The sequence below is a fragment of the Blautia faecis genome (assembly GCF_027662325.1).
GTDB lineage: Bacteria > Bacillota > Clostridia > Lachnospirales > Lachnospiraceae > Blautia_A > Blautia_A faecis.
This window is the reverse complement of record NZ_JAQDKY010000006.1, coordinates 1-115,343: the sequence shown is the minus strand read 5'-3', so window position 1 is coordinate 115,343 and position 115,343 is coordinate 1. Positions and strand designations below refer to the sequence as shown.

Annotated in this window: 114 protein-coding genes, 1 tRNA gene, 4 pseudogenes and 1 riboswitch (1 of these 120 running past the window's edge); of the genes and pseudogenes, 59 read left to right on the top strand and 60 right to left on the bottom strand. The window is 41.8% G+C overall.

Annotated features, from left to right (window positions below; all coding sequences use genetic code 11):
- From PGQ38_RS05120 to PGQ38_RS05080, 9 genes are all read left to right on the top strand, one after another.
- Window positions 1-2,012, top strand: the 3' portion of a protein-coding gene (locus PGQ38_RS05120) for a non-ribosomal peptide synthetase (RefSeq protein WP_270430957.1). It extends 6,979 nt beyond the left edge of the window; 2,012 of the gene's 8,991 nt are visible here — the last part of the coding sequence; its start codon lies beyond the left edge, outside the window; the stop codon is at window positions 2,010-2,012.
- 174 nt (window positions 2,013-2,186) lie between these two features.
- Entirely contained in the window at window positions 2,187-2,489 is a 303-nt protein-coding gene (locus PGQ38_RS05115; protein ID WP_118577945.1) for an STAS domain-containing protein, read from the top strand.
- A gap of 262 nt (window positions 2,490-2,751) precedes the next feature.
- Entirely contained in the window at window positions 2,752-3,342 is a 591-nt protein-coding gene (locus PGQ38_RS05110; RefSeq protein WP_270430955.1) for a 4'-phosphopantetheinyl transferase family protein, read from the top strand.
- Window positions 3,343-3,565: 223 nt separating this feature from the next.
- On the top strand, window positions 3,566-3,715 hold the full coding sequence (gene rpmG, locus PGQ38_RS05105) for a 50S ribosomal protein L33 (RefSeq protein WP_117853039.1): 150 nt from the start codon (window positions 3,566-3,568) through the stop codon (window positions 3,713-3,715).
- Between the two features lie 25 nt (window positions 3,716-3,740).
- Complete coding sequence (secE, locus tag PGQ38_RS05100) at window positions 3,741-3,965, top strand: preprotein translocase subunit SecE (protein WP_148463503.1); 225 nt, start codon at window positions 3,741-3,743, stop codon at window positions 3,963-3,965.
- A 16-nt stretch (window positions 3,966-3,981) separates the two neighbouring features.
- Window positions 3,982-4,497, top strand: coding sequence for a transcription termination/antitermination protein NusG (gene nusG, locus PGQ38_RS05095; protein ID WP_117852952.1), 516 nt, complete (start codon window positions 3,982-3,984; stop codon window positions 4,495-4,497).
- A 68-nt stretch (window positions 4,498-4,565) separates the two neighbouring features.
- On the top strand, window positions 4,566-4,991 hold the full coding sequence (gene rplK / locus PGQ38_RS05090; RefSeq protein WP_117852954.1) for a 50S ribosomal protein L11: 426 nt from the start codon (window positions 4,566-4,568) through the stop codon (window positions 4,989-4,991).
- A gap of 56 nt (window positions 4,992-5,047) precedes the next feature.
- A complete protein-coding gene (rplA, locus tag PGQ38_RS05085; RefSeq protein ID WP_118577943.1) occupies window positions 5,048-5,740 on the top strand; it encodes a 50S ribosomal protein L1 in 693 nt (230 codons plus the stop codon).
- Window positions 5,741-6,333: 593 nt separating this feature from the next.
- Window positions 6,334-7,407 carry a D-alanyl-D-alanine carboxypeptidase family protein gene (locus tag PGQ38_RS05080; RefSeq protein ID WP_270430954.1) on the top strand — a complete coding sequence of 358 codons (1,074 nt, stop codon included), beginning with the start codon at window positions 6,334-6,336 and terminating at the stop codon, window positions 7,405-7,407.
- A gap of 82 nt (window positions 7,408-7,489) precedes the next feature.
- Here the strand turns inward: PGQ38_RS05080 and PGQ38_RS05075 are convergent, their stop codons facing one another.
- A complete protein-coding gene (locus PGQ38_RS05075) occupies window positions 7,490-8,755 on the bottom strand; it encodes an iron-containing alcohol dehydrogenase (protein ID WP_270430953.1) in 1,266 nt (421 codons plus the stop codon).
- Between the two features lie 215 nt (window positions 8,756-8,970).
- Between PGQ38_RS05075 and PGQ38_RS05070 the strand changes: the two genes are divergently transcribed.
- From PGQ38_RS05070 to PGQ38_RS05060, 3 genes are read left to right on the top strand one after another with little or no spacing between them, the layout of a single operon-like run.
- Window positions 8,971-9,246, top strand: coding sequence for a hypothetical protein (locus PGQ38_RS05070; protein ID WP_118577942.1), 276 nt, complete (start codon window positions 8,971-8,973; stop codon window positions 9,244-9,246).
- Window positions 9,247-9,291: 45 nt separating this feature from the next.
- Complete coding sequence (locus PGQ38_RS05065) at window positions 9,292-9,549, top strand: type II toxin-antitoxin system HicA family toxin (protein ID WP_204454905.1); 258 nt, start codon at window positions 9,292-9,294, stop codon at window positions 9,547-9,549.
- Window positions 9,533-9,895, top strand: a complete 363-nt coding sequence (locus PGQ38_RS05060) for a type II toxin-antitoxin system HicB family antitoxin (protein ID WP_195698984.1) — start codon at window positions 9,533-9,535, stop codon at window positions 9,893-9,895. Before PGQ38_RS05065 ends, PGQ38_RS05060 begins: the two co-directional genes overlap by 17 nt.
- A gap of 112 nt (window positions 9,896-10,007) precedes the next feature.
- On the opposite strand, the gene PGQ38_RS05055 is transcribed toward PGQ38_RS05060, so the two are convergent.
- Together PGQ38_RS05055 and PGQ38_RS05050 are read right to left on the bottom strand one after the other, a co-directional pair.
- A complete protein-coding gene (locus tag PGQ38_RS05055) occupies window positions 10,008-11,213 on the bottom strand; it encodes a cation:proton antiporter (RefSeq protein WP_226854231.1) in 1,206 nt (401 codons plus the stop codon).
- A gap of 53 nt (window positions 11,214-11,266) precedes the next feature.
- Window positions 11,267-11,339, bottom strand: a riboswitch (Fluoride riboswitch).
- A 289-nt stretch (window positions 11,340-11,628) separates the two neighbouring features.
- The gene (locus PGQ38_RS05050) at window positions 11,629-12,054 is read right to left on the bottom strand and encodes a helix-turn-helix domain-containing protein (RefSeq protein ID WP_148463803.1); all 426 of its coding nucleotides are present in this window, start codon (window positions 12,052-12,054) and stop codon (window positions 11,629-11,631) included.
- A 231-nt stretch (window positions 12,055-12,285) separates the two neighbouring features.
- Between PGQ38_RS05050 and PGQ38_RS05045 the strand changes: the two genes are divergently transcribed.
- Complete coding sequence (locus tag PGQ38_RS05045) at window positions 12,286-12,990, top strand: serine/threonine-protein kinase (protein ID WP_148463804.1); 705 nt, start codon at window positions 12,286-12,288, stop codon at window positions 12,988-12,990.
- Between the two features lie 61 nt (window positions 12,991-13,051).
- Here PGQ38_RS05045 and PGQ38_RS19740 read toward each other — a convergent pair whose 3' ends face one another.
- Complete coding sequence (locus PGQ38_RS19740) at window positions 13,052-13,180, bottom strand: DUF6783 domain-containing protein (RefSeq protein ID WP_319017833.1); 129 nt, start codon at window positions 13,178-13,180, stop codon at window positions 13,052-13,054.
- On the opposite strand from PGQ38_RS19740, the pseudogene PGQ38_RS19735 reads away from it, so the two are divergent.
- The 4 genes and pseudogenes from PGQ38_RS19735 to PGQ38_RS05030 form a co-directional block, all read left to right on the top strand.
- Window positions 13,130-13,240, top strand: a pseudogene (locus tag PGQ38_RS19735) (DUF6783 domain-containing protein); the annotation flags it as partial. The gene PGQ38_RS19740 and the pseudogene PGQ38_RS19735 overlap by 51 nt on opposite strands.
- A 29-nt stretch (window positions 13,241-13,269) precedes the next feature.
- Window positions 13,270-14,529: a zinc ribbon domain-containing protein gene (locus tag PGQ38_RS05040; protein ID WP_270430952.1), complete on the top strand. Its 1,260-nt coding sequence runs from the start codon at window positions 13,270-13,272 to the stop codon at window positions 14,527-14,529.
- A gap of 317 nt (window positions 14,530-14,846) precedes the next feature.
- Complete coding sequence (locus PGQ38_RS05035; protein WP_173718528.1) at window positions 14,847-16,067, top strand: hypothetical protein; 1,221 nt, start codon at window positions 14,847-14,849, stop codon at window positions 16,065-16,067.
- Between the two features lie 80 nt (window positions 16,068-16,147).
- A complete protein-coding gene (locus PGQ38_RS05030; RefSeq protein WP_270430950.1) occupies window positions 16,148-17,563 on the top strand; it encodes an Ig-like domain-containing protein in 1,416 nt (471 codons plus the stop codon).
- A gap of 49 nt (window positions 17,564-17,612) precedes the next feature.
- Here the strand turns inward: PGQ38_RS05030 and PGQ38_RS05025 are convergent, their stop codons facing one another.
- The 3 genes from PGQ38_RS05025 to PGQ38_RS05015 form a co-directional block, all read right to left on the bottom strand.
- Entirely contained in the window at window positions 17,613-18,038 is a 426-nt protein-coding gene (locus PGQ38_RS05025) for a tyrosine-type recombinase/integrase (RefSeq protein ID WP_270430963.1), read from the bottom strand.
- A gap of 207 nt (window positions 18,039-18,245) precedes the next feature.
- Window positions 18,246-18,791 (bottom strand): NADH peroxidase, encoded by a 546-nt coding sequence (locus PGQ38_RS05020; protein ID WP_148463755.1) that lies wholly within the window; start codon window positions 18,789-18,791, stop codon window positions 18,246-18,248.
- A 229-nt stretch (window positions 18,792-19,020) separates the two neighbouring features.
- Entirely contained in the window at window positions 19,021-19,419 is a 399-nt protein-coding gene (locus tag PGQ38_RS05015) for a Fur family transcriptional regulator (protein ID WP_118577930.1), read from the bottom strand.
- 562 nt (window positions 19,420-19,981) lie between these two features.
- On the opposite strand from PGQ38_RS05015, the gene metG reads away from it, so the two are divergent.
- From metG to PGQ38_RS05000, 3 genes are all read left to right on the top strand, one after another.
- Window positions 19,982-21,940: a methionine--tRNA ligase gene (gene metG / locus PGQ38_RS05010; RefSeq protein ID WP_226854234.1), complete on the top strand. Its 1,959-nt coding sequence runs from the start codon at window positions 19,982-19,984 to the stop codon at window positions 21,938-21,940.
- Between the two features lie 77 nt (window positions 21,941-22,017).
- Window positions 22,018-22,524 carry a cyclic pyranopterin monophosphate synthase MoaC gene (gene moaC / locus PGQ38_RS05005; RefSeq protein WP_270430949.1) on the top strand — a complete coding sequence of 169 codons (507 nt, stop codon included), beginning with the start codon at window positions 22,018-22,020 and terminating at the stop codon, window positions 22,522-22,524.
- Entirely contained in the window at window positions 22,521-23,012 is a 492-nt protein-coding gene (locus tag PGQ38_RS05000) for a MogA/MoaB family molybdenum cofactor biosynthesis protein (RefSeq protein WP_195698955.1), read from the top strand. The genes moaC and PGQ38_RS05000 overlap by 4 nt, the downstream gene beginning before the upstream one ends.
- Window positions 23,013-23,108: 96 nt before the next feature.
- Here the strand turns inward: PGQ38_RS05000 and PGQ38_RS04995 are convergent, their stop codons facing one another.
- Both PGQ38_RS04995 and PGQ38_RS04990 read right to left on the bottom strand, forming a co-directional pair.
- Window positions 23,109-23,522: an NAD(P)-dependent oxidoreductase gene (locus PGQ38_RS04995; RefSeq protein ID WP_226854235.1), complete on the bottom strand. Its 414-nt coding sequence runs from the start codon at window positions 23,520-23,522 to the stop codon at window positions 23,109-23,111.
- Entirely contained in the window at window positions 23,485-23,802 is a 318-nt protein-coding gene (locus tag PGQ38_RS04990) for a sulfite exporter TauE/SafE family protein (protein WP_195992830.1), read from the bottom strand. The genes PGQ38_RS04995 and PGQ38_RS04990 overlap by 38 nt, the downstream gene beginning before the upstream one ends.
- 267 nt (window positions 23,803-24,069) lie before the next feature.
- Between PGQ38_RS04990 and PGQ38_RS04985 the strand changes: the two genes are divergently transcribed.
- From PGQ38_RS04985 to PGQ38_RS04970, 4 genes are read left to right on the top strand one after another with little or no spacing between them, the layout of a single operon-like run.
- The gene (locus PGQ38_RS04985) at window positions 24,070-24,846 is read left to right on the top strand and encodes a TatD family hydrolase (protein ID WP_270430948.1); all 777 of its coding nucleotides are present in this window, start codon (window positions 24,070-24,072) and stop codon (window positions 24,844-24,846) included.
- Window positions 24,847-24,871: 25 nt separating this feature from the next.
- Window positions 24,872-25,732 (top strand): class I SAM-dependent methyltransferase, encoded by an 861-nt coding sequence (locus tag PGQ38_RS04980; RefSeq protein WP_270430947.1) that lies wholly within the window; start codon window positions 24,872-24,874, stop codon window positions 25,730-25,732.
- Window positions 25,729-26,346 (top strand): GNAT family N-acetyltransferase, encoded by a 618-nt coding sequence (locus PGQ38_RS04975; RefSeq protein ID WP_270430946.1) that lies wholly within the window; start codon window positions 25,729-25,731, stop codon window positions 26,344-26,346. Before PGQ38_RS04980 ends, PGQ38_RS04975 begins: the two co-directional genes overlap by 4 nt.
- Window positions 26,343-27,980, top strand: a complete 1,638-nt coding sequence (locus PGQ38_RS04970) for a SpoIIE family protein phosphatase (RefSeq protein ID WP_270430944.1) — start codon at window positions 26,343-26,345, stop codon at window positions 27,978-27,980. The genes PGQ38_RS04975 and PGQ38_RS04970 overlap by 4 nt, the downstream gene beginning before the upstream one ends.
- An 80-nt stretch (window positions 27,981-28,060) precedes the next feature.
- Here PGQ38_RS04970 and upp read toward each other — a convergent pair whose 3' ends face one another.
- A complete protein-coding gene (gene upp, locus PGQ38_RS04965) occupies window positions 28,061-28,690 on the bottom strand; it encodes a uracil phosphoribosyltransferase (RefSeq protein WP_118579383.1) in 630 nt (209 codons plus the stop codon).
- Between the two features lie 635 nt (window positions 28,691-29,325).
- Between upp and PGQ38_RS04960 the strand changes: the two genes are divergently transcribed.
- A complete protein-coding gene (locus tag PGQ38_RS04960; RefSeq protein ID WP_270430942.1) occupies window positions 29,326-30,681 on the top strand; it encodes a uracil-xanthine permease family protein in 1,356 nt (451 codons plus the stop codon).
- A gap of 278 nt (window positions 30,682-30,959) precedes the next feature.
- Here PGQ38_RS04960 and PGQ38_RS04955 read toward each other — a convergent pair whose 3' ends face one another.
- From PGQ38_RS04955 to PGQ38_RS04935, 5 genes are all read right to left on the bottom strand, one after another.
- Entirely contained in the window at window positions 30,960-31,850 is an 891-nt protein-coding gene (locus PGQ38_RS04955) for a TPM domain-containing protein (RefSeq protein ID WP_270430940.1), read from the bottom strand.
- Window positions 31,851-31,863: 13 nt separating this feature from the next.
- Window positions 31,864-32,952, bottom strand: a complete 1,089-nt coding sequence (locus PGQ38_RS04950; protein ID WP_118579330.1) for a TFIIB-type zinc ribbon-containing protein — start codon at window positions 32,950-32,952, stop codon at window positions 31,864-31,866.
- A gap of 26 nt (window positions 32,953-32,978) precedes the next feature.
- Window positions 32,979-34,352, bottom strand: coding sequence for an SPFH domain-containing protein (locus PGQ38_RS04945; protein ID WP_270430938.1), 1,374 nt, complete (start codon window positions 34,350-34,352; stop codon window positions 32,979-32,981).
- A gap of 579 nt (window positions 34,353-34,931) precedes the next feature.
- Complete coding sequence (locus tag PGQ38_RS04940) at window positions 34,932-36,584, bottom strand: CapA family protein (RefSeq protein WP_270430937.1); 1,653 nt, start codon at window positions 36,582-36,584, stop codon at window positions 34,932-34,934.
- A gap of 230 nt (window positions 36,585-36,814) precedes the next feature.
- Window positions 36,815-38,584, bottom strand: a complete 1,770-nt coding sequence (locus PGQ38_RS04935; protein ID WP_270430936.1) for a DUF885 domain-containing protein — start codon at window positions 38,582-38,584, stop codon at window positions 36,815-36,817.
- Between the two features lie 304 nt (window positions 38,585-38,888).
- Between PGQ38_RS04935 and PGQ38_RS04930 the strand changes: the two genes are divergently transcribed.
- Window positions 38,889-39,446, top strand: coding sequence for a C40 family peptidase (locus PGQ38_RS04930; RefSeq protein ID WP_173716926.1), 558 nt, complete (start codon window positions 38,889-38,891; stop codon window positions 39,444-39,446).
- A gap of 1,135 nt (window positions 39,447-40,581) precedes the next feature.
- On the opposite strand, the gene PGQ38_RS04925 is transcribed toward PGQ38_RS04930, so the two are convergent.
- The 4 genes from PGQ38_RS04925 to trmB all read right to left on the bottom strand — a co-directional run bounded on the left by PGQ38_RS04925 (window position 40,582) and on the right by trmB (window position 45,210).
- Window positions 40,582-40,654, bottom strand: a tRNA-Lys gene (locus tag PGQ38_RS04925).
- A 173-nt stretch (window positions 40,655-40,827) separates the two neighbouring features.
- Window positions 40,828-44,313 carry a DEAD/DEAH box helicase gene (locus tag PGQ38_RS04920; RefSeq protein WP_270430935.1) on the bottom strand — a complete coding sequence of 1,162 codons (3,486 nt, stop codon included), beginning with the start codon at window positions 44,311-44,313 and terminating at the stop codon, window positions 40,828-40,830.
- A 16-nt stretch (window positions 44,314-44,329) separates the two neighbouring features.
- A complete protein-coding gene (locus PGQ38_RS04915; protein ID WP_173719405.1) occupies window positions 44,330-44,491 on the bottom strand; it encodes a hypothetical protein in 162 nt (53 codons plus the stop codon).
- Between the two features lie 65 nt (window positions 44,492-44,556).
- Window positions 44,557-45,210 carry a tRNA (guanosine(46)-N7)-methyltransferase TrmB gene (trmB, locus tag PGQ38_RS04910; RefSeq protein ID WP_118579347.1) on the bottom strand — a complete coding sequence of 218 codons (654 nt, stop codon included), beginning with the start codon at window positions 45,208-45,210 and terminating at the stop codon, window positions 44,557-44,559.
- A 503-nt stretch (window positions 45,211-45,713) separates the two neighbouring features.
- Here trmB and PGQ38_RS04905 point away from each other — a divergent pair.
- The 11 genes from PGQ38_RS04905 (at window position 45,714) to guaA (ending at window position 59,313) form a co-directional block, all read left to right on the top strand.
- On the top strand, window positions 45,714-46,034 hold the full coding sequence (locus PGQ38_RS04905) for a hypothetical protein (RefSeq protein WP_118579350.1): 321 nt from the start codon (window positions 45,714-45,716) through the stop codon (window positions 46,032-46,034).
- Window positions 46,034-47,077: a V0D/AC39 family V-type ATPase subunit gene (locus tag PGQ38_RS04900; RefSeq protein WP_118579353.1), complete on the top strand. Its 1,044-nt coding sequence runs from the start codon at window positions 46,034-46,036 to the stop codon at window positions 47,075-47,077. The genes PGQ38_RS04905 and PGQ38_RS04900 overlap by 1 nt, the downstream gene beginning before the upstream one ends.
- Before the next feature lie 18 nt (window positions 47,078-47,095).
- Window positions 47,096-49,066, top strand: coding sequence for a V-type ATP synthase subunit I (locus PGQ38_RS04895; protein WP_148462110.1), 1,971 nt, complete (start codon window positions 47,096-47,098; stop codon window positions 49,064-49,066).
- 87 nt (window positions 49,067-49,153) lie between these two features.
- Entirely contained in the window at window positions 49,154-49,585 is a 432-nt protein-coding gene (locus PGQ38_RS04890) for an ATP synthase subunit C (RefSeq protein ID WP_118579356.1), read from the top strand.
- Between the two features lie 2 nt (window positions 49,586-49,587).
- Window positions 49,588-49,896 (top strand): V-type ATP synthase subunit F, encoded by a 309-nt coding sequence (locus PGQ38_RS04885; protein WP_117851005.1) that lies wholly within the window; start codon window positions 49,588-49,590, stop codon window positions 49,894-49,896.
- Between the two features lie 17 nt (window positions 49,897-49,913).
- A complete protein-coding gene (locus PGQ38_RS04880; protein ID WP_226854244.1) occupies window positions 49,914-50,501 on the top strand; it encodes a V-type ATP synthase subunit E in 588 nt (195 codons plus the stop codon).
- The gene (locus PGQ38_RS04875; protein WP_118579362.1) at window positions 50,494-52,263 is read left to right on the top strand and encodes a V-type ATP synthase subunit A; all 1,770 of its coding nucleotides are present in this window, start codon (window positions 50,494-50,496) and stop codon (window positions 52,261-52,263) included. Before PGQ38_RS04880 ends, PGQ38_RS04875 begins: the two co-directional genes overlap by 8 nt.
- 18 nt (window positions 52,264-52,281) lie before the next feature.
- Entirely contained in the window at window positions 52,282-53,664 is a 1,383-nt protein-coding gene (locus PGQ38_RS04870) for a V-type ATP synthase subunit B (RefSeq protein ID WP_118579365.1), read from the top strand.
- A 17-nt stretch (window positions 53,665-53,681) separates the two neighbouring features.
- A complete protein-coding gene (locus tag PGQ38_RS04865) occupies window positions 53,682-54,302 on the top strand; it encodes a V-type ATP synthase subunit D (RefSeq protein WP_118579368.1) in 621 nt (206 codons plus the stop codon).
- A gap of 692 nt (window positions 54,303-54,994) precedes the next feature.
- Complete coding sequence (locus PGQ38_RS04860; RefSeq protein ID WP_270430934.1) at window positions 54,995-57,061, top strand: autotransporter outer membrane beta-barrel domain-containing protein; 2,067 nt, start codon at window positions 54,995-54,997, stop codon at window positions 57,059-57,061.
- Between the two features lie 674 nt (window positions 57,062-57,735).
- Window positions 57,736-59,313 carry a glutamine-hydrolyzing GMP synthase gene (gene guaA / locus PGQ38_RS04855; RefSeq protein WP_270430933.1) on the top strand — a complete coding sequence of 526 codons (1,578 nt, stop codon included), beginning with the start codon at window positions 57,736-57,738 and terminating at the stop codon, window positions 59,311-59,313.
- A gap of 85 nt (window positions 59,314-59,398) precedes the next feature.
- Here guaA and PGQ38_RS04850 read toward each other — a convergent pair whose 3' ends face one another.
- From PGQ38_RS04850 to PGQ38_RS04840, 3 genes are read right to left on the bottom strand one after another with little or no spacing between them, the layout of a single operon-like run.
- Window positions 59,399-59,923, bottom strand: a complete 525-nt coding sequence (locus PGQ38_RS04850; RefSeq protein ID WP_118625206.1) for a hypothetical protein — start codon at window positions 59,921-59,923, stop codon at window positions 59,399-59,401.
- A 15-nt stretch (window positions 59,924-59,938) separates the two neighbouring features.
- A complete protein-coding gene (locus tag PGQ38_RS04845) occupies window positions 59,939-60,688 on the bottom strand; it encodes a phospholipase D-like domain-containing protein (protein WP_270430931.1) in 750 nt (249 codons plus the stop codon).
- A 51-nt stretch (window positions 60,689-60,739) separates the two neighbouring features.
- Window positions 60,740-61,285, bottom strand: coding sequence for a helix-turn-helix domain-containing protein (locus PGQ38_RS04840; RefSeq protein WP_270430929.1), 546 nt, complete (start codon window positions 61,283-61,285; stop codon window positions 60,740-60,742).
- 167 nt (window positions 61,286-61,452) lie between these two features.
- Between PGQ38_RS04840 and PGQ38_RS04835 the strand changes: the two genes are divergently transcribed.
- The 17 genes and pseudogenes from PGQ38_RS04835 to PGQ38_RS04755 all read left to right on the top strand — a co-directional run bounded on the left by PGQ38_RS04835 (window position 61,453) and on the right by PGQ38_RS04755 (window position 75,974).
- Entirely contained in the window at window positions 61,453-61,647 is a 195-nt protein-coding gene (locus tag PGQ38_RS04835; RefSeq protein WP_055193847.1) for a hypothetical protein, read from the top strand.
- Window positions 61,644-62,723 (top strand): site-specific integrase, encoded by a 1,080-nt coding sequence (locus PGQ38_RS04830; RefSeq protein WP_270430927.1) that lies wholly within the window; start codon window positions 61,644-61,646, stop codon window positions 62,721-62,723. Before PGQ38_RS04835 ends, PGQ38_RS04830 begins: the two co-directional genes overlap by 4 nt.
- Window positions 62,713-63,036: a plasmid mobilization protein gene (locus tag PGQ38_RS04825; protein ID WP_270430925.1), complete on the top strand. Its 324-nt coding sequence runs from the start codon at window positions 62,713-62,715 to the stop codon at window positions 63,034-63,036. Before PGQ38_RS04830 ends, PGQ38_RS04825 begins: the two co-directional genes overlap by 11 nt.
- 77 nt (window positions 63,037-63,113) lie before the next feature.
- Entirely contained in the window at window positions 63,114-63,752 is a 639-nt protein-coding gene (locus tag PGQ38_RS04820; RefSeq protein ID WP_270430923.1) for a CHC2 zinc finger domain-containing protein, read from the top strand.
- Window positions 63,700-65,052 carry a virulence-associated E family protein gene (locus tag PGQ38_RS04815; protein ID WP_270430922.1) on the top strand — a complete coding sequence of 451 codons (1,353 nt, stop codon included), beginning with the start codon at window positions 63,700-63,702 and terminating at the stop codon, window positions 65,050-65,052. Before PGQ38_RS04820 ends, PGQ38_RS04815 begins: the two co-directional genes overlap by 53 nt.
- A gap of 177 nt (window positions 65,053-65,229) precedes the next feature.
- Window positions 65,230-66,171, top strand: a complete 942-nt coding sequence (locus tag PGQ38_RS04810; protein ID WP_270430920.1) for a ParM/StbA family protein — start codon at window positions 65,230-65,232, stop codon at window positions 66,169-66,171.
- A gap of 5 nt (window positions 66,172-66,176) precedes the next feature.
- Window positions 66,177-66,476, top strand: coding sequence for a hypothetical protein (locus PGQ38_RS04805; RefSeq protein ID WP_270430918.1), 300 nt, complete (start codon window positions 66,177-66,179; stop codon window positions 66,474-66,476).
- Window positions 66,477-66,975: 499 nt separating this feature from the next.
- Window positions 66,976-68,178 (top strand): plasmid recombination protein, encoded by a 1,203-nt coding sequence (locus PGQ38_RS04800; RefSeq protein ID WP_270430917.1) that lies wholly within the window; start codon window positions 66,976-66,978, stop codon window positions 68,176-68,178.
- A 25-nt stretch (window positions 68,179-68,203) separates the two neighbouring features.
- Window positions 68,204-68,560: pseudogene (locus tag PGQ38_RS04795) on the top strand (TnpV protein).
- Between the two features lie 242 nt (window positions 68,561-68,802).
- Window positions 68,803-69,333 carry an RNA polymerase sigma factor gene (locus tag PGQ38_RS04790; RefSeq protein ID WP_072446706.1) on the top strand — a complete coding sequence of 177 codons (531 nt, stop codon included), beginning with the start codon at window positions 68,803-68,805 and terminating at the stop codon, window positions 69,331-69,333.
- Window positions 69,323-70,087, top strand: coding sequence for a hypothetical protein (locus PGQ38_RS04785; RefSeq protein ID WP_243034582.1), 765 nt, complete (start codon window positions 69,323-69,325; stop codon window positions 70,085-70,087). The genes PGQ38_RS04790 and PGQ38_RS04785 overlap by 11 nt, the downstream gene beginning before the upstream one ends.
- Entirely contained in the window at window positions 70,075-70,965 is an 891-nt protein-coding gene (locus PGQ38_RS04780; protein ID WP_270430915.1) for an ABC transporter ATP-binding protein, read from the top strand. Before PGQ38_RS04785 ends, PGQ38_RS04780 begins: the two co-directional genes overlap by 13 nt.
- Entirely contained in the window at window positions 70,952-72,034 is a 1,083-nt protein-coding gene (locus PGQ38_RS04775) for an ABC transporter permease (RefSeq protein ID WP_270430914.1), read from the top strand. The genes PGQ38_RS04780 and PGQ38_RS04775 overlap by 14 nt, the downstream gene beginning before the upstream one ends.
- 129 nt (window positions 72,035-72,163) lie before the next feature.
- Window positions 72,164-72,511 carry a winged helix-turn-helix domain-containing protein gene (locus tag PGQ38_RS04770; protein WP_330674432.1) on the top strand — a complete coding sequence of 116 codons (348 nt, stop codon included), beginning with the start codon at window positions 72,164-72,166 and terminating at the stop codon, window positions 72,509-72,511.
- 79 nt (window positions 72,512-72,590) lie between these two features.
- The gene (locus tag PGQ38_RS04765; protein ID WP_055067691.1) at window positions 72,591-72,839 is read left to right on the top strand and encodes a type II toxin-antitoxin system prevent-host-death family antitoxin; all 249 of its coding nucleotides are present in this window, start codon (window positions 72,591-72,593) and stop codon (window positions 72,837-72,839) included.
- Window positions 72,840-72,842: 3 nt separating this feature from the next.
- The gene (locus tag PGQ38_RS04760) at window positions 72,843-73,142 is read left to right on the top strand and encodes a type II toxin-antitoxin system RelE/ParE family toxin (protein WP_270430912.1); all 300 of its coding nucleotides are present in this window, start codon (window positions 72,843-72,845) and stop codon (window positions 73,140-73,142) included.
- 360 nt (window positions 73,143-73,502) lie between these two features.
- Window positions 73,503-75,974: a toll/interleukin-1 receptor domain-containing protein gene (locus PGQ38_RS04755; RefSeq protein WP_270430910.1), complete on the top strand. Its 2,472-nt coding sequence runs from the start codon at window positions 73,503-73,505 to the stop codon at window positions 75,972-75,974.
- A 216-nt stretch (window positions 75,975-76,190) separates the two neighbouring features.
- Here PGQ38_RS04755 and PGQ38_RS04750 read toward each other — a convergent pair whose 3' ends face one another.
- The 4 genes from PGQ38_RS04750 to PGQ38_RS04735 all read right to left on the bottom strand — a co-directional run bounded on the left by PGQ38_RS04750 (window position 76,191) and on the right by PGQ38_RS04735 (window position 78,766).
- Window positions 76,191-77,381, bottom strand: a complete 1,191-nt coding sequence (locus tag PGQ38_RS04750) for a site-specific integrase (protein ID WP_005611123.1) — start codon at window positions 77,379-77,381, stop codon at window positions 76,191-76,193.
- Between the two features lie 35 nt (window positions 77,382-77,416).
- Window positions 77,417-77,611 (bottom strand): DUF3173 domain-containing protein, encoded by a 195-nt coding sequence (locus PGQ38_RS04745; RefSeq protein WP_009265203.1) that lies wholly within the window; start codon window positions 77,609-77,611, stop codon window positions 77,417-77,419.
- A 494-nt stretch (window positions 77,612-78,105) separates the two neighbouring features.
- On the bottom strand, window positions 78,106-78,345 hold the full coding sequence (locus tag PGQ38_RS04740; protein ID WP_270430908.1) for a helix-turn-helix domain-containing protein: 240 nt from the start codon (window positions 78,343-78,345) through the stop codon (window positions 78,106-78,108).
- Window positions 78,335-78,766, bottom strand: coding sequence for an RNA polymerase sigma factor (locus tag PGQ38_RS04735; RefSeq protein ID WP_173824822.1), 432 nt, complete (start codon window positions 78,764-78,766; stop codon window positions 78,335-78,337). The genes PGQ38_RS04740 and PGQ38_RS04735 overlap by 11 nt, the downstream gene beginning before the upstream one ends.
- A 496-nt stretch (window positions 78,767-79,262) precedes the next feature.
- On the opposite strand from PGQ38_RS04735, the gene PGQ38_RS04730 reads away from it, so the two are divergent.
- Window positions 79,263-79,622 (top strand): helix-turn-helix transcriptional regulator, encoded by a 360-nt coding sequence (locus PGQ38_RS04730; RefSeq protein WP_118218378.1) that lies wholly within the window; start codon window positions 79,263-79,265, stop codon window positions 79,620-79,622.
- Window positions 79,623-79,736: 114 nt separating this feature from the next.
- Here PGQ38_RS04730 and PGQ38_RS04725 read toward each other — a convergent pair whose 3' ends face one another.
- The 5 genes from PGQ38_RS04725 to PGQ38_RS04705 form a co-directional block, all read right to left on the bottom strand.
- Window positions 79,737-79,922, bottom strand: a complete 186-nt coding sequence (locus tag PGQ38_RS04725; RefSeq protein WP_187566415.1) for a cysteine-rich KTR domain-containing protein — start codon at window positions 79,920-79,922, stop codon at window positions 79,737-79,739.
- A 102-nt stretch (window positions 79,923-80,024) separates the two neighbouring features.
- Window positions 80,025-80,636 (bottom strand): methyltransferase family protein, encoded by a 612-nt coding sequence (locus PGQ38_RS04720; RefSeq protein WP_187566414.1) that lies wholly within the window; start codon window positions 80,634-80,636, stop codon window positions 80,025-80,027.
- Window positions 80,637-80,641: 5 nt separating this feature from the next.
- On the bottom strand, window positions 80,642-81,055 hold the full coding sequence (locus PGQ38_RS04715; RefSeq protein ID WP_187566413.1) for a hypothetical protein: 414 nt from the start codon (window positions 81,053-81,055) through the stop codon (window positions 80,642-80,644).
- Window positions 81,048-81,497, bottom strand: a complete 450-nt coding sequence (locus PGQ38_RS04710) for a LytTR family DNA-binding domain-containing protein (RefSeq protein WP_187566412.1) — start codon at window positions 81,495-81,497, stop codon at window positions 81,048-81,050. Before PGQ38_RS04710 ends, PGQ38_RS04715 begins: the two co-directional genes overlap by 8 nt.
- A gap of 117 nt (window positions 81,498-81,614) precedes the next feature.
- Window positions 81,615-81,839, bottom strand: coding sequence for a hypothetical protein (locus tag PGQ38_RS04705; protein ID WP_187566411.1), 225 nt, complete (start codon window positions 81,837-81,839; stop codon window positions 81,615-81,617).
- Window positions 81,840-81,990: 151 nt separating this feature from the next.
- Here PGQ38_RS04705 and PGQ38_RS04700 point away from each other — a divergent pair, with 151 nt between their 5' ends.
- Window positions 81,991-82,155, top strand: coding sequence for a hypothetical protein (locus tag PGQ38_RS04700; protein WP_243243723.1), 165 nt, complete (start codon window positions 81,991-81,993; stop codon window positions 82,153-82,155).
- An 84-nt stretch (window positions 82,156-82,239) separates the two neighbouring features.
- Here the strand turns inward: PGQ38_RS04700 and PGQ38_RS04695 are convergent, their stop codons facing one another.
- Complete coding sequence (locus PGQ38_RS04695; protein WP_025579184.1) at window positions 82,240-82,758, bottom strand: nitroreductase family protein; 519 nt, start codon at window positions 82,756-82,758, stop codon at window positions 82,240-82,242.
- Between the two features lie 123 nt (window positions 82,759-82,881).
- On the opposite strand from PGQ38_RS04695, the gene PGQ38_RS04690 reads away from it, so the two are divergent.
- Window positions 82,882-83,205 (top strand): winged helix-turn-helix transcriptional regulator, encoded by a 324-nt coding sequence (locus tag PGQ38_RS04690; RefSeq protein WP_025579182.1) that lies wholly within the window; start codon window positions 82,882-82,884, stop codon window positions 83,203-83,205.
- A 65-nt stretch (window positions 83,206-83,270) separates the two neighbouring features.
- Here PGQ38_RS04690 and PGQ38_RS04685 read toward each other — a convergent pair whose 3' ends face one another.
- The 18 genes and pseudogenes from PGQ38_RS04685 to PGQ38_RS04600 form a co-directional block, all read right to left on the bottom strand.
- Window positions 83,271-84,173, bottom strand: a complete 903-nt coding sequence (locus PGQ38_RS04685) for a conjugal transfer protein (RefSeq protein WP_118332774.1) — start codon at window positions 84,171-84,173, stop codon at window positions 83,271-83,273.
- A 14-nt stretch (window positions 84,174-84,187) separates the two neighbouring features.
- Complete coding sequence (locus PGQ38_RS04680) at window positions 84,188-85,195, bottom strand: bifunctional lytic transglycosylase/C40 family peptidase (RefSeq protein ID WP_270430906.1); 1,008 nt, start codon at window positions 85,193-85,195, stop codon at window positions 84,188-84,190.
- The gene (locus PGQ38_RS04675; protein ID WP_270430905.1) at window positions 85,192-87,330 is read right to left on the bottom strand and encodes a CD3337/EF1877 family mobilome membrane protein; all 2,139 of its coding nucleotides are present in this window, start codon (window positions 87,328-87,330) and stop codon (window positions 85,192-85,194) included. Before PGQ38_RS04675 ends, PGQ38_RS04680 begins: the two co-directional genes overlap by 4 nt.
- Window positions 87,327-89,780, bottom strand: coding sequence for a conjugal transfer ATPase TcpF (gene tcpF / locus PGQ38_RS04670; protein WP_270430904.1), 2,454 nt, complete (start codon window positions 89,778-89,780; stop codon window positions 87,327-87,329). Before tcpF ends, PGQ38_RS04675 begins: the two co-directional genes overlap by 4 nt.
- A complete protein-coding gene (locus PGQ38_RS04665; protein ID WP_005611098.1) occupies window positions 89,767-90,156 on the bottom strand; it encodes a conjugal transfer protein in 390 nt (129 codons plus the stop codon). The genes tcpF and PGQ38_RS04665 overlap by 14 nt, the downstream gene beginning before the upstream one ends.
- A gap of 112 nt (window positions 90,157-90,268) precedes the next feature.
- The gene (locus tag PGQ38_RS04660) at window positions 90,269-90,772 is read right to left on the bottom strand and encodes an antirestriction protein ArdA (protein WP_270430902.1); all 504 of its coding nucleotides are present in this window, start codon (window positions 90,770-90,772) and stop codon (window positions 90,269-90,271) included.
- A gap of 16 nt (window positions 90,773-90,788) precedes the next feature.
- Complete coding sequence (locus tag PGQ38_RS04655) at window positions 90,789-91,184, bottom strand: hypothetical protein (RefSeq protein ID WP_270430901.1); 396 nt, start codon at window positions 91,182-91,184, stop codon at window positions 90,789-90,791.
- A gap of 15 nt (window positions 91,185-91,199) precedes the next feature.
- Window positions 91,200-91,691, bottom strand: a complete 492-nt coding sequence (locus PGQ38_RS04650) for an antirestriction protein ArdA (protein WP_270430899.1) — start codon at window positions 91,689-91,691, stop codon at window positions 91,200-91,202.
- A 4-nt stretch (window positions 91,692-91,695) separates the two neighbouring features.
- A complete protein-coding gene (locus tag PGQ38_RS04645; RefSeq protein WP_004844214.1) occupies window positions 91,696-91,917 on the bottom strand; it encodes a hypothetical protein in 222 nt (73 codons plus the stop codon).
- Window positions 91,914-92,048 (bottom strand): DUF3789 domain-containing protein, encoded by a 135-nt coding sequence (locus tag PGQ38_RS04640; protein WP_081021271.1) that lies wholly within the window; start codon window positions 92,046-92,048, stop codon window positions 91,914-91,916. The genes PGQ38_RS04645 and PGQ38_RS04640 overlap by 4 nt, the downstream gene beginning before the upstream one ends.
- Before the next feature lie 3 nt (window positions 92,049-92,051).
- Window positions 92,052-93,284 carry a MobT family relaxase gene (mobT, locus tag PGQ38_RS04635; protein ID WP_330674431.1) on the bottom strand — a complete coding sequence of 411 codons (1,233 nt, stop codon included), beginning with the start codon at window positions 93,282-93,284 and terminating at the stop codon, window positions 92,052-92,054.
- Between the two features lie 157 nt (window positions 93,285-93,441).
- Window positions 93,442-94,835 (bottom strand): annotated as a pseudogene (locus PGQ38_RS04630) (FtsK/SpoIIIE domain-containing protein).
- Between the two features lie 72 nt (window positions 94,836-94,907).
- Complete coding sequence (locus PGQ38_RS04625; protein WP_055056277.1) at window positions 94,908-95,474, bottom strand: HAAS signaling domain-containing protein; 567 nt, start codon at window positions 95,472-95,474, stop codon at window positions 94,908-94,910.
- 4 nt (window positions 95,475-95,478) lie between these two features.
- A complete protein-coding gene (locus PGQ38_RS04620; protein WP_007286208.1) occupies window positions 95,479-95,811 on the bottom strand; it encodes a PadR family transcriptional regulator in 333 nt (110 codons plus the stop codon).
- Window positions 95,812-95,921: 110 nt separating this feature from the next.
- Complete coding sequence (locus PGQ38_RS04615; protein ID WP_118573165.1) at window positions 95,922-96,308, bottom strand: YdcP family protein; 387 nt, start codon at window positions 96,306-96,308, stop codon at window positions 95,922-95,924.
- A 15-nt stretch (window positions 96,309-96,323) separates the two neighbouring features.
- Entirely contained in the window at window positions 96,324-96,647 is a 324-nt protein-coding gene (locus PGQ38_RS04610) for a YdcP family protein (RefSeq protein ID WP_270430898.1), read from the bottom strand.
- A gap of 178 nt (window positions 96,648-96,825) precedes the next feature.
- Window positions 96,826-99,876: a VaFE repeat-containing surface-anchored protein gene (locus PGQ38_RS04605; RefSeq protein WP_270430897.1), complete on the bottom strand. Its 3,051-nt coding sequence runs from the start codon at window positions 99,874-99,876 to the stop codon at window positions 96,826-96,828.
- Between the two features lie 453 nt (window positions 99,877-100,329).
- Entirely contained in the window at window positions 100,330-100,779 is a 450-nt protein-coding gene (locus PGQ38_RS04600) for a helix-turn-helix domain-containing protein (protein WP_270430896.1), read from the bottom strand.
- A gap of 180 nt (window positions 100,780-100,959) precedes the next feature.
- On the opposite strand from PGQ38_RS04600, the gene PGQ38_RS04595 reads away from it, so the two are divergent.
- Together PGQ38_RS04595 and PGQ38_RS04590 are read left to right on the top strand one after the other, a co-directional pair.
- Window positions 100,960-101,154 carry a nucleoside/nucleotide kinase family protein gene (locus PGQ38_RS04595; RefSeq protein WP_132094110.1) on the top strand — a complete coding sequence of 65 codons (195 nt, stop codon included), beginning with the start codon at window positions 100,960-100,962 and terminating at the stop codon, window positions 101,152-101,154.
- A 2-nt stretch (window positions 101,155-101,156) separates the two neighbouring features.
- Window positions 101,157-102,205, top strand: a pseudogene (locus PGQ38_RS04590) (Arm DNA-binding domain-containing protein).
- Here PGQ38_RS04590 and PGQ38_RS04585 read toward each other — a convergent pair.
- From PGQ38_RS04585 to PGQ38_RS04540, 10 genes are all read right to left on the bottom strand, one after another.
- Window positions 102,202-102,870, bottom strand: a complete 669-nt coding sequence (locus tag PGQ38_RS04585) for a hypothetical protein (RefSeq protein WP_270430895.1) — start codon at window positions 102,868-102,870, stop codon at window positions 102,202-102,204. The pseudogene PGQ38_RS04590 and the gene PGQ38_RS04585 overlap by 4 nt on opposite strands.
- 4 nt (window positions 102,871-102,874) lie before the next feature.
- The gene (locus tag PGQ38_RS04580) at window positions 102,875-105,847 is read right to left on the bottom strand and encodes an HsdM family class I SAM-dependent methyltransferase (protein WP_270430894.1); all 2,973 of its coding nucleotides are present in this window, start codon (window positions 105,845-105,847) and stop codon (window positions 102,875-102,877) included.
- 81 nt (window positions 105,848-105,928) lie between these two features.
- Window positions 105,929-106,231, bottom strand: a complete 303-nt coding sequence (locus PGQ38_RS04575; RefSeq protein ID WP_270430893.1) for a DUF6088 family protein — start codon at window positions 106,229-106,231, stop codon at window positions 105,929-105,931.
- 149 nt (window positions 106,232-106,380) lie between these two features.
- Window positions 106,381-107,964: a recombinase family protein gene (locus tag PGQ38_RS04570; protein WP_270430892.1), complete on the bottom strand. Its 1,584-nt coding sequence runs from the start codon at window positions 107,962-107,964 to the stop codon at window positions 106,381-106,383.
- A 150-nt stretch (window positions 107,965-108,114) separates the two neighbouring features.
- Entirely contained in the window at window positions 108,115-109,656 is a 1,542-nt protein-coding gene (locus tag PGQ38_RS04565; protein WP_118174148.1) for a recombinase family protein, read from the bottom strand.
- Window positions 109,641-111,290, bottom strand: a complete 1,650-nt coding sequence (locus tag PGQ38_RS04560; protein WP_118174147.1) for a recombinase family protein — start codon at window positions 111,288-111,290, stop codon at window positions 109,641-109,643. The genes PGQ38_RS04565 and PGQ38_RS04560 overlap by 16 nt, the downstream gene beginning before the upstream one ends.
- The gene (locus PGQ38_RS04555; protein ID WP_270430891.1) at window positions 111,291-112,919 is read right to left on the bottom strand and encodes a recombinase family protein; all 1,629 of its coding nucleotides are present in this window, start codon (window positions 112,917-112,919) and stop codon (window positions 111,291-111,293) included.
- A gap of 135 nt (window positions 112,920-113,054) precedes the next feature.
- Window positions 113,055-113,270: a DUF6870 family protein gene (locus PGQ38_RS04550; RefSeq protein ID WP_005361189.1), complete on the bottom strand. Its 216-nt coding sequence runs from the start codon at window positions 113,268-113,270 to the stop codon at window positions 113,055-113,057.
- 600 nt (window positions 113,271-113,870) lie between these two features.
- Window positions 113,871-114,293: a hypothetical protein gene (locus PGQ38_RS04545; protein ID WP_015542925.1), complete on the bottom strand. Its 423-nt coding sequence runs from the start codon at window positions 114,291-114,293 to the stop codon at window positions 113,871-113,873.
- Window positions 114,294-114,797: 504 nt separating this feature from the next.
- Entirely contained in the window at window positions 114,798-115,190 is a 393-nt protein-coding gene (locus tag PGQ38_RS04540; protein WP_055201467.1) for a winged helix-turn-helix domain-containing protein, read from the bottom strand.
- Window positions 115,191-115,343: the final 153 nt, after the last annotated feature.

The following is a 115,343-nucleotide window of genomic DNA, read 5'->3' as shown; positions in this document are numbered from 1 at the left end:
CGATCGGTAAGTCACAGCGGAATATCCGCAGCTACATTGTGGACGAAAATATGAAACGGCTTCCGGTAGGCGCTTCTGGTGAGCTTTGCCATGCCGGACGTCAGATTGCAAGAGGATATCACAATCTTCCTGAGAAGACGGCTTCCGTATTTGTGGAAAATCCGTTCTCCGTATGTGACGAGGACAAACGTCTTTACAGAACCGGTGATATGGTCCGCATGAAAGGTGACGGAAATATTGAATATATCGGAAGAATCGATTCCCAGGTAAAGATAAGAGGATATCGTATTGAACTTGGTGAGATCGAAGGAGCTCTTCTGAAGCACGATAAGGTGAAGAATGCTGCTGTTATAGTGATCGAAAAAGGCGGAAACAAATATATCACAGCTTATTATACTGGTGAAATCATTCCGGAAGATGAGCTGAAACTGTTCCTGAACCCGCTGATTCCGGATTACATGATGCCATCCTTCTTTGTCCATCTTGAGAAAATGCCGGTGACTCCTGGCGGAAAGATAGACAAAAAGGCGCTTCCGGTACCAGAAGTAACCACCACAGCAAGCACAGCCTATGTGGAGCCTGTTACCGCTGTCCAGATTAAACTTTGCGAGATATTTGAAAAAGCACTTGGCATTGAAAAAGTAGGAATTGAGGATAACTTCTTCGAACTTGGAGGCTCCTCACTTACTGCATCAAAAGTTGCTGTTATGTGCCTTTCCAAGAATATTTCCATTGTATATGCAGACATTTTCAAATATCCGACCATCCGTGAGCTTTCTGCAATCGTGGATAACAGTGAGGCATTTGAAAATCCGCAGAGTGAGAACGAATTCTCCAGCTACAATTATAACCGGATCCAGAGCGTGATCAGCGGAAATGTAGAAGAAAACGTAAACCAGGTGACAAAGGAAGAAATTGGTGATATCATGATCACAGGTGCAACCGGCTTCCTGGGAATTCATGTTCTGAAGGCTTACCTGGATAATTATGACGGTAAGGTTTACTGTCTGGTACGTAAGGGTAAATATGAGTCCATGGAGAAACGAATGATGCATATGTTGATGTATTACTTCGATAATCCGTGCCAGGAACTGTTTGGAGAGCGTATTATCTGTGTGGATGGCGATATTACCTCGAAAGAACAGGTGGAGAAATTTGCAGATTACAAATTTAACACCATTATTAACTGCGCAGCCTGCGTAAAGCATTTTGCAGCTGGTGATGTACTGGAGAAGATAAATGTACACGGAGTGGAAAATCTGATTGAATTCTGTAAAAATAGTGGACGCAGACTGATCCAGATTTCTACTGTTTCTGTTGCCGGAGAGGGTTCCGATGGTGTTCCGCCAATGTCCAGAGTCTTTAATGAAAACGATCTGTATATTGGACAGAACATCACAAATGAATACATCCGCACAAAATTCCTTGCAGAGAGAGCCGTACTGGAAGCTGTTTCCAGTGGGCTTGACGGAAAGGTTATCCGTGTAGGAAATCTGATGAGCCGAAATTCAGATGGTGAATTCCAGATCAACTTTATTACAAACGGATTCCTGCGAAGTCTGCGAGGATATGAGGCAGTCGGTAAATTCCCAATTGGGGCTATGCACGAAGTTACAGAATTTTCACCAATTGATTCTACTGCACTTGCAGTATTGAGACTGGTACAGACAGACCGGAGATTTACCGTATTCCACGCCTGCAACAGCCACCATATCTATATGGCGGATCTGATCTATGCAATGCGGAGCCATGGATTTGACATTGACATTGTAAGTGATGAAGAGTTTGAGGCCGCGGTAAAAGAATTTGCAAAGAACAGTGATGACTCGGATGTTGTTTCCGGACTGATCGCGTATACAGCTCATAATGAAAATGAGATCTATACCCTGGATTATAGCAACCGGTTTACAGCACAGGTTCTTTACAGACTGGATTACAAATGGCCGGTTACAGATGACAGATATCTGGAAAGCGCTATTGAGGCACTTGACAGACTTGCATTTTTTGATTGATGATGGAACAAAGTTACTGCCCACAGATGAAGTTTTACATACAGCTGGACAGTAACTGGTTTACTCAGTGGGCAGGGTGGGAACTCGTGTTGGAAGTCCCCTCCTGGGCCCGCTGCGTGATAACCCCGGAAACCCGTTGAGCGTGTTTCCTGTAACTTAAAGGAGGAAATTGTAATGGAAATTGTAAGTAAGACAGAGGGCAGCAAGGTAACTATGGAGATCACAGGATGGCTTGACACCCAGACTGCACCGCAGCTGGAAAAGGAGCTGTCAGCACTTGATCCTGGTACAACCAGCCTGGTATTTGACTTTGCAAACCTGGAATATATCTCTTCTGCCGGACTTCGTCTGGTAATCGCCGCTTATAAGAAGATGGCAGGCAAGGAAGGCTTCAGGATTGTAAATGTTTCTGATGAAGTGTACGATGTTTTCAGCCTTACCGGATTTGATCAGAAGATTAATATTGAGAAGAAATAAAGGCTGAATTCGTGCATGGCGAAGCGCATTGCATGTCACAGGCAACATTCCGCGAGGTGCTTTTTGGACAAAAAGTTCACAGAAAACTCGAGAATTGCGGCGCGCAATCATGCTTTGCATGATTGCTGCGTATTGCTGTGAGCGAAGTGAACAGCAACCTGTCTGGAGCAGGCCTGGGGAATCTACAGTTGCTACCCGGTGCTTTTTATAGTAAGAAATGATAAAATTATATAGAATCAATATCAATACTCTTGAGGATCCCTTGCAGAATAAAAGCCTTTTGGAACAAGTTGGACCAGAGAGAAGAAAGAAGGTCATCCGGTATCTTCAGCCGGATGACCGAAAAAGGAGTCTGGGCGCAGGAATTATGATCCGGAAGATCCTGAATGGGAACGGACTTTCCGAAAGCAGCCTGAAATATTCCGAAAATGGGAAGCCTGTGGCGGATCATCTCCATTTTAATATCTCCCATGCCGGAGACTATGTGGTGGGAGTGGTGTCGGATGATGAAGTGGGATGCGACATTGAGCGGAATGTCAATGCGCCTCTGGAAATTGCGGAGCATTATTTCCATTCGACAGAGCGGGAATATATAGAAGCTGCTTCTGACCCGGGCAAAGCTTTTTTTACACTTTGGACCTTAAAGGAAAGTTATATGAAAATGACAGGCAGGGGGATGAGCCTTCCGCTTGATTCTTTCGAGATCATTCGAAAAGATCAGGGCTTTGTTCTGGGAAAATCACCGAAAAGACCAGGCTTTTTCAGGACAATGGAATTTGAGAATTATATTTTCTCAGTGTGCATGGAAAGTGATTTTTCTTTGCCGCCCAAGGGCTTTACAGAGCTTCTATGACTGGAGCGTGTTTTTTGCTGTTATCCGGCATGGATTGGAGCTTATTTTTAGTCAAAAATCCTTAAGAATTATATGCAAAAGACTTGACGGATATGTCTGCTGTGTGGTAAACTGTACAAGCGACATGGAAGTTAGGTCTTTTTTTTATGCCGAAAAACGGTGGCGGATACACCGAAAAGGCTGATTTAAGACCATGCAAATGAAAACACTGGAGGTGGAAGTTGTGCGCGTTAGGATTACATTAGCATGTACAGAGTGCAAGCAGCGTAACTACAATATGACCAAGGAGAAAAAGAACCATCCTGAGAGAATGGAAACCAAGAAATATTGTAAGTTCTGCCAGAGACACACAATGCACAAGGAAACAAAATAGTCACTTTAGATTGTGAGGTTAGGCTATGCAAGAAAAAGAAAAATCTGCAGGCAAGACCGCCAAGGCTAAGGAGCCGAAGAAATCCTGGTTCCAGGGGCTGAAGGCAGAGTTCAACAAAATTGTCTGGACAGACCGCGATACACTGATGAAACAGTCAGTTGTTGTTATTGTCATAACCGTAATTCTCGGTGCGATCATCAGTGTGATGGATGCAGGCATTCTGGAATGCATTAATCTTTTAATCAAATAAGGACAAAGGTGATTGTATGTCAGAAGCAAAATGGTACGTTGTCCATACCTATTCCGGTTATGAGAACAAGGTAAAGGCCAACATTGAGAAGACAATTGAAAACCGACATCTTGAGGATCAGATTCTGGAAGTACGGGTTCCTCTGGAAGACGTTGTGGAGATGCGTAATGGTGTTTCCAAGCAGGTCCAGAGAAAAATGTTCCCAAGCTATGTTCTTATCAACATGGTCATGAACGACGATACCTGGTATGTTGTCCGGAATACCCGTGGAGTGACTGGGTTTGTTGGTCCGGGATCCAAGCCTGTACCGCTCACAGAAGAGGAAATGAAGCCGCTGGGCATCAAAGATGAGACTGTCCGCGTTGACTTCGCTGAGGGCGATACCGTAGTAGTAACAGGCGGAGCCTGGAAAGAGACTACAGGTGTTGTGACTGCCATCAATCCGCAGAAACAGCTTGTAACGATCAATGTAGAGATGTTTGGACGCGAAACACCGGTTGTGATCAGTTTCGCAGAAGTTCAGAAAATGTAACAGACAAAGGTAACACAATATCGTGGGAGGGACATACCCCCGCCAATACCACATAGGAGGTGCCGAAAATGGCAAAGAAAGTAACAGGATATATCAAATTACAGATTCCCGCTGGTAAAGCAACTCCAGCACCACCTGTAGGTCCGGCTCTTGGACAGCACGGTGTAAATATCGTTCAGTTTACAAAAGAGTTCAATGCGAGAACAGCAGATCAGGATGGTATGATCATTCCTGTAGTAATCACTGTTTATGCAGATAGAAGTTTCAGCTTCATAACCAAAACTCCGCCGGCTGCAGTTCTTCTTAAGAAAGCTGCAAATATCAAATCCGGTTCCGGCGTACCGAACAAAACAAAAGTTGCTAAAGTTACAAAAGCTCAGGTTGAGGAGATCGCTCAGCTTAAGATGAAAGACTTAAATGCAGCATCCATCGAAGCAGCAGCAAGCATGATTGCTGGTACTGCAAGAAGTATGGGAATTGAAGTAGTTGATTAATCACAAATAGTAAGTGGGAGGGCTTTTCCCCGCAAATACCACAGGAGGTTATAGAAATGAAACGAGGAAAGAAATACGTGGAGGCTGCTAAGGCAGTTGACCGCGCAACATTATACGATACTAATGAAGCTATCAGCTTAGTTAAAAAAGCTGCTGTTGCCAAATTTGACGAGACTATCGAAGTTCATATCCGCACAGGCTGCGATGGACGTCATGCAGATCAGCAGATCCGTGGTGCAGTAGTTCTGCCACATGGTACAGGTAAAACTGTTCGCGTTCTTGTATTCGCTAAGGATGCAAAAGCTGAGGAAGCTAAGGCTGCAGGTGCTGATTTCGTTGGCGCTGAGGACCTTATTCCGAAGATCCAGAATGAGGGATGGCTTGACTTCGACGTTGTTGTAGCAACTCCGGATATGATGGGTGTTGTTGGACGTCTTGGTCGTGTACTTGGACCGAAAGGTTTAATGCCTAACCCGAAGGCTGGTACTGTAACTATGGATGTTACAAAGGCTATCAATGATATCAAAGCTGGTAAGATTGAGTATCGTCTTGACAAATCAAACATTATCCATGTGCCGATCGGTAAAGCTTCCTTTACTGAGGAGCAGTTAAGCGACAACTTCCAGACGCTGATTGGAGCTATTGTAAAGGCTAGACCTAGCACACTGAAAGGACAGTATTTAAAGAGCGTTGTTATTGCTCCGACAATGGGTCCTGGAGTGAAGATCAACCCGATCAAATTAGCTTAATAGATGAGAATGAAGAGCACTCACCGCGAGGTGGGTGCTTTTTGCGTTTCTGAATAAGGTACGCCAGTGCAGGGTGGAGTGCTGGGGGACTGGTGGCGGAACCTTGCAGGGTCTAAGGCGGCGGACGGTTGCTAAGGGCGCCAGTCAGTGCGGCAAACTCGCTCCTGCGGAGCTCAGACAGTGCCGCCCTGCCTGGCAACGCAACCGTCCGCCGCCTAAGTCCCTGCAAGAACCCGCCACGAAGCCCCCCAACACTCCACCCTGCACTGGCTGGTTGTTTAGGAGGGACGCGGGCGCTTCGCTGCGCTGGGAGCGGTGGGGTGGTGGGTGAGGTGCTGGAGGGGGGGAGAGATTCTTTTTTGGTGCTTTTACTCATTTGGTAGAGGGCGATCTTCTGCTTTCGTTTTCTTTCATTGGGTAGAGGAATCTTTTTTCCCTGCTTCACACATTTGGTAGAGAGGAATCTTCTTTCACCTGGGAGAGGGGATATCCTCTCTTTTTCTTTTTTGAGAAATTATAGGAAAATTAGAGAATGGTTTAGTAGGATGGGATGGTGTATAATGTAAGGACTAAATGAAAGGTGGTGCTTTGCAGTGGCGGAGTATAGAGATAGACGAAAGGAAGAGGGGCGCGTGAAGGCGGTGAGAAATGACCGGGGCGCTCTGATGAATGAGCGGAGCAGACGGGTTCAGATTGAGAGGAAGAAAAAACTTCGCAAAAAGAAGCAGAGACGGAGAGTACTGGTTAGTGCACTGGTGGAGGTTTTAATTCTGACGGTGTTAGCCATTGCATTTTGCTGGAATAGAGGGTTAGAGGCGAAGGTGTCGGGGCTGACAGGGTGGTTTGATGGACCGCCGGTAACGGGACTGGATATGTCGGGAGTGAATAGTTCAAATGTGGTATTGATGGATGTGAAGAGTGGGAAAGTGATTGGGGAGATGAATGGGGAGGAGAGGATTTATCCGGCTTCGATGACGAAGATTATGACGGCAATTGTGGCATTGGAAGCTTTTTCAGATTTGGACCGGGAGATTACGCTTAGTGAGGATATTTTTTATGCATTGGATGGGCAGGATGCGACGCAGGCGGGATTTCAGCCGGGGGAGAGTGTGAGGATCCGGGACCTTGTTTATGGAGTGATTTTGCCTTCGGGGGCAGAATGTTGTCTGGCGCTGGCAAATGAAGTTTCGGGGGCTGAGGCGGACTTTGTGGAGAAGATGAATGCTAAGGCGAAGTCTATTGGGATGAAGAACACCCATTTCGTGGATTGCACAGGGCTGCATGATCCGGAGCATTATAGTACGGCGTATGATATTGCACTGCTGCTTAAGTATGCGCTTCATAATGATACGTTCCGGGATGTGATCGAGAGTCATTTTTACTCTACGCCGGGGACAAATGTGCATCCGGATGGGATTACGTATTATAGTACCATGTTTAAGAATATGTCGGATACAAGCGTCACCGGTGGAGAGATCCTGGGTGGTAAAACCGGTTACACCTCCGAAGCCGGACATTGCCTGGCCAGCTTTGCTCAGATTTACGACAGGGAGTACATCCTGGTAACCGCCGGCGCCGCCGCAGACGCCACCGGGGTGCCGCACATCCTGGACGCGAAGACGATTTATAACCGACTGGGCAAAGCGGTGTCACAGAAGCAAAGTTAAAATACATATCATAAGAAAGGAGCCCCTGTAGGCTGTCAAAAATAGACAGCCTACAGGGGCCTTTTAAAAATTTAAAACAGGATTATTTTGCCATCTTTAAGATTGCTGCAATATCCTCCTTCGTCAGCGGCTGGAAAAATCCAACATGTCCATTTCTTCCGAAAACACATTTCTCAGCCATTTCCTCAATCTGGGTGTCGGTTGGGTGGATGCCTAGTTCGGTGAGGGTGGTTGGCATGCTTATGGAGTGACACCAGGTTTCCCAGGCGGTGATTGCTGCGAGGGCAGCGGTATCCGTGGATGTAAGTTCTGGATCAGTGATGATCGGCGAAGGTTTAATTGGCTGCTCTGGGGCATCCGAATTTGGAGTAATATTTGTGGAGCTTGAAATATTAATTCCGAAAACTTTTTTACCAAACTGTGCAAACCTTCCCGGATTTGTCTTATATACATATCTCGCCCAGCTTCCCCAGACAGCTGCAAGTCCGGCGCCGTGAGCCACATCAAACATACCGCCAAGCTCATGTTCAATCTTGTGTGTGGCAAAATCAGATATACGTCCGGCACCAGTCAGACCATTATGAGAAAGGCTTCCAGCCCACATAAGAGTAGCCCGGGCTTCATAGTTTTCAGGCTCCTTTACAGCAATCTGGGCTGCATCACGTACAGAAACCATCAGTCCCTCTGCGATTCGGTCAGTAAGGCTGGTGTCTGTGTCAGTTGGGGTAAAATAGCGCTCCATAGTATGCATCATGATATCAGCAGCGCCGCTGGCAGTCTGATAAGCCGGAAGGCTGTAGGTCAGCTCCGGGTTCATAATAGCAAATTTGGGGTGTGCGCAGTCATGTCCATAAGAACGCTTCATCATGCCATCTTCAATTGTAAGAACCATAGAAGAAGACATTTCAGAGCCTGCGGCTGCGATTGTAAGAATAACGCCGATGGGCAGGTTTTTATCTGTTTTTACACGTCCATAAAGCAGGTCTTCCATTTCAAAATCATTGGCAATTCCGTAACCGATTCCCTTAGCTGTATCAATTACGCTGCCTCCGCCAATGGGAAGAAGGAAGTCAACACCTTCTGCACGTCCAATGCGGATCCCCTCTTTTACCAGGGAAAGACGTGGATTAGGTACAACGCCGTTCAAATCCACGTAGGAAAGCCCGGCATCACTTAAACTCTTATGAACTCTGTCCAAAAGCCCGGAAGTTTCAATATGTCCGCCCTTTTTTCCATAAATGATCATAACCTTATGTCCGCCAAACGCTGCAACCTGTTTCCCAACCTCACTCTCACGCCCAGCTCCAAACAGAATCTTAGTAGGAGTGAAAAAATCAAAATTTATCATAAGAAAATTCCTCCGTTAAAATATACAACAGTAGATTTTTTATTCTGAGCCCATTATATAGTAGGATTTGAAAAATATCCATTACTTTTGCGAATTCGGTCATCTATGTTAAAGTCAAAATTATGATATTTGTATATTCTTATAAATGACTTGACAATATTACTGCTATATTGATAAACTAAATATATAAAAAATATACAACAAGGAGGCAAAAAATGTCAAAAGAAGACCTTGGAAAATTGATCGATAGTAAGAAATTTTCTAAAACGATGTATTGTTACGGAGATGACAAGCTTGGAAATTTTATTAAAGAAATATATTTTGATGGTATGAGAGAGGGATATAATTTAGCAAAATTTAGATTGGAGCTGCTTGATGGGATGCCATTTGATGCAGCTGATGAATATTGGGGTAATAATATGGAAAAAATTAGAAACATTTTGAATCTATGTAAACAGTATGATGAGATTGACAAACAAAAAAATGATTGACACCATATGTAACACCACATATAATGTGAATAGGAGATATAATAAATGTCAAAATGGGATAAACTGATAACACGTATATGCAATTTATCGAAAGACCTCCGATTTGACGAATTGCGGAAGGTATTGGAAAGTTATGGATATGAAATGAATGCACCGAGAAGTGGAAGCAGTCATTATACGTTTAGAAAACAAGGGTGCACGCCAATTACAATACCGAAGCATGAACCAATCAAGAAAGTGTATGTAGAGATAGTAAGACAGATTGTGGAAGGCGAGGTGAAAAATAATGAAGACGTTGAATGATTATATGGCAATGTCCTATCGTATGGAAATTGTGGAAGATAAAGACGAAGGCGGATTTGTAGTTTCTTATCCAGATTTACCTGGCTGCATTACTTGCGGAGAAACTTTAGAACGTGCAGTGGCAAATGCGGTGGATGCGAAAAAAGCCTGGCTTGAGGCTGCATTAGAAGATGGGATAGAAATTCATGAGCCAGACAGCTTGGAAGATTATTCGGGACAATTTAAGTTGAGAATACCTCGAAGCCTGCATAGATCATTGGCAGAACATTCTAAGAGAGAAGGAATCAGCATGAATCAGTATTGTGTATATCTTCTTTCCAGAAATGATGCAGTATTCTCTAAGTAAAAATTGTCGTAACTATTCAGAGATAGAGAACTCAAACAAATATATGTAACTGAAATAGAATAGTGAAAAAGGCATCCTCAAACGAATTTGTGTAAGGGTGCCTTTTGCCATTTTAGCTACACGATTCTCGTTTCAGCAGCTTCTTATAACTGCAATCCATCCCAATCGCCCCCAGCGGCGCAGTGATCAGAATTCCAAGTACGGCCACAGACAGTACGATCTGTCCGCAGGAGAGGCCCATGGCCATTGGGACGGAGCCGATGGCGGCCTGGACGGTTGCTTTGGGCAGGTAGGCGATGGAGCAGAACAGTTTTTCTTTTGCGGTCAGATTGGTTCCGACTACGCAGAGGGTGACGCCAAGAGTTCGGATCAGCAGGGCGGCGAAGATCATAGCCAGGGCTGCAGGACCTGCTTTCAAGGTATAGCGGATATCTACGGATGCACCCACAAGCACGAAAAGCAGGACTTCAGCAGCAAGCCACAGCTTTCCCAATTTCTGGGAAAGACGGGCGGAGACGGAAGGGGTACACTTCAGCTTTAAAACGCAAGCCATGCTTACCACAGCCAGAAGCCCGGAAATAGAAACTACCGGTTTCAGCCATGTCTCAATAGACATCAGTAGGAAAGATACGCCCATTACCACGATCACCTTCATACTGTTCCGCACCATATGGCTGTGTGCGTAAGCCGTCTCGAAAAATAGGGAAAGAAGATAACCAGCCACACTTCCAAGTGCAATACCCAGGATAATGGAAACCGGAATGTTGATAAAATCTTTCAAATGTGCGCTGCCGCCCTGTGCCATAGTAGAAAATGTGGAAAACAGCACGATCACATAAATATCATCACAGGAAGCGCCTGCCAGGATCATCTGGGGAATGCTTTTGGCTGTGCCGTATTTTTCATCCATCAACTGTACCATTCTTGGGACAACTACAGCCGGGGATACCGCACCCATTACAGCGCCCATCACAGCCGCTTCCAGTCTGGTAATTCCCAGAAAATACGGTGCCAGCAAAAAGTAAGCCAGGATTTCGAAAGTTGCAGGAATGCAGGCCATCATGATGGCAGGACGTCCCACTTTCTTCAGATCGGCAAGATTCAGGGAAAGTCCCGCTTTCAGCAGGATAATGATCAACGCGATCTGCCGCAGCTCCGATGAGATGGACAGAATCGACGGATCCAATACGTTCAGCACATAAGGTCCCAGTAAAATACCGGTGATCAACATACCGATAATACGCGGCAGTTTCAGTGCCTGGCAAATAGCAGCCAAGGAAAGTCCCACAAGAAAAATAAAAGCCAGAGATGTTAACATTGTTATAAATTCCTCCTTTTTACGCAGAAAAGCTGATGCTTCCTGCGACAATTGTTATCACAGAAGTCATCAGCTTAATAAGCGGTTCGGGATGATCCCGGGGAGACATTCATTCCCCTTTGTTTCTGGTGGTATAATAGCACATTATAAAAGTGGTGGCAAGAAGAAATTATAAATCAAATAACAACTTCGGCTGTGCACGTTACTGCTCACTCTGTGACCAGTAACCGCTCCGCGATGCAGAGAAATCATGCATTCACATGATTTCGCGCCGCAATTCTCGGGTTTTCTGTGAACTTTGTTCACGAAAAACGCCTCGCGGAATGTTACCAGTGAACAGTAACCTGTGCACAACAACGTGCTTTGTAACATGTAGAATCTAAGTTTTGTATCATTAGGCGTTGGGTGAAGAGAATTAAAACAACGTCTCTTCATTCTCCTCAAAAAGTTTATCATTAATTTCAAACAACTTAAGCCTATGAAGCAGTCCATAATAAATAATGGCATCTCTTTTTAATTTCGGATAAAGCTGTGCCATTCCACAAAGCTTCAGCAGCTCCTGGGTTTCGTCAACTGTCGCTTCAAGCCCATAACACAGGCACAGCAGACGATTCCGCGATGGATTACGGCGGCCTGCGAAAATCTGATGGAGATATATTTCGCTCATACCGGCCTGTTTGGCAAGCGCTGCTTTAGAGATATGTTTCTTCTCGAACAGACGGTTTAATAATTCTGCCACACTCTTATTTTCAAATTGCTCCTGGTTCTGGGACAGAAACTGGCTCAGATCCGGGGAATCCATAAGCTCCTGCTGTAAACCATCTGTATTTTTCTTTTTCATATTCGCGCCTTTACAATAATTTGTCAATAAGTTAAAATAATTTTAACAATACAATCAAATAAAACTATACTATAAAAAATTCTGAAAAACAATATGCAGTCAGCATAGTGGTTGCTGCCCTTTGGCAGTATTCCATAGCTGTGGGAGTGCCATTGGCGAGGAACATCTGATTTTCATAGTGTGCAGGTGATATGTCCATTTGGGGAATGATAGTTGGTGATAAGGAGAAAAATGGAAATTTATGACAGTCTTTTAGGCGCAGTTTGTGACGAATATGACAGGGTCACATTGATCAAAAAAAGCGAGCGGGGCGAAGTAACCTTGATACGCCACAGGGCAAGCGGAAACCGCTATATTTTCAGACATTTTTCCGGTAGCAGTGAAGTGTACCGGAAGCTTCTTACGGTATCCTGTCCCAATCTGCCCCAGATCATGGAGGTGGGGGAAAAGGAGGGAAAAACAGCTCTTCTGGAAGAATATGTGCAAGGTGATACGCTGGGGGAGATTTTACAGGGCGGACTTTTGACAGCGGCACAGGCAAAGCAGATCACCCGCCAGCTGTGCATGGCTTTGTGGGTGCTTCATTCCCTGGGAGTTGTACATAGAGATGTAAAGCCAGATAATGTGATCATACGTGGAACCGAAGCAGTTCTTATCGATTTTGATGCTTCCAGAATTTATAAAAATGAAAACAGAGAAGATACACAGATTCTTGGAACCACAGGCTTTGCAGCACCGGAACAGTATGGGCTCTCCCAGTCTGATGGGCGTGCGGATATTTATGCACTGGGAGTTCTGCTGAACATTATGCTGACTGGGGAACATCCCTCCAGGAAGCTTGCCAGCGGAAGAATGGGCAGGATCGTCCAGCGTTGTACCATGGTAAATCCGGAGAAAAGATACAAGAATATCCTTCATCTGATGGAGGTTTTGTAAAGCATAAAAAGCTTATGGTCTCTGGAAAAAAGCCTGTAAATTTATAATACAAGATGGATAATTACTTACTAGAGTGTGTTTGAAAAATCATTCCCGCAATCTGCACGCCCCACTTTGCGGGAGATTTCACCGGAATTCGGTTGCCGTAGCCCGCTACGGCGCCCTCATCCGAGCGAAATCTCCCACAAATTGTGACGCACATTTTGCAGAAAGCCTTTTTCAAACACGCTCTAGCTGTAAGGTATGTTAACCATAAATATATCGTAATAGGAGAAAAATATGAGTAAAAAATGTATAAAATGCGGACAGCCTCTTTCGGACAACGCTTCTTTTTGTCCTCACTGTACAGCAGTCCAGAAGGAAAAACAGGAGATAAAAGCACCGAAACGATGGAGAAAGGCGGCTTTTGGAGCAGCTGCTGTGGTAGTGCTTCTGGCAGCTGTTGGAGCAGCTTTTTCCCTGCATCACCGTCCGAAGTCCTATGAGGGAGGGGCGCAGGTGGTTTATACAGACAAAGGAAAATCTTATAAACTGCTGTTGAATTTTTCCGAAGATGATGGAGTAACAGGACATGCCCAGGGTGAACGTACTGATACACTGGCACAGGGAATGGAGAGTGCCCTTCCATGTCAGCTGTATGTTCTGGATCAGGAGACTGGAGAACTGGCGTGGGAAGAATTTACAGAAAAGGTAGTTTCCTGTAAGGTGGATACAAAACCTGGAGAAAATTCCCGGAAGGTAGATTATGTAGAACCGGTTCATAACGAGAGTTTTCCAAATGCAGCATATGTTTCTGATATTATTTATACCTCAGACAGCGGTACTAACGATATCTTGTGGAACCTGACGATGAAAAACGGAGATACGATTTCTCTTAGCACACGGCTTACCATTGAAAAGCAGGCAGCAGTTACCTATTTTTCAGAGGATACGCCTATGGAGACCACAGAGGAACTGAATGCATTGCTGGCTTCCATTGAGGAAGAGGTGTCATCGGAAACTCCGGTTTACCTTCATCTTCCGGCAGTAACTTATGATGGTGATATTGTTTTTGGAAATCATGTGTGGGGAATTTATGGCAGCTCAGACGGAGATGACGTGACTACTTTCACAGGAACCGTCAGCTTGCGCGGATTGAATGGAAATTACGCGGAAATGTCAGGAATCCAGTTTAAAGGGAATTCTGGAATTGGGGTGAACGCGTATTGTCTTACTTTACTTTCCAAATGCAGTTTTAATGGTTGGGATACGGCTGCAATTGCCAATAATGAAGCCTGGGTAAATGCAATGGACTGTACTTTTACCAATAATAAAATTGCACTGAAGTTTAACAGCAGCATGGCTTATGGTACAGCGCCCAACTATCTGAATAATACATTTACCGGAAATGGAACGGCGGTCTGCATTGAGAATCTACCTGGGAATGAAGTCCTTGATTTCGCGGGAAGTACTTTCTCAGAAAATGATGTGGACATTGATAATAAAGCAGAGCATTCGGTGGATACGGCGAAGGCAAATTTTGAGACTGCTTCGGAGTAATGCTCTGTGAGGGCTTTTTTATATAGCGTTCAAGTAATATTTTAATAAGAGTTTTAGGGTTACAGATTAATCATTTTGCGGTCTGTAACTCTTTTTATATTACGGCACAATGGCAGATGCCGCCGAGACTCCCTGCTGCAGTAGCAGAATCCTGCAAAGTATGATTTCTGTGCATCGCGAAGCGTGTTGCTGTGAAGGTCGTGAACAGTAATAATTTCTTCTTGTACTATGCTTTCAGGTAATTGCTTTCCTTCCTCCTATTATTATATGATAACTTATCAGTCTCAAATAAAATTACAAAAAATGAGGGTCAAAGGATGAAGAAAAGAACATTAGCGCTGGCGTTGGCATTGGGGTGTGTATTTATGTCTCCAACGCTTTCCTATGGGGAAGAGAATGCAGAGGTAGTTTCAGAAATAGAAGAGGATTCCAGTACGGATGAAGGAAACAATAACTCCTGGGGAAAAGTTGCGGTAGTAGATGACTTCGGGGATGCAACGGGGCAATCTGTTATAAGTACGGTTGTTTCCGGAACCTTTAGCAACACGGCAACAACCGGTAGTGATCTGCTTGTCACAGCATATATTAATTTTGATGAATTTGATTATTGTTATGATTTATCTTTTAAACTTTTAGAGTATAAGGATACCCCTGCTACTTATTTTTCTTCTGATTCTAAAGAATTGAAAATAAAAGTTGGAAGTATAAATACGGTATATGAATATGGTTTGCTAGGTGAGGAACCCAATGGCAATGTTTATGTCAGCGGATCTTCAGGAGAAGATATTGTGAAATGTTTATATGAAGGAAATGATATACGTTGTGTACTGAATCTTGGTTCATCTAAATATAGCTTTGCATTGGAAGCAGGCAATATCGCAGAGCTAATTGATGAAGGCGGATATGGTGCGCCGTTAGATGAGGAAGGCAGGAAGGAAAGAAAAAGTAAACATGAAATAGAAGAAGCGCAGGAAAGCAGCAGGAAAAAACAGGAAGCAGAGCTTGCACAGGCGGAGAAGGTTATAAAATCCAAAGATGATTTTATTGCTGCATATGTGAATCATACAGATGCGGATAATGACTATGAAAGTGGATTTTATTACTTCAAAGCTCATGCAGACGAGTTTGAGACTTTAACAGAAGAGGAATTATCCTCCATTTTTCCATGCAGATTCCGGTATTATACGGTCAACTGGGCAATTGGCGGAACCACTGGTGCCGGAGACCTTTATGAATATGACGCAGATGGTAATACAAAACAGCTTGGAAGCTTTGGAACAGATGACAGCTATCGCACAAGAGAAGAAATAAATCCCAACTGGCCTGAGATTAATGGAAGCTGGCGAATCGAAGATGGAAAACTGATCCGAACAATTACATCTGGAAATCAGGAAAAACGTTATATTGTGAAATCATTAGACCGTGACGGCTATTATTTATTATGCTTTGAAAGTGCAACCGGCGAGGTGAATGCGGTTATGATGATTGTTTTATATGATGAGAACAATATGCCGTTGTATGAATTTACAGAAAATTAAGTACAAAATAGCGAGAGAAGCTATGCGGGGAGGGACTGTGGTCCGCATAAATAAAAAATGGGATGAGGAGGAAAATGAGTATGAAGAGATTCAAAAAAGCATCAATAATATTATTGGTGTGCATGTTGCTAAGTGTGATTGCAATGCCAGTTTCAGCAAGTGCGGCAAAGTTGAACAAAAAGAGTATTTCCCTTAATGTTGGAAAAACTTACACTTTGAAAGCAAGTGGAACAAAGGGGAAAATTACTTGGACAAGCAGCAAAAAGAGTGTAGCAACAGTATCTTCAAAAGGTGTTGTAAAGGCTAAGAAAAAAGGAACTGCGGTAATTACTGCAAAATATGGAAAGAAAAAACTCGCTTGCAAAGTAACTGTTAAGCAGCCGGTAAAAAGCATAAAGCTGAATAAAACATCAGCTACACTTAAAAAGGGGAAATCTCTTACTTTAAAAGCAACGATTTCTCCAAGCAGTGCTAACAATAAAGCAGTAACTTGGAGTTCAAGCAATAAAAAAGTAGCAACAGTATCTTCAAAAGGTGTTGTGAAAGCTGTTGGAAATGGAACTGCCACAATTACAGTGAAAGTGAAAGATGGAAGTGGGAAGAAAGCAACTTGTAAAATTACGGTAGGAACAACGAATACACCATCTAATAACACTCCAATTCATACAGCTATTATTGGAGTAAAGCTGAATTTAGGTATGATAAATGTTGTCTATGGAAATCATGAATTACATACCAAAATTGATCTGACAGGAGACGGAAATGCAGATCAGCTTGATATCCAAGCCACAGGAATTGGATGGTCTGATAATAAATTTAATGGCACGTTATCAATATCTGTAAATGGGAAAAATGCACAGAAGTTTGCATTATCGAGTGATAATGTTTGTATATCCTATATAGCATTAAAAAATAATATTCAGATAATACGAGTTCAAAGTGGTTATTCATATTCCGAAGACGATTTCTTTATTCAATATAATAAGGCAACTAATAAATTTCAAACAGTATTAAATGAAAAATTGGGTGGTTTTTCACATGCTTACACCATACTTGATGATATAGCATTTAATGGAAATAATACGATCAAAATAAAATACTTAATTCAACCATATCTTACAGGCGCAGTTAACGTGGAATATACTTATGTATATTCAAATGGTGTATTTAAAAGAGCGTCTGATACAGCCGCTGCAACTTCTTTATATTACAAAGACAAGAGTAAATTAACCTCAGAGTATTATCAGGATGGTTACCAAAATTATTTTTATGATAACAAATTTGTAGCAATGAAAAATCTTGTTTTTTATAGTTCTCCAAGTGGGAAAAATAACTTTACTCTAAAAAAAGGTGCTGTTGCTACTTTAGAGGGATTTTGTTCAAAAGACAATAATAACTATATGATTTTCAAATACAATGGACAGAGAGGATATATCAAGTTAGATGACAATCAGAAAGATTCTTTTTACGGAGTTTCCAAAAGGATGGTAGGTTAGTAAAAAAATTCAAGATTGCAAACTATGGAGGGAGCTTTTCGGCTCCCTTTTATAATAACTGTGTGTGTCCCTCAATGGCTTCTTCAATCTGCTGTGGCTCTATTCCAATATAACGCTGTGTAATGGCAGCAGAACTATGTTGCAGTAGTTGTTGGACTAAAGTAATATCGTAGCCATTATTTTTGTAAATTTCTGTTGTATACCACTTTCTGAAAGAGTATGTTCTGATTCCCTCAAATCCAAGGTAATCGCAGACAAGAGCAAGCTGTTTATTGATTGTCCTTTCAGTCAAATCAAAAATCCTTTCAGTTTTTTCGAGTCCATTTCTCAAACAATAATTTTCAATATACTGCTGAATAACAAGGGGAACTGTAAAAACTCGTTTCTTTTTTGTTTTCTGTTCTGTTATCTCTAATCTGTATCTGTCGCCATCCTTTACAATATCGGAGAGCCGCAGGCTCAGAATATCAGATATTCTAAGCCCAAGATTTCCTTATAAGACAACAACTAAAATGCGGGACACATTTTTAAAGGACAGATTTTCTTGCATTTAGGATTTTCAAAAAGGCAGCAGGACACGCAAAGGACACAGGAAATATAAAAAATCTGCAAAAGCAGCAAAAAAAGAGGGAACAGATTTCTCTATTCCCTCTTTTGATAATCCTTATTTTATGCGGCTTTCTTATTCTCCGAAATATCTTTTAAGCAGACCAGCGAATGCTTTTCCGTGTCTTGCCTCGTCTCTTGCCATTTCATGAACTGTATCATGGATTGCGTCAAGGTTAGCTGCTTTAGCACGTTTCGCAAGATCAGTCTTACCAGCTGTTGCACCGTTCTCAGCGGCTACACGCATCTCAAGGTTCTTCTTGGTGCTGTCTGTAACAACTTCACCTAATAACTCAGCGAATTTAGCTGCGTGCTCTGCTTCTTCATAAGCAGCTTTCTCATAATACATACCAACTTCCGGATATCCTTCTCTGTGAGCAACACGTGCCATAGCAAGATACATACCAACCTCAGAGCACTCGCCCTCGAAGTTTGCTCTTAAATCAGCAAGGATGTCTTCGCTGACACCTTTAGCAACGCCCACAACATGCTCAGCTGCCCATGCCATTTCATCATCCTGTTTCGTAAATTTCTCAGCCGGAGCCTTGCAGATTGGACATACTTCCGGAGCTGTGTCACCTTCATGAACATAACCACATACACTACATACCCATTTAGCCATAATTAAATTCTCCTTTTCTTATATAAAATTTTTATTTAGTTTTTAATAATAGTAATCATTACTGTTTTATGGTAACATATTGTTTCTTGCTTGTCAAGAGTTATTGAAACTTTTTTCTAACAGGATCGAATGTTCACTTAAAGTTTGGTGCTGTGGCCATTGCTTGTCGAGCGGCTGTAATTCCCTACAGAATAGCTATGATCAGAAAATGAAAAATTTATTCAACTGATTAGTGAGACTCTTCCTTCAGGCATTCCTTGCAAATTCCGAAAAATCTTGCTTTATAATCGGAAATCTGACCATCCTTAAAGTCAGCTGCAATACTCTCAAGGCTTTTATCAATATGTTCGCTGAATACGTCCATCACTCTGCCGCAGCGGGTGCACATAAAGTGACAATGGGGAACGGTGCGGGCATCGAATCGGTCTGCTCCGCCAAAGCTGGAAAGCTTCTGTATTTCACCCAGATCAGCGAGAAGAGAGAGGTTTCGGTATACAGTTCCAAGGCTGATGTTTGGATAAATCTGCTTCATATTCTCATAAACAAAATCAGCGGTGGGATGGTCGGTTCTGCCAGTAAGAAACTCCTTAATAGATTCTCTCTGGCGGCTGTATTTCAATGTGGCCATCTGATTCCTCCTTTCTCTCAATAATAGTAATTGTTACTGATATTAATATACAAGATAATTGCAAATTTGTCAATAGTAATTTGGTTAAATTTACACTAAAATTATAAATATTGCATCGCTGTAAAATGATAAATTTGGGTTTACAAACCCATTAAAATGTGATACGCTCTTTTATATGAATTTATAAGCCAAACCCATAGAAAAAGAGAGTACATTTGCGTACCGCATTACAGAGAATCCCCCGGGAGATGAGCAGTTAAGAGTTGCTTTTCCAGGCTGAGAGGGGGTGTGTATGGAACAGATGGAAGATGGCTTTGGAGGGGCGCAGTTGAAGTAATTTAGGCTGCGACAGGAACGCCTGTTATAGCGTAAGGGTATGAAGGTACCCGGTGAGATTCCCGAAGATGGTTTTTCCATCTGTACCGTGAGGCGGGAATGAATAGAAGTGGTAACACGGGATAACTCGTCTTCTCAGTATATTTGAGAAGACGTTTTTTTATGTTGTGACAGGAAGGAGAAGTTTAACCAGCTCTTTTTGTTACACAGAAAAGGAGGAAATACAATGAGTAAACCAAAATATTACATCACCACAGCCATTGCCTATACATCCGGCAAGCCGCACATTGGCAATACCTACGAGGCGGTTCTGGCAGACGCCATTGCGCGTTATAAAAGACAGCAGGGCTACGACGTATTTTTCCAGACTGGAACTGACGAGCATGGCCAGAAGATTGAGCTGAAAGCAGAAGAAGCAGGTGTTACACCTAAGGAATTCGTTGATAACGTATCCGGTCAGATCAAGAGCATCTGGGATCTGATGAACACATCCTATGACAAATTCATCCGTACCACAGATGAAGACCATGAGAAACAGGTTCAGAAGATTTTCAAGAAAATGTATGCAAAAGGGGACATCTACAAGGGAGAGTACGAGGGAATGTACTGTACTCCATGTGAGTCCTTCTTCACAGAATCCCAGCTTGTAGACGGAAAATGTCCGGACTGCGGACGCCCATGCGTACCAGCTAAAGAAGAGGCTTATTTCTTCAAAATGAGCAAATACGCAGACCGTCTGATTGAGCACATTAAGACACATCCGGAATTCATTCAGCCGGAATCCCGTAAGAACGAGATGATGAACAACTTCCTTCTTCCGGGACTTCAGGATCTGTGCGTATCCAGAACTTCTTTCAAATGGGGAATTCCGGTAGACTTTGATCCGAAGCATGTTGTATATGTATGGCTGGATGCCCTGACCAACTATATTACCGGAATCGGTTATGATTGCGATGGAGACAATTCTGAACTGTTTAACAAGATGTGGCCTGCCGACCTTCATCTTATTGGAAAAGATATCATCCGTTTCCATACTATTTACTGGCCAATCTTCCTGATGTCACTGGATCTGCCTCTTCCGAAGCAGGTATTCGGTCATCCGTGGCTTCTCCAGGGCGATGGAAAAATGAGCAAATCCAAAGGAAACGTTATCTACGCAGACGAGCTGGTTGATTTCTTCGGCGTTGATGCTGTCCGTTATTTCGTACTTCATGAAATGCCGTTTGACAACGATGGTGTGATCACCTGGGAGCTGATGGTAGAGCGTATGAATTCCGAGCTGGCAAATACTCTTGGAAACCTGGTAAACCGTACCATCTCCATGTCAAACAAATACTTTGGCGGCGTGGTAGAGAATAAAGGCGTAACAGAACCTGTTGACGATGATCTGAAGAGCTTCATTCTTTCTGTTCCTGCAAAGGTTGATGCAAAGATGGAGAAACTTCGTGTAGCAGATGCCATCACAGAAGTGTTCACTATTTTCAAACGCTGCAACAAATATATTGATGAGACAATGCCATGGGCACTTGCAAAGGATGAGTCCAAACAGGATCGTCTTGCAACCGTTCTTTACAATCTGGTTGAGGGCATTTGCATTGGAACCACTCTTCTTGAGTCCTTTATGCCGGACACAACAAAGAGAATCCTTGGTCAGTTAAATGCTTCTGAGAGAACTCTTGAGGATCTGAAGACATTTGGACTGTATCCGTCAGGAAACAAGGTAACAGACAAACCGGAGATCCTTTTTGCCCGTATGGACATCAAAGAAGTTATGGAAAAAGTAAACGAGCTTCATCCACCGAAAGAAGAGCCGAAGGAAGAAAAGCCAGAGGAGAAGGTTGTAGATATTGAGGCGAAGCCGGAGATCACATTTGATGATTTCGCAAAGCTTCAGTTCCAGGTTGGTGAGGTTATTGCCTGTGAGGCGGTGAAGAAATCCAAGAAGCTTCTTTGCTCCCAGGTTAAGATTGGAAGCCAGGTTCGCCAGATCGTATCTGGAATCAAGGCTTACTATACACCAGAGGAAATGGTTGGCAAAAAGGTTATGGTAGTAACCAACTTAAAACCAGCGAAACTTGCAGGAATTCTTAGTGAGGGAATGATTCTCTGCGCAGAGGATGCTGAGGGAAATGTATGCGTAGTCAGCCCTGAAAAAAATATGCCGACAGGATCTGAAATCTGCTGATTTTGACCGGAAGCGTCCATCTGATATAGCCGGAATATAATACAATAGGTTAATATTGTTATAAAAAGGGACGAATTATGTGTAATAAACTAAACCATTTTGATAAAAATGGTAATGCTGTTATGGTGGATGTCTCGGATAAACCGATTACCCACAGAACTGCAATTGCAACAGGTTCTATTCAGGTTGGAGCAGAAATCATGGAGCATCTTACTGCAGGCACTGTGGCAAAGGGAGACGTTCTTGGCGTTGCCAGAGTTGCCGGGATCATGTCTGTGAAGCACACCTCGGATCTGGTACCTATGTGCCATCCTTTGCCGGTTACCAAATGTACCATTGATTTCGAAATTGAAAAAGAAAATGGAATTATCCGCACTTTTTGCACTGTGAAGACAGACGGTAAAACCGGTGTGGAAATGGAAGCCCTTACAGGTGTGCAGGTGACTCTTCTTACAATTTATGATATGTGCAAGGCAATCGACAAGCATATGGTGATGACGGATATTCACCTGGTAGAGAAAACTGGCGGTAAGAGTGGAGATTTTTTATTCAAAGAAATAAAAACGAAGGGGGGAGAAAAATGAAACGAGTAGCAATTATCACATCCAGTGATATGGGATTTCAGGGCAAGCGGGAAGATTTAAGCGGTCCGGCAATTAAGGAAATCGCAGAAAGAGAAGGCTATCAGGTAGTATCTATGGATATTCTTCCGGATGACCGTGCCATGCTTTCCAGACGAATGGCGGAAATCGCAGATGAGAATCAGGCAGAACTGATTTTGACTACTGGTGGAACAGGTTTTTCCCCGCGGGATGTTATGCCGGAGGCCACCGAAGATATCACAGAACGTAAGGTTCCAGGAATCTCGGAAGCCATCCGCGCCTACAGCATGACGATCACAAAACGCGCCATGCTCAGCCGCGCCACAGCCGGAATCCGGAAAAAGACTCTGATCATTAATCTTCCAGGCAGTCCGAAAGCAGTAAAGGAGAGTCTGGAATACATTATTGGAGCTCTTGGTCATGGCATTGAGATTATGACCGGGGAAGCTGGAAATTGTGCAAGGCAGTAAATATTCATAAATTTTATAGTAAATGAGAATCCCCTCCACTATGCAGCAGTTGCTTTTGTGGAGGGGATTCTTAGTTTGTGGGCTGACGAAGACTGCTTATGGCTGCTCTTTCATAGTTTTAAAATACTGGCTTGTTACAATCAGTGAATTGTGCACCATATCTTCTAGTGCCTGATCGGTAAAATATGCGGCGTGAGGCAGCATAAGTACATTAGGCATAGAGTTTAAGATTGCCATTTCGTGATGTATAATCATCTGATTTTTGTGATCTCGGTAATAAATATTCCGGTCTCCATCAATTACATCAAGACCTGCTCCTGCAATATGGCCGCTTTCAAGTGCTTGAATAAGTGCTGTTGAATCAATGACGGAACTCCGGGCAGTATTTATTAGTGTAGGTTTTTCGCTGAGAAGCTTAAGGTCTATATTGTAATTCTGGTAATACTTCTCAAAAACAGGAAGTTCTTCCGGTTCAACAGTATATGAGATCATTTTCATCTGGCTTTTCATTTTCCGTCACTGTCCTTTGCTCTATGATATCAGCATTTATTCCTGCTATGGATGCAGTGAACCAGTAAACATGTCCGCTTTTTATAAACTTATAAAGTGATGTGAAGCCGCCGAGAAGACAGGAACACTGGTTTGTTCCTGCAATCAGATGCACCGGGAATCCAGTGAGCATAAAGGTGGGAAGGGTGAGGAGACCTCCGCCTCCGGATACGGCATCAATGATTCCTGCAAAAAAGAAGGATATGCTTATTATTACAAATGTAGACAAATGTAGTTCCATAGGCGCCTCCCAATAACGAGTATAAAAAAAGCCAGCGCATATCTGCACCGGCTTCTTTGCTGATTTGTTTTTCACATTATCGGTCGAATCTTCTGAATTGTCAAGTATTTTTTTACTGTTTTTGAAATTGTATTTAAAATAGTTTGATGTTCGTTCCATTCACAGTAACACTGAAATAGAACTTTCATAAAGCGGTTTATAACACTTTACTGGTATGATTTTAGTATGCTATAATTGTTGTATTTCAAAGAAAAATGAGGCAGAAAAATGATATTTGATACACATGCACATTATGATGATGAGGCATTTGACGAAGACAGAGATCAGCTCCTTTCTTCCATGAAAGACGGGGGAGTGGGCTGTATTGTAAATGTGTGCGCGTCAGCCGGGGGATTTGGCGGGACCTTGGAATTGATGAAAGCGTATCCTTTTGTATATGGCGCAGTGGGGGTTCATCCCGACGATGCAGGAATTATGACACAGGATACTCTGGATGAGATCCGGCGTCTTTCCCATTTGGAGAAAATGGTCGCCATCGGAGAAATTGGTCTGGACTATTACTGGCATAAGGAAGAGGCGGAGCATAAACAGCAGCAGGAGATGTTCCGGGCCCAGATGGACATTGCCAGGGAGGAGAAGCTGCCATTTATGATCCACAGCCGGGATGCAGCCGAGGACACTCTGGAGATTGTAAAGGAATATATGAAAAAAGATATGTCCGGCGGAATCATTCACTGTTTTTCCTACAGTAAGGAGATTGCGGCGGAATATTTGAAAATGGGACTTTATCTTGGCATTGGCGGCGTGCTTACTTTCAAAAATGCAAAGAAGCTGAAAGAAGTAGCTGCCATAGCGCCGCTGTCCCAGATCGTTCTGGAAACGGACTGCCCTTATATGGCACCGGAGCCCAATCGAGGCAGGAGAAATTCTTCCTTGAATCTGCCCTATGTTGCAGAAGCCCTGGCGCAGATTAAGGGAATTACTGCAGAAGAAGTAATTGCAGTGACGGAAGAGAATGCGAAGCGGTTATTATTCAGAGCGTAAATTTTGACGGACAAGGAGACAAGTAGTGCAAAGTCAGTTAGTATTTCAGGAAGAAAAAGAGAGGGAACGACTGAGAAGACAGAATTTGCTGTTGTCACAGGCAGAGAAACCTGCGTTAGAGCATTTTTTTAAGGGGAAATCAGAACTTTCTGTTCTGGATATTGGCTGCAATGATGGCACCAGAACCTTTCACCGCTTTTCAGATGACAGGATTTCCAGGGTGATTGGCCTGGAGTATAATCAGCAGCTTGTGGAAAGAGCCAACAGTCAATTCGGAAATACTAAATTTTCTTTTTATCAGATGGATGTGGATCGGGATTCGTTTTCAGCGGACCTTCAGAAGCTCTGCGCAGAACCGGAAGACAGAGAATTTGACCTGATCTGTCTTTCTTTTGTATTAATGCATTTATATGATGGGGAAAAGCTGCTTCGCACATTGAAGAATTTTTTGAAAAAAGGCGGAGTGATTTTTATCACAGAAAGCAATGACCGTATATCCACTCTGGCTCCAGATGAAAAGAATCTTCTTGGACAATTTCTGGATATCTTAAAAGAGGACAAATACGCAGGAAAAAGAGAAACCGGCCAGGCCGTTCCCGGCTGGCTGACCAACTGCGGATACGATCATATCCATGTCTGGTGCAAGGGGATTTCCGCTGCCAAAGGTGAACAGCGGCAAAAAGAAGATATTTTCCAGACCTTTTTTTCCTATTTGCCCGAGGATGTGGAAATCTTGCTGGCGGAAGAACCGGATAACAGAAAATATCAGGACTGGCAGAACTGGCTGAAGAAGAATTATGAAGAACTTCAGCAGCTGATTCTGAGTGAGGAATCGGAGATTACAATGGGCATGCAGATTTTGTCCTGTGAGAAGGGAAGCTTATGACACAAAAGACAGGGAGGTTTGGGGCTTCTGGCAGAGAATTTTGTCTGTGTTCATTGGAAAAAGAGGATATTGAGGAAACACTGCAGCTTATGGACCGGTGCGTAGGCGAAAATCTGTATCAGAAAGAAGAGCTTGAGCAGGCCATTGGAAGCAGTGAACGGGCATTCCTTCTGCTGAGAACTGCAGAAGGAGAACTTGCAGGATATATTTATTACTATCTTACCAATGAGAAGCAGATTGCAGAGGATACCAGGCTTACGGAACAGAAAATCCAACGGGTATGCCAGCAGGATACTTTGGCACCTGTTGGCAAGATTCAGTCAGTAGGAATAAAAGAAGCATTTCGCAGACAGGGGCTGGCAGTTTGGCTTATGAAGTATGCGTTGAGGCAGTTTGCGGAGAAGGGCATAGGGGAAGTGTTTATCATCTGCTGGAATGCAGGCGGTAAAGTTCCTCTGGAAAGGGCACTTCAGGAATGTAAGTTTGTTCATCTTTTTTCTGCAAAGATGATCTGGTATAATAAAAAAGAACTTTATTGTCCATATTGCAAAGGACGCTGCAAGTGTGATGCAGAGGTCTATTTTAAGAAAGTTAAGGAAAGGAATTGCAAATGAAAATAAAACTTCTTCCTAAATTTATACTTTCACTTGGCGTGATCGGTGTAATCCTTACCATTGCCATTTCTCTTTTCAGCTATAGAAGCTCCAGATCCTATCTGGAAAATCTATATGCACAGAGGGTAATGACGAACAGCAATAGTATTGCAGATATGATGTCGGTTTCGGATGTGAAGAAAATCCTGGCAGAAGGTGGGGACAAGACAGAAGAATATTCGGAAATGGTTACGTTGTTTAACAAGCTGAAAAAGGACGGCGATGTTACATATCTGTCTCTGGTTGTTCCGGATGAAGACAGTGTTCATTTCTACATAGATGCCCTGGTTGAGGAAATGGGAGATGATCCTGCGAATCAGATCGCCTATGGAAGTGACATTTTGTATACTGACGCTGCAAATCCTGATGATCCTGCTGACATGGAGAAATATATTACCATATGGAACCAGTATCAGCAGAATAAAGGTGTGGATCATCCGCTTGTGACGGACAACAGCTATGGCTATAATTACACGGGCATTTCGGTGATTCTGGACGAGAATGGAAAGGCTCTGGCAGAAATTCAGTATATTCTGGATATGAAAGGGGTCAGGAAATATCTGAATTCTTTTCTTATCAATATGCTGCTGATTTCTTTTTGCATTATCGCAGTGACGATGGCTGCGTATATTGTCTTTGTGCGAAAGACAATCACCAGACCGATCAGCAGGCTGGCTGATTTTACCCAGGAGATTACAGAGAGCGGAAAGTTTGAGAATCAGAGAATTACCATGAAAACTGGTGATGAGATCGAGGCACTAAGTGACTCTTTCAACTTTATGATGGAAGAGCTTGAAAATTATATTGCCAATCTGTCCAAAGTGACTGCTGAGAAGGAGCGAATCGGCACTGAGCTGGATATCGCCAGGAATATTCAGGCATCCATGCTGCCATGTATTTTCCCGGCTTTTCCGGATCGTAAGGAATTTGATATTTATGCAACTATGACACCTGCAAAAGAAGTTGGCGGTGATTTTTACGATTTCTTCATGGTAGATGAGACACATCTGGCAATTGTTATGGCCGATGTATCCGGAAAAGGTGTTCCGGCTGCGCTCTTTATGGTCATTGGAAAAACGCTTATCAAGGATCACACTACACCAGGAAGAGATTTGGGGGAGGTTTTCTCTACTGTAAATAATCTTCTTTGTGAGGCAAACAGTGAAGGCTTGTTTATCACTGCTTTTGAAGGTGTGCTGGATCTGGTGACAGGAGAGTTCTGTTTCGTAAATGCTGGACATGAAATGCCATTTATCTGTAAAGCAGGCGGCAGTTTTGAGGCATATAAGATTCGTCCAGGCTTTGTCCTTGCTGGATTTGAAGATATGAACTATAAAGCCGGCAGTATGACGCTGGATGTGGGAGATATGATCTTCCAGTATACAGATGGTGTGACTGAGGCTACAAATGTAGAAAATCAGCTTTATGGAATGGAGCGTCTGGAGCAGGTTCTGAACCGTGTAAAAGACAGAATACCATCAGAAATTCTGCCTGAAGTGAAAAAAGATATTGATGCTTTTGTAGGAGAGGCACCGCAGTTTGATGATATTACCATGCTTTGCGTAGAGTATAAGGTGAAGATGGAAAAAGCATGATCGGGCAAAAAAAGGCTGAATTCTGGGAATGAGATAATTTCCGGAATTCAGCCTTTTTTAAATATGCTCTGGTCAAAAATCTATTTAGTACCAAAAATTCTGTCGCCTGCGTCGCCAAGTCCCGGGCAGATATAAGCGCGGTCGTTCAGTTCTCTGTCCAGATGTCCTACATAGATCTGCACATCCGGGTGCACCTCATGAAGTCGTTTCAGACCTTCCGGAGCAGCGATAACAAACATACATTTAATGCTCTTTCCACCATGTTGTTTGATGAAGTTAACAGCGGAGATAGCAGAGCCGCCAGTTGCAAGCATGGGGTCAACCATAACGATGAGACGCTGGTCGATAGGATCCGGAAGCTTACAATAGTACTCATGAGGCTCATGAGTAACCGGGTCACGGTAAAGACCAATATGACCGATCTTGGCAGATGGAACCAGAGTGGTGATACCATTTACCATACCCAGACCTGCACGAAGTACAGGAACAACAGCAAGCTTCTTACCAGAAATCATAGGAGTTCTGCAAGTCTCAATAGGAGTCTCAACTTCAACATCCTCAAGGGGAAGATCGCGAAGAGCTTCAAAACCCATAAGAACTGCAATCTCCTCAATAAGTTTGCGGAATTCATTTGTTCCGGTCTCCTTATTACGAAGAATGGAAATCTTATGCTGGATCAGCGGGTGATCCATAATAAAAACATTGTCCATATCTGAAAAATTTGACATGATAAAAACCTCCGTAGTGTGATAAAGTTGCCATTGCCCTATGCAATAACAATCGTTACTGTTCACTCCGTGATCAGTAACACGCTTCGCGATGCACAGAAATCATGCATTCGCATGATTTCGCGCCGCACTTCTCGGGTTTTCTGTGAACTTTGTTCACAAAAAACACCTCGCGGAACGTTACCAGTGAACAGGAACTAACAATCCCTTCAGAACCTTTTTTAAACGGGTTCCAGAGCGTATTGAAAATGCTCTATGGGAATACTGTAAAAATCATATCGCACTTTCTATAGAAAGTCAATAATTGTAAAAATTTGTCGCATACTTTATACTATAACAAGATTGCTGGTTACTGTTCACTCCGTTCACAGTAACGCGCTTCGCGATGCACAGAAATCATGCATTCGCATGATTTCGCGCCGCAATTCTCGGGTTTTCTGTGAACTTTGTTCACAAAAAACGCCTCGCGGAACGTTACCAGTGAACAGTAACGATTGCTGTTCACAGTATAGACCGTATTGGAAGAAATCATGCGAATGTATGATTTCTGTGCAGTGTGAAGTGCGTTACCAGTCAGGTTGTGAACAGGCTCTAAGGGAAAAGGAGGAACTATATTTATGAAATTCAGAGTTGAGGGCATTTATGATGCCAAAAAGCTGGGAATCCCACAGATGCTGATTCTGGGACTCCAGCATATGTTCGCCATGTTTGGTGCCACCATTCTGGTGCCGATCCTGGTAAACAACTATTTTCACGGCGAGGGCTTATCCATTCAGGTAACCCTGTTCTGTGCCGGATTTGGAACACTTCTGTTCCATGTACTGACTAAGCTGAAGGTACCTGCATTCCTGGGCTCATCATTTGCATTTCTTGGCGGATTTGCCACCGTTGCAGAGCTTGACACCGGAATTTTTGCCAACATGTCTTATGGAGAGAAGCTTCCATATGCATGCGGTGGTGTGTTTGTAGCAGGACTTCTGTATCTGGTACTTGCAATGATCGTTAAGGTAATTGGCGTAAAGCGCGTTATGCGTTATCTGCCTCCGGTTGTAACTGGTCCGATCATTATCTGTATTGGTCTCAGCCTTGCACCGTCTGCAATCAGCAACGCATCCCAGAACTGGATCCTTGCTTTGATCGCACTTGGAACTGTTATTTTCTTCAATATCTGGGGCGTTGGAATGTTCCGTATTATTCCGATTCTGATGGGTATTGTTGTTTCTTATGTGGTTGCCCTGATCATGAATGCCCTGGGTATGACAAACGCAGATGGAAGTGCTATCCTCAGCTTTGCAGGAGTAGCAAGTGCGCCGATCGTAGGTGTTCCGAAATTCTTCCTCTGCAAATTTAACATTACTGCAATCCTTGCAATGGCACCGATCGCAATTGCTTCCATGATGGAGCACATTGGCGATATTTCTGCTATTTCCGCAACGGTTGACCGCAATTTCATCGAAGATCCGGGACTTCACCGTACACTTCTGGGTGACGGACTTGCAACCTCTCTGTCAGCACTGATCGGTGGACCTGCAAATACAACTTACGGAGAGAACACCAGTGTTCTTGCTCTGAGCCGTGTTTACGACCCGAAGGTAATCCGTCTGGCTGCTATTTATGCAGTTATCCTCAGCTTTATCCCGAAGATGGCTGAGGTGATCAGTTCCCTTCCGTCTGCGATCATCGGTGGTATCAGTTTTATTCTTTATGGAATGATCTCTGCTGTTGGTGTCCGTAATGTAGTTGAGAACAAAGTAGACCTGACACGTTCTCGTAACCTGATTATTACAGCGGTTATCCTGGTTTGTGGTCTTGGCATTTCCGATGGACTTACATTTACCATCGCAGGCGCACATATTACTCTTACAGGACTTGCACTTGCTGCAATTGTAGGAATCCTGCTGAACGCCGTTCTTCCGGGAAATGACTATGTGTTTGAGACTGCAAAGAAGAAAGAGGAGATGGAAGACGACTGATCCGGCTGGCTTTCCTATATGGTGATGCTGCCGGCAGGTGAAATGTCTGTTTAGCTGATATATAAAAAGAACTCGATTCAAAGTAAATAAATGCGGGAGTCTTTTTCAAAGAGGCTCTAAGTACATTTATTTGCCATGTATGAATCGAGTTCTTTTTTATGTTGTAATAGGAAATGCTGTTGGAATTTCCTATTACCAGGCAGAATCGCACTGCGGCGGAAGGGGAGGTGTCGTTCGAGGCGACCTGCCGCAGTGCAATTCTGCAAGAAGGAATCTTTTTAGAAGCTTCCGCCTGTACCTCCGTGATCGCTGTCTGAGCCGCCGGAGGAACTGTCACTATCCTTCGGTTTCGCTGTTTTGGTAACTGTGTGATACAGGAAAATATCGTTTGATCTTGTCAGTGCCATACTTCCCTGGCGCACATAATCCACTGCGCTGTCCTGTGTCCGTACGCTTTTCAGCTGGGCTCTCATGCCCATGGTGCACAGAAACGCAAGCACAAGACCGATTCCCAGGGAAATGAGAATCCATATGGAAGAAAAGGGTTCTGTATAAGGCTCCCCGTTAGCAGCCATTTCCAACAGATCCTGACACAGATCTGCGTAGGTATCGAAAGCGCCGTAGAAGTTTTCATCCTTTAACAGAGGCTCTACATTTTCCTTCAGATAAGCAAGTCCGTCATCGTTAAACGCAGTCATACCATATCCGTGGGTGGTAATGTGCCATTCACGGTCGCCAATGCTGACCATGAACAGGATTCCGTCGTGGTTTTCGCCGGTTCCGTAACCATTCTCATCGAAGAAATGATCTGTAAAGTAGTTCATCTCATTGCCGTCTTTCGACTCTACTGTGGCAACTGCCACTTCCAGATTGTATTCCCCGGTGATGGCTTCCAGCTTATCCAGAAGCTGGGATTCTTCTTCATCTGTGAGAAGATCCGCCTCGTCCAGGACAAGGGAAAATTCGGAGGCTGCAAAGTCCTGATAAGAGTCATCTTTCTCACTGCCGGATCCGCCAAAGCTGTTGGAAGCTTCGGCCTGTACCGTAACAGCTCCCGTACCTGGCAAAGCAGTAGTAAAAAGCGCATCCGTGCCTGGAATAACTGCACTGAAAAGGCTTCCTGCTCCCAGCACTGCCGCCAGAATAATTCCAAATGATTGTTTTTTCATGGCATGTTCCTCCTTAACAAAATGTGTGAATCAGCCATGCAATGGCGTAAGCAGCAACGGAAAAACCTGCAGTAAGTCCAAGGAACCATTTAGTGAAAATACCTTTATCTACAGGCAGATTTCCTACAAATTTACCAGTCTGTCCGTTCATGCCGAACAGATAGTGGTTGCCCTTCCAGGTGGTGGAAAGAAGCCATACCGGGAAAAGGGCATAGTGGGTTTTACCGCCTTTTAACTGAATACGGGTATCTTCAGGGGTAACGCTGTCATAACCGATGACCGTATCGCGAAAAGCATCCTCAGCGGCTTTTCTCACACGCTGGTTAGCGCGCTCAGCAGATTCTTCTGCGGATACATCATATTTGTCCGCAACGTATCCTGCCAGGTAAGGAGTGGCAAAGTCCACAGCCTCGGAAATTACATAAGGCTCCAGAGACTCTGTTAAATCATTGTCAATTTTGGAAGAACCGTCTACCGGAATCTGGTCGAACCCGATGTTTCCAGCCCGGAAAACAGAGTAATGGCTGGTTTCCGTATAATCATAGTCGCTGTCACTCCAGAAACGGGTCTTGGTGGCATGATAGCGGATATCTGCAGAGGCGTCGGTGTCAAAAAGCCAGAAAGGCACATAAACACCTTTGATCTCGTCAATGTGATTTTCCTTTTTAAATACTTTGGGTAAAAGGATCTTGCCGTGAAGATGTTTGGTCAGACCTTCTTTGGCTGCCTTTTTGTCCAGCTTAAACGGAATGATAAAATCCGGACGCAGGGTACCGGAAAATTTGCCGGACATTACTACCGGATTGCCGCAGAATGGGCAGGAGGAAGCACCTGTGCTTTCATCGGCAACGATTTCTCCGCCGCAGGACTGGCATATGTAAACGGACATTCCGCTGGCTTCATCTTCCTTCCAGGAGTTGTCTGAAGCACTCTCCCAGTTCAATTCATCAGATTGCTGGTTAGCTGCTGCTTCGTTAAATTCTTTGACGGTTTCCATATCAAATTCAGTGTCGCAGTAAGGACATTTCATCTTCTGGAGCGTACTGTTGAATTCGATTGCTCCGCCGCAGCAGGGGCATTTATATTCAAGTAAATCGGACATAGTTCATCTCCTTTTATGCTGCTTTTTTACTGGGTATCGTTTTCATTAAATGGATCGCCACAGTTCGGACAGAATTTCGGCGGATTGGTTGGATCTTCCGGTTCCCAGCCGCACTTGTCACAGCGGTACCGAGGCTTCATAGCCGGTTTCGGGGAACCGCAGTTGGTGCAGAATTTGCCTGTATTTACAGCGCCGCAGGAACAGGTCCAGCTTGCATTTGCTGCAGGTGCCTGAGGCTTTTTCGCACCGCATTCCGGGCAGAAATTACCGGAAACCATAGCACCGCAGGAGCATTTCCACTGGTCAGCTGCCGGAGCAGAACCGCCTGCCTGAGCCTGGGATACGGCCGGATTTGGCTGTGGTTGGGCCATCTGCTGTGCCTGAGCTGCCTGCTGCTGTCCCATAGCGTAAAGATTCTGTGCGTTAAAACCGCCAGTCATGCCTGCCATATTCATGCCCATGAAACCGGTCATGGCACCGCCAGCGTTGCCTGCTGCTGTCTTCATGGCGTCTGCCTGTGCTCCTGCAAGAGTAGCGGCTGCCATGGCAGGATTGCGGAGGATAGCCATACGCTGAGCTTCTTTGATCATCTGGGCATCTTCCTCAGGAAGAGTGATCGGATTCATGGCAACAGATACGATCACGAGACCACGAAGCTGACTCCATTTCTGGGTGAGAGCCTGGTTCATGGCATCACAGAGCTCCATTGCATGAGCCGGAAGTGCGCTTGGACGGATTCCCTGCTGGGAAATGCTGGCAAATGCCGGCTGAAGAGCTGAGATAAATTCTGTCTTCAGCTGTCCCTCAATCTGCTCTCTGTCGTACTGCTGTTCAAAGTTTCCGCAGACGTTGGAATAGAAGAGAAGCGGGTCTGCAATGCGGTAGGAATAAACACCGCTGCAGCGGACAGAAACATCAATGTCCAGACCGATGTTCTGGTCTACAACACGGAATGGAATCGGGTTCGGAGTTCCGAATTTATTGTCTACCAGTTCTTTGGTGTTGAAATAGTAAACACGCTGGTCTTTGCCAGTGTCACCGCCGAATGTGAAACGCTTGCCAATGGTGTGGAAAGTGTTCATGATGGCGTCGCCCAGATTTCCGGAGAAAATACTTGGCTCGGTAGAAGCATCGTAGGTGTATTCGCCTGGTTCCGCGCAGATATCAACGATCTTGCCTTGCTCTACGATCATCATACATTGTCCGTCTGCGACTGCGATTCCGGATCCGGTGGTGATAATGTTGTCGCTTCCCTTGGTATTGGAGGAACGTTTGGATGTGCGTTTCTGACCTTTTACTGCCAGAACGTCATTGTCGATGGCATCACAGTAGAAAAATTCTTTCCACTGATCTGCAAGTGTACCGCCTGCGGCGCCAAGTGCTGCTTTAATAAGTCCCATATTGTAACTCCTTTCTTTTTGACCGGTCAATGACTGGAAAAATTATGTAAACGAATGCCACCTGATGCCAATAGCAGGAGTGCATTGGCGCAGAAACCATGGATTTCATATCTGGTGGTGCCTGTGTGAGCAGACATAGTGGTTTCGTTAATTTGTACAGTTATTGTCCGAAAATGATTTTATTAATTATTCTACATAACGATTCAGCAGACATTATTCCGCGAGGTGTTTTTGTGAACGAAGTTCACAGAAAAAACGAGAAATGCGGCGCAAAATCGTATAAAACATGATTTCTGTGTATCCAGAAGGATATCACTGTGAATGTGCGGAATCGTTACTACTCTACTATAAATTTTATCTGATTTTGTCTGAAAAAACAACCTATATGTGATAAATGACTGGTTTTCGTGACAATAAGACATAGATACTATCTGATTTGCAGTAAATAGGAATTGTATACCAGCCATTTGATGACAAAAAAATGTTTGGAATGCCGGAAGAACAAAAATCTGCAGCCTATATATATTATAGTACTGCAGATTTTGTCATTAGTAATATTGAACCTGGTATGGGGCACATTTAACCTTCTGAATTGTCATCAGATGCGTCTGAGCTGTCTGATCCGGAATTGTCTGATCCAGAGCCGTCAGAACTGGAACTGCTTTGGGTGGCAAGTGTCTGATAGTACCAGGAGGAGGTGATGGAATCGTTATCCTCCACGTAATTTCCGTTGGAATCCAGCATATTTCCGTCGGAATCAAATGTGACATCCAGAAGATCCGTCTTAGTAGATGGTGTGACGTTCATGGACATGATTTCATCATATTTTGTCTGAAGGTTTTCCAGGGAAAACTCATCTCCGATGGACTGGCGGACGCTGTGTGCAGATGCTAGAGCGTCTGTATAATCGTCCAGCTTATATGGTGCATATTCCAGGGTATCGTAGCTGTAATGCATAACCAGCGGTGTCAGTGTGGCATCTTGGATCTGGATGCTGGTCTGGTCGCCGTCTACAGTCTTCTGAATGGTAAAGGCTGCCATTCCGCCAAGAAGCTGCTTCAGTGTTTCCTGACCGGTAACAAAGTTGCCAAGGGAGTAGTAGATCAGCATGTTGTGACCAGAGTCATCTGTAAGGTAGCCATATGGCTGGAGCACATTCGGATTGGTTCCGATCACAACGTCAACACCCTGCTCCATAAGGAAGTTGGCCCATTCTTTTTCGTATTCGGTAGGCATTGGTTCTTCGGTCTTGCCCCAGTTTGCAGAGAAAATCACACAGTCTGCGGAAGCTTTGGCCTGTTTGATGGCGGCTGCAACATCGGCAGTATTGAATGTGTCAATCATGGAGCCTTTGCTGGAAGATGATGTAGCTGCGCTTCCGGAGCTGGCTGAACTTCCGGTGGTGTCTGCTGAATTATCGGAAGCAGAACTGTCAGTACCGTCTGTTGAGCCGTCGGTACCACCTGCTGAGTTATCAGAAGCAGAGCTGTCCGTGCTGTCTGTGGAGCTATCGGATCCTGTGGAGTCTCCGGAAGTGTCAGAACTATCGGAGATTCCGGACTGGCTTCCATACGCCGGGAAAGTATAGTCAAGGAATGCAATTTTGATTCCGTTTATCTCTACAATTTTCGCTGTATTTGTACTGGTCTGGCTCTTATGAATACCAACCAGAGTGACATCCGGATGGCTGGTTTCCCAGTAATTTAAAGTTTCGTTGATCATGGAAGAACCATTGTCATCAATCAGTGCTGTGGCAGATGTGACCACATTAAAACCGGCATTTACAAGTGCGTCGCCAACCTCTGTAGGAGTGGCGTAAGGCGCGGTACCGCTGACTGCACTGTGGTCTGTGGTGAAAGGTGTTTCCTGATTGACCATAGCAATGTCGGCAGCCTGTATATCGGATTTCAGATTAGCATAAACACTGTCATAATTCCAGGCGCCGGTTTCTGACTGGCCGGATGCAAGAAGACTTGGCTGAACCAGGTTATCCCCAACTGCAAGAACTGTGGCTGTAGTGACTTCCTGGGTGGTGGCAGCTGCCTCTTCTTCCTTCTGTTTTTGTAAGTCAGCTGCTTTTTTCGCCTGGGCGGCTGGCTGGCGGATCATGGTGTAGTCCATCTGGTTAAACACCAGGCAGAGAACCACCAGAACCGCGATGGATACCAGAAAGCTGGTTCTGGAATTCAGGCGTTCTTTATAATTTAATGGGAGATTATCTCGTTTTTTCATGATTTTGCCCTTCTCTAATGTAGGAAAGTATGACCAGCAGGATCAGAAAATCAGATGGATCCTGCATATTTTCAATGTGAGTTCATTATAGCAAATTATTGTGCTCAAAGAAAGAAGTTATTACATAAATATTTAAAAAAATGTTACAGCATTTCGGGAATTTTCGGGTAATATTGCGCGTGGACCTGACAGGCAGAAGCCGGGCGAAAATACTGCAGCTTCAGAGGCAATCACAATTTCTCGTTCATGTATTTTCGCAAAACCGGAAACTGCACAGGGCCGATTTCCAGTATCTTCTGATGAAAACTTTTCAGATCAAAGTTTTCGCCAAGGAGGGATTGCTGTTCTTCTTTCAGATCCAGAAAATTCAGATATCCCACATAGTATTTCAGATAATTAGCAGGTGTTTCGGTGATATATCGGTAAATCTCGGCCGTGACAGCAGCATCACGGATTCCGAAAAGTTTCAGGAAGCGGGCGGCTTGCGCAGGAGTCCAGCCGTGGTAATGGATTCCCACATCCAACAGGGAGTAAATGCACAGATTCACGCTGCGGTTCAGCCAGGAAAGTCGCGTGCAGGCAGAAGCTTCCTGTGAGGATAAGGTGCCGGCAGACAGATAATCTGCGGCATAATCATACGCATAACTTTCTACATAAGTGGCCCAGCCTTCCACGTATCCGCTGTAATCGATGAGATACCGGATATGGGATGGACTTTGTCGTCCGAAATAAACGGTCTGGTAAAGATGACCGGGGAAGCCTTCGTGCGCCAGCGTGGTAAAAAGCTCCAGATTGGAAATTTGCCGTCCATGATTGATGTAAATAACATTTGGCGCTCCTGTGTCCATTGGCGGTGTCAGGTAAAACGCCGGGCTGAGAAATTCTTCCATAGATTTATGTACAGACCGGATTTCGAAATCTACAGAAGCAGTGGAGGGGAAATCCTGCTGAATATTTTTTTCCAGAAGCTCCATGACCCGTGTGGGCTCCATATCTGGCAAATCCATTTTCTCATTTAGCAATGTGAGAAGTTGTGGATGCTGTTTCAAAAGTTCTGAAATTTCCTGAGAATCGGTGGAAAGCTGCTGGGTGAGGCGCTTTTCCAGTTTTTCCACAGGTATGTAGATTCCCACCTGGCTTTTTAGAAGATATTGGTAATATTCCTTTCCGCCAGAAAAATTGACCAGTCCTCCGGTATTTTTTCCTGTTCCCCGAAGCTGTTCCAGACCTTCTATCAGTGTTTGATATGCGGGGAGAACCGTTTCTTTCAGAATCTGTTTATGGGTCAGGTTCAGCTGTTCCTGGTCCTTTTCGGAAAGCTTTCCATAGGCTTTTAGTTTCTGGGAAAAAATTTTCAGCATATAATTGGAATCCGGGTTTTGAATAAAAGAACGGCACTGGTCCTGAATGCGTTCCAGGGTTTCGTCGCACATAAAAAATCCGGCATCAGATTTTGTCTGTTCAAAGGCGAGAATGCTCTGGAAATATTCTTTCGTGCTGCAGAGGAGATTCAGGTAGTCGGTGATGTCCTGATTGGTGTAGAAGGAGTATTCCGCCAGCAGTACAGGCAGCTGCGCCTGGATCCCGAGGCTTGGGCTAAGCGGCTCTTCCAAAAGATAATTGTCGCCCAGAGAGGCTTCGGTGTGGTAGTAAAGGAGGAGCAGATCAAGGGTCAGGCGATTGGAAGTACTGAGCTTTGACTGGGAAAATTTTTTCAGCTTTTTTACATATTCCTGGCACTGGGCAGAGGCTTTTTCATTGTTGGGATGTATTGTGCCAAGGGTAGCGCGGGGGCGTGAGATGCCCTGTTTTTCCGGATAAGCCAGGGAATAATGAAGATTCAGGGCGTTTCCGGAAACCTCTTTTTCAAATATGGACTCCGCGAAGTTTTCGAAGCGGGCATTTTCGGAGAAGACATGACTGAAAAGCCAGGAAAATGTGAAGCAGATAATAAGAAAAAAAGCCAGAATAGCGGCGGTGAATTTTGGTCTGTTTGACATAGGATGCCCTCTGCTCTGGGGGATTTCTACTATATTATTGAGAATTTCAGTGTAGTATGCGAAATATTTGGTTCCATGGCTTTAAGATTATGTGTATTTTGTGTACAAGACTGACGGGAATGACGAAATTAGTTGGGGATGTCATGGGGAAGTTGTTGGATTTCACGGAAAAGGCGATTTTTTTATTTGTGGGAGCAAAATTGACGGTAACAGATTGTTGTGATATTATGCGTAATTGTTACATATGCTTAATATAAATGTAACATTTTGAAGGGCGATTTTATATAAATTGAGAGGTGTATGAATGTTAAAAAATAAAATGAAAAAACTGATCTGCGGAATGACAATGTGTATAACGGTCTGTTCTCAGATGATTTTTCCACAGACTGCGTTTGCAGCGACTAAGGCTGCTGTGGAAAAGGCGGGCGAGGCATTTGTAGCTGGGATGACAGAGACTGCAGAGGCAGAGGAGGTACTTTCTGAGGAAGAGCTTCGTCAGCAAATCGTGGATTTTGCGCTGCAGTTTGAGGGAAATCCTTATGTTTACGGTGGGACAAGTCTGACAAACGGAGCAGACTGTTCCGGGTTTGTAATGTCTGTGTTTGCACAGTTTGGCTATTCACTGCCCAGAGTAGCAGCAGATCAGTATAATCAATCAGCGAAAAAAAGCGTGGAAGATCTGGAGCCAGGAGATCTGATTTTCTATGGAAGCGGAATCAGCCATGTGGCACTGTACATTGGAAATGGACAGATTATCCATGCAAGTACATCTGCGTCTGGAATCAAGATTTCCAACTATGATTATGAGGCGCCTGTGGGAGTAGGAACTTACATTGAAGCGGACGGCTTCTTTAGTGAATAAGAGTGAGGGAGCGGAGCATTTGATAAAACGGATATGAAATCCGGTTATCCTGTTCTGACATTTACAGCCGGGGAAGGTTTCCCCGGCCTTTTTGTACAGTGACGGGAGTCTGCCACGTTGTTATTCGCTGATAACATTCCGCGAGGTGCTTTTTTGAACAAGGTTCGCAGAAAACCCGAGAATTGCGGCGCGAAATCATGCAAAGCATGATTTTTGTGCATTGCGAAGCTTGTTACTGTGAAGGTTGCGAACGGTAACCATGCCACGATACAAAGGGGAATGGTGAGAGAATAAAATTGATTTGTGTGTATTTTGTAAGGTATTGTAAATACGATATTTTGCAAGGGAAAATGTCGAAAAGTGTTGAAATTAGCAGATTGCACAAAGACTTAAAAAAAATGTGGATAGGTGAATTAATAGGTAGAAAGTTTTCCACTTTCAAAAATATGAAAAAATGTTGAAAAATCAAGTTATGCACAAAGTTATCCACATTATCCACATGGAAAAGCATGTGGATGAGTTGATTTACATAATGGGAATCGAAACAAATGTTTTGGTTATTGTTATGAAAATGTAAAATTCGACAGAAATCGGCAAAAAGGTATTGACTTTTACAAAATCAAAATATTATAGAATATTCGCGAAAAATATTACAATTAAAGCCAAAAACGATAAAATGTCTGACAAAAAAGTATAGGATTACGAATGCGGTTGGCAACCGTGAGAGCATCCCAGGCGCAGAACAGCTGATTTTTATATTAAGTACAATGCTACAGAGATCTCTCAGATATTTGGAGTTCCAATGGAGCAAATTATGAGAATAAGGAAAGAGAAAAATTTATAAAAATCAAGTGAAGAAAGCCCTTTGCCAGAATCAGATATGATTTATGGCAGAGGGCTTTTTGCTAAGAGAAATTGAAAGGTAAAGTTGCATACTTTATTTGTATTCAAAAATGTATTCAAATGTAACCATTTGTAACTACCCCAAATGTAACAGTTTTTGGAAAAACGTGAGATTACAATTTATAGTCGAAAGGGTTAAAATCCCCGAAAGCCTTGATCTTACTGGCTTTGCAGGCACAAAAAAACACCGTCCCCGCGGCAATCGCTTTGTCCGCAAAAACAGTGCTTTCAGTGCGCCTTCAGGGGTTCGAACCCTGGACACCCTGATTAAGAGTCAGGTGCTCTACCAACTGAGCTAAAGGCGCATCTCTTATTTCGCTGAGTTGTTATTTCCTCAACGCAAGATGTATTATATATCAGGTGTGCACCAAAAGTCAATAGGAATTTTATAATTTTTTTAAATTTTTTCGAAAACTTTTACGATTGCTATTTAGTGGGGGGATTACAACTCCACTAAACAGCAATCTATTTTCATTTCCTACAACAATTCCAGAATATCCTCCCTGCTCATACCACTCAGCTGTCCCATATCACCGCTGATGATCTGCTCTGCCAGATCCTGCTTTGCTTCCTGGAGCTTCTGGATCTTTTCTTCAATGGTATTGCGGGCGATGAGCTTGTACACGGTAACTTTCTTTGTCTGTCCGATACGGTGGGCACGGTCAGTGGCCTGATTCTGGACAGCCTGATTCCACCAGGGGTCATAGTGGATAACCACATCTGCACCTGTCAGATTCAGTCCAACGCCGCCTGCTTTTAGGGAAATGAGAAATACAGGAGTGGTATCAGAATTGAACTGTTTCACAAGCTCCTGTCGTTTCTGCTTGGAGGTTTCCCCAGTGATGATGTAATAAGGAATCCCCTCTTTTTCCAGTGCTGCCTGAAGAAGAGCCAGCATGGAAGTAAACTGGGAAAATAAAAGCATACGGTGCCCACCATCAATAGCACTCTGGATCAGCTGCATACAGCTCTCAGCCTTGGCAGATTCACCGCGGTAATTTTCAAAGCAAAGAGAAGGAGAGCAGCAGATCTGTCGCAGCTTCGTCAATTCAGCCAGAATCCACAATTTGCTCTTATTAAATTCGCCCTCGTCCTGCTGGGCAATTTTTTCCTTCATATGTACAACCTGGGCATCATACAGCTTCTGCTGTGCATCCTCAAATTTCACGTAACGGACTTCTTCCAGTTTTTCAGGAAGATCCTTCAACACATCCTCTTTCAGACGGCGAAGGATAAATGGAGACACCATTTTCTGCAGACGGGTCATGGCAGACTCATCGTCGTTCTTTACGATCGGAGTTTCAAATTCCTTTTTAAAGGAATCATAACCGTAGAGAAATCCCGGCATTAAATAATCGAAAATGCTCCAAAGCTCACTGAGGCGGTTCTCAATTGGTGTTCCAGTAAGTGCGTAGCGGGTCTGGCTGTGGATCACCTTTACAGATTTGGCTGCTGCTGTTGTGTGATTCTTGATATACTGTGCCTCATCAATGATCTGGTATAAAAATTCTTTTTCCTCATATTGGTCAATATCTCTTTTTAAAAGATCGTAAGAGGTGACCAGAACATCGAAATCTGAGTACGTCTGAAGCTTCGCCTGACGTTCGGACTGACTTCCTGCGATCAGGGAAACTTTCAGCTGTGGGGCAAATCGGGCAAGCTCTTCACCCCAGTTAAAAACAAGGGCAGCGGGAGCTACTACCAGGGATGTGCCGGTTTTTCCTTCAAGCTTCGCTGCAAGAAGAACTGCGATTACCTGTAAGGTTTTTCCAAGGCCCATATCATCGGCGAGAATTCCGCCAAATTTCCATGCTTCCAGGGTACGAAGCCATTTGTAACCGTTCTTCTGGTATTTTCGCATGATCCTGGAAAGACTTTCCGGTTCTTCAAAATCGGCATCGTTAATGGTTTTGAAGCCTTTTACGATTTCACGGAAATGACGGTCACGGTTGGCATATATGTTTTCGTTGCTCTCCAGCATCTGATCCAGATATAAGGTGCGGTATGCCGGAATGTGCATTTTTCCTTTGACAAATTCCTTTGGGGTGAGATGAAGGGTTTTCATCAGTTCTGCCAACATTTCCAGGTTCTGCTCCTGAAGATTGACAAATTCGCCGCTTTTCAGCTTGTAATATTTTTTCTTCAGCTGATAGCTTTTCAGGATATCCAGAAGCTCCTGGCTGGAAATATCATCCGTGGAAATATTCAGATCCAGGAGTCCGCCGGATACGGACACACCAACGGAAACCTTTACAGTCTTTAAGGTGTGTCTGCTGCGGAAACGGTTGGTGCAGCGTACTTCGCCAAGCTCCATGAGGGCGGCAGTTCCAGACTCCATGATCTGATAGCTAAGTTCTTCGTCATGGTTGCAGTGAAGTACGTCAAAGTCGGGATCATAGTAAGGCAGCCATTCCATGGTCTGATCCAGCACACTGTTTTCCAGAGGAAAGTCACGGAACTGCTGGTCCGGGGAGATATCCTCATGAAGTAAAAGCTTTCCTACAGAGAATTCTCTTTTTCCATAAAAGGCGCTTACCTTGCAGATAACGTTATCGTTTTCCATGTCCAGATAAAATACGAAGTGTGCTTCAGGCGTGAGGTACTGTCTGAATTTCTCCGGATTTTCCTCCGTAATATCCGCCACTTCCTGAAGCTGGGGCAGCACATTGTGATAAAAATTGGACAGTGTATTACGCCCCATCTGGAAGTGGAATTCTCCATTTCTGGAAAGCGCTGTCAATGGACGGACCTTCTCCATAAAGGCCGGTTCGGTTTTATAGAAGCTGTCATCCTGGATAAAGTATGAAGAGTCCATACCCTGAAAAAGCTCTGGGATGTATCCCTTTACTGTGACACCGTCAAATTGCTTTTTGTCCTTAGAGGCATTCAGAATCCGTATGGAAATCCGTGGATTCCCTGTTTTGCAGTGAAGCTGGGCTTTTTTACGGGCAGCATCCGGAGTTTTATCTTCAAAATCTATTTTATCATTGCAAATATTGTCATAAAAACTGTCCAGACGCCAGCCAAAAAGATCCAGAGAATTGCCAACATTAAATTTTTTTGGCAAATAGATGCCGGAATTCTGGATTTTGTCTACAAACTGCTCTTCCTCGCGGACGATCCGGTCAATATAGCGGATCCATTTGCGGCTCTCCTCTGTGAAATCCTGCGTTTTGTGGCTGATCTGGGTGTTGGTTCCATACTGAACGGTCTCACCGTTGCGAACCTGACGGCAGAAGTCATCCAGTTTTTTTACCACGAACATTTTGGAAGTTCCTACCTTAAAAGAAACGGAAAGCTTATTGTCATTCTGTGTCAGTCTTGGAACCAGGGAAACACCTGCGGAAACATGGGCCGGTGTTTCTTTCTGGTCATTTTTGAGCTGTCCTCTGCGATAGGAGTTCAGCAGATAGTCTCCGTTCATGTCAGTGGCATCCGAAAAATTGCTGTGGTTTACATAATCACGAATATAGAAGGCAAGTGCAGCTGTATACTGGCACCTGGAATTATCAGAATACCAGCCCCAGTATTTTCTGTGGCATTCCGGGCATCCGCATCTTGCATAAGTAACTTCCTCGTGAGAGAAAAGAAGGGTGACGCCGAAGATATCTCTGCCAGTCTGGAAGGTTGCTTCAATCTGGCCAAGGCGCTGACCGTTCATCCTGTCGTAGCCGCAGGAAATATCTGTGACATTCATTTTCTGTTGGCGATAGATGGCTTCCCCGTTCTTTCGGTCTTTGGGGGCAAGCTTTAGGGATTCAAGAATTTTGTCGCCGTCAAAGTAGCTGTAATTTTCCAGCTGTTGGATATTTCCGTCTAATGAGGAATCGTCGTCTGCGTCACTGTCATTCTGGGAACCGCCAAGAAGCTGGTACGTTTCGTTACGCTTTTGTTTTTCCAGCTCTTCCTGACGTTTGCGCTCTTCCGTTTCTTTCTTTTTCACTTCTGTCGGAGAATTTTTCATTTGTTTGGCTTCCTTTTTATGATTTTTCTTTGTCGTTTTTGTCCTTGGGAAACATGCTGTCCAGCAGTTTGGACAGTTCATTGGCATGCTTTTTTATGCCGGAGAAGGGATTGCTTCTGTTTTTATGTTCATAGCCAAATTGAGCAGCAAATTTTTGCAAAGATCTGGTTCGCTTCATATAAAAAACTCCTGCCAGATATTTCTTCCTTATAATATGAAAAGAAATACAGCAAGGTGAAACATTTAACGACGAATGATCATCTTACAGATCGGATTTCCCATAGAGGAAAATTTTTCCTCATATTCGGTCATTACATTTCCAATCATCATTTCTTCGTTATGGTGGAGGTCAAAGGTGTGAGCTTCCAGTTTCCATCCGGCTTCCGGGACTTCTTCCAGGGAAAAGTCGAACAGGCCGCGGTTGTCAGTTTTGAACTCGATGGTTCCGTCTTCTTTCAGAATCTTGTCGTAGCGGGAAAGAAACTCCCGGGAGGTAAGGCGGCGGGAAGCGTGGCGAGCCTTAGGCCAGGGATCAGAGAAATTCAGATAGATTCTGGAAACTTCGCCTTTTTCAAAAACTTCGGGAAGAAGTCTTGCATCCATGCGCATGAATTTTAAATTAGAAAGCTCCTGTCCTTCTTCTGCAAGGGCTTCTTTCTTCTGAATGGCACGAAGGAGTACGCTGTCATACATTTCGATTCCGATATAGTTGATCTCCGGATGGAGCTTCGCCATATCCATAAGAAAGCGGCCTTTTCCCATGCCAACCTCCAGATGGACAGGCTGATGCTGTGGGAAAACCTTGTCCCAGTTTCCCTTATTCTCCTGGGGATTCTGGATCACGTAGATACTTTCTGCAATTGCGTCTTTGGCGCCTGGTATATTTCTAAGTCGCATAGGTTCCTCCTGTAATTATATTTATAGCTGTATGAAACTGATTCCGGCTCTTTGCAAAAGTTTACCGGGTGGTAAAAAATGCTTGTCAGAATCAGCTGAAATTGTATTCATTCTTAACAAAACTACTATACATGATTTCCTGCTTTTCCGCAATAATATTGATATCGTGATTTTTCAAACACATTCTATGTCAGGGGGGAAACGCAAAGTTCTTTTAATTGAAAAAACTGACTAATTTTGACTGAATATGAAATGCGTCAATAAGAAAAGTAAACGGAAAAATGTGGGAGAACTCTGTATAAATATGCATTTTCTTCCTATTTATAATTAATACGTGTACCTAGTATAAAATTTCGATATGACAGGAATTGATAAGATCGTTAATTTTTAGTCAAAACATCTGGAATTGTATTGAATTTTTGTGAAAATTTTAGGCAAAGTTTGACTGGTATTTTCATCAAAATGGGTGTAAGATACTTAAAACTTGAAAAAGGAGGGGAAAAATGGAACAGATAATCGGTAAGTTATCCGAGATAGAGACAACTGCAGAGACCATTATGAAGGATGCACTGCAGAAGAAGAAAGCTCTTTCAGCTGAGATGGAAAGGCAGTCCAAGGAATTCGACACCCAGCTGGAGAAACAGACAGAAGAGCAGATTAAGGAAATTCGCCGGAATCTTGAGGGTGAGAAGGATAAGCGCCTGTCATCCCTGCGGGAAGACACTCAGGCTGCCTTAAGTCAGCTGGACGCTTACTATGCGAAGAATCACGAACGCCTTTCCAGAGAAATTTTTGAAAAGATCATTCAGGAGGAAGTGATGTAATGGGAAGCGTTCTTTCCTACAGCGGAATTTCCACGAAAATACGCGCTATGAGCAGTCATCTGGTGACAGATGAACAGCTTCAGGAAATCGTCCGCTTTTCGGACGTTCCACAGGTAGCCGCTTATTTGAAGAAAACGCCGGAATATGCGAAAGCATGGTCAGACCTTGATGAGAATAATCTTCACCGAGGTGAGATCGAGAAGCTTCTGAAGAAATCCATTTTCGGAAATTTCTCCCGCATTTACAATTTTGCAAACAAGGAGCAGCGCAAGTTCCTGGCACTTTATTCCAAGCGCTACGAAATCCGTGTTCTGAAAGAGATCATGACGAATCTCTTTGATCACAGAAGCACCGATCCTGTGGATATGAGTCCTTACCGCGACTTTTTCCTGCACCATTCCAAGCTGGACATTGACAGAGTGGCAGGTGCCGGAAATATGGATGAGTTCATGACAGCCCTGAAGGGCAATGAATTCTATGCTCCGCTTCAGAGCGTATATGAGAACGGCAATGGACTTTTATTTGACTACGGAATGGCTCTTGATCTTTATTATTTTAATCAGATCTGGAGTGTCCGCAAAAAGTTATTCAAGGGAAACGATCTGGACGAGATCACCAAGGCTTATGGTGAGAAGTTTGATATGCTGAATCTGCAGTTTATCCTGAGATCCAAGCGTTATTACAAAATGGAGCCGGCAGCCATCTACGCACAGCTGATTCCCGTGAATTATAAACTAAAGAAAGAAGAAATCACAGCTCTGGTGGAAGCTACCAGCAAAGAAGAAGGTGAGCAGATCTTTTCCCGTACCTGGTACGGCAGGAAATATCAGCAGCTGAACCTGATCTCCATGGAGGAGCTTTATAATAGTCTGCTCCGTACCGTGCTTGAGAAAGAGGCTCGCAAGGATCCTTATTCAGTAGCTGTTTTGTATTCTTATCTTTACCACAAAGAGCATGAGGTAAACCGTCTGACCATCGCACTGGAGTGTGTTCGTTACCAGGTTGATCCGGACGAGGCAATGCATTATGTTCACAACAATTAGTAACCCGGAGGTAGCAATGTGATTGAGAAAATGAAATTTGTCAGCATTACCGGGCCAAGAGAGGATATCGACCGAGTTGTAAATAATTACCTCAGCCGGTATGAGATTCATCTGGAGAATGCTCTTACTGAGCTCACAGATGTGAAGAATCTTTCCCCTTATCTTGAAATCAATCCTTATAAAGAAGCTTTAAGCACAGTCGGAAGCTTCTATGAAGAGGTTGAGAACCCGGAGCAGGCTTCTGCGAAGAAGCTGCCAATCGAAAAAGCTCTCTCTTTCGTACAGCAGATCAAAGATGAAGCGGATGTCCTTAACAAGACCCGTCAGGAACTGGAAGAGAAACGTGATTCTCTGGCAGAATCACTTCGTATCATCTATCCTTTCCGAAATGTAGACTTTGATGTGCAGTCAATCCTGAAAATGCGTTATATTCATTATCGCTTTGGACGGATCGAGAAAGATTATTTCGATAAATTTAAAACATACATTTATGATAATCTGGATACGATTTTCATTAAATGTGATGAAGATGACCGTTATATCTGGGGAATTTATTTTGTTCCCGTTCATGAAGCACAGCGAATTCATGCCGTATATTCTGCTATGCACTTTGAAAAAATCTTTGTACCGGATCAGTATGATGGAACTGCCAAAGCTGCATACACAGCACTTGAAGCGCAGTACAAGAAAACAATTGCAGATCTTGATGCAAACAAAGCGGCAAGAAAAGCTTTCTTCAGAAAAAATGCATCCGACATTGTTTCCTGCAAACATACACTTTCCCAGTTTTCACGGAACTTTGATATCCGTAAACTGGCAGCATGCACACATGGGGACAATAAGGGAGAGGCAGCAGCCGATTATAAGCCGAAGGAACCATTTTATATCCTTTGTGGCTGGATGACAGAGAAGGATGCCAAAGCTTTCCAGAATGATATTTCCGGAGATTCCCGTATTTTCTGTCTGATTGATGAGAATGAGCAGGAGGATGCCCATAAGACACCGCCTACCAAGCTGAAGAACCCCAAGCTTTTCAAGCCATTCGAAATGTACACCAAAATGTATGGCCTTCCGGCTTATGGAGAGATGGATCCAACCTGGTTTATCGCCATCACTTATTCCTTTATTTTCGGCGCAATGTTCGGAGATGCAGGACAGGGTCTGGTTTTATTGATCGGCGGATATCTTCTTTACAGATTCAAGCATATTGATCTTGCCGGAATCATCAGCTGTGCAGGTATCTTTTCCACATTCTTTGGCTTCATGTTCGGCAGCGTCTTCGGATTTGAAGATATTATAGAGCCTGTATGGTTAAGGCCTATGGATGCCATGATGAATGTGCCTTTTATCGGAAAACTGAATACCGTATTTATTATCGCTATTGGCTTTGGTATGGGAATCATTCTTCTGTGCATGATTTTTAATATTATGAATTCCCTGAAAGCAAAGGATACAGAGAAAGTATGGTTTGATACCAACTCTGTTGCAGGCCTTGTATTCTATGGATCCGCAGTGATTGTAATTGCATTGTTCATGACAGGCCATAAGCTTCCTGGCGGTATTGTTCTTTGCATTATGTTTATCCTTCCGCTGCTTGTAATGTTCTTAAAAGAGCCTCTTACAAACCTTGTGGAAAAGAAGCCGGCAGCTTTTGAAGGCGGTGTGGGAATGTTTATTGTTCAGGGATTTTTCGAGATGTTCGAAGTCCTTTTGAGCTATTTCTCCAACACACTTTCTTTCGTGCGTATCGGAGCTTATGCAGTCAGCCATGCAGCTATGATGCAGGTTGTACTGATGCTGGCCGGTGCTGAGAACGGAAGCCCGAACTGGGTAGTGATTGTTCTCGGAAATATTTTCGTATGCGGTCTTGAGGGTCTGATCGTTGGTATCCAGGTACTGAGACTTGAGTATTACGAGATGTTTAGCCGTTTCTACAAAGGAAGCGGAAGAAAATTCGAGCCGTTCCGTTCTGACGCGGAGGCAAAGTAAACTGCCGCTGGTAGTGAAATATTTATCAAATGTCTCTGTGAAATGCAGTGACATTACAAATGTTAAAACACGAGGAGGTCAATTATCATGACAGTTATGACACAGATTATTTTAGCAGTAGCGCTTGTATTAAGCATTATCGTTCCATTTGGTTACTATTTCATCGGCGAGAAGAGCCGTGGACGTTACAAAACAACAATCGCAACAAACGCATTTTTCTTCTTTGGTACCATGTTAGTAGCAGCAATGGTTATGTTTGCAGGAAGCTCTTCTGTACAGGCTGCAACAGGCGCTGATGCAGGTATTGCAACAGGTCTTGGATATATTGCAGCAGCTCTTGTTACAGGTCTTTCCTGTATTGGTGGTGGTATTGCCGTAGCCAGTGCGGCAAGTGCAGCTCTTGGTGCAATCAGCGAGGATCAGAGCATTCTTGGTAAATCCCTTATCTTCGTAGGTCTTGCCGAAGGTGTTGCTCTTTACGGTCTGATCATTTCCTTCATGATCATCGGTAAATTATAATTATGAAAATGTTTTTGATCAGTGACAACATCGATACCTGCACAGGGATGAGACTGGCAGGTGTGGAAGGCGTGGTAGTCCATGAGCGTGACGAACTGAAGGACGCTCTGGAAAAAGCAATCGCCAACAAGGAAATCGGGATTCTCCTCCTGACCGAGAAATTCGGCAGGGAGTTTCCCCAGATCGTGGACGATGTAAAGCTGAACCATAAAACGCCTTTGATCATCGAAATCCCTGACAGGCATGGTACAGGCCGCAAACCTGATTTTATTACCGGATATGTTAACGAAGCCATTGGCTTAAAGTTATAGGCAGGAGAAGACCAAGCATGACAATTGAAGAAAAACTGCAGCATTTCTATGACACTTCCGTTGCGGAAGCCCAGACAGAGGCTGAGAATACACTGGAAGCACATAAGAAGAGTCTGGAAGAAATGCTTGAAAAGCATAAAGAATCAAGAAAAATGGATGCCGAGGCACAGATCAAGGCAGAGACAGAAAATGCTACCCGAGAGGTAAACAAGGCACTTTCTGCTGAGCAGCTGACTTTAAGACGTGACTGGACAGCCAAACAGAATGAGCTTAGAAATGAGCTTTTTGTAGAGGTTAAGAATCATCTGGAGGACTTTATGGAGAGCCCTGAATATCAGGATTATCTTTGTACAAGAATCCAGAAGGCAAGAGAATTTGCGGGAAATGATGAAATCTTCATCTATCTTTCCCCGGAAGATACAGCATTACAGCGTTCTATCGTTGCAAAGACAGGATTTACAGTTGAGATTTCCAAGGAGCCGTTTATGGGCGGTATCAAAGCTACCATCCCGGCGAAAAATATCCTGATCGACAACTCTTTCCTGAGTGCTTATGAGAAGCTGAAAAAAGAATTCAAATTTGACGGAGGGCTGAGCCATGAATAAAACAGGTATTATCTACGGCGTTAACGGTCCTGTTATTTATCTGAAAGGCGACCCGGGATTTAAGATTTCCGAGATGGTTTATGTTGGACCTGAGAAGCTGGTCGGTGAGGTCATTGGTCTGAAAAAGGGCATGACCACCGTACAGGTTTTCGAGGAGACAACAGGACTGAAGCCAGGCGATACAGTAATGGGAACAGGCGATGCTATTTCCGTTCTTCTGGGACCTGGAATCATTCATAACATTTTCGACGGTATCCAGCGTCCTCTGGAGGAGATCGCAAAATCCTCCGGAAAATATATTTCCCGTGGTGTAAGTGTTGATTCCCTTGATACTGCTAAGAAATGGGATGTTCATGTAACTGTTAAAGTTGGAGATATGGTAAGCGCAGGTACTATCATTGCCGAGACTCAGGAAACAGCTTCCATTCTTCATAAATCCATGGTTCCGCCAACAATTGGAGAGGCTGAGGTTATCAAGGCGGTTCCGGACGGAGCATATACCATCCTTGACCCGATTGTAACGGTTCGTCTTTCTGATGGCAGTGAGCGCGATATCGCACTTGCGCAGAAATGGCCGATCCGTGTGCCAAGACCTACCTACAAGCGTTTCCCTGCAAGCGTGCCGCTTGTAACCGGACAGCGTATCCTGGATACCCTTTTCCCAATTGCAAAGGGTGGTACAGCAGCGATTCCTGGCGGTTTCGGTACTGGAAAAACCATGACACAGCACCAGATCGCAAAATGGTCTGACGCTGATATCATTATCTATATTGGATGTGGTGAGCGTGGAAACGAGATGACACAGGTTCTGGAGGATTTCAGTAAACTGATCGACCCGAAATCCGGAAACCTGATGATGGACCGTACCACTCTGATCGCCAATACATCAAACATGCCTGTTGCAGCCCGTGAGGCTTCTATTTATACAGGTGTTACACTGGCTGAGTATTATCGTGACATGGGTTATGACGTTGCCATCATGGCAGACTCCACTTCCCGTTGGGCTGAGGCTCTTCGTGAGTTATCCGGACGTCTGGAGGAAATGCCTGCAGAGGAAGGCTTCCCGGCTTATCTGGCTTCCAAGCTTTCCGCTTTCTATGAGAGAGCGGGTATGATGCAGAACTTAAATGGAACAGAGGGTTCTGTTTCCATCATCGGTGCAGTTTCCCCACAGGGTGGTGACTTCTCCGAGCCTGTTACACAGAATACAAAGCGTTTCGTCCGCTGTTTCTGGGGACTGGATAAATCTCTGGCTTATGCCCGTCATTTCCCGGCTATCCACTGGCTTACAAGTTATAGTGAGTACCTGGAGGATTTAACCCCATGGTACAGAGATAATGTTTCTGCTAAATTTGTAAGCGACCGTAATCAGCTGATGGCGATTCTGAACCAGGAGAGTTCCCTGATGGAAATCGTTAAGCTGATCGGTAGTGATGTTCTTCCGGATGACCAGAAGCTGACTCTGGAGATCGCAAGGGTTATCCGTCTTGGATTCCTTCAGCAGAATGCGTTCCATGCAGAGGATACCTGTGTACCGATGAGCAAGCAGTTCAATATGATGGAGATCATCCTTTATCTGTACGAGAAGTGCCGTTCCCTTGTTAATCAGGGAATGCCGGTTTCCGTACTGAAGGAGGACAATATTTTTGAGCGTGTTATTGCTATCAAATATGATGTTCCGAATAACAAACCTGAGATGTTTGACCAGTATAAGGCTGACATCGACAGATTCTATGATAACGTATTAGAGAGAAACGGCTGATAGGGAGGTAAGTTTTTTATGGCAATCGAATATTTAGGCCTTAGTGAAATAAACGGCCCTCTTGTAGTTCTGGAAGGCGTTAAAAACGCTTCCTACGAGGAAATCGTCTCCTTCCGTATGGATGACGGTACCGAAAAGCTTGGCCGTATTATTGAAATATACGAAGATAAAGCAGTAATTCAGGTTTTCGAGGGTACAGATAATATGTCCCTTGGAAACACTCATACACGTCTTAGCGGTCATCCTATGGAAATCGGGCTCTCCCCGGAAATCCTGGGACGTACCTTTAACGGTATTGGACAGCCAATCGATGGGCTGGGCGAGATCACACCGGAGGTAAGCCTGAACATCAATGGTCTGCCGCTGAACCCGGTTACCCGTGAGTATCCGCGTAACTACATCAATACCGGTATTTCTGCAATTGATGGTCTGACCACCCTGATTCGTGGACAGAAGCTTCCGATTTTCTCCGGAAACGGTCTTCCACATGATAAGCTGGCGGCACAGATCGTGCGTCAGGCATCTCTGGGTGCTGATTCCGATGAAAATTTCGCCATTGTGTTTGCTGCAATGGGTGTTAAGTATGATGTTGCAGAGTTTTTCCGCAGAACATTTGAGGAGAGCGGTGCTTCCGATCATGTTGTTATGTTCCTGAACCTGGCAAATGATCCGACTGTTGAGCGTCTTCTGACTCCGAAGATTGCCCTGACTGCAGCAGAGTATCTTGCTTTTGAAAAAGGTATGCATATTCTGGTTATCCTTACAGATATTACTTCTTTCTGTGAGGCAATGCGTGAGGTTTCTTCCTCCAAGGGAGAGATTCCTTCCCGTAAAGGTTATCCTGGATATCTTTACAGTGAGCTTGCTACTTTATATGAGCGTGCAGGTATTGTTTCCGGTGGTACAGGTTCTGTTACACAGATCCCGATTCTGACCATGCCTAATGATGATATTACCCATCCGATCCCTGACCTTACCGGTTATATTACTGAGGGTCAGATTGTTCTGGACAGACAGCTTCATGGACAGGGTATTTACCCGCCAATCAATGTTCTGCCGTCTCTTTCCCGTCTGATGAAGGATGGTATTGGTGAGGGCTTCACAAGAGCAGACCATCAGGATGTTGCCAACCAGCTGTTTTCCTGTTATGCAAAGGTTGGAGATGCGAGAGCCCTTGCTTCTGTTATCGGTGAGGACGAGCTTTCTCCTCTGGATAAGAAGTATCTGCAGTTTGGTAAGGCGTTTGAGGCTGAGTTTGTCGGTCAGACAGATACAGAGAACAGAAGTATTATCGATACTCTGAATAAGGGCTGGGAGCTTCTTGGTATGCTTCCGAAGGATGAGCTTGACCGTATTGATACTAAGATTCTGGATCAGTATTATCACGAGACTACCAAATAAAGAGTGAGGTGACTTGAATGGATCCGAATACCTTTCCTACCAAGGGTAATTTAATTCTGGCTAAGAATTCACTTGCTCTTTCCCGTCAGGGTTACGAACTGATGGATAAGAAGCGTAATATTCTGATTCGTGAGATGATGAATCTGGTTGATCAGGCGAAGGATATCCAGGGACAGATTGACGAGACGTTCCGGACTGCGTATGAGGCTTTGCAGAAAGCGAATATGGAGATGGGTATCGCGTTTGTGGATCAGATTTCCCATACGGTGCCGGTGGAGAATTCTATCCGTATTAAGACACGTAGTGTTATGGGTACGGAGATTCCGCTGGTGGAGTATGATAAGTCGGGGAATGTTCCCACATATGCTTATTATAGTACAAAGATGTCTCTGGATGAGGCGAAGGCGGCTTTTGAGAGGGTGAAGGAGCTTTCCATTAAGCTGTCTATGATTGAGAATTCGGCGATTCGGCTGGCTAGTAATATTAAGAAGACTCAGAAGAGGGCGAATGCGCTGAAGAATATTACGATTCCGAAGTTCGAGGCTCTGACCAAGGATATTTCCAATGCTTTGGAGGAGAAGGAGAGAGAGGAATTTACCAGACTTAAGGTTATTAAGAGAATGAAGCAGGGTGCGTGATGGCGCCCTGTTTTTTTCTGTCATTAAGGTACGTGAGAGGAAGGTGGTGTCGGCTAGGAGCGATGCCAAAATGGGCGTTTGACTGCGTCGCCTATTGTCCCTAAGAATTGCAAACTCGCCCTTGCAGGGCTCAGACAGTGCAATTCTTAGGGACGCTATACTCGTCAAACGCCCATTTTGGCAAAGCCCCCAGCCGACACCACCTTCCTCTCACTGTGTACTGGCGAAGGGGAAAACAGGACGGCGGCTGCAGGTGGGAGTAGTTGAAGGAGGGGAGGAAGTGACGCAGCGCCTGGGAAGAGAGGCGGATGGTAATTACGTTTGCTTAGCGTTGTGTACTGGTAGGAAACGTTGACTGATTCCTTTTGGGGAGATTTTCGTGTTTACTATATTCTATTCTTTTGTATATTTTTAGTCAGCTTTCTTCTTGAGTTCTGTCAAAAATCATTTCTGTTATGTGTATTCTTTGAGTGGAGTATATTTCGACTGAATTTGGTTGTTGCGGCATATTCTTTTGGTGGAGTTCACAGTTTCTTATCAGGTTGACCATGGAATGAACACAGTTTTCCCATTAATTGCACACATTTGGTCTGTATATTATTAGCCATAAGGAACACAAAACAAAATGATCCGGATGGAGAGAATGAGGACTTCGGAAGGGTTGAATGAATACAGAAAGGAAATGAATGGGTATGAAACGTAGATATTTAGCAGTTTTAATGGGAATTATGGTAGCAACAACTTCTGTTCCGGCTATGGTTTATGCGGAGGATAGTAAGACGGAGACGGCTGCGGATGCGGCGAATGATGAAAGTGGTGAGGCAGATGCTTCGGGTGAGAGTAGTGACGAGAGTCAGGAGAATATGGTACTTGGTGAGGTTAAGTCGGTTTCTGATTCGGAGATTACCATTGCAGTTGGGACTATGAAAGAGATGGGTCAGCCTGGTGGAGATGGACAGAATGGCGGAGCACCGGATGGAAATGGCCAGGGCGGTGAGGCGCCTTCTATGTTGGATCTGACTGGCGAGGAGCAGACGATTACAATTACTGCGGATACAGTGATCACAAAGCAGGCAAGCGGTATGCAGCCTGGCGGAGATGGACAGAATGGCGGTGCGTCAGAGAAGCCGGAAGGTGATGGACAGAATTCTGATTCTTCTGATGGAGCAAGTGACAGTCAGGACGCAGCTGACGATAACCAGGAAAGTGAGAATACAGATAGCCAGGACGGAGAAGAGCCGGAAAAACCAGACGGTAACGGACAGTCCGCAGAGGCTGAGGAGATTTCACTTTCTGACATTCAAGAGGGCGATATCGTTTCTATCACTTTAGATGAGGATGGAAATGCTGCTTCCATTACTGTAATGTCCATGGAAATGGGCGGTCAGGGCCAGCCTGGCGGTGATGGACAAGGCGCTTCAGGACAGGGAGGTCCTGATGGCCAGTCTCAGGGTGTGGACAGTTATACTGCGGTAAATGAGTATATAGAAGATACAACTGTATCAAATGAGCCAATTGAGTCAACAGGAACTGACGAGAATGCAGCATTGATTTCTTCCGGAGCAAACGTAACACTTGATAATGATACCATTACAAGAACTTCTGCAGACAGCCAGGGCGGAGACAATTCCAGCTTCTATGGTGTAGGAGCTGCTGTTCTGGCAACAGATGGTACTGCTTATGTGAAAGATGGCAGCGTGACTACAGATGCAGCAGGTGGAGCAGGGCTTTTTGCATATGGTGATGGAACTGTATATGCTTCTGGTACAATTGTGAAAACGACTCAGGATACCTCTGGTGGTGTTCATGTAGCTGGTGGTGGTACTCTTTACGGATGGGACTTGGATGTAGAAACGAACGGTGAGTCTTCTGCTGCAATCCGAAGTGACAGAGGCGGCGGAACAATGGTGATCGATGGTGGAAATTATGTTTCCAACGGCGTTGGTTCCCCGGCTATTTACAGCACAGCTGATATTGCGGTAAGCAATGCAACTCTGACAGCAAATGGTTCTGAGGCTATTTGTATTGAAGGTCTGAATTCTATTCATCTTTATGATTGTGACTTGACAGGAAACATGAGTGATCTGGATCAGAATGATAATACCTGGACTGTAATCCTTTACCAGAGCATGTCTGGTGATTCTGAGGTTGGTAACAGTACCTTCCAGATGGATGGCGGCAGCCTGACTTCTGAGAACGGCGGTGTGTTTTATACAACCAATACAGAGAGTACGATTACTTTAAATAACGTGGATATTAACTATAACGATGACAATGAATTTTTCCTGCAGTGCACAGGTAACACCAACCAGAGAGGCTGGGGACAGTCTGGGGTTAACGGAGCTGACTGTCACTTTACAGGAATCAGTCAGGATATGCAGGGAGATGTGATCTGGGATTCTATCAGTGATCTTGACTTTTATCTCACAGAAGGCAGCAGCCTGACAGGTGCAGTTGTAGATGATGAGAGCTATGCAGGCGAAGGCGGAGAGGGATACTGCAACGTTTATGTAAGCGCAGATTCCACCTGGACTGTAACTGGCGACAGTACTGTCTCATCTCTGGAAAATGAGGGAACAATTGTAGATAGTAATGGAAAAACTGTAACAATTCAGGGTACAGACGGAACTGTGTATGTACAGGGCGACAGCGAGTACACCATTACAACTGGTTCCTACAGCGACACAGCAGATATGTCCGGAGCAACGGTAATCCAGGATCAGAGTGTTTATACAGTTGAGAAACCGGATCAGCTTTAAAATTGGATAAAGAAACTCTCTAATTTGAAGATTATGGGCTTGATGAGTTATAAGAAAAAACACTGGGATACACTTTATTGTGGCTCAGTGTTTTTTCGTTAAAAGAAGAGTGAACCTGAATTATAAAAATCTCGGTCAGAAAAGAAGTATCAAGACAGTTCTTTTCTAAAGACCGGGATTTTTTATGTTAAATTTATAATCAAATTCGAATTCTCCGACGTAAGCAACTTCCGAAAATTCTCCTAAAAAGAAGGAGGGCCGGACCTTTTGGCCCGGCAAGTATGAAAAAGAAAAAGTATATTTATAATCTATGTAAAAAAGCTTTCGCTTTATTTGTTTATTAATATACGCGGAATTTGTGATGAATCTGTGAGAACAAATTGAAAAATATATGAGGAAAATCTAAAGAACTTATAAATTGGAACGCACCTGAAGTGACCGGCATAGGAATATACAGTATGAAAAAGCTGTGCATTCAAACTTAATTTCATGGTAATAAAATCTATCTACGATATATTGAAAATTTTATTCAGCTAAGAAAATTAGTCGTTGTAAAAGTTGTAATACTCATTTATAATGGAAAGAAGATTCAAGGTTATTGTTTACCGGAGATTTTCCAGTGTGAACAGTAACGATTCCAATGAGAATTTATAGGGAAAAACAGGAGGAAAACCTTGAAGAAAGAATTAGTTATTGTAATTGATTTTGGTGGTCAGTACAATCAGCTGGTTGCAAGACGTGTCAGAGAATGTAATGTATATTGTGAAATCTATTCTTACAAGACCGATCTTGAGAAGATCAAAGCCATGAATCCAAAGGGAATCATTCTTACCGGTGGACCGAACAGTTGTTACGAAGCTGATTCACCGACTTACCAGAAAGAATTATTCGAACTTGGTATTCCGGTGCTTGGGCTTTGCTACGGTGCACAGCTTATGATGCATGTTCTCGGCGGTAAAGTTGAGAAAGCAGATGTAAGTGAATACGGCAAAACAGAGTTGCTGGTTGACAAAAAAGATTCTAGAATTTTTGAAGGAGTATCAGAGAAAACAATTGTCTGGATGAGCCATACAGACTATATCTCCCAAGCAGCACCAGGATTTGAGATTTCTGCACATACAGCAGACTGTCCAGTGGCTACAGCCGAGAATGCGGAGAAGAAACTGTATGCGATCCAGTTTCATCCGGAAGTTCTCCATACAGTAGAAGGAAAGAAGATGTTATCCAATTTCGTACTTGGTGTATGCGAATGTGCCGGAGACTGGAAGATGGATGCATTTGTTGAGCATACAATTAAAGAAATCCGTGAGAAAGTGGGCGACGGCAAAGTCCTTTTGGCACTGTCTGGCGGTGTTGATTCTTCTGTAGCAGCAGGACTTCTTTCCAGAGCTATTGGCAAGCAGCTGACATGTGTGTTTGTAGATCATGGCCTTCTTCGTAAAGCCGAGGGAGATGAGGTTGAGGGTGTATTTGGTCCTAATGGACAGTTTGACCTGAATTTTATCCGTGTGAATGCACAGCAGAGATATTATGATAAACTTGCGGGAGTTACTGAGCCGGAAGCGAAGCGTAAGATCATTGGTGAGGAATTTATCCGTATCTTTGAAGAAGAGGCTAAGAAGATCGGTGCTGTTGATTTTCTTGCACAGGGAACCATCTATCCAGATGTGGTAGAGAGTGGTCTTGGCGGAGAGTCCGCAGTGATCAAGTCTCATCACAATGTAGGCGGACTTCCTGATTTCGTAGACTTCAAGGAGATTATTGAGCCGCTTCGTGACCTCTTCAAAGATGAAGTCCGCAAAGCAGGACTGGAGCTTGGAATTCCAGAGAAGCTGGTATTCCGTCAGCCATTTCCGGGACCGGGACTTGGAATCCGTATTATCGGCGAAGTTACTGAAGAGAAAGTTCGCATTGTGCAGGATGCTGATTTCATTTACCGTGAAGAAATTGATAAGGCAGCAGAAGCTTATAAAATTGAGAACGGCAAAGAACCATCCTGGATACCGAACCAGTACTTTGCAGCTCTTACCAATATGCGAAGCGTAGGCGTTATGGGCGATTTCAGAACATACGATTATGCAGTGGCACTGCGAGCAGTGAAGACGATTGACTTTATGACAGCAGAGTCCGCAGAGATTCCGTATGAAGTACTGAACAGGGTTATGAATCGTGTTATTAATGAAGTTAAGGGAGTTAACCGCGTATTCTACGATCTGACCAGTAAGCCACCGGGAACGATTGAGTTTGAGTAAAGGGTTAAATCCCTACAAAGCCTGTATTTATGGGCTTTGTAGGGATTTTTTAGATGGTATTGGGTACGATTTGGGTACAAAATATTTATTTACGTTTAGATACAGTAGTTTTATTGCCTAATTTTGAAATCGCATTTGCACATATTTCTGTTAAAGGCTCTCCGATTGCTGCTTTATAGTTAAAACCTAATAATTGCATTGTTTTTAGTGTGTCAACACTAATTAATTCTTTGATTTGTTCATAACTTTCAACTTGAGATTTGACCTTCGCAATTTCATCTTCTCCCTTTGGAAGGGCATTTGCGATTTGTATAGATTTAATAATTTCAAGTATATTTGAAACGGTATTATGTAAGTGTTGAATATCTTCGTCACTAATAACAACTTTTTCAAGTTCTGACTTGTAAGACTGTGCAATACGTATTGCTTCGTCACGTTCCAAAAGTAGTTCGCTCACAATTTCGTCATAAGTATTACGAACTTTATCAGTATTCTTTTCATCTCTGATAGCTTTGATTTTTGTTGAGACTGCGGTGGCAGTGCCCTTTACTGCTAATTCTGCAAGAGATGCTCCTAAAGCGACTAATTCAGTAGTGTATATAGTATCCATATGTGTATCCTCCTTTTAATCATGTTTGTGCGCATTATATAAAAACATAAATTCATCTGCAAATTTTTTAACAAAATCTTTATCCAGTGCAGTAGCTAATGTTTCATTGTTACTCATTGCATTTCTACTCCAATTGTATGAGCCATGCATAACATATTCAAGATCAATAATACAGAATTTATCATGCATCCTGTTCCGGGAGTTTTCACCCCATTGAGGAATTTTTACTACTTCAAAATTATCACATAAGTTTTTTAGTAATCGACTGTTAGAAGGTTCATCGGAAGTAAGAATTCGTATTTGAATACCATTGTTCCTTTTTTGGAGTAATTCATTGTAAATATCATCGTCAGTAATCCAAGCAACTGTACACCAAATCAAATATTTTGCATTGCGGATTCCTTGTATAATGGTGTCTTTAATCTCTGAAAAAAATGCATCATGTTCCTTATAATTATCGATATCTAAATCAATAGGTTTAGGTTTTATATTTAATTGATTAAAATCATAATCATGTGTTTCGATATATACCATAGATGCAATATCTTGTAAGTTTTTTTGCAAATTCCTTGCTTCTTTTAAAAGGGGAATAGGAACTCTAAGATCGATATTCTCCCAGCATTGCCAAGATCTTGTGGCAAAGGAACTTGTTTTATCAAAGTATATAACGGAATTACGCAGAATAGTTAGCATCTCTTCCTTTTTTTCGTAATCATCATATTTAATGGTTTCAATCATCGTTTTTAAAAATTGGTCTTCGGTCATTGTCATAATCCTTTCTTTATGAATATTAAGGGTGAGTCAAGCATACATATTTTACTCATTATGATTCAATCCCATCTTATCCATAACCTCATCATGTGTCTTCTGAATCCTAAGTCGTTCCTGCCATGCCTCCGATTCCGGATAAATATCCATCCAAAGATTGAAGTCAGCTTCCGCTTTCAACAGAGCTTCGCCACGTTTTTTCACATCTTTGATTTCATTACATTTCTCGACTTCATCCATATATTTTTCATAGCGTTCTAACCATGATTGCATCAGCGATAATGTTCCAAAGCTGATGCCTACCATATCATTTCCATCTTTATCCTGATATTCAAATAATGAGCCGTCATACTGGCGGAATATCTGAAAAAGTCGGTGTATAGCTTTTATACCATCAAAGTCTGAATTTGCAAGTACTTCAGGGTTGACCGCAAGTGCCTCTGCTATTTTTTCAAGGGAAGATGGTTTAGGATTTCTTCTGCCACTTTCGTATGCACGAATATAGGCTTCGCTTGCACCAACCATTTCTCCTAATTGTCTTTGAGTTAGGTGACGTTCCTGACGGATGCGCCTTATATTTTCACCAACTGTCATTGTGATTTCCTCCTGATTTAAAACTATGAATGTTTCAATATCATATATAGAATAACACACCAGATAAAAAAATAAAAGAAAAAAGATATTGACACGAAACAAATGTTGCGATAACATAAAAACGAAACAAAATGATACTATACAGAACCAAGGAAAGGAAAAGCGATATGAACGAAAAAATTTACTACAGTGCAGAAGACATTGCAAAGATGCTCGGTGTGAGTATGGGAAAATCCTACAAGATTTTGCGAGAAATGAACAAGGAACTGGCTGGAAAAGGTTTCCTTACAATCGCAGGCAAAATTCCGGTGGAGTATTTTCGTGAGAAATGGTACGGCGGAGCCAAGGAGGTGAGCGCATGAGCTGCAGTGCAAAGCGAGATCCAAACGGTACATGGCATATCCAGTATCGGTGGACAGACTGGACGGGAACCAAGAAGAAATCCCAGAAGCGAGGGTTTAAGACGAAGAAGGAAGCAGAGGAATGGTATGCACATTTCATATTGCAGCAAACTTCTGATCCGACCATGACCTTGAATGATTTCTGGGAGATATATAAGGCAGATATGGAGAAACGACTGCGGAAAACTACTATGAAGCAGAAAGAATATGTGATGAAAGATAAGGTGCTTCCGTATTTTGGAAATATGCCTATCAATGCAATCACAGCTCCTATGATACGAAAGTGGCAGGGAGAAATGATTGATAAAGGATTTAAGCCGACTTATCTGAAAACGATAAATAATCAGCTTAGTTCTATTCTAAATTATGCGGTGCGATTCTATGAGTTACGCTCCAATCCATGCCACAAGGCAGGCAGTATGGGAAAAAGCAAAGCGGATGAACGCCCGTACTGGACGTTGGAAGAATTTCAGAAATTTTCAGATGCAATTATGGATAAAAGAGATTCTTGGATGGCATTTCAGATATTGTTTTGGACAGGTATGCGTATTGGAGAATTACTTGCTTTGCAGGTGAAAGATGTAAATTTCGAGGATGGAACTATCCGGGTGGATGAATCGCTTACAAGGCTTGATGGAGAAGATTTGATTACAGCTCCAAAGACAGAAAGCTCGGTGCGAGTGATAACTATTCATAAGGAATTGAAGGACGAGATTCGGGAATATATCAGCACATTGTATCGATCAAAACCGGGAACCAGATTGTTTGCAGGAAGAACAAAGAGTTTCTTTGAGCATGAGATGGAACGCGGAATTAAGTTGTCTGGAGTTAAGAAAATCACAGTACATTGTACCAGACACAGTCATGCAAGCATGCTGGTGCAGATGGGGTTCAGTCCGATTGAGATTGCTAAGAGGCTGGGACATGGAAAGGTGACGACAACGATTGAAACCTATTGCCACCAGTCAAGGGATGCACAGGAGAAAATTGCAGACCGTCTTGGAAAAGTGGATCGAGGTGAGGAAGATGGCGTGTAAACGGGAGGATAGATTTCGGCATAATACAATCGCATTCTGGCTGAGTGATGAAGAAAAAGCAGAAGTTGAGGCAAAAATTATATTATCGGGAGTGCCGAAAGGTGAATATTATCGAAAGGCAGTGTTAGAGCAGGAAATTAAGGTAGTGTCAGGCAATTATATGTCATTTCGATTATCAAAAGTGTTAGAGCAGATATGTGAGGAATTGCACAATGGAAATTCAGAGAATGAGCAGCTTTTGCTGGCTTTGCTAAAAAAATTGATTGTATTACAGAAAAATGCCCCTGCTGGTAACAGGGACATGAAAGAATAAAAAGGATAAAGCCTTTCTATCCACAACAAATTTATTATAGCAAAGGCTTTCTCCGCATGAAAGGAGAAATTTGTGATTTGAACATATTTTCAGAAGTAAAAGAGCAGCTAACCACAAGACAGGTGGCGGAAAGTTATGGACTTCGTATCCGCAAAAATGGTGTTGCCTGCTGTCCATTCCATGATGACAGACATCCAAGCATGAAGGTGGATAAAAATTATCATTGCTTTGCTTGTGGTGTGGGTGGAGATGTGATTGATTACACAGCAAGAATGTATGGATTATCCCAATACGATGCCGCAAAGAAATTGATTGAGGATTTTGGATTACATGTTCAGACAGAAGCTATGAGCAGAGAAGAAAGGCAAAGGCTTCGCAGGGAAAAAGAGGAGCGCATGCGCATTATTCAGATTAAGAAAAGATTTTACAGATGGTGTGAGGAAACAATAGAACTGTTAAAAGATGCGTTGGTACAGATTGAAGATAGTGGACAGGTTCTTTATGGCAAGCCACCGGATGTAATATTTTCTGAGGATTATGCAATGATGCTTCATGCAGAACCAATCATCAATTATTGGCTGGATATTCTCTGCATGGGAAGTGAGCAAGAGAAAAAAGAACTATTTATGCAGGGCAGAAAAGAGGTGGAGCAGGTTGCAGGAAATGTCAGAAAATGGAGCAGATGTATCATGGGACGATGTCGGGAAAGTGCTTGAGGATGAAAGGAGTAGCGTTGAGGATATTCAGACTGACCTTGTAAGAAATAATAAAGGGAATATCTGCCAGAGCATTGATAATTGTATGACCGTTTTTCAGCGTGATCTTTTGTTAAAAGGTGCCATCAGAAAAAATGAACTTTCCGGAAAAATAGATATTGTTGGTGATCTTGGATGGGAAAGAACATCTTCCAGTCTGACGGATACCGATGTGTACCAGCTTCATTGGTATCTGGAAAAGCAGTACGGGTTAAAAAATGAGAGGAACATCAACAAAGCTATGAATATCGCAGCCAGCGAGAACCGGTATCATCCGATTCGGGAGTATCTGGAGCAACTTGTATGGGATGGAAAGCATCGAATTGGAAGATTGCTTCCCAAATATCTGGGAGCCGAGGAGGATGCCTATACCAGAGAAATTATGCAGCTTCTTATGCTGGCTGCGATACATAGAGTATATGAACCGGGATGCAAATATGAAATTATGGTGTGTCTGGTGGGTGGACAGGGGGCAGGAAAATCTACATTTTTTCGGTTCCTTGCAATCAAGGATGAATGGTTTTCGGATGATCTGAAACGCATGGATGATGATAATGTGTACCGGAAAATGCAGGGGCATTGGATTATCGAAATGTCAGAGATGATGGCTACTGTGAATGCCAAAAGCATTGAGGATATTAAGTCATTTATCAGCAGACAGAAAGAAACTTATAAAATCCCTTATGAAACGCATCCAGAGGACAGACCGAGACAATGCGTGTTTGTCGGTACTTCTAACAGCATGGATTTTTTACCATTAGACAGGACTGGCAACCGTAGATTTGCACCGATACTGGTACACCCGGACAGAGTGGAGAAGCATATTCTTGAGGACGAGAAAGAGGCAAGGAATTATATCATTCAGGCATGGGCGGAGGCAATGGAGCTGTATCGAAGCGGTCAGCATGAATTGAAATTATCCAAAGATACGGAAAATTATCTGCGCCAGATGCAGAAAGAGTTTATGCCGGAGGATGCGAAAGTCGGAATTATCCAGTTGTGGTTGGATGAATTGTCACAGGATTATGTATGCAGCACCATGATATATAAAGAAGCATTTGACCATGAATACGATACGCCGAAGGACTGGGAATTAAAGGAAATCAATAATGTCATGAACAACAGTATTTCCGGTTGGGAGAAAATATCATCCCACCGATTTGCGGAATATGGCATACAAAGAGGATGGCGCAGGATAGCAGATAAAGAAGAATTTCATAAATTGCCGGAACATGCAGAAATGCCATTTGATAAAAAATAAGTTTTTTGATCCCCGTTTACAAATTCTGTTTACCGCCTGTGTATGCGCGATAGTAAACACTATGGTTTACGGAAAATCCAGTAAATACGCAAGGTATAGCAGTTGTAAACAATGTAAACGGGAAAAATAGCAAAAGAGTATTGTAATAACAAATGTAAACAACAGGAGGAAAAATAGATGCAGAAATTCAATTATCAGAAAAGCAACAAAGCAGCAGGAAAAATTTATATAGGTCTGGATCATGGTTATGGAAATATCAAGACGGCGCACCGGGTATTGCAGACTGGGATAGAGTGTTATGACGAGGAGCCGATTGTCAGTACTAATTATGTAAAGTATAGGGATAAATATTACGTGATTGGTGAGAGCCATCTGGTATATCAGGGTAATAAAACGGAATCGGATGATTTCTATATTCTGACACTTGTAGGACTGGCAGAGGAAATGAAGTACAGAGGATTGTATGAGGCAGATGTGGTGCTTGCAGTGGGATTACCGCTTGCATGGGTAAAGACGCAGGCTGCGAAATGGAGAAACTATCTCATGCGTGAAAAGGAGCTGGATTTCTCATTTCGCAAGGAACGATACAAAGTCCATTTATGCGGCTTGGAAACTTTTCCGCAGGGACTTGCAGCAGTTCATAATCAAGGCTCTATGCCGGGCATGAATATGTTGGTTGATATAGGAAATGGTACTATGAGTATTTTGGAAATTCATGATGGCAGACCTATGGAAAACAGTATAAGCACAGAAGTGTTCGAAGTACATCAGTGTATGGAAAAGATACAAAAAGAAGTATCAAAGCACAGTGGTGTGGAGGTGCCGGAGATGCTCATTGAACCGCTTTTGAGGAATGGAATCGGGGACAGGACAGATGCAGTAGCTATGACGACCAAGCGGATTGCGGAAAACTATACAGCGGAAATTATGAAGAAACTCACAGCGCATGGATATCGGGAAGAATTGGTACACCTTTATATCATTGGTGGTGGAGGCTGTCTTTTACAAAATTTCTCTGACTTGACAGCCAAACCGGAAGTAACCGTAATTACAGATATATGTGCTAATGCGAAAGGGTATGAGGCACTTGCCATGATGAAACAACGAATGAGAGGATAATTCAGATGCGAAAAGAGTATCGTTCAAGCAATGTTCGATTCTGCATGGATGATGAAAACCAGCGTAGAACATGGGAATATTTGCAGAGCATTACAAGAAAAGAAGGCTCTTACGGGAAAATACTTTCAGACGCATTTGTTCAGATATTGGATGGAAACCATGCAATAGAACAGGGAGCTTTTCAACAAAGTAATTCAGAGTGTGTAACGGAGCAGATGCTTTCCATGTATTTATCAACGCTAAAGAGAGAGCTGCTGGAGGAAATGGAAAGTATATATGGAAATGCCATACCTTCTGCGTCATAGACCGGAGATCATAGAGATGAGATGGAACAAGAAACAGCAGGAGTGCCGGAGTCGGATATGTCAGATGCGATGATAACGATGGCATTTGCAATGGGTGACTGGGTACCGGAATAGGCATATTCGGTACCGTCAGCCAAAGCGAACGAAGGAAGGGATTATCTGACGGAGTGAGCAATCTGCCATGTATTCTATGGCAGACATGCCAGCTACAGGGCTGGCATGAGCCTCGCAGAGCCCTCGGAGAGCGACTTATGTTTTGATGCCTGCGTCAAAACTAATAAGGAGTTACTTTTGACAAAAGTAACTAAATGCTGTGCGCAAGGTGAAAGCAAGCGGCGCTTAGCGACATTTGCTTTCACTGGCACAGCAGCGATAAATGCGGAGCATTTAGAGCATTACTAGAAGAAAGAAGGTAAAAAGACTGAGAGCAAAAACAATTTCATTTCCAAAGGGAAAGGGACATCTGACACATAATAACCGAGAGTTTATCAGTAATAATGTGGTACCCGAAAGGACAGCTTGGAACCGAATTTATATACAGGAATCATTGGAACAGGCATATGAGAAATGCTTTGGGCAGGCACTTATGGAGTATAATGCAGGACAAAAGCGTAAGGATCGTAGAAAGGGAAATTATCTGAAAGAAATAGAGAATTCCGGTAATAAGGAAAAGACATTCTACGAGAATATCGTTCAGATAGGCAAAAAGGATGACACTCCTGTGGTGGGTGCAGATGGAAAGTTTACTGAGGAGGCAAAGGCAGCTATTGAAATATTGGAGCAGTATGCAAAAACGTTTCAAGAGCGTAATCCCAATTTGTATCTGTTTAATTGTGTTATGCACTTGGATGAAGCAACGCCGCACTTGCACATTGATTATATTCCGGTTGCGAATGGCTATAAAACAGGCATGAAAACACGCAATAGTCTGACTAAGGCATTGCAGCAAATGGGATTTGCAAAGGCGGTCAGCAAAAAGGAAAATGAAACAGTTGCATGGCAACAGAGGGAGCGAGCCTATTTGACGGAACTTTGTCAGGAAAAAGGGATTGATGTCGAGGTATTGGGCATACAGAGGGATAACCTTACCCTGCCGGAGTATAAAGCTGCGATGCGGAAAGTGGAAGCACTGGAACAACAGGCAGAGGAAATGGAGATACATAACAGGGAACTTGCTACACAAGCCGGGGAGTTGGCGAATCAGATAGATGAACTGGAGGCAAGGGATAAAAGCAATCATGAATTACTTGCGAAGCATGATTTGAGAGCAACTACCCTAAAGAACATTTCAAAAGAAGTAGATGCAGAAACCAAGAAGATAAAAAGTGCTGCAATTCCGGTCAATAATTTGTTTGGCGGTGAGGAATATGTCAAGGTAAAGAAAAGTGATTGGAATAAGATTATGGATGCTTTCAGCCGGGCAGTATCAAGGAATCATTTGTTGGAAAAATATGAAAAGAGAATATCTGCTTTGGAGAAGAAAATAGCAACCCTTACTGACCAGATTGAGAAATTAAAACAGTTTGTGGCATCAAGGGGACTTGGAGAGGCGTTTGTAGAGTTTGTAAAATCGCTGGCACCAAAATCCTTCAAGCAAAAACTGGAAGAGAAAAAAGCGGATGCAGCGGAGCAGAATCGACAGAGAAAGACAACACAACGGGAAATGACGGATAAGAAGAAAAAACTGCAGCAGGAAATGTAAATTTGAAGAAAGTGAGGAATGAACAATGAATTTAACTTACGAGAAATGTAGAGATTATTTGATACCGAACATAATTCCAGATCCGGAGCCGGAAGGAGAATTGAGAAAGTTCGGATTAATGCGGAAACATTATCTGAAAGAATATAAGAGTGGCATTTATCAGGGAATGGTTCTAAGTGGAAAGCTAAAGGAACATCTGCTCATGGTGCAGGAATAGGCAGAATTACAGTTTGATGTGCTGGTGGAGCAGATGGCAGAACGTGAGGGAGTGACAGAGTAGTTGAAAGAAGAAAATCAGTTGCTTTGGGTGCGGAAAATGAATAATATCCGGGCGAGGGCAGAAGAGATTGTGAGAGAGGAAATAATATATTGCAATGGCTAAGATAAGAGAAAAACAGGCAGAAAGAAATAAAGCTTTGAAAGGGCAAACGGTTTGAACATAATGTAAACGCAGGTGCGGAAAATAGTTATATAATGAATTGCAGAAAGTAGAATTAAGTGAGCTATTGTGGGTATTTGAGGATGAATGGCAAAAAAATATTAAAAAACAATTTTATAGTGAACTTTTTTTACTCTGTAGTGGTTATATAAGATGTAAGACGTTTTATGATTGGAGAAAACGCTATGAAAGACAGCGAATTGATTCAAAAAGTACATAGCGGAAATAAAGAGGCAGTCGGTATTATTATTGAACGATATTATGCAGATATTTATCGCTTTTGTCTATATATGGTTCAAACAGAGGATGATGCCTACGACATTGCTCAGGAAACTTTTTTGAAATTTATGAAATATGGAACTTCCTATAAACATCATAATCTCAAAGGTTATCTCCTGACTATTGCAAGAAATATATGTTTTAATTATTTCCGGGATAAGAAAGAAAAAGTAACAGCCGTCGAATGGGAGGAGATTGATAAAATTCCAAACCATAAAGATATGCTGACCGAAGCGGAGGATGCCGTTTATCTGAGAAATTTATTAAAGGAACTTTCGCAGGATACGAGGGAAGTTATTATTCTGCGTATTTATGAAGAAATGAAATTTAAAGATATTGCAAAGATTATGGGGTGCAGTGTTTCTACTACAAAGTCAAGATTTCGATTAGGTGTAAATCAGTTAAAAAAGTTAATGGAGAATGATTATGAGAGATAGCGAAATAAAGACTCTTTTTGCAAAGGCAGATGAGCAAGTTCATGTTGATGAAATAAGAAAACAAAAGACTTATTATGCAATGATTGAGGAAATGGAAAAGCAGAGAACGCCGATGATGTCTACAAAAAATATTTTGTTTCATCAATTTTGGTACATGGATAAATTGTTTTTTGCTGTTTATGGTGTCCTTATTTGTTTAGGAATTATTTTTATTACAGCATTGCAATATACCGGATTGAATCAAAATGGGATGATTACTGTATGTATGGTTGGAGCAGGTATTCTTAGCATAACGTCTATTAGTGTGATTGATAAATTGTTTTTTGGAAAAATGGCAGAGTTAGGAGAAAGCTGCTATTTCAATACAAAACAGTGTGTTGCTGCATGGCTGGTATTGTCGGGTATGATAAATGTTATGATATTGTTTTTGATAGCTGGCTATTTGAACTATCATTGGAGCGTTGGATTATTACAGGTGGGGCTGTACATTTTAACTCCATATCTAGTATCAAGTATAACTGCATTAGGAATTTTATCAATGGAAACAAGAGGAAAGAATTCATCTTTATTTGGCATGAGTGCCATCTTTTTATCAATAAGTTATGGAGTAATAGGTTCGATTCCGAGAGCACTTTTTGTAACAACTCTTTGGATATGGGCAGTAGCTTTTCTTGTGTCGGGACTTTTATTTGTAATGCAGATAAAAAAATTGCTTAGCAAAATGGAAAAAGGAGAAGTATTATGCACGAATTAAAGTTGATGGATGTACAAAAAAAATACAAGGATAAAGAAGCAGTCAGAAAATTCAATTATACATTTACAAATGGTGTGTATGGACTGTTGGGAGAAAATGGTGCGGGAAAAACAACATTAATGAGATTGATTTGTGGTGTTTTGCAGCCAACGGGGGGAAGTATTTATTGTGATGATATTGAGATAGACAGTATGGGAGCAGAGTATCGTAGGTTATTGGGCTATTTACCACAGGATTTTGGATATTATGGCGATTTTACTGCAGAACGCTTCCTGCGATATATGGCGGCATTGAAAGCACTACCGGAAGACTATGCCGATAGTTGTATTGACGAACTTTTAGATATGGTAGAGTTAAAAAATATGAAAAAGAAAAAGCTGAAGACTTTTTCAGGAGGTATGATACGAAGAATAGGAATTGCACAGGCACTTCTAAATAATCCTGAAATTTTGATTTTAGATGAACCTACGGCAGGGCTTGATCCAAAGGAGAGAGTACGCTTTCGTAATGTGATTAGTTCACTTGGAAAAAATAGGATGGTTTTACTGTCTACACATATCGTATCTGATATAGATTATATTGCAGACCGTATTTTGATTATGAAGAATGGAGAACTGATTCAAGAAGGAACGGAGAAAGAGATTACTGACAAAGTAGAAGGATGTGTCTGGAAGTGTATTGTTTCTGAAAAAGAAGCAGGGCAGATAACCAGTAGCTTCATTGTAAGCAATATGAGAAGTAGTGGAGAAAATGTTGAACTAAGAATTGTTTCAGAAAGACAGCCGGTTGCAGGTGCAGAAAATGTGGAAAGTACACTGGAAGATGCATATCTTTATCATACACAAATAACAGGGGGAGAAAAAAATGCGACTTTATAAGATGGAGCTTTTTAAACTATTTCAAAATAAAATATTTAAAATAGGAATGTTGGCTGCGACAGGATTGCTGTTTCTGTATTTTTGGTTTGCAGAGGTCGGTGGAGAAATAGCGACAGTAGATGGGAAGTTTTATTCCGGTTATGAAGCAGTGCAGATGAATCGGAAGATTACGGAAGAATTTGAAGGTGATTTGACGGATGTAAAAGTGAATCAAATAATTGAAAAATATGGTTTACCTACAAAATTTGAGGAAAATATGCCAGGGTGGAGAGATGGAAACTTTTTAAATGATTTTGTTACAAGATATTTTACCAATGGTGCATGGGAAAATGGTGTACTTCCAACGGAAAGGTATTTTCTGTGGGAAACAGAATTGGGAAAAGCTTATGATGAAATTGGGAAAACACCTTATTTGGCATATACAACGGGATGGAAGGTATTCGTTGAAATGCTTCAGTTTGGATTGATTTTAGGAAGCATATTGATTATTTGCGGGGTGTCGACCATCTTCGCAGATGAAAGCCAGACGAAAATGCTGCCATTAATTTTTAGCACGGAAGAAGGAAGAAGAAAAGATGTTCATGCTAAAATTTTGGCTTCTTTTACATTCACTATTTTCATTTTTATGTGGTTTGTGTTAGTCAGTTTAGTCTTATGCTGGATGATATATGGTTTGCAGGGATTTGAAAATATATCCTGGATGGTGCTTTCTCAACATATGCTTCAACCTGTATTATTTTTGAAATATCTTGGCATTTTATTAGGATTAGCTTTTCAGGCGCTTTTATCGTTATGCGCCATTACACTATGCGTTTCTGCATATCAGAATAGCTCTTTTGGCGCAGTAATTATTGCGGCTGTATGTTGGGGACTTCCTGTATTGATAAGGATGTTTTTCGGGGGAATCATATGGCTTATAGTAGATTCTATGCCGATTTTTCTTGTCATGACGGGAATTGTAAATGACATATATGAGATATGGTATATTGTACTGGGAATAAATATTTGTTTTGCCATAGGGTGTTTGGTAAAAGGATTGGTATCTTATAAGACAAAACAATTTGCGTAAAAATAATTGGCTTGTACAGGATGTGAAATGGGGTGATCATTTGGGAAGATTTTAATTCTATCATTTGAGGATGGAGAAGAGCATATTATCAACCGTATTATATCGTGTGTGAGTGAAGATATAGAGGTTTTGAAACATAAAGCTGTCCATAAAGGGGAACTTTGTTTTGAGGGACTTTATATTGATAAGCGTAAGCGCATTGTAGTTCGTAAAAAAAATGAAATTGACTTGACATATACAGAATTTGAAATTTTATTGTTGTTGGCTCAAAATGCCGGAATAGTATTTAGTAAAGAGCAGATATATGATAGGGTTTGGAAAGAACCATATTATGGCGATTACAACATTGTTATGAGCCATATTCGCAATATACGGGAAAAGATAGAGGATAATCCAAGCAAGCCTGTTTACATACAGACAGTGTGGGGAGTTGGCTATCGATTTAATCAGGCACTGCAAATAAGGGAAATGCTGTAAAAACCTTCGTTGATTTTTACAGCATCTTTGGCTATAATAAAAGATAGAATATAGTATTGATTTTGAAAGGATGGTAACTATGCCAAATATATTACCGGTATCTGATTTGAGAAATTACAATGAAGTGTTGAAGAACTGCCAGGTGGGAGAACCTGTTTTTCTTACGAAAAATGGCAGGGGAAGATTTGTGGTAATGGATATAGAAGATTATGAGCGAGATAAAGCAGAAAAGAAACTTTTAGAGAAGCTGCAAGAGGCTGAGGCGGCTGTCAAGGATGGAAAAGGTTGGTTGTCATTGGATGAATTAAAGACAATGGTGGGAGAATAGAGCATGATGAAGTTACGGATCAATCCGTTAGTGGCAAAGGACTTGAAATCTATTAAGGATTATATTGCTGAGGACAATGCAGATAAAGCATTGGAAACAATACAGGAGATTTACCGCCAGTTTGAAAATATACAGCAGTTTCCTTACATTGGTGCAGACTTGTCTAAGCGTGTGAGTTTTAAGACGGATTATAAGTATGTGGTGTGGCAAGATTATGTTGTTCTGTATAAGGTTGTTAAAGAAACAGTAGAGATTTATCGGGTGGTAAATCGGTATCAGGATATTACGAGAATATTTGAATAGTATCAATCGGTAAATACTATATTGCTTCATAATTAATTGGAATTGCTTGTTTTTGTTGAAGTATTAAAATAGATGGAATTTGTAAAATGTATATATGATATTTCTTTTAAAGTGTTAGGAAAAGTTGTAGTAAAAATTTTCTGACCATTTAAATTATAAATGTATAATTGTTTGCCTAAGATAGTGTATGAGAGTATAATTGAATAAGCAGATGAACATATAAAGATATTATTTAGGTATACAATGCAATTTTTGAGCGTTATAAATTGATAATGTTCGCTAGGAACGGGATAAAATGTATATGTTTTCATGATATGAGTATATGCTTCTTATTAATAAAATATACGGAGGAAAATGCAGATGGCAAAAGTTTTTTTATCACATAGTAGTGAGGATAAGGAATGGTATGTAAACATTGTATATAAGAAATTGGTAAAGGCTCTAGGAGAAGATAGTGTCGTGATTGATAATGTGGTGTTTCAAGAAGGCAGAAAAACTATTGAAGAGATATATTATCAATTAGGAGTAACAGATTTGTTTGTGATTTTTTTGTCTGACAAAGCTTTGGCCTCACAGTGGGTACAAGATGAACTAAAAAAGGTTGAGGATATAGCTGAAGAGAAGAAAAAGTATCAGATTTGTCCAATTATTATAGATGCAATTGTGAAATATGACGATGATAGAATTCCTACATGGATGCGACAAGAATATAATATTCAGAGAATATGTAGCCAAACAAAAGCGTCTAATGTCATTAGACAACGTATGATAGAGATTTCTTATGAAAAACATCCTAAGTTAAAAGAAAGGGATCTACTTTTTGTTGGACGTAATGAATATTTACGAAATTTTGAAGAAAGAATGGATGACTTTGATAAAGAAACACCAGTGGCAATTATTGCATCGGGACTTGAAGGAATAGGAAGGAGAACCTTCTTGAAACACAGTTTGTATAAAAGTAATATTGTAAAGGAAACTTTTCCATTTTCGTATATTGTATTAAGATCTGATGAAAGTATAGAAGATTGCATTTTGAAATTGTATGATCTTGGATTTATTACTGATGTTGAAATTACAATTGAATTAGTTGCAAGTATGGATATGAAGACTAAAGTCTCTCTTTTAAGAGATATTATTGTTCAATTGCAAAAAAGTAGGGAATTGGTATTTGTTATTGATAATGGATGTATTGTGAATCATGAGGGAGAAATGGCAGAATGGTTTGATGATGCCATTCAAGATTTGGATGTTAAAAGTAAAATTACATTTTTATTGGTTTGTAAATTTAGATATTTTGTTAAAGGATTAAAATCAGGGCGTGTATACGATATTGCCTTGCCAGAATTGGATATTAAGGAAAGAAATGGATTATTAAAAAGATATCTTGAATTGGAAAATGTAAATTTGGACACAGAGAATACAAAAATAGTAAGTAATCTTTTGACAGGTTTGCCGGAGCAAGTCTTTTTTGCTGTTTCAATAATTAAAAATCAAGGATGGCAATATTTCTACAATAATATTAATGATGTTACATATTTCAGCAACCGAAAAGCAGCAATTATGTTGCAAGATGTGAGAGAGAATGGGGAGTTGATGGAATTTTTGGCTCTAATTGGATCTTTTGATTATATCAGTATTAGCTATTTAATGTCTATTGTATCAGATTCCTTTAAGTATATGAACTATATTGATGAATTATATTATCGAGGAATATGTGAATATGTAGGTGTATTACGTGAATATATTAGGGTAAATGATACAATAAGGGATTATCTTCAGCGAAGCGAATACAAAATCTCCAAAGCACATGAGAAAAGGCTCAAAGAAAATGTACATGATTTTGTAAATAACATTGACGATAGAGATTATGATGTCCCAGAACTATTGCATAGTTTGAAAACTTCATTAATTGAAGGAATTGATATTGATAATAAATATATTATTCCATCAATTTATTTGAAAATAATGAATGATTTATATAATTTTGGTAAAAATAATGAGGTTGTACAATTTGCTGATAAGGCATTGCAAGGTTCTTCATTTATGGATCAACGAATTATTTTTGAAATAAGATATTTATTGTGCTCAGCATTAGCCAAACTTAGAAAAGACCGGTTTAAGGATGAAGTAATGAAGATAGAAGGCGCTGATCATGAATTTTTATTTGGATTTTATTATAGACAGATTGGAAGATTTGATAAAGCTCTAGAACGAATCAATAATAGTTTAAAGTTAAGGGAAAATTTTTCTAAAGCAAAACGAGAGAAGGTACAGATATATATCGGAATGCAAGATTATGAATCGGCATTGGAATTAGCAAGGTTAAATTATGAAAATTATAAGGATAATCCATATCATATACAGGCATATTTTACTTGTGTAATAAAATCCGACAATGTTGATAATAAAAAGAAGATTTTGCAAGAATTAATTGAAAACATGGAAAGTATTGGTAGCAAAATATCGGAAGAATTAACGCTTAGATTTAAAGCACAATATGCTGCCTTTATGGAGAATGATTATGATGTAGCAATTGGATATATAAATCAGGCAATAGAAATGAATGAAAATATTCATTATGCGAGGTTGGTTAAATTTGATATCGCAGAGAAATTTGGTGATATAAAAACCATGAAAGATATTGCTGACTATTTTAAAAAGGTTGAATTGAGGCAGAGATATAATGATAACATTGTTTGCATGGATTCTTTGATTAGAGCTAAAAAGGGTGATTGTATTGGTGCTATTGAGTATTTTAAGATGCATATTAAAAACTATACAGATGAGGCAAAAGATCGTTTTATTATACGGTTAAATAAATATGCTTCGTAAGTTGTAGATGGGTACAATTTGGGTACAGCAGCTTTAAAACCACATTAACAAGATACAAAATCGTATCAAAATGATACGGTTTTGAAACGCAATAACAATTAAGTAACATGAAAAATCAAACCCGAAAAAGAGTTTGAATAGTTGGAGCTAAGCTGTAAAGCCTTTGTTTACAAGGGTTTTACAGCTTTTCCTTTATAGGATTGCATTTTCATTGCATTATTTTTCTTCAACTGTTCTGTGATAGATTGCTGTATGTTGATTGCTGGTATAATTAGCAATGCTTTCAGTAGCAGATTGTACTTGTAATATTCCAGTCAGTTTTTTAGCAACTTCAAGATTCGTATTTGGATACAGATGACCATAAGTGCCGAGTGTTGTCTGTATTTTTTCATGTCCTAAACGTTCCTTGATAAGTAAAGGATTTTCGCCCATGCTGATAAGCAATGAAGCATGTGAATGTCGCAAGGCATGAATTTTAATACGATGAACACCTGCTAAATTTGACAACTTTTCCAAAGCTCTGGGAAGCGTTGTTTTACTGGTTGGAGTTCCGTTATAACTTAGTACAAGTGGACAATCGGGAAGAACCTGTTGTTGAACACTTTGCCAAGCCTTTAGCTCATTGAGTGTATCTGAATCAATATAAATAGTACGGATACTTGCCTGTGTTTTCGGCTCAACGAATTTATAGTCCGTCATTGTTCGGTAATATAATGTTTTGGTAATGCTAAGCAAGCCTGTTTCAAAATCTATGTCTGACCAATGTAATGCTGACGCTTCGCCAATTCGCATACCAGTCATAAATAATAACCAGAACGATATAAACAGATAATGTTCATAATAGTCTTTCTTACAGAGTAAGGAAATAACCTTTTGAAATTCTTCTAATGTCCAGAAATCAACTTTGGTTTTCTTGCTTTTGATATTGCCTATCATACGAGAAGGATTTTTCTTCGCAATTCCAAGAACAATAGCTCTGTCAAATGCGATAGAAAGCATTCCCTGTACGATACGAATGTAATTAGGGCTAAAATCTTTTGCAAGTTTCAACTGCCAGTTTTGAACATGGATAGGTTCGATTTCGTCTGTTTCCATTTTGTAGAAATAGGAAAAATGTTTCTTGATGGTAGTAGCACGATTAAGATAAGTGCTTTCTTTTACCTGTGTTTTATACCATGGCAGGTAGGTTTCTTCTATAAATTGCTGAAAAGAAACGCCATCTTTTTTTGTTGTTAATTCTTCGGTAGAAGCTAACACCAGTTTTGAATATTCTTCCTTTGCTTCTTTTTTCGTTCTGAATCCACTTCGGTATTTCTGTATCTGTTTTCCGGTAATGGGATTGTAGCCTAAATTAGCTCTGAAATAATAAGTTCCGTTATCTGCTTTCTTAATAGGGTCTTTTGCCATGATTTCACTCCTTACATGATATGCAAGAAGTACAATCAATCGTTTGTGTCTGATAATGTAATCCCTAATAATTCTTCCACGGCTTCTTTGGGTACTCTGTCCAATTTACGGGATTGGTAATAAGTATGCCCTTTTTCAATCATAAGTTTTTTTGCTTTTCTTATGATGTCTGCCGAGAAAGAAGTTCCATAACCTAGTGCTATGAGGTCTTTTTTTGTTACGGTAATCATAATCCTCCTTTCCATAGACCAGATAAGGAAATCTCAATATCTTGTCTATCAGTATATCAAATGATGAGCAAAAAAGCTCTATTAAGATGATTTTTTCTTGCAAAATCGTTGTTAGATAGTTTTACAAGCAATCAGACGGCTTCGGCAAGCTCCGCTGGTATCTCAACCATTCCCATTCTTGTGGGCTGAACCGTGTCATACGGGTGTATCATTATCCTGTGTTGCAGGTCATGGCAGAACGACTTTTCCAACGGTCGCTCCCAGATCATTGCATGAATCGCTATCTCCCGATTGGAAAAGTCACGGCGTACAACCTCTGATGGCTCACTGCAAGCACAAACGTATCTGACTGCTTTATTCACTTGTCAAAGAACTGTTAGGCTCTTGTCAGCCTGTATCAATTCATTTTTGCAAATGGACTGATACAGAATGATAAGGAAAAGCGGAACAGGAAAGAGGGGAGTTTGTTAAATCATGCTCCGCTCAAATATTACTTAATGTTCGTCTATTTCAAATTCACATATCATTTTCAAAAGGGCTTCTCTGATACGTCCCTTTAATTCCATATCAACCACAATGTATACGTTGCCGTATTCATCGTAAAACGGGAGTAAACAGCATTTTGATATGTAGGCTTCATAGAATAACAACAGCTTTTCTATGGCGTTTTCATTACCGTCCACGGCTGATGATATGAGAAAAAATGATGGAAGTGTGTGTTGCTTATTCTTCATTTGTTTTCTTCTCCTTTAACTGCTTTCTGATTTCTTCAAGTGAATTTCTTCTGTGCCTGTATGATGTGCTTCGGTTGATGTTCAGCTTTTCGCCTATCTCCGAATCGCTCATATCCAAGAAGAAAAACATCAATACAATGTTCCGACTCTGCTTCGGCAACTGTTTCAGTGCTTCTGCAAGTTCTTCATCAAGTACACGGATTTCTGTACCGCACACATCGAATGTTGTATATTCACTTTCGTAATCGTCCCATACAATCAATTTCTCAACAACAATCTCTGGAAGCTCACAAAAGGATACTTCCTTTGCCTGTCGTCTGGCTAATTCCTTGCGGTAGTTACGGACAATGCCTTTCACAACCTTTTTGAGCTTACAGTCAAACTGACACTGTATTGTCTTTTGGAAGTCTGATGGTTTCAAAATCACACCCCCTTTCGCTATGAAGTGAAAAGTATGTATCCCTCTTTCCGCACCATATCTGTACGGCAAGGTGTGATTTGTTGCAGGATTGAAAAAATTTTTTGTAAATATGAAAACAGCCTATTTGCACCAATAACAAATAGACCGTTTTTAAAACATCTGATATATGAGTTTTTAATTCATGTTCAAGGACTGATGATGTACTAAGAAAAAGACGGAATACATTCGGTTGTCGGTATAGACTGCCTGTTTTACTTAGAATCACAAATTGCTCCTTGACCAGAGCAAGCCTGTGAAAATAGAAAAAGGACAGCTCTGGTTATACCAAAACCGTCCCTATATTTTTGGACATTATAAAAGAGATTACCCACAGAACGGTTTTTTTATTTACCGAACGAGGTAATATTTTTATCGAATTTATAGTGCATATAATATGAGTTTTTAACATATTCTAATCACATAACATGAAGTATAAACTCATGCTAGGTGATTAAAAATGAGAAAAAAGAAAGATACGCACAGCTTTGATTTTCGTCCTTTAGGACTGGCAATCAGAGAAGCCAGAGAGAAAGCAGGGCTTTCCAGAAATGATTTAGGCGATAAAGTCTTTTACGGAGAACGTCATATCGCAGATATTGAAAATATAGGAAAACACCCTAGCTTTCAGTTATTCCATGATTTAGTTACCATGTTCAATATATCTGTTGACGAGTATTTCTATCCAGCGAAGAATGTTGAAAAAAATACAGCCCGCCGTCAGATAGATTCGTCACTTGATTTATTGAGTGATAACGAATTAAAAATCATTCAAGGTACGATTGACGGTATCTTGAACAGCAGAGAGGATAAGAAGTGATTTGCTTCTTATTTTCTCTGTTTTTCTATACAGATTCTTCAACATTTATTTGCTGATCTGCTTCGCAGGTAACAAATAAGAGCCGACAATCTATAAGTTACAATAACTTACAAATTATCGGCTCTGCGTCTTAGCGTCTGGCTCTCTGATAATTATATTTCCACTTTTCATATTGATTATAGTTTCTTGTTTGCACTTCGGACAGAATAACGGAAAATTTATCAATTCTGTATCGTTCCGTATTTTGGTTCGTGTCTTATTGTTACAAATAGGGCAAAACACCCACGATTGATTACTCATAAAAGCTCCTCTCATATTCGCTTAATCTTACAAATTTTATTTCTTCATAAAAAATAACTAGTCAATACCATTACTAAAGTTATCTCCAAAGCATCAGCAATTTTAATATATATACGGAAAAAGTTTGTATGTTTTTTCTTTATATAACTTATATTCTTTGAAATATTTTTGTAAAACTGCTTCTTCAACATTTATTCTTATTTGATAACAAACAAAGCTACAAATAGCAACTATCACTATAGCAGGGATATTCTTTAACGCAATACTCACGCCTAATAATGACAGAATACTTCCAGTGTAGGCAGGGTGGCGGACAAATTTATACATACCATTTGTTATTAGCTGTTGTTCTTTACTAATCTGAACATTTAATGTAAATGCCTTTTTTAAAGTTAAAACAGCTTTTATACGAATACAAATCCCGACTGCTATAATTAACATACCAATTTTTGCAAAGTAAGCAGGCAACGTCAATTCTCTTATGTAAAATGGAGCTTTTTGACTGACACATAGAAAACTAATTATCAAGCAAAATACAAAGTTTAAATATAACAACCATTTCGTTCCTAAATCTCTAGTGTCAATTTTTTTAGTTCTATTTTGTTTTGAACGCGTATAAAAGAAAATAAATATTTCGGAAATAAGTAAACAAATTAGCAACACATTAAATGTATAATATTCAATAGCACTATTAAATTTTGTCATATCTCCCATTACTATTACCTCTTATTCCTTAATTTTAAAAAATTGTTTATTTCATCAGCTTGTCTTTTGGAAATATGATAAAAATAGCAATGAATAGCTATCATAATTAAAATATAGACGCATGAATACCATGTAATGTTAATTGTACTAAACGCAAACCATTTGCCTATAAAAGCCACACCAATAGTTATTGGATATAATATAATCATTTCAGCAATAAAGTGATATATATATTTGCTAAAATCTATAAATGATAGAAGCCAATCGACAATCACTGACACCATAAGATAAACAGACACCTGCAAAATAAAAAAACAAAATCTGTCTTTAGAATATCCTGCTATAATATTGCTTATCGTTGCATACAAAATAATAAATGTAAACGCCATAGAAAATGCAGGAAGATATGTCCTTAAAAATTTATTCATAATAGCCACTCCTTATCTTATCTCTTAGAATAGGAATATATTTTCTTGAAACAATTAGATTTTCTTCATTGTTAAGTTCTGCCAATAATCTGTGGTTAGGGTAAGGTTTAACACAGACCAGACAAGAAATATTCAATAAGGCTGTTTTGCTTATCCTTACAACATTTGACCTTATTAAATCTTGTTCAATAGCAGAAAGTGTCTTTTTACATTCAAATATTTTTTGTTGAGTGTACATAAATGTTTTTTTATCAACAGTTTCAAAATACAAGACTTCATTTAATGGTATCTGATACAGCTTTTTTTCAAAAATTCCTTGTATAAGATATTCTTGTTGATGGATATATTGAACAATCCGATTTAAAGGTTGGGTCATACTTGAATATCGTATATCTATTTCCGGTTCAGCCAAATCTTTTTTTTCCAATAGTTGCAGTTTCAATATGCTTTCCTCCATGTACTTTAATAGAAGTTTAATATTTCTCCAAAACAATCGCAAGCACTTTAAGTTCAAATACCCTTAACAGTATGTAAAATACCCACATTCCACTTTATCCAATTAAAGTTTTATTTTCTTTGTAATTTTATAGATATATTCTTCTGACGTGGGACGCTTATTTCCAAACAGCTTTTTGAAATTCGCCTGTACCTCTGGGTCTGTACTAGTCATTGCTTCATCAATAGTAGCTTCTATATCAGCCCGAACATCAGCAAGTGATACTCCACCTGCCTTAGCACCAAGTTTCAACATTTTTTTAATATCTCTTTTTTTAATCCCTATCATATCTTTTGACTCCTAATTCTATCAAAATATGGTGTTTCAATTCATCTTTCTAAAAATGCACTTTGTCAACTTTTCCGTTAATATCGTTCGATATGCCCATTGTAATTATGAACTTTTTCAAGAAGAACGAAAGATACTGCTGGAAAAGTGTATGACAGTTTTACAGCGGTATCTTTCTGGTATTCAAAAACAAGATACGATTGAATGGGTAAAACAGGTCAATCCGTATCATGTTGCCAATCTACAACGTATGACGGATATTGTCTTAGCTGAAATTAGCGGTACAGAACGACTTTTTAAAGCTACAACAAAATAGAATATATGGAAATAAGGCTTGCGGAGCATACTATATAGAGTATGACGCAAGCCTTTTGTCCCAACCTATAATCTCTGTCCAAATTTATAAATAATCATAAGAAACTAATTCTTCCATAGGAATACGTGTTTCTGAATGACGTTCTGAATCTTCTGCAATACCTTTTCCATAACCGATAGCCAAAATATTGATAGGCTCTAAATTATCCGGTAACTGAAATTCTTTCTTGATTACATCTGGTTTAAAAAAGCATACCCATACAGTTCCTAATCCTAATTCTGTCGCCTGCAACATCATATGATCTGTTAAGATAGAAGCATCTATATCTGTCGTCTGTTTATTATCGAAAGGTCTTGTCCATGCCTTTGAATGGTCTGCACAAACGATAATTGCCAGTGGAGCATTGTAAATATTTCCAGCTTTAGCAATGCTTTTTAATCGCTCTTTGTCCTGTACCACTAACAATTTAACCGGCTGTAAATTCGCCGCAGTTGGTGCAACATGAGCACAAGCAAGTATTTTTTCTAACTTTTCTTTTTCAACTGGTTTATCTTCATATTTTCTAACAGAATATCTTTTCTTAGCAATATCTAATAATGACATATTAAAATCTCCTTAATTCTTGTATATTAGGTCAACCTGTACTATAATTCTATCTGAAATAGTATTTTTGTACAAGAACGCACTATTTTGTAATATACTACCCAAAAAGGAAGTGAAGATATTATGGGAAATAATTGTTGTGGTTTTAGCTGTCCAGTTGAGGCAACCATTCAACTTATTGGTGGAAAATATAAAGCTGTTATTTTATGGCATTTAATGAACAAAACGTTACGGTACAATGAAATTCATAAACTAATTCCGAAAGCGACTGATAAAATGCTAGCTCAACAGCTTCGAGAGCTTGAAAAAGATGGACTTATTAACCGTAAGGTTTATCCAGTTGTTCCTCCAAAAACAGAGTATTCTTTAACAAAATTCGGGGAAACACTGACACCCATTCTTGATGAACTATGTAATTGGGGAGAACAATATTTGATTCAAAAATAAATGTCATGGTAAATAACTTTTTATAAATTATTTACCATGATATTCTTTTAGCATTTTTTACAAACTTATTCTACAATCTTCCAGTTATCGTCCTTATGTAACACAAGCTCATACTGTGAGATTTGTGTCATTTTCGACTTGTTATCCAGATACTTTACGGACACGCTGACCTTGAGGTTATTGCCATCTTTGATAAAGACAGGGTTTACCAGTTCTGAAAATACATAGTCACCGGATACAGGAGCAATCACACCGTCTTTAACATAATAGGTAAGTTCTTTTTCCGTAGCTGTCGGATAGAGCTTAAAGAATGTTTCCAAGAAAGTGGTAGCGTCTTTGACTGTATCGGAGCTGACATTGACATCGGCTTCCTGTGCTTTCGGTTCATACTTTGATTTCTGCACCGCCGGAGCAAGGGTAGGATTCTGGGTAATGACCATTGCACCGTCCTTATCCACATGAACGGTCACGGTGTAGTTTTCTGTGACTGCCTGTGTCTGTTCTCCCTCTTTTACCTGCTGATCTACTTCGTAGGCAACGGTAAAATCGTCCGTTCCAGACTGTTCCACGTTCCAGACCAGTACATTTGTAACGGTCGCACTGGTCGGTATGTCCGTTCTGATGGTATCGGCGTTCAAGTCCTGTAATTCTTTGGTAAGGTATTTACTGATTTCCGTTGTCCTTGCTTCAATGGCTTCCTTGCTGGTATCCCATGAGTAGTAGGCTTTCGCAAAGTTCTTGACGAAATTCTCAATCCCATTGGTGTCGTTCAATCTTAGCTGAATGATTTCTTTTTCATGTACCGTGTGGGTGTCAATAGCGGTAAAATTCTTATACACACCAAAGCTGGTGCTTGCTAAAAGCACCGCCCACAACAGCAAGACAGATTTTTTATGTGTCCCGACTTTCATGGTACGCACTTTCTTATTCTTAGGTGCTTTCTCTGTTTTTTCTTTCTTCTTAAACATATTTCAAGTCCTTTCTATTGTTTGATTCTTCCGGCACAAATGATGTGCTGTTGCCAGTAGGCAGAGGTCAAATCGGTATAGCCGATTGGATTTCCGGCATGATACATCTGATTGTTACCCACATAGATTCCTACATGGGTAACATAGTCACTGGTATTGTAGGTGGAATGGAAAAAGACCAAATCGCCAGCCTGTGCCTGTGACAATGGGATATGCTGGGTTGCGTCATACTGTGCCTGTGCGGTTCGTGGCAGGCTGATTCCGGCTTTTCCGTAGCACCACTGGGTAAGACCAGAACAGTCAAAAGAGGTATTCGGGTTACTGCCACCATAGACATATTTCCAGCCTTGATACTTCAACGCTTCATTCATAACCGCCTGTACCGTTTCGTTGCTGAACTGCTTCACGGTCAGATATTGGTTGACCAGCTCCACATAGAACATATTTCCGTAGTTATACCGCCAGCCACTATTTTTACTGACCGCTATCGGGTTCGTATAGGTCACTTTTGTACCGCCGGATTTATTCTTTGCGAAATTCTCCGCAAGGTTGAAGCTGTGCTTTTTTCCGTTCTTCGCCACATAGTCTGCATAGCCACCGCCATAGTTATGAGACTGAATGACCACGTTAATGTCCGTCATGCCTTTGGCTTTACAGGAAGAAAGCAGGGACGCAAAATATTTACACCCCTGCTTAATGGATTCTTCTGTACTTAATGAGTTTGGCGGTAGTCCCAGACTTTCGCTGGACTGCATGACATCGGTAGCCGTACCGCCACTTTCCACCTGTATGATGGCAAGCAGGACGTTCACATACTCCGAGATACCGTTTTCTCTGGCGTATTTTTCTACCATTGGCTGATGTTTGAGGACATCGGCTGACAGGTTCATGCCAGAGTAGACAGGCGAATAGCTGTTGGAACTGTCGTCATCTTCGCCGGAAATCAGTATCCCAAAAAAGAGGACGATGGAGAAAAGGACTGGAAATATCGTACCTATGATAAGGATACGTTTTAATCTCATTTCTTCCGTCCTTTCTCTGATTGTTTCGTAACAGTCTTACGGGCAGATTTCCCATTGACCTGTGTTTTCTGTACCGTAGATTTCTTATGATTGCTGATGGATTCCGTCACTTTTGGCTGGTTTATTCTGGTAACCGATTTGACCTGCTGTTCCTGTCTGATATTGGTTCGGACAGTTTCTTTTCCAGCCTTGACTTCTGCATTTTTTATCACAGGAGAAGTAGCAGGACGTTTTATATCCGGCTTTGTGACTGTATCGGTCTGTGCAGGTTTTGGAACAGGTGTGGCAACAGGGCGTTCATGGCTTCTGGTAGCTCCGGCTGTCGCTGATCCATTCGCATGAACGGTCTGCCTTGCTTCCTGTGCTTTCTGTAATTCCTGCTTTTTCTGTGAGATATTTTCCCTGTGCAGGTTGCGTTTCTGTGTACGCTGTTCCTGTCGGTTTTCCCGTTCTTCCACAACGCCACGCTTAAAGTCTGACACATTATTCTTTGCTTTCTGTTTCGCAGAATGGACAGCATAACCAGCCTGTGTCGGCAAATCTTTCACATTTTCTTTCAGAGAAGAAGCACCGTCACGGACTTTATTTTTTGTATCCATCACAGCACCTACCGCAGAACCGACATGGCTTCCCATGCTGGCAGAAGTATTTTCCCGTTTCTTTGGCGGTTGGTTCGTTGCTGGCTTTCCGGCTCTGGCAACACTTGCACCAGCCACCGCACCTGCAACACTTCCAGCACCGACAGCCCTTGCAATCCTGTGTTCCATACGTCTTGCACGATGTCGCATGAACACCATCGGTCTACGGAAAATCCGGCGACCTATCTGCTGGCTGTCATTGGCATTAAGACTGAACATACTCATTAGTTCTCCGAGCTTCATGTAGATTCCGGCAAAACAGATTATCTGCAAAAATGCCACCATGAAGAACGGGTAGTCCGTGGAGATGTTGTAGAACATACTGGAAATCGAAAATGCCACGGTCACAATCAGTGTGATTCCGGCTCTTGTCATAATGGCATTGAACACACGGACAACTGCCTGTTTCGCCATGTTCTCATAAGTCGGTATCATGGACAGTAAAAAGCTGACGGGCAAAAACATGGCATATATGATAAAAAGTATCTGGGAAAATAACATTATGCCGGTAAGCAGGAAGATAAAGATTGTGATACCGAAATTGAAAATGAGCAGGAAGAACACCATACCCAGACGGTTGACGACCTGTGGAATGGTAAGGTTGTCATTGTCGTTATCTTCAATCTCTGTTTTGACAACATTTTCCCTCGTTTCCCCATCTTCGTCTGACGGACTGGCAGATACCAGAGCTTCCACACGGTCAGCCCCGATTTCTTCGGTATCACTGTTCCCGAACTGCAATAACAGCCACGGTTTTTCTACCTGTATCGAAAACAGGCTGTCACGGATAAGGTCTACGCTGTCTTTCCCTTTGCTTTGTGAATCGGGGAGCATGATTTTTGTCCCCAAGTCTAGAGAAGCGGTGCTGATGTCCGAACTGAAATCATTGATTTTCTGGATATAGTTGGGAGCATAAGCAATAAAGGACGCAGACACAATGAACACCATCACAAAGTTGATAACAGCGTGAAGTGCCTTGCTTGTTTCCCGTTTGAGAAGCCCTGTATAGGCGGTATAAACACCTACAATCAGAATGATAATGAGCAGGAATCCCACATAGAATCCACTGCTGGAAAATCCGTTTTCGGTTACTCCGGCAAGTGTCTGGATACTTTTCCCGATACTGTCAGCCATGTCATTGATAAAGTCCAGCTTATACGCTTGTTGCACCACATATCCTGTGGCATTGCTAAGATACAGGCTGATTGTCCAGACAAAATTTGTGATACAGTAAAGTCCGTACTGCACTGATTTCCCAATGCCGTCCAGCCAGTTCCACGGAAGCCATGACCAGCTATTGTCCACATAGAAATCAAGCTGATAGTTGGAAAGCGGATACTTTGAATACAGGTTGTCTGCATTGACCGTATCATCGACCAGTCCAGACGCATGAGCTACCGTCCCAAGCAGGGACAGCAGTACCAGTGTGACGGTCACGGAAAGCAGAACCAGTTTCAGTACATGGAATACCTTTTCTTTTGTGACAGATTTCATCATTCCAAATCCACCTCACTTTTTATCGGCGGTCTGGTATCAAAAGCATGGAGCAGTTCTACAAAGACAGGGTGTATCTGTACCACACCGACACGTCCGTATAAATCCTGCATTAAGCATTGTCCGTTCTCCAAATCCCTCAACCGTTTCTGGTTGTTTTCGTCCTCACTGTCCAGACCGAAAAACTCTAAGGTCTGCTTGATTTCATTGGTATCTGTGGAGCGGAACGCAAACTTTAAGCCGATGTTATTTTTCAGACTTTCTTTCGATACGTCCCCAGAGGATTGTGTCACAAAATAGACTCCGGCGTTCATGGCTCTACCAGCACGCACCAGCTTATTTGAGAGTGTTTCTCCCTGTGCCACATTCAAGAACGCCCATGCTTCGTCCAAATCCACGATTTTAAAAATGCTTCGGTCACTGTGAATAAAGTCAAGGGCAAAGGTACTGATAACAATTAAGATGGATACCGACAACAGTTCAATGGTCGTGTATTCCTCAAAGGTAGTATCCTTATCCGGCAGAACCAAATCTGCAACCTGTATAATGTTGAGCTGGTTATCCAGACTGATTGCATTTTCCACCGAACCGTCCGAGAACAAAAGCTGTGCAAAATCATAGTCCGTAAAACTTTCGATATGGTCTGCAATGTTACGGGATACGGCGGTATCCTCTTTTCGCAGTTCCTCAATGACCTGCAACAGCCCGTGGTTTGTGTTCTGGGATACCGTGCGGACAGCTTTTCTAAGGACAGGGAACTTTTCGCCGTCCCTTGAAGAAATTCCTGTAAGGAATGTAAGAATGTCGATGGCAAGACTTTCAGCGTCCTTGACATCTTTCATAATCACATACGGGTCTAACAGTCCTTGATTGCTGGAATCACTGGTAATGTTTACAATGTTGATTTCCTCTGCAATCTCCGGCAGTGTTGCTTTCCAGTTTCCACGCTCACTTTTCGGGTCTAGGATAACTGCCTGTCCCCCGAACAGGACGGAATAATATACCAGCAGGTTATTACAGAATGACTTTCCACCGCCAAGCGAACCCACAAAAGCAGAAGCCAACGCATTTGTGACCGTACCTTTTACCCCTTGACTGGCAAGGGACGGTTGCAGGTAGACATTTCTTCCCGTATCCACGGAATATCCGATATAGATTCCTGTATTTTCTCCCAACATCTGGGTAGCACCGAAGCCAAGTCCGGCTAAAAAATCGGATTTCACATACTGGATATAATCATTGATATAACGCTTGCTGGCTGGAAGAAACTCTCCATGCAGTCCCATCATATCTCCGGCAGGACGTACCAGCTTCACGTTCAAATCATCGTAAAAGTCCTTGACTTCATCACAACGGCGTTTCAGTTCGTCAAGATCGGGTGCAGACACCCGTATGACGTAACTTAACTTGTACATACTTTCCTTGCTCTGGTCTAAATCTGTTTCCAGTTCATCGACACTGTCTAAGGCTTCCACCACATTTGAACTTGTTTCATTTCCGGCTTGATAGGCGTGATTGTCCAAGTCCTTTAATTCCTTTTTCTTGTTACGGACAGTGGTTAAGGCTTTCTTATTTCCGACAATCTCAACATTCATGGACGTATCCACAGGGAATGTGAACTGCTGTTGCTGGAAGTAGAAGATTTCCGATGATGGGAAGTCCAATTCTCCGACAATGGCATTGACCGTAAAGTAGGATACATAACTTTCGCTGTCCTCATGTTCAAGACTCAAATATCGCTGGCTTTCTTCCACCACGCAACGAGTAGGACGGATAAGGTCATAATACTTAATCAGTGTTTCCCTTTTTAATTTTCTTTTTGGCAGAGGATATACATAATCTTCATAGGCTATCCCGTCCCTGCCGTAGAGGTGTTCCATCAGATACGCAAAGTCTTTGGCTTCCAGTCGGCGGATTTTGAACCTACGGGAGATTTTGTTTTCCAGTAATTTCTCCATCTTCACATAACGGTTGATTTCATCATTGCTCATGGAAACAAAGTCATTCATCAGCGTGTGCCTTATCTCATTCAAAAACTCACGGAATGTCAGAAATACCGATTTTTTGATGTTCTTCAGATTGACTTCGTCCTCTGTGACCATGAGCTTGAATCCCAGAAAGAAACGGTAATCTACTTGATTGTCGCCTATCATGGATACAAGGGCTTCGGTCTGGTCGTCTATCTTTTGGATTGCTACCTCACGGAGCTTTCCAGTTACCAGCTTCTTTGACTGTTCCTGTATGCTTCGGATTGAACTTTCAGTTGCAATCTGCAACGCATGAATCTTTCCCTCACGAGACTGTGCAATAAGCTGACGGAAGCTGTCATGCACAAGGTATTTCTGTTCTGGGGATAAGAACGAATAATTGTAAGGTATCAGCTCATAGTAGGCGAACACCTCATTGTCCTTGTTCCAGACAAGGTTGTTGTCGATATATTTAATCGGGAACATAGGTCACACTCCTTACTGCCGTGATAGTTTCCTCAAATTTCTGCTTATGCAGGTTCACGGCTTTTCCGGCATAAGTCACTTTGGGACGCAGGGCATACAGAACCATTGTCTTGATGTAACTGTATGGCTTTTTCCCGTCAAAGGTTTTCTGTGACATAAACCATGTAAGGGCAACGGGAATCCCGAAATATTTCAAAAACGCACCCTCAATCATGGAAAGTGGCGGTACATCTGCAAACAGAATGATGATAAATTCCGTCAGCACGAACCATGTAATCTGGGTAAAGGTCACAGGGAATGGCAGGTTTACATCATTGATGGCATACAGTACCTTTTCCACGTTCCAGATACTTGTATAACTTCGGATTTTCTTCACTTGTAAATGCTCCTTTCTTCATTTTCCTAACAACAGGGACAGCCGGATTTCCCAGACTGTCCCCAAGAAAAAGCTGACAGTAGCACCAGTGGCGGTGCTGATCTGCCAGCCCTTAACGCAGTACCTCACAGATACCAGCGTTTGTTTCAATAAATGTCCCCTCTATATCGAGGTCACGCCCGTAGGCTTCGTAGTCGATATAGTTCTGTAAGTGGGACGGGATTTCTCCGAGTGCCTGTTCTTCATCAATCAGATAGTAGGCTAAATCGGTCATCGTTTCACAGCCGGAATACAGAATGATGTCGTCCTTATGTTCCACCAGTTCTTCCAGACTTCCATAGCAGGATATAAAACTGTCCAAGTCGTCCAGCAGGTAATCCGGTAATTCTTCCAACTGTTCATAGATACGGTTCAGTTCTTCGATGGAAATGTATTCGCTAATCTCCATCGGGAAGTTGTCCGTATCATGGATTGCGTATTCTTCGTACTCTGCATTTAAGCCGATACGTTCTGCAATCACTTCTTCGTCCAATGGAAAAGAGAACCAGTCCCCGACCAGTTCTCCCTCATTGTACTTGCCAAGATTGGCTATATAGACTTGCATATCATCAATCATAAACGGTCACTTCCTTTCACTCATTGTATTCATAAAATCTGCCATGCACACACAGGAAATGTTCTGATGTTTCTTCCATAGCCGAACAGTTCCGATGGTATGTAATACTGCCAAGTCCGGCTTCCAGCTCTTGCAGATTTGAAAACCATTCTCTTTGAATTGCAGGTATATCTTCGGGTGGAATTTCACTCTCCGAAATTGCAAGGCAGATATTGTTTAACAGGTCAAGGTCTGTATCTTGCAGGATTTCAAAAGGAAAATCATAATCACTGATAAGATAACGGTCACTGTCCGGCGGTAATCCAATGGTTTGTTTTAATGCTTCTATGTTGCAGGGAAGTTTAAACCATGCACAGCCTGTATCTTTTTCCTGTTCCTCAAGATTGATAACAAATACTTTCATTTCTGCCATAAGCAATACCATCTGTCAAAGTTTAAACATACCATTGTTGCAGACTGCATAACGTCCTTTTTCGTCCAGTTCATGGGCGTAGGCTTCCAGATTAAAATATTTCTTTCCTTTTTCGGAAAGAGCAGAAAATTCAATGTTATGCTCCAAGCGGTAACGGGCAACGTCCATGATGTTGTGGCACTCTGGATAAAACAGAAATTCTTCTGATTTCTGCAATAAATCCTCTACACCGCCACAATAGGAAATCAACTCTTTATAAGCCTGCTGAACCTCTGGCGATAAATCCGTGTAAGCAAAGTACAGCTTGTTTAACCGTCTGACAGAAGTTGACCTTACAATGTCGCCAGCAAAGGGGAGCTTCATATCAATGATTTGATAGTCTTTACTGTCAGCTTCCACACCGAGCAGGTCATGGAACAGCTCATAATCAATGGGGAGATTGAACCAGCGAGAGGTTTTATCCTCTGCTGGCAAGGTACTTTCTATCAATACGCTACATTCTTCCATAGGCTTACGCTCCAATAATCTTATTGAATAGCTGTAACAATACGTCTTTTACGCCGGACGCATTGAATACAAGACCAACTGCTACTAAGGCAACTACCAAGAATCCGATGAGTTTGGAAAACTCACGTTTGAATCCCAAGTAGATACCGATAACCACAATCGCCATAAGCACAAGGCTCTGTGCATTGCTTAAAAACCAGTTATAAAGGTTCTGTCCAAAATTCATGCTTTCTTTTCTCCTTTCAGTTCCATCATTTTTCGGTCAGACTGTCTGCCAGCCTGTAAAATACACATGGCAACCACGCCAACTGTTCCCCCTAAAGAGAAGAACAGGAAGTCAAATAATAATCGTTGCATTTTTCAATTCTCCTTTTCCAAAATTACATCTTCGGTAGATGTGGTCTGTTGTTCGATTATCTTGTAGTGCTTTTCCGTCAGTTTTGTGGATTTACGGATTTCTTTCAGATAATCAACGCCTGTTTTTGCTGTGATTGTTTCCAGCATTTTGAGTGTCGGGTCAACCTGCCGTTGAATCCAGCGTAGGGTTCTGTCCAGTGTGTAAGGTTCGGGTTTGGTCGTGAGCTTTAACGGCTCTCTGTTTTCCCCGATGAACCACGCCCAGCGGACAGATAATTTCCAGTCGCTCCGTTTCTTGTCTGCTACCTTATCCACAAAGCGTACATAACGGTTGATAATAGAAAATGCCGTCCGTTCAGCGTCATAGTAAGTCAGCAGGTCACGGACAGCATAATAAGCACGTTCATTTTTCAACCGTATTTCAAATCTGTTTTTTATCGGTGCTTCCTCAATGGGAATCCCCAGTTTGATGTACTGCTCATAGCTTTTTTCATAGACACAGAAGTACACCTCACTTTTCAATGAGCCGATATAAAGCGTATAACCCATACCAGCCTTGTCCTGTTCCTCATGCTTGACCAGTTCGCCGGAAGCATAGGACTTAAAGGAACGGAACACCGATACACATTCCTCATTCCGGCATTTTTCGGTCAGTTCTGGAATATCCAACATTCCTGTATGGTCATTGATGGCAAGGTCAAGGCGTTTCATCACACCGCCGTCCACCAGAGCGTCCATAAGGAAATCATACCAGCTCCGTTCCTGTGCCAGCAGATAACTTTCAAACTGGCGACAGCCTTTTCCTTTCAATTCCAGCAGGACACCTTTTTCTTCATCGGGAGAAGTATATACGAAAATATCTCCGATGTAGTAGTGTTCCGTGTAGCTGTAATGCCCGAAGTCCTCATGTATCATGTACTGGATATTGAGCTGTAAGATGTCCTTAATGATGTGTCCAATATCCAGTGTCGGAAACCGTATCCTCACATAATCAAACAGCATGGTAAGTGGTGCTTCTGGATTGAATTTTTCCAGAGCTTCCAAAAGTTTCACTTTCATTTCTTCTGTGACCGCCACCTTGCCGGATTCGATACGGCTTAAATGTTCACGGCTGATTCCAGCCATGACCGCAAGTTTCGTCTGGGATACACTGTATTGCAAACGTCTGTCTGCAAAATCCTGTATCCACTCTGTATCATTCAGTGCGATACCCCCTTTACGAAAAAACTGTGACATTTTTTATCCGATGTCACAGCAATAAAAAAAGCTACCAAACGCTTGATTTTAGCCAAGAATCGGTAACTTTTGTGTATGTTTCCTTGTGATTTGTGCCCCTCTGTTAGATACCGAGGGGCTGTTGTCTGCTGGCGTGGCTACCGCCACACCAGCAAGGCTAGTCCGTACCTGTGGCTTTCGCTCCGCACGCCACCTGTCCGTCCTGCCTTATGTGTGTAAGTTCCCCAATCGTACCTAAGAAATCATATCCTTTGGGTACAAGGGGAGTGTAAAATTCTGATATGACGCTTGTTCCCACATCACAGTATCCACGCCCTTTGATTCGCTTCTGGAAAAACTGCTTTTTCACATCACTTCCAAAGAGCATACCGTAGCCGAGTTCACTCATGCGACCAAGCCCCACCCGAAAGTTGAAGTTATCTCTGATACCGTCCGAGAAATACTTTGCGTCTGGACGCTGGCAAGCTACAATCAGAAAGTATCCAGCCTGTCTGCCGAGCATGACGATTTTCTTTAGCTGGCTTAACAGGGCGGTGCTTTCTTTTGTTGTGAGCATTTCCAAGAACGCCACATATTCATCAAAGATAAGGAATTGTGGAGCAAGCCCCAGATAGGCATAGTTTTCCCCTGTGCGGTAGTTCGGGTGCAGTTTCATTTCTTCCGAGCGTGTGACCATGCCCTCATAAAAGGCATTGACACAGTCAATCATATCGTCTTTCGTGTGATAGACATTTCCCATGACCGTTCCCAAGTCTGCAAGGTCAGCGTTCTTCGGGTCAAGAATATATAAATCCGCATTGGTTCTAAGCAGGGCTTCAATGATGGTCAGCAGAAAATAGGTTTTTCCACCACCAGTACCACCGCAGATAAGGGCATGGGGAAGTGAATCGTATTCCCACACCAGATTTTTCATTAACCGCAGACCGCCGTTTTCGGCAATCACTTCATCAATCGAAATACGGTTCGCTATCATATCATAGAGCAGGGTGTATTCGATGTATCCGTCATGCAGTGTCTTGTCGGTCAGCTCACAGTACAGCCCCGATTCCAGTTTATCCTCTAAGGACAGGAGCTGTTCTTGATATTTTCCCATTGTGATTTCACACAGAATATATAACAAACCATTGTCCATCTGATAATAGATTTTGGGAAACCACACGATTTTTTCCCTTGATCTGCTTTGCAGGTCAGTAAAAAACCGCTGTCTTGTACGGTATCGGCTTCATACCACTTATTTTCCAGTACCATTCGTGCCAGCTTTTGACGGTGCAGGAGCTTCTTGAAACTGTCGTAACAGAAGCGGTAATACAGAAAAGCGACCAATGCACAAACACCAGTCGCTATCAGTATGGTTATGAAGTTGTAAGGGGAAAGCGTCAAGCCATTCTCAAACAAGCTGAAATGCTCCCAATCGGTACGCATGAGCTGTTTGATATTCAGTAGCAAAAGAACCGCTACAAATACAAACAGAAGCGTTCCTATGGAAAAGTGATAGACAAGGTGCTTGTCGCTGGCTCTGATACGGTGTCCTTTATTCCAAATCTTACGCATAAATCAATCACTCCTTTCTGGGTGTGAAAAAGCAGTCAATCCTAAGGCTAACTGCTTAAATACACATACATATTAAATTGATAAATTGTTTTTAGTTTTACTAATACCTTTGCAATAGGTAATCAATAACTTCCATGCACCTCGTCCTAATAAGAACAAGATTATCCCCGTGATTAGTGATAAGATAAATACTGGGATAGGGCTTAAAGCTGTATTTCCAAATTGAAAACCAATATAATCTACATAAGGAATATTCAAATGTAATAAATAATCTACTAATTTTATAATCCCTAATACAGCAGAAGCAACACCACACAGAATAAAAGTAGGTGCAACAATAACTAAAACTGGTATTACAAACAATCCAGAAAAACCTACTAAGCTATAAAAAGCACAAACTGTTAAAAATCTGTTCCAGCTAAAACCGTTTTCCTTTGCAAGTAAATCTCCAAGATAGGCTTTTGCAAGGTCTTTTGGCTTTCCTAATCTAGTTAAAATTTGTTCTGTTGAGAGGTTTTCGCTTTCCATTTCTAAAATAGAGCCTTTTATTTCCTTTACAATATCAACACGTTCAGAAGTTGGAAGTGGTTTCAAACATTTATCAATAGTATCTAAGTATTTTTCAAACGTAGTATTCATAATTTTATTCTCCTTTCAAATCAGACATAGCATTTAATAAATTTTCCCATTCAGTATTCATAGCGTCCAGATAATTTTTTCCGTCTGGTGTTAATGAATAATACTTACGAGGTGGCAAGCCCTCTGTGGACTCTTGCCAAGTTGATTGCAAGTAGTTTTCCTTTTGTAATCTTCTTAACAATGGATATACTGTACTTTCCGTAGAAGTAATTATAGGATATTTGCTCAATTCTTGTAAAATCTCATACCCATAATATACTTTTTTATCCAGCATTAGCAAAATACAATATTCCAATGTACCTCGCACTATTTGAGATTTCCATTTGTCTAAGTTCATGTTGTTCACCTCACTGTTTTCTTGATAGATATATCGTACTACACAGTACTATGAATGTCAACAGTATATTTTAATTGAACAACACTTTTTTTTGAAAGGTATATCAATTACTATTTTTTCGGTTGTCCCTGCGTGTTATTATTCTGTGGATTGCCTGCGTTCTGGTTGCCTTTGTTCTTCAAGACAATATCATCAGCCTTTACATACCAGTCCACATCTGCACCACGATAATTTGCATTGGCTACCGTGTCTGCAACAGGATTGACAAGTTCCACTTCGGCGTTGTAATCATAATCTTTTAACGGAACAGTCGCCGGAACGGATACCTGTATCATGCGTCCCTGTGTGTTGCATTTTAAATCGTAAGTACGTTCCTTGATTTCCTCACTGACCGTCCCATCTTCATTCTGTACATGAACCTCACGGCGCAATGCGGAGAACTTCAACACTCCAAAAGTCTTTTCTTTATCAATGACGATTCCATTTGCTAATCTCATAATCTGAATACCCCCTTATTTACTTTCTGCTGGTAACATATCGTCTGCAAGCAGGATATAATTGACAAATCCACGTTCCCCGATTTTATAACCATCGGTAGTGATTCGTGGGTTGATAAGTTTTACTTTCTGCTCCGGCGAGAAATGTTTTTCGCCAGCTTTGGCAGGAAGCACCACGACCACATCATCGGCTCTCTGCACATCGGAATACAGGTTGTAGCTTCTGTTAATGACAGCCATACGCCCATTGATTCTCTGCTGTTCCGTAGTGTTTTCTCCGGCAAACTCCAAGTTTCCGAATGTCTTTTCCATGTTTGGTACGACAGATCTTAATTCCATAAATAATTGACCTCTTTTCTTTCTGTTTTAGTTTCTTTCCTGCTGTACGTTGTGGGGAGCTACACTCCCCACGCCCCTAGTGGACTTCACGCTCCCGTAAACCAAGTGCTTCACGGGAGCGTGAAGTTGCAAAAAGGGTGGCGACCTTGAACGTTCCACCAACCGCTACGTTACTGCCTTACGATTTTTTTCTACGGCGTTTGAAGTAAAGCATACCGCCAAGCCCTACGCAGGAAAGACCGAGCATGGCAAGATAAGCATAGATATTGGTATTGTCGCCTGTTTTTGGGCTGTCACTTGTCTTAACCGTAGATGGTGTATCCGGCGTGTCGGTATCCTTTGGTGTGTCTGGGACTTCCGGCACTTCCTTGATTGTCACGGTCTGTCCATCGTCTGTGATGTCCTTATGTTCCGTCACTTTCTTTGGTTCGTCTGGATTGGTCATATCGTATAATTCCTCAAAGGTAACAAGGTTTTTACCACCAAGTGAAGAACCATCAAAGGTAAACGCAATCTCAACCGTCATTTTTTCACTGTCGGCTGTGAACTCATAATCATTGGATACTTTCTTTCCATCAATCAGAAGTTCTGCATTTTCCTCTTTTAACATCTGCCAGCCGGAAAGTTTGTATTTTGTTCCAACTTCCAGACCATCTAATGTGACTTTATCCACAATCGTTACATCTTTTCCGGCTTCGATTTCTTTCTTGCCGTTCTTGTCCGTAGCAGTCGTATGGATTTTGATGATACGTTCCGTGATAAGAACCGTCTGTCCATCATCGTTGATGTCTTTATGTTCGGCAACCTTGACAGGCTCTTTCGGATTGCTCATATCGTACAATTCCTCAAATGTAACAAGGTTCTTACCGCCAAGAGCTGAACCATCAAAACTGTAAGTAATCTCAACTGTCATTTTTTCGCTGTCAGCAGTGAATGTGTAATCATTGTCTACACGTTTCCCGTCAATCAGAAGTTCGGCGTTTTCTTCCTTTAACATCTGCCAGCCGGAAAGTTTATATTTTGTTCCAACTTCCAAGCCATCAAGTGTGACTTTGTCCACGATCTTGATGTCTTTTCCGGCAACAATCATTTTTTCGCCTGTTTTCTTGTCGGTAGCTGTGGTATGGATTGTGATTTCTTTTTCGTATTCATCGGTCAGTGTCCCTAAATCTACGGTCACTTTATTTCTGGATACGACTACCTCAAAAGCTGGAATCAGCTTAAATCCGGCGTTGGAATCACACTTTAATTCCTCAATCACATAGGTATCATAGAGTAATGCACCTTTGCTGTCGTCTGGTTCAGATGTCCCAAACCATACACCGTCCTCACTGGATTTTCCGGCATTGGTATTGACCTTATGGGAAGCCCAGCTTGAAGCAGTGGAGAACTGACCGTTGTTGTCAGTAACTACAATATGGGATTCTCCCGTTGTCTTGCTTGTAATTCTGAATGGAACACCTGCAAGACGTTTGTGTGTACCTGCACCAATTTTTACACCCTCAATATCGCCACGTTTAATCTGGTTGTAGATAGAGTGAGATTTATCGGTCAAGTCCACGATTTTTCCATCTTCCGTGATAGAAAAGTCGATTGTTTTTGCACCGTCTGTCAAGTAGCCCTCTGGTGCTTTGCTTTCTTCTAATCTGTAATTTCCGTAAGGGAGCAGGTCAGCAGAAGTAGAAGCAATTCCGTCAATGCCTGTCTGAATCTTCTTTACCGTTTCATTCTTGCTGTATAATTTTCCCTCAACCAGTACAGGACTGTCATTTAAGGAAATGATGTTAAATTCTGTGTACTGTAAGGTCGCACTTCCCTGTGCTTTGGTATCCTTTGTTTCAAGGTCACGTTTCTGGATTTTCACACCGCCACGGATAACCTTATCGGATACGGAATACTGGTTGCTTCCAGAAAGTACGGCAAGTTCGCCATCTTCGGAAATCTGTGTAAGGTACGTCCCCTTAATCTGGTCAGAACTTCCGTCAGCCTGCATATATGCACCATCTAATAAGTAGCCGTTTGGTGCTTTTGTTTCTGTGACAGTGAATGTACCAAGTGGCAGTACATTCTTACCGTCCTGTGTATAGAAGCTGTCGCCGGATACTTTGTAGCTGTCGGCAAGTCTGGATACATAATGGATAGTTCCGTCACGGTCTTTTTCTGCAACGGTTTTAGTTGTCCATGTACGGGTAGCCTTTGCAGGAAGATTGTCTGCATTGTAGTATCCGTCATAATAGCTCCATGTAAACTCTGCACCCTCTAAAGAAGCAGTTCCCTGTGGAGTGGATTTTCCTGTTTCCATGTCGATTTTAAATAAATCAATCAAAGTTTCTGTGACTTTTGGAGTATCAGCAACAGTCAAAGTCGCTGTTTTTCCAACTTCCACATTTAAGGAATGAACAGTAGAATCCAACTTATAACCCTTTGGAGCAGAAAGCTCTTTGATATAAACTGTTCCGGCTTTTACCTCAACTTCTTTGGTATCGCCGTTTCCATCGGCAGTAAGTGTGGCAAGCTGGCTGTTACAGCTCTTATCAGAATAGACACCAAATGTCGCACCCTCAAAGGAATAGTTGGCGTTGCCATCTGTGACCGTGGGATTGGAAGAAGTCTTTTTAACCTTTGCATTTCCCACATTTAACTTCGCCCAAAACTGTCCGATGTCCTGTCCTTCGCCGGTATAAATGTAACCGCCACATTCATAGCGTCCTTTGTTTGCTTTCACAAATGCTTTCGCACCAGCATACACTTCATTCTGTACTGCCTGTGAGATTTCATTATAGGAAGCTCTGACGTTGTCGCACTGCCAGCCGAGTTGTTCACTCAATCTCTGCCAGACAACACACTGTTCCAACAGATAACCTTGTTTGTAATTCAAGTTCGTATGAGAAGTGGTATATTGCTTGACGTACTCTAAGGAAAGAGCAACGTCTGCAATCTGATCGCTACTCATACGGGTGCTTGCGTCAGAACGTGTTTTATATCCATTCTTGAAATTGGTGTTGATGTCCACGCAGTAGGCAGTTTCGCCCTCAACTTTCATGTGTCCCTCATTGAATGTAGATTTGATAGAACCATCATTCATAACGTGTTCAATGTAGCCGACACGTTCTGCTGATTCTGTCCAGTATTGATTGCCGGAAGCATGAACCGCCGTCACTGGTAATGCCGTGAGAATGGTTGCAAAAGCAAGCGTTCCTGTCAGTAATCGCTTTACTAGCTTATTCATATTTTCTCTTTCTCCTTTCGATTTTGGGTATGAAAAAAGACGCTCATTTATTGAACGCCTTTAACTAAATAGTCGATATTGAGATTTGGGATTAGGTACAAATCAGATAATTTTAATTGCACCTCATTGCATTAAAATTGCATTTTTTAATATTTTTATATGGTTTTATAGTTACTTATATTGCCTAAAAATGGCTTAAAATCAACGATTTTGCTTTATACTCCGTACTGTCTGTCTGGAGTTTGAATAATGAAAAAAATCTGAGAACCCGCATAAACAGGGCGTTTGAGGGGAGTCAAGGTTCTATTTAATAACAAAATGATAACACTGGCAACCATGCATTTATTCTTGCGTGAGCCGGAGGTTATCAGGTAAATATTATTTTTGACCAACATAAAAAGGTCTTACCGAATTGAGTGAAATCAGTTTGGTAAGGCCTTTTTTGCTGTTTTTTTATTTTTTCACGTTGGGATAGTTATACCGCCATTGGTCGTATTCTTCTTTCGTGATCTCACCGGATTCCAGTTTTGCAGATTGTTCCTGCCATTCGTGGAACATATCAAACATAGAAAGGTAGGTGGTACCCTTGGTTTTATCAAGCCGCAGGCAGAGTTCCCCATCAATCTCGCCGATATGCAGACCGTAGAGGTCTTCTAGTGTAAACAGCGTGTGCATGAGTCCTACATAGCTGTCAATATCCGGGACAGCCAGTGCATGGGGAGATACCTCGAAAATATCAGCCAGTGCATTGAGATATTTTTCTTTCGGGCTGCGTGCCCCTTTTTCGTACTGTGCAATACGGACATCTGCCTGCATATCGCTGAAGCCAAGCTGCTGTCCAAGATACTTCTGCGTGAACCCATGCAGAAGTCTGAAATGATGGATTCTTTCACCAATCGCCATAACTATCGCTCCTATCTGTTGTTGATAGAAAAAGTATAGCATAAAAGTATAGTGCCGACAAGGAGAACTGATACAAAAAAGTATAGAATTTTTATTTACGGATGCTTGACCAATACAAAAAAGTATAGTAACATATAACTAATACAGAAATGTATAGTAAAAACAAAGGAGGACTTATCAATGGAAAAAATGTTTATGAGAGTGGATGAAGTGATGGAGGCATTGGAAGTTTCCGAATCCTATGCGTACAAGCTGATTAAAAGGCTGAACAGGGAGCTGGAAGCGATGGGATGCCAGACCATCCCCGGTCGAGTTGACCGCAAGTATTTTTACCAGCAGTTCTATGGAACAAAATCATATGATGGGAGGGGCTAAGAATGGCAGTTTACAAGAATGAAAGCAATAATACATGGTATGTTATGACAAGGTATCAGGACTGGACAGGAGAGCGCAAGCAGAAATGCAAGCGTGGATTTAAAACGAAGCGGGAGGCAATGGAATGGGAGAATCAGTTCCAACTCCAGAAAAGAGCAAGTGTCAATATGACGATGTAAAGCCAGGTATGAAGAGAAGTACCTGGCTGACAAAAGAAACGATCATTTGGAGTAAGATTATTCCTTATTTAGGACAGAGAAAAGTGTCAGAGATTACTGCAAAAGATGTGATTGATTGGCAGAACACAATTCGGAAACTGAAAAATAAGGCAGGAAAACCGATTTCACCAACGTATTTGAAGACTATTCACGGTCAGCTGAGCGCTATTTTCAACCATGCAATGAAATTCTATGATCTGGCAGCTAATCCGGCGCAGAAAGCAGGAACAATGGGCGCAGAGGAAAGTAAGGAAATGGAATTCTGGACGAAAGAAGAGTATCTAAAATTTTCCGAGGCAATGATGGACAAACCGCTTTCCTATTATGCATTTGAACTGCTCTACTGGTGCGGAGTCCGTGAAGGCGAACTTCTCGCCCTTTCTCCTTCGGACTTCAATTTTGAGAAGAGAACCCTGCGGATCAATAAGTCTTATCAACGCCTGGAGGGGGAGGATGTGATCTCTACCCCAAAGACCAAGAACAGCAACCGGATTGTAAAGATGCCCCAGTTTTTATGTAACGAGATGCAGGACTTTTTCAAACAGTATTACAGCCTGCAACCGGATGACCGAATTTTCCCGGTCACGAAATATTATCTTTCCCACGAGATGGATCGTGGCTGTAAGGAAAGTGGGGTAAAAAGAATCCGTGTACATGATCTCCGTCACCCGTATGTCAAGCCCACGACAAAAAATAAATTAGCTGCCAAAGCAGAAATCCCAAACTACCAACATGAATTTGATAGCTTGAGATTCCTGCTTTTTTGCTTGGATGTACAAGTAGCACATGATAAGCAGAAACCATATTCTTCAAATGTTACATATGTATCTTAATGCGAAAAATCAAAAAACAAGTGATGTAGTGTTATTTCTTGATTATCAAGATCCCTCATATGTTGTGAGGAATATTGCGGTTCCACATAGCGTAACTCCCGAGACAAATTATTTACTGGCGCAATTTTTGCAATTTCAGAAATAAGTTCGGCTACAATTTCGGGAATCTTACCACTTAACACATACCCTATAATCGAGGATTCTGATGACTGTGAACCATACCGTCCCGAGGTATAGTTTTTAACTCCTGTTTCGACATATCTTTTGATTTTATCTTTCTTGTGATTGTATAGATTTTTGCATTCTGCACCAAAATAACTGTTTGAAGTATTCCAATCACGAAAGCAAAAATCAATCGTGGGCTTGTATCCACGCTCTTTCTTTAATGTGGAATCTTGATATTGATGTACCGGTCCAATGCTGTTTATTCGTAGGATAGTCGCTCTATTTTCAGCGGTCCATCGCAACGAAATTTTCCCATACCATTCTTGCGTAATATCATCTTCTTCAGTATTTTCAGTGATGGTAATGTTTGTATCAGCAATTATGTCGTGATAACCCTGCCATAGAATCAATAATATTTCGTTGACTCCAGAAGGTCCAAGACGCTTTGCTAAATCATCTGGAACCGCTGTTGATGCTGTTATATTTCTTATACTGCTCATTGTATCACCTCCACGCCCTAGAAATATCTTCGAATATCTCATCTGCATCCCTGCAAGCAGCGGAATAGGTCCAATATTTACGTTGAGACGGCTTAATGATAAATATCCTATTCGGCTGGTAAATTCGGAGATTTCGCCTAATGAATATCATTTTCTGGTTATCGACCACTGCACCGTCCAAGCTCATGAGGATTTCATTCAACCTATCATCGCTTTTTGCAAAATTTAGCCCCCTATCGTTTTGTTGTCCAATATTTAAAACAAGCACAGACAATGGAGCATCGCCAAAATATAGATCTCCAGTTAACCCTGTACTTGCTCCAAATGTATTCGTCAATACCTCACTAAGGGAATCATAATACAGTTTGTAAGCATTGGGGTTCGGCCGTTCAAAGGATACTGAACGCTGCTTGTTTTTGAAATAGTCATATACATAGTCAATTACATCGTCTATTTGATAACTCTCATATTCTCTTAGTCGATACATATGGCGTACAAATTGTTCGGCTTTTCCATTTTTCGTTGGTGAAATCACCAATTCATCAAATATTTCGCATGCTTCATTAATTTCTGCCTCGTTCGGGCTGGGGATAGGTGTTTGCCAGATATCTCCTGCTTCTAACTCATCTCTTTCTACAAGCCATTTCCTATTTGTAAGAATATGATAGTATGAGAAAACTTTCGAGCCAATTACCACACTCAAGTATTTAAGCTTATTTATATTACCATGTATTCCTAAAAGACTATGGTTAAACACAGCATCATAATCTAGCACCTCTGAAAGAAATGTTCCATTTTTATGACTCTGTTTAATTATCAAGTGTGGGGCTACAAAAATTTCTCTGGCGTTTTTAACAATGCACTCAAAATCATCGAAATCAACTCTCGGAAGTTCATCGGATGAAACATAGTATGGTTTAAAGGATTTGGCTTCCACCATTGGAAGATCTTTGAAGTCACAACATTGGTGTTTCCTGTTTCCTCTTTTGAACCCCTCGGCAGTTGTCATGTGATTTTCTTCAATAAATGATGCCATAGGTGCAAAAGTACTTTGCATTTTTCCTATTAATTCAAGATCTCTAGGTGCTCCCCACATTGCAATTTTCCATATCCTATCGTCATCAATGATGTCACGGGGTATTCTACATATATCGGTAGGATCAATAGAAAACTTCCTAATATCTTCAATTGTGTAAATTGGCTTTGGCGTACAATAAACTATAGGCTGATTGATATCTTCCTTTTTAGGAGTATAGATAATGGCAGCAGCAGGCCCACTAGCGTGATCAAATAAGAATTTTCTATACACTGATAGATTAATAATCGCTAGGACATTGTTATCGGAAAACAGGTTTGCCCTATATGCCCTGCTTTTATCTGATCTATTAAAAAGCAATCCTTTGCTAGGCATAAGGAGACAAATAATTCCGTTTTGCTTGCACAACTCTGAACACTTGATAGAAAATGCCTGTGCAATTTGCTTGTCACCTATGACGCGATTTGCTTTTTTCAAGTACTCTTTCGTTTTTCCAGTAATGTTACTCTGCCAGGGTGGATTACCAATAATGACATCATATCTTCTGTTATTAAAAGATTTATCCTCATCGAAAAAATCACTTGAAATCAAGTTGTTATCTAGTAGGCGCGGAAATGAGAGCTTATCCCAAATGCTTCGTGGATCGAGGAAATCACACATAGCTAAGCTAAGGCTAAACGAGGCAACTCGAATAGCTTCTTCATTAATATCTACACCGAAAATACTGTTTTTCAAGAGAAGATTCAGTTGATCACAGTTGATTGTATGAACATCATTTTGGGACATCCATCTGCAAACAAGTCTTCTATATGCCTCAACTAAGAAAACACCCGAACCGCATGATGGATCAAAAAAGGATGTATCTTTATATTCGCCTTCCCACGGATATACTTCATCCATGACCAAGTTGACAAGATGGAGAGGTGTATAATATGTTCCCTTTTCATCATCTTCTTCTGACAAATGAAAAAACAGCTCATAAATACTGCTGATTAACTGAATGGGGATAATGTCAAAACTGTAAAGTGGCCATAATGTGAGCTGTTTGCTCTCTAATTCGCTATCACCTAGAATAAATGTGCGTAGCTCATTCAAATCATCTTGAGTAATAATCTCTGCTTCAATTTCTGAGACTTGCAGTGTATCACCATTAAACTTCTCTTTAAGTGTTCTGAATAAGTTATAAGTTGCCTCTTTACTGTTTAGAACATCGGTATACTGTTTCGCTGACTTCATAAAATTGCAATAAAAATCTTGCGGAAATACTGTTTCTCCGTTTGAATCTTTTCGTTCTTCCAGATATTTAATAAAAATTGACCGATTGAGCAAGGCGTGAACTACGCCCGTGATCGTTTCTTTACTTGTATCACATCTTTTACTGATTTGATTGATCAGCGTTCTGCGCATTATTCTCAAATTTGACATTAATGTGGAATCAACTCGGCTTTGAACATCGAATCTAGTCATGCTTTGCCGCCAATATTCTCCGCTTTCAATTAATGAGCGATGATACTTCTTTAGTGCAAGTCGCTGTGAAGCCAATCCATTAGTCAAGTTTAATGTTTCAATTATCCCTGCGTTAGGATCAAGGTTTCCGTTCTCAACGACTCGTGGTGTTTCGTAGTTGTTATAAATCAAAATCTCATCTGGAGTCACCACAAATAGCAGCGGAGCCTCTCCAAGATTCCAAGAAAGGCGATGTAACTCTGCAACTTGTTTTGCATCATATTTTTGGATAGCAGAAAAATAAATAAGCGGAATTTTAGCAATCCCGTTCTCATCACGAAGAAAATATACAGCGTCAATTCCTATCTTTTCATGAACTTGTGTATAAAATAGTCTTTGAAAGGAGGTCATGCTCTGCAAACTGTCTTCTGTAGCTAAACCGGTACTGCTATTTATATCGAGACATTCAAATATTCCATTTAGCAATTCACCCATACTTCTGCCTCCACATTAATTTCTAATTTTTTTAATTAATCACATACTGCTCGTTTGATACTTGGTAATGTAAATATAAAATCAAGACAAGTATAGAGCAGCGTTTCCATATGGTGTAATTGTCCAGTGATAAGTTCGAGCTAAAGTTTTTGCTACAGCATCTGGATTTACTTCTACAAACTCATTGAGAGTGCTACAAAATTTCGGCTTTACAAAAATCCCTCTAAGAACGCGCTGCAATATTCCTGCCTGTACAAGACGGTTCAAACTTTGTCGCACAGTCGCCGAATCAGCAATATCAGCGAAATCGGAAGTGGCAAAGGTAGTTCCGTCTTCTGCAGCCAGAATTCGTTTACGTATTTGTTTCATATATCCACTATCCAAAGAACCACCTCCTGCAAGATGTCACGAATATTATACATAATTCGCGACATCTTTTCAACATCTCTATAACCGTTAAGGTGCTTATTTCATCAGATAATACGCAAATATGGCAATTCAGTAGAGGTAAGCGTAGTATCACTTAATATTATTTAGAATTCAATCGCCCATTTGACGGTAATGTTTTTGTTTGGATATATTATAATTTCATTAATACAGTCCATAATCTCGCTGAGAGTGATTTCTTTGTAACTCGCCTTTAATAATTTGCGGAACACCTGGTACTGTTTTTCATAAGCTGTTTTGCTTGTGATAATATCATTTCGAATTACTTTCTTTTCGTTCGCTGCATCTTGGACTACTCGAAATTCATCTTTGCTGATTTCTCCGTCAACAAACCTTTCGTAATGACGAACAGCATTTCTAAAAGCCTCTTGATATTGACTGTCGGATTGATCAATCTTGTTATTAAGACGCATCAGTTCTTGCTTATACTGCGAATCTGAAATGAAATGCTCCTTTACATACAATTTTAATTGATAGTAGATAGCACGCAAAACATCTTCCTCCCGTACATACATACCGGTACATTTGTCTACACCTAAACGGTTTTTGGTAATACAGGTGAAAAAATACCAATCAGCATGATTGGTTCCATGTTTACGCTGCATTTTTCCTCCGCAGCACCCACAAATGACTTTACCCTTTAAAATATTCTCCGTTGATTGCCCGTGCTTGGCGATATTAAATGCTTTTTCCTGGAATGATTTTTGAATGGCATCAAAAGTATTTGTATCTACCAGAGCTTCATGTGTTGCGGATACAACTCGCTTTTCTTTCCCTTGTACAAGCATACCGGTATAAGTTCGATTGGTCAGGATATATTTGACTGACCTACTATTCCAGTTTCCGTTACCGTTATCATAATTTCCGGATAAACCGTTTGCTCTAGCATATTGAATTGGTGTTGGAATTTCTTTTTCATTTAAGTAGCGAACTATGGCGGTTATGCCAATGCCATTAGCTGCTAACTCAAAAATTTTTCGGACAATAATAGCCGCTTTGGGGTCAGGTATAAGTTGGTCATGGTTGTCTTCTGCTTTTTGATAACCAAAAGGGGCTCTTGGTCCAATAAATATACCCTGCTGTGCTTTCATATCTAAAGTCGCCTCCATTTTCTTTTTAATTTCAATAGATACTTGTTCATTAAATGCGTTTGTTATTGGTACGCGGATTCTGGAACTGTAAGGACGTTCTTGGTTAGTAATACCATCAATCGTATCAAGCTGATCGTTTACAGATACAAATCGGACTCTGTTAATTGGAAAAATGACTTCAATATAGTAACCGGTGATAATGTAGTCTCTTCCCAAGCGAGAGAGATCCTTCACAATGACACAGTTGATTTTGCCCGCAAGGATGTCTTCGATCATTTCTTGAAACGCAGGACGGTCAAACCGTTTGCCGCTAAAACCATTATCAATATAATAATGAGATATAGGAATTTGGTGCTGTTCGCCCCAGCATTCGATGATAAATTTCTGGTTTTCTATAGAACTGCATTCTTCTTTATTTGCAACTGAAAGTCGAATATATCCTACTGCAACAGGAGCAGAAGATTTCAGTCCTTCTGTATATTGATGTTTCCTGCTTTTTCGTGTCATGAAAATACCCCTTTCAATAGAAAAGGCTACGGCAAAAACCGTAGCCACTGGCAATATCATACCATATGTCATTTTTTGCTTCCACGAGTGAATATCCATTTGTCGCTTCCACGAGCTTAGACACCCGTATGTCAAGCCCACGACAAAAAATTTATAACTTTTTTTGCAGTTTTTCGGGCAGCTTCATAGCTGCCCATAGCTGTTTCAAATGGGTGTTCACGGTTATACTTCCTTTTCGGATTCCTTAGTTTCTAAGAAATCCTGTGTTGCATATTCAATCTCAATCCGATCTCCTGGAAAGACGTAAACTTTATTGATAAGCCGGTCAATCAGAGCTTTTGTCAGCATGTTGGCGTTTCCGACTTTCTGCACAATTTCCTGTTGTTTCAGCTTAATCTCATAATCACTTTTTATCTGCTTTGTCTGTGCAGTGATGACAGCATGAACATTTTTGGCTTGTACCAGTTCCGTGTCATAAACCGCTTTTCGTGTCCGATAGGTTTCCAAATCAATCTCTCCGAGTGCATACTGCTCATAAAGATACCGCTTGCTATCTTGAATAGAACGGAGTTTTTCTTCATGTTCGGTCTGCTGGACTGTCTGCAAATCCAATTTATCCTTATTGCTATCAATTCCCAATGCCGGACACATTTGAGCCCGAATTGTTTCAAATACAACCTGCTCCAGATCTGCCATCTTTATGCGCACACCATGACAAGGAAGCGTTTCAGCCACCTCGGAATGACGGCAATAAAACCACGCACCATTTCGTAGAGACATTGCATGATCGCAGCATCCGCAGAATACCTTACCACGGAGCAGATAATCACGCGGCTTTTTATTTGACAGAGAGAAACGCTTAATTGAAGCATTGGCTCTCTCAAATAGATCCACACTTACAATAGCCGGATGATGGTTCGGGATTTTGAACCACTCACTTTCATCCTTTAACTGTGTATGTCGGCTGCCAATCTCTTTTACCTTTCTCTTGCCAATTACATAGGTACCGATATATCTTTGATCTTCTAAAATACGCAGAACCGTTGATGTACTCCAAACGCCGTTTGTTCGGGAAACATTGTAATAGGCCTTGCCTTTAAGTTTGCGATATTCCCCAGGGGTGGGGATATTCATGGCATACAATTTTCTTGTGATCTCGGCTGCGGTGTTGCCTTCAGACGCCCATTGAAATATCATCTGCACATTCGGGGCAACATCCTCGTCCGGTTCCATACGTCCGTCTGCACTCTTGCGATAGCCGTAAGGACAGATGACACTCTGATATTCCCCACGACGCATCTTTGCGTATTTTGCACTTTTGGTTTTCATGGACATATCCCGGCTATACCACTCGCTGATAAGATACTTGAAAGCAATATCAATCCCTCCGGTATCACCTTTGAAATTAGCTGTGTCAAAATCATCACTGACGGAAATAAAACGGGTGTGATAAAGAGGAAATACCCGCTCAATAAAATAGCCGGTTTCAATGCTGTTACGTCCAAATCGGGAAAGGTCTTTTACAATAATACAGTTGATTTTTCCGGCCTGAACCATTGTTAAAAGTTCCTGCACCGCCGGACGCTCAAAGTTTGTCCCCGTATGACCGTTGTCAATAAATTCCAAAATCTCGCTGTCATCCCATTCCGGCAGAGACATAGCTTTTTCACGAAGAATCAGTTTTTGATTTGGTATGCTCAAACTTTCAGTTTTGAAATCTTCCACAGAAAGACGGATATAAAGGGCAATCACATAGTTGCGCACGGTTCCACCGCCTTTCCCTGAAATTCATTTTTGAAACGGAAGGTCACATGAATATTCCGCTCGTGGTCTATCTCAATTCGTTCAATGAGCCGTTCGATCAGTTCTACAGTCAGTACGTGATCCTGTGCCAGTGTTTTTGCATCCTTTTCCATTGCACGGTATCTGGCAAGCTGGTTGTCCAGAGAGTCCATAGATTTTTCAAATACTTCAATCTCACCAGACAGAGCATTGATAGCATGTTCATAATCCGCTTTCAATTCAAAGTATTCGTCATTTGTCAAAATACCCTGCACAAAATTTTCATATAGGCCACGGATCAGCCGGCGTGTTTTTTCAATTTCCTGCCGTTTGGCCGACATCTGAATTTTCAGCTTATCTTTTTCCTGTTTTTGTCTTGTCTCCAACTGAAAGAGTGGCAGCGACATTCCCAGCGCAACTGTCAGCTCTTTTTCAAGAATAGCCGTAACAGTAGAAATCAGTTCTTTCTCTTGTATCATCGCACCTTTGCAGCTATCTTTTTCTACCCGGCTGTTTGTAAGGCAGTGGAACCAGTAAGTGTCGGGTCCTTTCCGGCGCTCGGCGCGTTGCCTGTGAAGGCTTCTGCCACAATCAGCACAGAACACTTTACCTTTGAAAATGTTTGGTGTGTAGGGACGTTTTGGAGTTGCTTTGCTTTCTTCACAGATCTGTTTTCTGTATTCCTGAACTGCATTAAACAACTCATGGCTGATGATCGGTTCATGGGTGCATTTTGCAATAATCAGATTATCTTCTCCAGCCTTGACCTGCTGATGATCTACAATCTTTGTTTTTCCTTGCACCAGATCGCCTGTATAAACTTCGCTTTCTAAGATTTTCATCACTGTGCGGGTCTGCCATTTGCCACTTCCGATCAGTCCCGGACTGGTAATCTCGCCAGTGGTCTTTTTATAATGGCTCGGTGCCGGAATTCCCATCTCATTTAGATTGCGGACAATCCGGTTCAGTGCCACATGCTCATGTGCCCATTCAAAAATCTGTTTTACCACAGGGGCAGTATTTTCATCAATCAGAAGTTTATGGCAATTATCCGGGTCTTTCCTGTAACCGTAAGGCGCCCGTGCACCAATATAGTCGCCATCTTTCATAGCCTGCCGCGCCTGTGCTTTGATTTTTCGTCCAATGTCCAGAGCATAGGCTTCATTGATCATATTTTTCAAAGGCAGCATGATACCACCATGAAGATTTCCGGAATCCGCTGTGTCAAACTGATCCGTAACAGCAATGAAGCGAACATTATGAGCATGGAAATACTGTTCGATATAATAACCTGTGTCAATAGAATTTCGCCCTAATCGGGAAAGATCCTTAACAATCACACAGTTAATGTGGCCTGCTTCAATATCAGATAGCATTTGCTGAAATCCAGGGCGGTGAAAATTTGTCCCTGTCGCTCCGTTGTCGATATAAGTATCATACACAACGAAGTCCGGTTTATCCGAAAGAAAGTCATTCAGTACCAGTTTTTGGTTTTCTACTGAGCAACCCCGCTTTTTGTTATCCTCCACAGAAAGACGGATATACAGAGCCACATGTACATACAAAGATGGTGCCGGCATAGGAGCTGCCGTCTGTTTTCTGCTTTTTCTTGCCATTTAGCTCACCATCCTTTCTTCATTTTTTGTAGCAATCTGTTCAGCCAAAGAGATTGCTTTCTGACATTCATCCTGGTAATTAAATTCAATATGCAGTTCATCTTTACCCATTACCCCTATGCTTCGGATAAGCTGCATGACTGCCCGGCGGTCAATATCCTCCATAGTAGAAAATTTCATAAAATGGTTGATCCAACGGTTTCGTTCGCTTCGGTTTTCCAATACATCTGTAAGTTTATCGTTCCATTCAGCGATTGCCTTTTGGAACAGTTCAATATCTGCATTGTATTTTCGCTTATAAGAGAGAAATTCTTCCTTTGTCAGAATTCCACTCACCAGATTTTCATAGAGTTTTGCCTTAAAGCCCTCGGTCTGTGCCACACGCTTTTCATTTACTCTGATCTGTGCGGCATATTCCTGCGCCAATTCCCGGTTGATCCGTTCCTGACTGATACTGGACAGCAGGGCATCCAGAGAAGCAACATTTTCAATATGTCCTTTCAAACTGTCCTGCACACATTCAATCAGATCCGACTCTTTCAGCATGACCGACGATGTGCAGCCATTCTTTTTGCCGGTCGGGCAGTAATAATAGTGATACTCTTTGTCTTTATAGCGGTTCGTCTTGCGGGTCATACGGCAGCCACAGCATCCGCAGATCAAAATACCGGAAAACAGGTAAACCTTATCCGATTTGGGAGAAGTCCTTGTGTCAATCCTGCGGAGCCGTTGCACCAGATCAAAATCGTGCTTTTGTATGATCGCTTCATGGGTTCCCTCCACACGAATCCATTCCGAAGAAGGTTTGTCCTCACGCTCTTTTAATTTGAAATGGGGCGTTGTCTGTTTGCCCTGGACCAGTGTTCCGGTGTAAGTTTCATCCTGCAAAATGCGGATGATTGTAGTTGCAGACCATTTGCAATCCTTTCGGTCTGTATAGCCACCTTTTGCATGAGGCATTCCGTGATTGCGCTTATACGCTAAAGGCGAAAGAATTCCTAATCGGTTCAGTTCATCCGCTATATGGGAAGCGCTGAATCCCTCCAGCCGTTTTCTGAAAATATCCCTCACAACATTAGCAGCATATTCGTCTACTTCCAAGCTCTTGTGTTTATCGCCGACTTTCACATAACCATAAATGGTAAAAGCACCTACAAAATCCCCGCTGCGCCGTTTTACTTCCAGGGCGCTCCGTGTCTTAACGGAAATATCCCGACAGTAAGCCTCATTCATAATGTTTTTGACAGAAACCGTGAGATCATCGGCAGCGTCATTTTCCGTGTCCACATTATCGTTAATTGCGATAAAACGCACTCCATAGGCTGGAAATACCCTGCGCATATAACGGCCTGTTTCTATGTACTCACGACCTAAGCGGGAGAGGTCTTTGACAATCACGCAGTTAGCTTCGCCTTGTTCGATCATCCGCATCATTTCCTGAAATGCCGGGCGATCAAACAAAACACCACTATAACCATCGTCAATTTTTTCTGCCACAACCTCAATTTCCGGGTGTCGGGCTATGTAGTCATCGATCAGGCGCCGCTGGTTAGCAACGCTGTCACTTTCTACTGTTTTATCATCCGTATAAGAAAGACGGATGTACTTAATCGCTTTGTAAACCTGCATAAAAAAACACTCCTTTCGTTGCACAGAAAAATCCCCGCAATTCAAGAAGTGTGGTTATGCCATATTCAATTCCTTTTCCGATTCTTATTCTACCATGCTTTTACGGAAAAGTCAGCCCCTTTCTTAAAATTGCACCTATCGCAAAATACCCTTGATACATTCTTCCAGGGTAGCACCTTCAGCAGAAAAGCTGGCCTGTACAGTAAAACGCCCACACTTAAAATGGTATGGATTTTTGATTTGCTGAACGAATTCTGCAATCCGTTCATCACGGGAAAGTTCTTTGTTGACAGAGACATCCCGAATGTCTACCAGTGTACCCACTTCACTGACAATGGTATTCAATTCCATAGTATCAACTCCCTTCTGAAAACTGTGTTATCAAAACCACATGAATAGGTCGGATCTATGGTTATTACACACATAAATCCGGCCCATTATATCTGATTTCGATTTTACTGCCGTATTTGCCACGCACCCCGGCAAGTCCTTCTGTTATAAGGACGGGGCTGTTACAGGCTGCGGATAGCGTCACCGCATCATAGTCCCGCATACGCCGCCGCTTTGCCAGAGCAAGCAAACGCCGCAGGAACTCTCCCCAAGTCTTTAGGAAGCTGTGAAGAAGTACCATTATGATCTGCGTCGTTATCGCGTCCGGCCTGCCACAGCCGGTTTCGTAGGTTGCGTTTATCGCTCGGACAGCCTGGATCCATCACCTCCTTAGGCCGCCTGTCACCGCGCCGCCCCATCTGCCGCTCGGAACACAGAATGAAGTACCTGTAACAGCGTATATTCGGTTGTCAAGGAACAAGCAAGGGGCATGGCAGACAAATTGATATTGCAGTTGGGGTGGGAGGATGTATATGCTTCCTTACCACACCCGTCCAGCTTGTCCCGCCGAATATGTCCCTCTACTATTCAGTACATTTTTAGGGGCAAAGTTGCCGTCTGTTATAAAATTTCTTTGAAATATTTTTCCAGACTACGCAATCCGGCTTCGATAGAACGGGTGATCCGGCTTTTGTGTGTTCCTTCCGCTTTGGCAATATCTGCTTTGCTCATGCCAAGAAAAAAGTGTGCATAGATTCGTTGGCGCTGCTTTACCGGAAGTTTGGAAAGACCTTTATAAATCAACTCCGTCATTTGGCGCTGTTCCCAAATTTCTGCCGGGTTAAGAGGCTTTTGCAATATCTCACGCTCAATACCTTCGTCTCGATCCAGAGAGTAAAATGCTTTATAGCGGTATGTACGAATCCGATAGGCTTCTTCCAACAACATATATTCCCGAAGCAACAAAGCAACTTCATCCGGCACCTCAACGATCATGTCCTGTGTATAATACGGGTAATAATCCCGAAGATTGATTTTCTTCATAGTAATTTCCTCCAATTTCGATGTTTGAGTTGATGGCAAAAATCGAAATCAGAGGGTGGGCTGCGGCAGCGATAAGGTCTAAGTCTCTTTCTGATTAAAAAAAGGGTACAAAAAAGCGCGCCCGTACAAAGAACAGGCGCGCCAAAGCAGCAGTATGAAATTTTTCCGGGAGGTTGACAGCGAAAATGCTCAAACTTTGTCGAAACCAAAAACGCCGCAATCCATACGAGCTGGACTACGACGTATAGGTGACTGAATGTAAAGCAGTTTATCTGCAGATCTGTGTTGCATAGACGCATAGGCATTTCCTCCCATCAAGGAGGAACCTGAATCGGCTGCTTGATACCTCCTTGGGAGAAAATTATATCGGTTATGTTTCCTTTATCAGTCCGCAGATATTCGCTTTTTACTCTTTATATTCGCAATTTTCTACATATTCCGCTCTTAGAATATATGCTGCAAAAAGCAAGCCCACAAGGGGAAACAACACCTTGTGGGCTCATGTTATAGATGTTCAAATTTATAGCCGATCCCGGCGACACTCTCAATATAGTTTGGAAGATCCGGTTCAAAGCGCAACTTCTTACGCAGCTTACTTATATGATTATGAATCGCTTTTCTCGAATAGAAATCACAATCCTCTTTCCAAACCAAATCGGTAATCAGTTCGTAAGTAAAAACACGTTTGGGATTGGCAATGAGCAATGCCAGTATATCAAACTCCTTACTTGTCAGGTTGATCATCCGTTCCCTAACCCTGACAGTGCGGTGTTCCAGGCATAGATAAAGCTCGCCTTCCTGTATTTCTGTTAGAGGATTTTTCTTTGCTGCGAAGGAAGTGTGACAGGAATTGAATACCGTTCCATGACAGGCTCCTTGTTCCAAAATATATTGCATTAGAGCATTCTTTTGTTCCTCGTTAAGAAGCAGAAATAACTTTTCTCCAATCTGCTTGCCGGATTCTTCTATATCAAAAACAGCTAATGTCCCATCACATCATCACCTCCGTATTTTAATAAATTTATTGATTAGAGTTCAATTCTTGCTTTC

Excerpts from the sequence above, each read along its gene's own strand:
- mobT (WP_330674431.1), bottom strand. The coding sequence starts at position 93,284 with ATGTCACAGTTTTTTCGTAAAGGGGGTATCGCACTGAATGATACAGAG.
- nusG (WP_117852952.1), top strand. The coding sequence starts at position 3,982 with ATGTCAGAAGCAAAATGGTACGTTGTCCATACCTATTCCGGTTATGAG.
- PGQ38_RS04680 (WP_270430906.1), bottom strand. The coding sequence starts at position 85,195 with ATGAGATTAAAACGTATCCTTATCATAGGTACGATATTTCCAGTCCTT.
- PGQ38_RS04715 (WP_187566413.1), bottom strand. The coding sequence starts at position 81,055 with ATGAATAAATTTTTAAGGACATATCTTCCTGCATTTTCTATGGCGTTT.
- PGQ38_RS05070 (WP_118577942.1), top strand. The coding sequence starts at position 8,971 with ATGTCAAAAGAAGACCTTGGAAAATTGATCGATAGTAAGAAATTTTCT.
- PGQ38_RS05050 (WP_148463803.1), bottom strand. The coding sequence starts at position 12,054 with ATGAAAAAGAAAAATACAGATGGTTTACAGCAGGAGCTTATGGATTCC.
- PGQ38_RS04890 (WP_118579356.1), top strand. The coding sequence starts at position 49,154 with ATGACAGTTATGACACAGATTATTTTAGCAGTAGCGCTTGTATTAAGC.
- PGQ38_RS04615 (WP_118573165.1), bottom strand. The coding sequence starts at position 96,308 with ATGAGATTAGCAAATGGAATCGTCATTGATAAAGAAAAGACTTTTGGA.
- trmB (WP_118579347.1), bottom strand. The coding sequence starts at position 45,210 with ATGCGACTTAGAAATATACCAGGCGCCAAAGACGCAATTGCAGAAAGT.
- PGQ38_RS04850 (WP_118625206.1), bottom strand. The coding sequence starts at position 59,923 with ATGGATACTATATACACTACTGAATTAGTCGCTTTAGGAGCATCTCTT.
- PGQ38_RS05040 (WP_270430952.1), top strand. The coding sequence starts at position 13,270 with ATGAGTAAAAAATGTATAAAATGCGGACAGCCTCTTTCGGACAACGCT.
- PGQ38_RS04600 (WP_270430896.1), bottom strand. The coding sequence starts at position 100,779 with ATGGCGATTGGTGAAAGAATCCATCATTTCAGACTTCTGCATGGGTTC.
- PGQ38_RS04915 (WP_173719405.1), bottom strand. The coding sequence starts at position 44,491 with ATGAAGCGAACCAGATCTTTGCAAAAATTTGCTGCTCAATTTGGCTAT.
- PGQ38_RS04990 (WP_195992830.1), bottom strand. The coding sequence starts at position 23,802 with ATGGAACTACATTTGTCTACATTTGTAATAATAAGCATATCCTTCTTT.
- PGQ38_RS04865 (WP_118579368.1), top strand. The coding sequence starts at position 53,682 with ATGGATCCGAATACCTTTCCTACCAAGGGTAATTTAATTCTGGCTAAG.
- PGQ38_RS04645 (WP_004844214.1), bottom strand. The coding sequence starts at position 91,917 with ATGAATTTTGGACAGAACCTTTATAACTGGTTTTTAAGCAATGCACAG.
- rplA (WP_118577943.1), top strand. The coding sequence starts at position 5,048 with ATGAAACGAGGAAAGAAATACGTGGAGGCTGCTAAGGCAGTTGACCGC.
- PGQ38_RS04580 (WP_270430894.1), bottom strand. The coding sequence starts at position 105,847 with ATGGGTGAATTGCTAAATGGAATATTTGAATGTCTCGATATAAATAGC.
- PGQ38_RS04700 (WP_243243723.1), top strand. The coding sequence starts at position 81,991 with ATGACAGTTTTACAGCGGTATCTTTCTGGTATTCAAAAACAAGATACG.
- PGQ38_RS04935 (WP_270430936.1), bottom strand. The coding sequence starts at position 38,584 with ATGTCAAACAGACCAAAATTCACCGCCGCTATTCTGGCTTTTTTTCTT.
- PGQ38_RS04625 (WP_055056277.1), bottom strand. The coding sequence starts at position 95,474 with ATGAATACTACGTTTGAAAAATACTTAGATACTATTGATAAATGTTTG.
- PGQ38_RS04595 (WP_132094110.1), top strand. The coding sequence starts at position 100,960 with ATGGAAAAAATGTTTATGAGAGTGGATGAAGTGATGGAGGCATTGGAA.
- PGQ38_RS04930 (WP_173716926.1), top strand. The coding sequence starts at position 38,889 with ATGTTAAAAAATAAAATGAAAAAACTGATCTGCGGAATGACAATGTGT.
- PGQ38_RS04550 (WP_005361189.1), bottom strand. The coding sequence starts at position 113,270 with ATGGAATTGAATACCATTGTCAGTGAAGTGGGTACACTGGTAGACATT.
- PGQ38_RS04785 (WP_243034582.1), top strand. The coding sequence starts at position 69,323 with ATGAGAGATAGCGAAATAAAGACTCTTTTTGCAAAGGCAGATGAGCAA.
- PGQ38_RS04825 (WP_270430925.1), top strand. The coding sequence starts at position 62,713 with ATGGCGTGTAAACGGGAGGATAGATTTCGGCATAATACAATCGCATTC.
- PGQ38_RS04740 (WP_270430908.1), bottom strand. The coding sequence starts at position 78,345 with ATGAAGAATAAGCAACACACACTTCCATCATTTTTTCTCATATCATCA.
- PGQ38_RS04750 (WP_005611123.1), bottom strand. The coding sequence starts at position 77,381 with ATGGCAAAAGACCCTATTAAGAAAGCAGATAACGGAACTTATTATTTC.
- PGQ38_RS04805 (WP_270430918.1), top strand. The coding sequence starts at position 66,177 with ATGCGAAAAGAGTATCGTTCAAGCAATGTTCGATTCTGCATGGATGAT.
- PGQ38_RS04675 (WP_270430905.1), bottom strand. The coding sequence starts at position 87,330 with ATGATGAAATCTGTCACAAAAGAAAAGGTATTCCATGTACTGAAACTG.
- PGQ38_RS04985 (WP_270430948.1), top strand. The coding sequence starts at position 24,070 with ATGATATTTGATACACATGCACATTATGATGATGAGGCATTTGACGAA.
- PGQ38_RS04960 (WP_270430942.1), top strand. The coding sequence starts at position 29,326 with ATGAAATTCAGAGTTGAGGGCATTTATGATGCCAAAAAGCTGGGAATC.
- PGQ38_RS04560 (WP_118174147.1), bottom strand. The coding sequence starts at position 111,290 with ATGGCAAGAAAAAGCAGAAAACAGACGGCAGCTCCTATGCCGGCACCA.
- PGQ38_RS04620 (WP_007286208.1), bottom strand. The coding sequence starts at position 95,811 with ATGAACTTAGACAAATGGAAATCTCAAATAGTGCGAGGTACATTGGAA.
- PGQ38_RS04815 (WP_270430922.1), top strand. The coding sequence starts at position 63,700 with ATGTCAGAAAATGGAGCAGATGTATCATGGGACGATGTCGGGAAAGTG.
- PGQ38_RS04585 (WP_270430895.1), bottom strand. The coding sequence starts at position 102,870 with ATGAGCAGTATAAGAAATATAACAGCATCAACAGCGGTTCCAGATGAT.
- PGQ38_RS05015 (WP_118577930.1), bottom strand. The coding sequence starts at position 19,419 with ATGGCCACATTGAAATACAGCCGCCAGAGAGAATCTATTAAGGAGTTT.
- PGQ38_RS04780 (WP_270430915.1), top strand. The coding sequence starts at position 70,075 with ATGCACGAATTAAAGTTGATGGATGTACAAAAAAAATACAAGGATAAA.
- PGQ38_RS04725 (WP_187566415.1), bottom strand. The coding sequence starts at position 79,922 with ATGAGTAATCAATCGTGGGTGTTTTGCCCTATTTGTAACAATAAGACA.
- PGQ38_RS05115 (WP_118577945.1), top strand. The coding sequence starts at position 2,187 with ATGGAAATTGTAAGTAAGACAGAGGGCAGCAAGGTAACTATGGAGATC.
- PGQ38_RS04810 (WP_270430920.1), top strand. The coding sequence starts at position 65,230 with ATGCAGAAATTCAATTATCAGAAAAGCAACAAAGCAGCAGGAAAAATT.
- PGQ38_RS04905 (WP_118579350.1), top strand. The coding sequence starts at position 45,714 with ATGGAACAGATAATCGGTAAGTTATCCGAGATAGAGACAACTGCAGAG.
- PGQ38_RS04975 (WP_270430946.1), top strand. The coding sequence starts at position 25,729 with ATGACACAAAAGACAGGGAGGTTTGGGGCTTCTGGCAGAGAATTTTGT.
- PGQ38_RS04610 (WP_270430898.1), bottom strand. The coding sequence starts at position 96,647 with ATGGAATTAAGATCTGTCGTACCAAACATGGAAAAGACATTCGGAAAC.
- PGQ38_RS04695 (WP_025579184.1), bottom strand. The coding sequence starts at position 82,758 with ATGTCATTATTAGATATTGCTAAGAAAAGATATTCTGTTAGAAAATAT.
- PGQ38_RS05045 (WP_148463804.1), top strand. The coding sequence starts at position 12,286 with ATGGAAATTTATGACAGTCTTTTAGGCGCAGTTTGTGACGAATATGAC.
- PGQ38_RS04555 (WP_270430891.1), bottom strand. The coding sequence starts at position 112,919 with ATGCAGGTTTACAAAGCGATTAAGTACATCCGTCTTTCTTATACGGAT.
- PGQ38_RS05075 (WP_270430953.1), bottom strand. The coding sequence starts at position 8,755 with ATGATAAATTTTGATTTTTTCACTCCTACTAAGATTCTGTTTGGAGCT.
- PGQ38_RS04745 (WP_009265203.1), bottom strand. The coding sequence starts at position 77,611 with ATGATTACCGTAACAAAAAAAGACCTCATAGCACTAGGTTATGGAACT.
- PGQ38_RS04870 (WP_118579365.1), top strand. The coding sequence starts at position 52,282 with ATGGCAATCGAATATTTAGGCCTTAGTGAAATAAACGGCCCTCTTGTA.
- PGQ38_RS04605 (WP_270430897.1), bottom strand. The coding sequence starts at position 99,876 with ATGAATAAGCTAGTAAAGCGATTACTGACAGGAACGCTTGCTTTTGCA.
- PGQ38_RS04830 (WP_270430927.1), top strand. The coding sequence starts at position 61,644 with ATGAGCTGCAGTGCAAAGCGAGATCCAAACGGTACATGGCATATCCAG.
- upp (WP_118579383.1), bottom strand. The coding sequence starts at position 28,690 with ATGGACAATGTTTTTATTATGGATCACCCGCTGATCCAGCATAAGATT.
- secE (WP_148463503.1), top strand. The coding sequence starts at position 3,741 with ATGCAAGAAAAAGAAAAATCTGCAGGCAAGACCGCCAAGGCTAAGGAG.
- PGQ38_RS04660 (WP_270430902.1), bottom strand. The coding sequence starts at position 90,772 with ATGATTGATGATATGCAAGTCTATATAGCCAATCTTGGCAAGTACAAT.
- PGQ38_RS04705 (WP_187566411.1), bottom strand. The coding sequence starts at position 81,839 with ATGATAGGGATTAAAAAAAGAGATATTAAAAAAATGTTGAAACTTGGT.
- PGQ38_RS04860 (WP_270430934.1), top strand. The coding sequence starts at position 54,995 with ATGAAACGTAGATATTTAGCAGTTTTAATGGGAATTATGGTAGCAACA.
- PGQ38_RS04655 (WP_270430901.1), bottom strand. The coding sequence starts at position 91,184 with ATGGCAGAAATGAAAGTATTTGTTATCAATCTTGAGGAACAGGAAAAA.
- moaC (WP_270430949.1), top strand. The coding sequence starts at position 22,018 with ATGTGTAATAAACTAAACCATTTTGATAAAAATGGTAATGCTGTTATG.
- PGQ38_RS04775 (WP_270430914.1), top strand. The coding sequence starts at position 70,952 with ATGCGACTTTATAAGATGGAGCTTTTTAAACTATTTCAAAATAAAATA.
- PGQ38_RS04540 (WP_055201467.1), bottom strand. The coding sequence starts at position 115,190 with ATGCAATATATTTTGGAACAAGGAGCCTGTCATGGAACGGTATTCAAT.
- PGQ38_RS05055 (WP_226854231.1), bottom strand. The coding sequence starts at position 11,213 with ATGTTAACATCTCTGGCTTTTATTTTTCTTGTGGGACTTTCCTTGGCT.
- PGQ38_RS04945 (WP_270430938.1), bottom strand. The coding sequence starts at position 34,352 with ATGGGACTTATTAAAGCAGCACTTGGCGCCGCAGGCGGTACACTTGCA.
- PGQ38_RS04950 (WP_118579330.1), bottom strand. The coding sequence starts at position 32,952 with ATGTCCGATTTACTTGAATATAAATGCCCCTGCTGCGGCGGAGCAATC.
- rplK (WP_117852954.1), top strand. The coding sequence starts at position 4,566 with ATGGCAAAGAAAGTAACAGGATATATCAAATTACAGATTCCCGCTGGT.
- PGQ38_RS04920 (WP_270430935.1), bottom strand. The coding sequence starts at position 44,313 with ATGAAAAATTCTCCGACAGAAGTGAAAAAGAAAGAAACGGAAGAGCGC.
- PGQ38_RS04940 (WP_270430937.1), bottom strand. The coding sequence starts at position 36,584 with ATGAAAAAACGAGATAATCTCCCATTAAATTATAAAGAACGCCTGAAT.
- PGQ38_RS04835 (WP_055193847.1), top strand. The coding sequence starts at position 61,453 with ATGAACGAAAAAATTTACTACAGTGCAGAAGACATTGCAAAGATGCTC.
- PGQ38_RS05060 (WP_195698984.1), top strand. The coding sequence starts at position 9,533 with ATGAAGACGTTGAATGATTATATGGCAATGTCCTATCGTATGGAAATT.
- PGQ38_RS04545 (WP_015542925.1), bottom strand. The coding sequence starts at position 114,293 with ATGAAGAAAATCAATCTTCGGGATTATTACCCGTATTATACACAGGAC.
- PGQ38_RS05035 (WP_173718528.1), top strand. The coding sequence starts at position 14,847 with ATGAAGAAAAGAACATTAGCGCTGGCGTTGGCATTGGGGTGTGTATTT.
- PGQ38_RS04885 (WP_117851005.1), top strand. The coding sequence starts at position 49,588 with ATGAAAATGTTTTTGATCAGTGACAACATCGATACCTGCACAGGGATG.
- PGQ38_RS04685 (WP_118332774.1), bottom strand. The coding sequence starts at position 84,173 with ATGTTTAAGAAGAAAGAAAAAACAGAGAAAGCACCTAAGAATAAGAAA.
- PGQ38_RS04640 (WP_081021271.1), bottom strand. The coding sequence starts at position 92,048 with ATGCAACGATTATTATTTGACTTCCTGTTCTTCTCTTTAGGGGGAACA.
- PGQ38_RS04995 (WP_226854235.1), bottom strand. The coding sequence starts at position 23,522 with ATGAAAAGCCAGATGAAAATGATCTCATATACTGTTGAACCGGAAGAA.
- PGQ38_RS04650 (WP_270430899.1), bottom strand. The coding sequence starts at position 91,691 with ATGGAAGAATGTAGCGTATTGATAGAAAGTACCTTGCCAGCAGAGGAT.
- tcpF (WP_270430904.1), bottom strand. The coding sequence starts at position 89,780 with ATGTTCCCGATTAAATATATCGACAACAACCTTGTCTGGAACAAGGAC.
- PGQ38_RS04875 (WP_118579362.1), top strand. The coding sequence starts at position 50,494 with ATGAATAAAACAGGTATTATCTACGGCGTTAACGGTCCTGTTATTTAT.
- PGQ38_RS04790 (WP_072446706.1), top strand. The coding sequence starts at position 68,803 with ATGAAAGACAGCGAATTGATTCAAAAAGTACATAGCGGAAATAAAGAG.
- PGQ38_RS04765 (WP_055067691.1), top strand. The coding sequence starts at position 72,591 with ATGCCAAATATATTACCGGTATCTGATTTGAGAAATTACAATGAAGTG.
- PGQ38_RS04845 (WP_270430931.1), bottom strand. The coding sequence starts at position 60,688 with ATGACCGAAGACCAATTTTTAAAAACGATGATTGAAACCATTAAATAT.
- PGQ38_RS04720 (WP_187566414.1), bottom strand. The coding sequence starts at position 80,636 with ATGGGAGATATGACAAAATTTAATAGTGCTATTGAATATTATACATTT.
- PGQ38_RS04970 (WP_270430944.1), top strand. The coding sequence starts at position 26,343 with ATGAAAATAAAACTTCTTCCTAAATTTATACTTTCACTTGGCGTGATC.
- PGQ38_RS04880 (WP_226854244.1), top strand. The coding sequence starts at position 49,914 with ATGACAATTGAAGAAAAACTGCAGCATTTCTATGACACTTCCGTTGCG.
- PGQ38_RS04730 (WP_118218378.1), top strand. The coding sequence starts at position 79,263 with ATGAGAAAAAAGAAAGATACGCACAGCTTTGATTTTCGTCCTTTAGGA.
- PGQ38_RS04955 (WP_270430940.1), bottom strand. The coding sequence starts at position 31,850 with ATGAAAAAACAATCATTTGGAATTATTCTGGCGGCAGTGCTGGGAGCA.
- PGQ38_RS04760 (WP_270430912.1), top strand. The coding sequence starts at position 72,843 with ATGATGAAGTTACGGATCAATCCGTTAGTGGCAAAGGACTTGAAATCT.
- PGQ38_RS04690 (WP_025579182.1), top strand. The coding sequence starts at position 82,882 with ATGGGAAATAATTGTTGTGGTTTTAGCTGTCCAGTTGAGGCAACCATT.
- metG (WP_226854234.1), top strand. The coding sequence starts at position 19,982 with ATGAGTAAACCAAAATATTACATCACCACAGCCATTGCCTATACATCC.
- PGQ38_RS05065 (WP_204454905.1), top strand. The coding sequence starts at position 9,292 with ATGTCAAAATGGGATAAACTGATAACACGTATATGCAATTTATCGAAA.
- PGQ38_RS04840 (WP_270430929.1), bottom strand. The coding sequence starts at position 61,285 with ATGACAGTTGGTGAAAATATAAGGCGCATCCGTCAGGAACGTCACCTA.
- PGQ38_RS05020 (WP_148463755.1), bottom strand. The coding sequence starts at position 18,791 with ATGGCTAAATGGGTATGTAGTGTATGTGGTTATGTTCATGAAGGTGAC.
- PGQ38_RS05030 (WP_270430950.1), top strand. The coding sequence starts at position 16,148 with ATGAAGAGATTCAAAAAAGCATCAATAATATTATTGGTGTGCATGTTG.
- PGQ38_RS04755 (WP_270430910.1), top strand. The coding sequence starts at position 73,503 with ATGGCAAAAGTTTTTTTATCACATAGTAGTGAGGATAAGGAATGGTAT.
- PGQ38_RS04570 (WP_270430892.1), bottom strand. The coding sequence starts at position 107,964 with ATGACATATGGTATGATATTGCCAGTGGCTACGGTTTTTGCCGTAGCC.
- PGQ38_RS05000 (WP_195698955.1), top strand. The coding sequence starts at position 22,521 with ATGAAACGAGTAGCAATTATCACATCCAGTGATATGGGATTTCAGGGC.
- PGQ38_RS04900 (WP_118579353.1), top strand. The coding sequence starts at position 46,034 with ATGGGAAGCGTTCTTTCCTACAGCGGAATTTCCACGAAAATACGCGCT.